Genomic DNA, 86,456 nt, shown 5'->3' on the forward strand with positions numbered 1-86,456 from the left:
TGATCTCGGTACTCGATACGGTCAAGAGGGCTTAGTCGTTCTTCGTGAACCGCCGTGGTACGGAACCGTATGCCCGGTGGTGTGAGAGGACGGGGGAGGCGACTCCCCCTCCTACTCGATTACTGCCGATAGGCTGGCAGGTGGGCACACGGCAAAGCAGGCCCGGTTCGTGGGGCCTGCTGCTTTCGCTCAGGAAGCGTGTCAGGCCCGGCTGCCGTTGGCTCGGCAAGGGCCCGGCGGGTTCAATTATGGCGCATGCGCAGGATGGCGGTCAGCACGTCGCGGCGAGTCACGATGCCGCACAGGCGACCCTGCTCGGTTACCGGGTAGACCTTGGGCTTCTGGCCCAGCATCTCCTGCGCCAGGTCGGTGATGCTCTTGGTGGGCGAGACCGACAGCACTTCGTTGCGCATCAGTTCCTTGACCAGTGGCGCTTCGTCGTTGAGATAGGCGCTCTGCAGCAGCTTGCCCAGCACGTCCTGCTCGGAAATGAAGCCGATCAGGTTGTCATTGTCATCGACGACCGGCACGCCTGGCAGGCGGTGCAGGGCCAGGCCTTTGGCCAGCGTCGTGATCGAGGTGTTGGCCGTGACCCGGTAGCAATCCCGGGACATGATCTCGCGAACGATGGTAGGGGCCCTGGTTTGCATGGCGCATCTCCTTGTTCGAGCGCTTTGGAAACACTGCACAAACGCCTGCGCGAGCGTATCGCTGGTCGGGAACGAACCTGGCCGCTTCATCTCGCTCGACGATTTGTTCAGCGCTTCCTTTTACGGACACTCTCAGCATAGCTGAATCGCTTCGGGCTTAAACAGCGTCTTCAACACCTTGCCAACGCTGTGGCTGGCCTGCTGGGGCGGTGATCCCAGGCACCGGAACATGGGTGGGTAGAGGCGAATCCAACGTTTTAGAAGGGGAGTGCAGGCTAGGCACTTTTTCAAGCACAGCCTAACTTGAGAGGTGGGCTGGCGCACCACACCCTGGCGCACCCCACCATAGTGGGCGATGGAGGAGCAGATGGACGCGCGTGAGTACATGGCACGAAAGGGCCTGGATGGCAGGCGCGACGAGGAGCGTCCCAATACGCTGGAAGAGAAGGCATGGGAGCGTGCCCGCCAGGCCGGTGGGCACCAGCCTCGGGCGGGCACTCCTCACGATTGGGAAGATTGGGAGCGCTACCACGACAAGCTGGCAGAGGGGGCGGAAGGCATCGATCAGAAGATCGATCACGAGGCGCATCGTCGGGCCCTGGAAATCGAACGGGGGGAGCGGGAGGCGGATGAGGCGGTGCAGCACTATACCCCCGCCAACGACACCGTTCCGGCAAGCGCTACCAGGCCGGGCCCGGAGGCTGAACGAGGCGCATCGTCATCGTCGCTTCCGCCCTCGCCGGTAGCGTCATCATCGCCGGCCGAGCCGATGCCTTCAGCGCTGCGCTTCGCCTTCAAGGTGCTTGCCATCCTGTTGCCACCCTTGGCGGTGGGCCTCTCCCAGGGGGGCGCCAAGCGAGTCGTCTACAGCCTGGCATTGACCCTGCTGGGATGGGTGCCGGGCTGCATCTACGCCTGGGTGTGGCTGAAGCGCCGGCTTGGGTGATGAGCTTTCCGGCCCATGGCAGGGCCACCTACGCACCATACTTCCATTTTCGTTTGCGAATAGTGAGACTAGAAACGAAAGCCTCATGCTCGGGGTCGCACTCCATGAGCGCTATTCGCAGCGCTTTCGTAAAGGGAATCGCAAGGGGAATTTCATAGACTAAGGTCTAGGTGTCCTGGCGAACATGCTTGTTGCCCTCTAATGATCGTTAAGCTAGTCTCGCTATCGTAAACGAACATTTGGGGCTATTTTTGATTGAAAGCGAACATTTGACCGAGTGGTTAGTTTTCGTTTCGATCAGCCAGAGCCTCATCTTCGACCCACAAGAATAATCGGGGCGAGGCTAATGTCTTACCTGCTTTCCATCGATCAAGGCACGACCAGCTCGCGCGCCGTGCTTTTCGATCGCTCTCTGAACCCGCTGGCCATCGCTCAGCAGGAGCTCGTCCAATCCTTTCCCGACGATGGCTGGGTGGAGCACGACGCCGAAACGATCTGGCAGACAGTGGTCGACGTCTGCCGCGAGGTTCTGCAGCGCACCGGTGTTGCACCTCGGGAGATCGCGGCAATCGGTATCACCAACCAGCGTGAGTCTACCGTGGTCTGGGATCGCGCCACCGGCGCCCCGATCCACCCCGTGATCGTATGGCAGGATCGCCGCACGGTGGCGCACTGCGATGCGCTCAATGCCGCCGGACATGCCGAACGGGTGCGCGAGCGCACCGGGCTGCTGATCGATCCCTATTTTTCCGCTACCAAGCTGGCCTGGATTCTCGACAACGTACCGGGGGCGCGCCAGCGCGCCGAGCGCGGCGAGCTGGCCTTCGGCACCGTCGACAGCTATCTCGTGTGGCGCTTGACCGGCGGTCGGCACCACGCGACCGATGCCACCAACGCCTCGCGCACGCTGCTGTTCGATATTCACACCCAGCAGTGGGATGCGGAGTTGCTGACGCTGTTCGACATTCCTGCCGAGGTGCTGCCCGAGGTGCGCGATTCCAGCAGCGATTACGGCAGCACCGAGCCCGGCCTGTTCGGTCACCCCATTCCCATCACCGGCGTGGCCGGCGACCAGCACGCCGCGCTGGTCGGCCAGGCGTGCTTCGAACCCGGCATGGTCAAGAGCACCTACGGTACCGGCTGCTTCATCATGCTCAACACCGGCGAGCAGGCGGTGGTCTCGAACAACCGCCTGCTGACCACTCTGGCGTATCGGATCGACGGCGTTCCCACCTACGCCCTGGAGGGCAGCATCTTCGTGGCCGGGGCCACGGTGCAGTGGCTGCGCGACGGGCTCAAGCTGTTCGATGACGCCGCCGAGACCGAGCGCTTGGCCGAGCAGACCCGTGCGGGCAGCGGCGTCTATCTGGTACCGGCCTTCACCGGGTTGGGGGCGCCGCACTGGGACCCGCGTGCCCGCGGGGCGATCTTCGGTCTCACCCGCGATACCGGTATTGCCGAGCTGGTGGCCGCCGGGCTGCGCTCGGTGTGCTTCCAGACACGCGATCTTCACCGCTGCATGGAGCAGGACGTCGGCCTCGGCCAGGGCAGGCTGAGGGTCGACGGTGGCATGGTCGCCAACGGCTGGCTGATGCAGTGCCTGGCCGACGTGCTGGGGCAGGAGGTCGACCGCCCGGCGGTGCGCGAAACCACGGCCCTGGGAGCGGCCTATCTGGCGGCGCTGGGTGTCGGCTGGTTCCGCTCGCTGGACGAGCTGGCGGCCAACTGGCAGTGCGAGCGCACCTTCTTCCCACGCATGCCGGCGGATATCCGCGAGTCGCTCTATGCCGGCTGGCAGGTTGCCGTGGAGCGGGTGAGGAGCGAGCGCGAACTTTCTGCCGGATGTGCGACGGAGCACGCATTGTCGCTCGCCGGCTAGAGCCCGCCTGGGGCTCACCTACGACTCAATAACGACGACAAAGAGTTCAGCATGTCCTTGATACTTGAAAACATCGATCACGTGGTCAATGGAGCCGTGCATATCGAGGGCGTCAACCTCGAGTTGGCGCCCGGCTCCTTCAACGTGCTGCTGGGGCGAACCCTGGCCGGTAAGACGACGCTGATGCGCATCATGGCAGGCCTCGAGCCGCCCACCCGCGGCAGGGTGCTGATGCACGGCGAGGACGTCACGCGTACCTCGGTGCGCAAGCGCAACGTCTCGATGGTCTATCAGCAGTTCATCAACTACCCGGCCATGACCGTTTACGACAACATCGCCTCGCCGCTCAAGCTGGCGCGGGTGCCGCGGGAGGAGATACGCCGCCGGGTTCACGAGACGGCCAGCATGCTGCACATCGAGCATCTGCTGGAGCGCTATCCGGCGGAGCTCTCCGGCGGCCAGCAACAGCGCACCGCCATGGGCCGGGCGCTGGTCAAGGATGCCGATCTGATCCTGTTCGACGAGCCTCTGGTCAACCTCGATTACAAGCTGCGCGAGGAGTTTCGCGAGGAGCTGCGCGAGCTGTTCAAGGCGCGCAACTGCATTGCCGTCTATGCCACCACCGAGCCCAACGAGGCGCTGGCCCTGGGCGGGCACACGGCGGTACTGCACGAGGGGCGCCTGCTGCAGTACGGCCCCACCGAAGACGTCTACCACCGCCCGCGCGACGTGCTCACCGCCGAGATGTTCTCCGAGCCGCCGATCAACGTGGTGCCGGCCATCGTCTCGGGCACGGAGGTGACCTTCGACCGCAACGTGCACTTCCCTCTCAATCGCGATCTGGCGGGCCTTTCGCCGGGGCAGTACCAGTTCGGCGTGCGGGCCTCCCACATCGGGCTCGAGCGCCGGACCAAGGACGATCTCGAACTCGAGGTGAAGGTCGACATCGCCGAGATCAGCGGCTCGGAAACCTTCCTGCACGTGCGCAACGAGCTGTTCCATCTGGTGCTGCATCTGGCAGGGGTGCACGAGTTCGCCGTGGACCAGCCGCTCAAGGTCTACTTCCCGACCCACAAGATCTATGCCTTCGACCGGAATGGCGACGTCGTGCACATTCCGTCTCGGCCAGGAGCGCACTGATGGCCCAGATAACTCTCAAGTCGCTGGCGCACAGCTATTCGCCCAACCCCTCGGGTCCCGAGGATTACGCCATTCGCGAAATGGAGCATGTGTGGCACCAGGGTGGCGCCTATGCACTGCTGGGGCCCTCCGGCTGCGGCAAGTCGACCCTGCTCAACATCATCTCGGGCCTGCTGACGCCTTCGGATGGGCAGGTGCTGTTCGACGACCGGGTCATGAACGAGCTGCCGCCCGAAGAGCGCAACATCGCCCAGGTGTTTCAGTTCCCGGTGGTCTACGACACCATGACCGTGTACGAAAATCTGGCCTTCCCGCTGCGCAACGTGGGCACGCCGGCGGCCAAGATTCGCGAGCGCGTGGCGGAAGTGGCCGACGTGCTCGATCTCACCTCGCTGCTCAAGCGCAAGGCGCGCAACCTCACCGCCGACGAGAAGCAGAAGGTCTCCATGGGGCGCGGCCTGGTACGCGACGACGTCTCGGCGATCCTCTTCGACGAGCCGCTCACGGTGATCGACCCCCAGCTCAAGTGGAAGCTCCGGCGCAAGCTCAAGGAGATCCACGAGCGCTTCAACATCACCATGATCTACGTGACCCACGACCAGCTCGAGGCCTCGACCTTCGCCGACAAGATCGCGGTGATGTACGAGGGCCAGGTGGTGCAGTTCGGCACCCCGCGTGAGCTGTTCGAGACCCCGGCACACACCTTCGTCGGCTACTTCATCGGCAGCCCCGGCATGAACCTGATGGAGGTGGCGCGCACCGAAACGGGCGTACGCACCGGCGCCGTCGATCTGACGCTGCCGCCCGCCCTGCGCGATGCCATTCATCGCTCCCGCTCGCGCAACGTCAAGCTCGGCATTCGCCCGGAGTTCGTGGAGGTGCTGACGGAGCCGGGCGAGGCCAGCTATCCCGTCGAGATCGACAACGTGCAGGACCTCGGCACCTACCGCATCGTGTCGTTCACCTTCGCCGGCATACCGTTCCGGGCGCGCCTGGGGGAGGACCGGCCGCTGCCTGCGCGGTATGCCTACGTTCGCTTCCCCGAAGCGTGGCTGAACCTGTACATCGACGAGTTCCGCGTGGAGGTGGGGCAATGAACAAGGTCTACAACAACCGGGCGTGGTTCCTGATCCTGCCCATGCTACTGCTGGTGGCGTTCTCCGCCATCATCCCGTTGATGACGGTGGTCAACTACTCGGTGCAGGACGTGTTCGACGCCAACACGCGCTTCTTCACCGGCACCGAGTGGTTCGAGGTGATGCTCAACGACCCTGCCTTGCAGGCGGCGCTGCTGCGTCAGTTCGCTTTCTCCTTCACCATCCTGGCCATCGAGGTGCCGCTGGGCATCGGCATCGCCCTGCTGATGCCAAAGCGCGGCTGGCAGGCCTCGGCGGTGCTGATCCTGATCACGCTGCCGCTGCTGATTCCGTGGAACGTGGTGGGCAGCATCTGGCAGCTCTTCACCCGCGGCGACATCGGCCTGATGGGGGTGGGCATTCGCGAGCTGGGCTACGCCTACAACATCACCCGCAATCCCGCCGATGCCTGGGCCACCATCATCCTGATGGACGTGTGGCACTGGACCCCGCTGATCGCTCTGCTGTGCTACAGCGGCCTGCGCTCGATTCCCGATGCCTACTATCAGGCGGCGCGCATCGACCGGGCTTCCAAGTGGGCGGTGTTCCGCTATATCCAACTGCCCAAGCTCACCAACGTGCTGGTAATCGGCGTGCTGCTGCGCTTCATGCACTCCTTCATGATCTACGCCGAGCCGTTCGTGCTCACCGGCGGCGGGCCGGGCAGTTCGACCACCTTCCTCAGCCAGTCGTTGACCACCATGGCCATCGGCCAGCAGGACCTGGGCCCCTCGGCGGCGTTCTCGCTGATCTACTTCCTCATCATTCTGCTGGTCTGCTGGGTCTTCTACACCGCGATCATGAACAGCCAGAAAGACAACACCACTCAGGGAGGAGCCTGATATGACCAGCTCCGTACCGACCACCCCCGAAAGCGTGCGCCAGCAGGCCGCCGAAGCCGCTGCACTACGCCGCAAGCGGGCACGTAACGTCACCACCCGCTGGCGCCGCCGCACACTGCTCGGCCTCTATCTCGTGTTCGTGATACTGCCGATCTACTGGCTGCTCAACCTGTCGTTCCAGACCAACAGCGAAATTCTCGGCAGCTTCTCGTTCTGGCCCCAGAACTTCACCGTAGCCAACTATGCACGCATCTTCACCGATGCCAACTGGTACATGGGCTACGTGAACTCGCTGGCCTACGTGCTGATGAACATGCTGATCAGCATCTCGGTGGCGCTGCCGGCGGCCTATGCCTTCAGCCGCTTCCGCTTCATCGGCGACAAGCACCTGTTCTTCTGGCTGCTGACCAACCTGATGGCGCCGCCGGCGGTGTTCCTGCTGCCGTACTTCCAGCTCTACTATTCGGTCGGCCTGTTCGATACCCATATCGCCGTGGCGCTGGCGCACTGCCTGTTCAACATCCCGCTGGCGATCTGGATCCTCGAAGGTTTCATGAGCAGCGTGCCCAAGGAGGTCGATGAAACCGCCTATATCGACGGTTACAGCTTCCCGCGCTTCTTCGTGACCATCTTCCTGCCCATGATCCGTTCGGGAATCGGCGTGACGCTGTTCTTCCTGTTCATGTTCTCGTGGGTCGAGCTGCTGCTCTCCCGCACCCTGACCGCCACCAACGCCCAGCCCATTGCCTCGATCATGACGCGTACCTCGACGGCCTCGGGCATCGACTGGGGCACCCTGGCCGCGGCCGGTGTGCTGACCATCATCCCGGGCATCGTGGTGGTCTACTTCGTGCGCAATCACATCGCCAAGGGCTTTGCCCTGGGCCGGACCTGAAGGGGAGGGAACGACGATGGAATGGATGGTCTGGACATTGCCCACGGCAGTCTTCTTCTCCGTCATCGCCGCGATCCTGCTCGGCATGACGACCTGGGAACTGGTATCGCCCAGCGTGGAACGGCGTGGCTTTCTGCCGATCGCCACCACCCGCGGCGACCGGCTCTTCATCGGGCTGCTCTCCGCTGCCTATATCCACCTGGCAGTGGTCGGCTTCACCGATATCTCGATTTGGTTTGCCCTGGGGGCTTCCGTCCTCTGGTTGCTGGTACTGATGCGCTGGGGCTGAACCAAGGCCGTACGGACGATAAAGGTGTCACGGATGACTCACAACACGCAGAACGAGGTCAACATGAAGAATAAAAGGATCCAACTGACGGCCATCGCGGGCAGCCTGCTGCTTGCTTCGGCCGCCCTGCACGCCCAGTCAGACGATGCTCGTGCTATCGCCGAGCGATTGGTCGATACGCACTTCCAGAACTCCACGCTCTCGAGGGAGGAGCAGATCGAGGAGCTGCTGTGGTTTGCCCAGGCCGCCGAGCCGTTTCGCGGCATGCAGATCAACACCGTGGCCGAGGGTTTGACCACCCACGTGTGGGAGCGCGACGTGTTGGCACCGGCTTTCGAGGAGCTCACCGGCATTCGCGTCACGCACAACATCATCGGCGAGGGCGATCTGGTCGACAACATGCAGACCCAGATGCAGACCGGACGCAACATCTACGACGGTTTCATCAACGACTCGGATGCCATCGGTACCCACATCCGCTACGGCACCACCATCAACCTCTCCGAGGCGATGGAGAACGAGTGGGCCGACTTCACCTTGCCGACGCTGGATCTGGATGACTTCATCGGCATCCAGTACACCACCGGCCCCGACGGCAGCATCTATCAGCTGCCGGCGCAGCAGTTCGCCAACCTCTACTGGTTCCGCTACGACTGGTTCCAGCGCGAGGACCTGCAGGAGCAATTCCGCGAGATTTACGGCTATGACCTGGGCGTGCCGACCAACTGGACCGCCTATGAGAACATCGCCGAGTTCTTCACCGATCACGTGGGCGAGATCGACGGCGTGCGGGTCTATGGTCACATGGACTACGGCCGTCGCGATCCGTCGCTGGGCTGGCGTTTCCACGACTCCTGGCTCTCCATGGCCGGCATGGGCAGCCCCGGCATTCCGTTCGGCAACCCGGTGGACGACTGGGGCATTCGGGTCGACGAGGAGAGCCGTCCGGTGGGTGCCAGCGTAACCCGCGGCGGCGGCACCAACGCGCCGGCCTCGGTGTTCGCCATGCAGAAGGCGGTGGACTGGCTGCGCGACTACGCACCGCCCGAGGCTCAAGGCATGACCTTCGGCGAGGCCGGTCCGGTTCCCGCCCAGGGCAACATCGCCCAGCAGATCTTCTGGTACACCGCCTTCACTGCCGACATGATCGACCCCAGCGTGGCGGTCACCGACGACGAGGGCAATCCGCTGTGGCGCATGGCACCGTCGCCCACCGGGCCGTATTGGGAAGAGGGCATGAAGGTGGGCTATCAGGACGTGGGTTCCTGGACCTTCTTCGACTCCACCCCCGAGGATCGTCGTACCGCGGCCTGGCTGTTCGGCCAGTTCACCGTGGCCAAGACGGTTTCGCTGGAGAAGCTGATGGCGGGCCTTACGCCGATTCGCGAATCTGACATCTTCTCCGATCAGATGACCGAAATGGCGCCGCGCCTGGGTGGCCTCGTCGAGTTCTATCGCAGCCCCAACGAGTCCATGTGGACGCCGACCGGTACCAACGTGCCCGACTATCCGCGCATGGCACCGCTGTGGTGGCAGAACCTGGCACCGGTCATCAGCGGCGAGATCACGCCTCAGGAAGGTCTCGACAACCTGGCCAGCGCCATGGACAACATCATGGCGCGCCTGGCCCGGGCCAACGTGTTCGAGGCCTATCCGCCTGTGCTCAACGAGGAGCGCGACCCGGAGTACTGGCTGTCGCAGCCGGGTGCACCCAAGGCCAAGCTCGACGACGAGATGCCGCAGGGAACCACCATCCCATACGACCAGATGATGGAAGAGTGGATGGCCGCCGGTACACGTTGATGCCGACTGAAACCCGGCGCAACGGCTAGGCGCGCCGGGTTTCGCAACCATTCGTGTTTCCGGTAGCCCGTCCGGGTCATTCCAGGCCCCGTTCGGCGCTCGCCGAACGGGGCCTTTGTCTTCGAAAGGTCCGCACATGGAACTGCGTAGCAGCAATATCGACAAGCTGAGCGGCGAGGTTTTCGACGTCCTGATCGTGGGCGGCGGCATCAACGGCGCGTCCGCGGCGGCGGCTCTAGCCGGCAAGGGCGTTCGGGTCGCGCTGATCGAACGCGGCGATTTCGCCGGCAGCACCAGCATGCACTCCTCCAATCTGGTATGGGGCGGCATCAAATACATGGAGAGTCGCGACTTCGCCCTGGTGCGCAAGCTGTGCCGGAGTCGCAACCACCTGATCAAGAGCTATCCCTCCACGGTTCAGGAGATCCGCTTTCTCACCACCATCACCCAGGGTTTTCGCTACCACCCGCGCTATCTCTGGGCCGGTGCCTGGCTCTACTGGCTGATCGGCAACGGCTTCACCCGCATACCGCGCTTTCTGTCGCCCCAGGCGATAGGCGACAGCGAGGCGATCATCGACACCAGTAGCGCCGTTGGCGGCTTCGAGTACTCCGATGCCTATCTGCACGACAATGATGCCCGTTTCGTCTTCAACTTCGTGCGCGGGGCGCTCAACTACGGCGCCGTGGCGGTCAACTACGTCGAATCGCTGGGTGCCCGGCGCGAATCGGACGGTTGGCTGACCCGCGTGCGCGACGTCATGACGGGCAGGGAGCTGGAGGTGCGCTCGCGGGTGTTGATCAATGCCGCCGGCCCCTGGGTCGACGAGCACAACACGCTCACCGGTCAGTCGACGAACCATCGTCACGTCTATTCGAAGGGCATTCACCTGATCGTGCCGCGGCTGACCGACAGCCAGCGGGTGCTGGCCTTCTTCGCCGACGATGGCCGGCTGTTCTTCGTCATCCCCATGGGGCCGCGAACCTGTATCGGCACCACCGATACCCGGGTCGAGCGTCCGGAAGTGGTAGCGACGGAGGAGGACATCCGCTTCGTGCTCGACAACATCAACAAGCGGCTGCGGCTCGAGCGTCCGCTGGACCAGCAGGACATCATCTCCATCCGCTGCGGCGTTCGCCCCCTGGCGGTCAAGGCTACGGGCGGCGGCGAGCGCGACTTCCTGCAGCTTTCGCGTAAGCATGCCATCGACATCAACCGGCAGGATGCCCATCTGAGCATCTTCGGCGGCAAGCTGACCGATTGCCTCAACGTCGGCGAGGAGGTGGTCGAGGCGGTGAACCGCATGGGGATCGAGGTGCCTTTCCCGAAGCACCGCTGGTACGGCGAGCCGCCCGATCAGGTACGTCGGGAGTTTCTGCACCAGGCCAGGCTGATGCGACTCGACGATCTCACCGCGCAAGCGTCATCCGAGCCGCTGTCGACCCGGCTGTGGCGGCGCTATGGCACCCACGCGCTGGAGATGCTGGAAGAGATCCGCGAGGACCCCCGCCAGGCCGAAGTGCTGATAGAGGGCACCGAGTACCTGCGCTGCGAACTACACTACGCCAAGCGGCGCGAGATGATCACGCGGCTGGAGGACTTCCTGCGCCGGCGCTCGAAGATCGCTCTGGTGGTGCATGAAGAGGCGATGCGTCGCTCGCCCGGTTTGCGTGAGGCCTGTGTGATTCTGTTCGGCGACGAGGCCGATGCGCGCCTGGAGGAGTACTTCGCCACGACCCGGCGCGAGCGTAGCGAGGCCGCCGCCATCGAGCGGGCTGCCACGGTCGCCGCCGCGAGCGCAGCGCTGGCTGAGCCGGGCGCCGAGCCGGGACGTCAGGCGTCGCATTGATGTTCGGCGGGTTGGCAGTATAATTCGCGTCAACTCAAATCGAATGCGAGGTTGACCGTGGGCTACTTGATCGGCGTCACCGCGCTCTGGGCCTTCTCGTTCTCGTTGATCGGCGTCTATCTGGCCGGTCAGGTGGACAGCTATTTCGCGGTGCTGGTGCGTGTGGTGCTGGCGGCCCTGGTGTTCCTGCCGTTCCTGCGCCCCAGGCTGCTGGCCGGCCGCCAGCGGCTGGCGCTGATGGGCCTGGGCGCCGTGCAACTGGGCGTGATGTACATCTTCTTCTATCAGTCCTTCCTGCTGCTCACGGTGCCGGAGGTGCTGCTCTTCACCATCTTCACGCCGCTTTACGTGACGCTGCTCGACGATGCGCTGTTCGGCCGCTTCACGCCGTTCTACCTGCTCACCGCCGCCCTGGCGGTAGTGGGAGCGGCGGTGATCCGCTACGACGGAATCGACAGCGGCTTCCTGCTCGGTTTCCTGGTGGTGCAGGGGGCCAACCTCTGCTTTGCCCTGGGCCAGGTGGGCTATCGGCGCCTTTCCGCGGATCTGCCCGCCGAGCTGCCGCGTCACAGCGTCTTTGCCTGGTTCTACCTCGGCGCCCTGGTCGTGGCGCTGCCGGCCTTCGCGCTGCTCGGCAACGCCTCGGCGCTGCCTACCACCAGCGTGCACTGGGGCGTACTGGCCTGGCTGGGGCTGGTGGCATCGGGGCTTGGCTACTTCTTCTGGAACCTGGGGGCCACCCGGGTGGATGCCGGGGCCCTGGCCATCATGAACAACGCGCTGATCCCGGCCGGGCTGCTGGTCAATCTGGTGATTTGGAACCGCGACGCCGATCTGCTGCGGCTGGGGCTGGGCGGGGCGATCATCGTCGGCTCCCTGGTCCTCAACGAGTGGTGGCTGCGCCGCCGCGCTGCCGTTCCCGCCTGAGACGCGTTTGCCCGTCCTGCCCACTGTCTCCATAATGAACGCCCACGACGCGAGAGGCGAGGGCATGCACAAGCAGCACGACGGGTTCAAGAACATCGGTCTGATCGGCCGCCTGGGCAGCACCAAGGTGGTCGAGACCCTCGAGCGACTGCTTCGTCTTCTCGATGAGCGTGGCCTGCATGTGATCGTCGAGGATCGCACCGCGACCGTGCTGCCCGATCATGGTCATCCCGAGGCCAGCCGCCGCACGCTGGGTGAGCTCTGCGACCTGGTCATCGTGGTGGGCGGCGACGGCAGCCTGCTGGGCGCCGCCCGTACGCTGTGCCATAGCGGCACCCTGATGCTTGGCGTCAACCGTGGCCGCCTGGGTTTTCTCACCGACATCTCGCCGGACGAACTCGAAGAGCGGGTAGGGCAGGTGCTGGACGGCCAGTACGAAGTGGAAGAGCGCTTCCTGCTCGACGCCGAGCTGTACCGGGACGGTACCCTGGTGGGCAGCGGCGATGCCCTCAACGAGGTCGTGCTGCACCCCGGCAAGGCGGTGCGCATGATCGAGTTCGAGCTGTTCATCGACAAGCAGTTCGTCTGCAGCCAACGCAGCGACGGCCTGATCATGGCCACGCCCACTGGCTCGACCGCCTATGCGCTGTCGGGCGGCGGTTCGATCATGCACCCCAAGCTGGACGTGATCGAGCTGGTGCCGATGTTCCCCCACACGCTCTCCAGCCGGCCCATCGTCATTGATGCTGCCAGCGAAATCCACGTGCACATCGGTGAGACCAACCAGACCTACCCGCACATCAGCTGCGACGGCCAGACCCGTGCCGTGGCCAAGCCCGACGACGTGCTGGTGGTGAAGCGTAAGCCGCAGCGGGTGCAACTCGTGCATCCGCTCGGTCATAACTTCTATGAGGTCCTGCGCAGCAAGCTGGGCTGGAGCAACCGGCTGGGAGATTGAGGTGAGGCAGGCGGCAATAGAAGGCTACGATCTGATCGGTGACGTGCACGGCTGCGGGGCGACCCTGGGGGCGCTGCTGGAGAAGCTTGGCTACCATCAGCGTGGCGGCGTCTACCGTCACCCCCGGCGCAAGGCGATCTTCCTCGGCGACCTGATCGATCGCGGCCCGCGCATTCGCCTGGCGGTGAGCATCGCCCGGCGCATGGTGGAAGAGGGCGAGGCGCATATCGTCATGGGCAATCATGAATACAACGCCCTGGCCTACAGCCACCGTGCGCCACGCCAGTTGGGGCGCGAATGGCTACGTGAACACACCCCCCGGCACAACCGCATCATCAAGGAAACCCTCGACCAGTACCGCGACCATCCCGCCGAGTGGGACGAGACGCTGAGCTGGTTCATGGAAATCCCGCTGTATCTCGACTTCGACGCCTTCCGCGTGGTGCACGCCTGCTGGGACCAGCCCCTGGTCGATGCGCTGGAAAAAGAGTGCCCGGGCGGCATCATCGACGAGCCGTTCCTCAGGCAGTCCGTCGATTCGAGTACGCTGGCCTATCGCATACTCGACCGCCTGACTCGTGGCGTGCACCTGCCCCTGCCCACCGGGGTGGAGATCCACTCCGGCGACGGCTTCACCCGGCGCAGTTTCCGCGCCCACTTCTGGGCGCGCGAACCCCAGACCTGGGGCGACGTCATCTTTCAGCCCGACAACCTGCCCGACGCTCTAGAAGAGCGTGAGCTGACCGCGGCCGAGCGGGCCCGCCTGCCGCACTACGGGCTCGACCAGCCGCCGCTGTTCATTGGCCACTACTGGTGTGAAGGGGTGCCGGCGCTGCCCACGGCCAACATTGCCTGTCTCGACTACAGCGCGGTTAAGTTCGGGCGTCTCGTCGCCTACCGCTGGAGCGGCGAACGGCGGCTGGACGCCAACCATTTCGTCTGGGTGAGGGTGCCGCAGGAAGAGGCTGCAAGGCCACGGCCGTGGGAAATCGACTTCGACTAGAAACACTGCACCAATGCCTGCGCGAGCGAATCGCTGCGTTGCGCGGTGCCGAAGCGTCGGACCGGCGGATCCTCACATATACCCCATATGCTCCGGTTTACTCGAAGCCTGCGGCTTCTCGCCCCTTCGGGGCCAGCCTACGGCTGTTTGTCGCTTCGCTCGGTACTGTGCTCCGTGCGCCTGGCGACCCACAGGGATGTGGGAAGTGCGTTGGTTCGTCGGGAACGAACCTAGCCGCTTCATCCCGCTCGTCGATTGGTGCAGCGCTTCTTCTGAAAAGGGGATACAAAGTTTTACAACTTTTTTTCTCACGGCCCTGAACTTCCCCTCGGCTCGCTCGTCTGAGTAAGTGTTCCCTTGAATGATCCCTTGCTCTTGTCCGGCGGCCCCCCTTCCGCCGGATTTTTTCTGTGCCCCGATTTTTCTGTGCATCAGTGGGCGGATTTGAGAAAAGCCCCGCCGCAGCGCAAGATTGCACTCATTACCTTGGTTCAGGAAGCGTTCATGTATCGCATCATGCTGTTCCCCCACGAAACGGACACCAGCGAACTTCGTCGCGCGCTGTGGGCGCATCGCATCGGGCACCGCTTTACCGAGGAAACGGAAGGTCAGGTGCTGTGGCTGGCCAATCCGGATCAGCACGACGCCCTGATGCAACTGCTGACACGCTGGCAGCGCGGAGAGCGGGTCATGCCCGAGCGTCGCAAGCGTTCGTCGGGCACCGGCGGTTCCCTGGCCGTGGCCTTCCGCCAGGCGCCGGTCACCGCCGCAGCGCTGGGGATCTCGCTGCTGGTCTTCGCCCTGATGTACCTGCTCGGCGATATCGTGGTGGCCATGCTGACCATCGTGCCGGTCGGGATCGTCAACGGCAGCCTGGCGTTTGGCAGCCTGACCGACTCCATTTCCTCGGGGCAGGTGTGGCGTCTGCTGTCGCCGGCCTTCCTCCACTTCGGCTGGATGCACCTGATCTTCAACATGATGTGGCTATGGTATTTCGGCCGCCAGGTCGAGACCCTACAGGGCAGCGGACGCATGCTGATGATCCTGCTGGTGGCAGGCATCGGCGCCAACCTGGCCCAGTACGCCACTGGCACCGTGCTGTTCGGCGGCATGTCGGGAGTCGACTTCGCGCTGCTCGGCTATGTCTGGCTAATGTCGCGCCGCGCGCCGCACAGCGGCTTCTTCGTGCCGCAGATGCTGGTGGTGTTCATGCTCGGCTGGATGGTGTTCACCATGACCGACATGGCCGCCGCGGTAGGCTTCGGCAACGTGGCCAACGAGGCGCACCTGGGCGGGCTGGTCGTGGGGCTGGCGTTGGGGTGGTATTATTCGGGCCGTGCTCGTCATCTTCACTGAGCCGTCACTTCGAGAGAGTTCCCCGAGAGAGTTCCAATGAGCGATATGACCTTTGAGCGCATGATCCGTCAGATGACGCCGGCCATCTATGAAAGCCTCAAGCAGGCGGTGGCGCTGCGCAAATGGCCGGACGGGCGCATGCTGACTGCAGAGCAGACCGAGCTCTGCCTCGAGGCGGTGATTCGCTACGAGCACGAGAACCACGTGCCCGAGGAGCTGCGCGTGGGCTACCTGCAGCAACGCACCTGCGGCAGCGCCAGCAGCGGTACCGACGTACCGCCGGAGTTAGCCGGACTAGCTCGGGATGCCTCGCGTGACTGATAACGGCATGATCGAGGTCGCGCCTGCGGTGCAGGGCTGCCTGAGCAAGATGGCCGTTGCACCGGGTGAGCAGGGCGGCGCGGTGCGCTATACGCTGCGTGCCGGTGAACATCGCCTCGACCTCAACGCGCGGCTCGGCCAGCCGCTGCGGCTGGAGTGGACCGGTGCGATTGCCTGTACCCACTGCGGCCGGGCGACCAAGAAGAGCTTCGCCCAGGGTTATTGCTACCCCTGCTTCTCCCGGCTGGCCCAGTGCGACACCTGTATCGTCAAGCCCGAGACCTGCCATTTTGACGCCGGCACCTGCCGTGAGCCGGAGTGGGCCGAGCGCCACTGTTTCCAGCCCCACGTCATCTACCTGGCCAATTCCTCCGGCCTCAAGGTGGGCATCACCCGTGGCACCCAGGTGCCCACGCGCTGGCTCGATCAGGGCGCGATCCAGGCGCTGCCGATCCTGTCGGTCGATACACGCCAGCAGTCGGGTTTGGTCGAGATGCTGTTCAAGGAGGAAGTGGCCGACCGCACCAACTGGCGCGCCATGCTCAAGGGCGAGGTCGAGCCGATGGACCTGCTGGTCGAGCGCGACCGCCTGCTGGCGCGTCTGGAGAGTGGGCTTGGCCAGTTGCGCCAGCGTTTCGGCGCCGATGCCATTCGCCTGCTCGACGAGCCGCCGGTGAGCTTCGACTACCCAGTACTGGAGTTCCCACGCAAGATCGTCTCCCACAACTTCGACAAGAAGCCCGAGGTGACCGGTACCCTGCTAGGCCTCAAGGGGCAGTACCTGATCCTCGACAGCGGCGTGATCAACCTGCGCAAGTTCACCGGCTACGAAGTGGCGGTGAGCTGAGCTGAACTGAGCACGGAACTGAGCGCAGCCGAGAGGCTGCGCTATGCTCCCGTGAGAGATCTCTTCCAGGGGAGCCTGCCATGGATCAGATGCGCGCCATGCGCCTGCATGCCCCCGGCCAGCCGCTACAGTTGGACCGGGTCCCCAGGCCACAGCCCGACACTGCCCAGGTGCAGTTCCGCGTGCTGGCCTGTGGCGTCTGCCGCACCGACCTGCATGTGGTGGACGGCGAGCTGCCTTCGCCCGTACTACCGCTGATTCCCGGTCACGAGATCGTTGGTGAGGTCACCGTGGTGGGTGTGGGAGTGCAGCACCTAGGCGTGGGCATGCGTATCGGCGTGCCTTGGCTGGGCTGGACCTGCGGCGAGTGCGAGGCCTGCCTGGCCGGTCGCGAGAATTTATGTGACCAGGCGCGATTCACCGGCTATACCCTGGATGGCGGCTACGCCGAGTACGGCGTGGCCGATGCCCGCTACTGTTTCCCCTTGATCGCCGAGGACGCCCAGGCCGCCGCACCGCTGCTGTGCGCGGGGTTGATCGGCTATCGCACCTGGCGCCTGGCCGGGGGTGAGCAGAACCGGAGGCTCGGGATCTACGGTTTCGGCGCCGCGGCGCATATCCTCGTTCAGCTCGCCGTGGCGCGCGGGCAGCGAGTGTATGCCTTCACCCGGCCGGGCGACGACGCGGCCCAGGCCTTCGCCCGGCGGCTCGGGGCCGTTTGGGCCGGCGATGCCGACCAGGCGCCGCCGGAACCCCTCGATGCCGCGCTGCTGTTCGCGCCGGTGGGAGAGCTGGTGCCCCTGGCCCTGGCGCAGGTACGCCCGGGTGGCTCGGTGGTTTCCGGCGGTATCCACATGTCCGACATCCCCGCCTTTCCCTATCGCCTGCTGTGGCAGGAGCGCAGCGTCAAGTCGGTGGCCAACCTCACCCGCCAGGACGGCGAGGAGTTCCTGGCCCTGGCGCCCACGGTGCCGATTCGCACCGAGACGCGCGCCTACCCGCTGGAGCAGGCCAATCAGGCGCTGAGCGATCTGCGCGAGGGTCGGTTGACAGGGGCTGCGGTGTTGATTCCGTGACTCGTCATGCTTGCTATGGCTGCAAAAGTTTCGAGCGAGCCCGCTTGGCACGGAGAAGGGTTGGCAGGCTATGCTGTCATTTCCCTTACCTGCGACGAGTTTCGACATGTATCGCCTGCATATTGCCAACAAGAACTACTCTTCCTGGTCGCTGCGCCCCTGGGTGCTGATGCGTCAATTGGACATCCCGTTCGAGGAGCGCGTGACCCCCTTCGAGCCCGGCTCCCCCGGTATCAACTGGGCTACGTTTCGTACGTTTTCGCCATCCGGGATGGTGCCCTGCCTGGAGGACGGCGAGCGCGTCGTATGGGAGTCGCTGGCTATCGTTGAGTACCTGGCCGAGCGGCATGCGGGCGTATGGCCCGTCAACGACGAGGCGCGCGCCTGGGCGCGCTGTGCCAGCAGTGAGATGCACGCAGGTTTTGCCGCGCTGCGCAGCCTGTGTCCGATGAACTGCGGCGTGAGGGTACAGCTGCACCGCATGCCGGACGCTCTCGCGCGCAACCTGACCCGTATCGATGAGCTCTGGCAGCAGGGCCTGACGCGTTTCGGCGGCCCCTTCCTGGCCGGTGATACTTTCTCGGGGGTGGATGCCTTCTTCGCTCCGGTCGCATTCCGAGTGCAGAGCTTCGGGCTCGAACTCAGTGCGCCCTCGATGGCTTATGTAGAACGGCTACTGGCACTGCCCGCCATGCAGCAGTGGTATGAGGCGGCGCTGGACGAACCGTGGCGCGAGGCGGGACACGAAGCCGAGGTGCAGGAGAGCGGCACCATTATCGAAGATCGGCGGCGCGCTCCCTGACAGCCCGCTCGGACGCCTTTTTTCGCCGGGTCATGTCGTGGCTCAATCGAACAGGTCGCCCTGCTTGCGGGGTGGCCTGAAGGCCGTGGTATCGAGCTGGCGCGCCTCGCGTTTATCGGGATCGTTGAGGCCCAGCCGCCGGCAGATCTTGTCGAAGCGCTGGGCGATCAGCTCGGCGAACACCCCCTCGCCGCGCATGCGCTTGCCGAAGCGGCTGTCGTAGTCGGCGCCGCCGCGACTCTGCCGTACCAGGCTCATCACCTTGCGTGCCCGCTCGGGGTAGTGGGCTGCGAGCCAATCCTCGAACAGCGGCGCCACCTCCCGCGGCAGACGCAGCAGCGTCCAGCCGGCCCACTGCGCGCCGGCGTCCCGCGCCGCTGCCAGCAGCCCATCCAGCTCATGGTCGGTCAGGCCCGGTATCACCGGTGCTACCATCACCCCCACCGGAATGCCGGCCGCGTGCAGACGTTGCACGGTGCGCAGGCGCGCGGCGGGAGAGGCGGCCCGGGGCTCCAGGCTGCGCTTGAGCTGGGTGTCCAGGCTGGTCAGGCTGATCGACACCCGCACCAGCCGCTGGCGGGCCAATTCCCCCAGCAGGTCCAGATCGCGCAGGATCAGTGCGCTCTTGGTAATGATCGATACCGGGTGGCGGCACTCGAGCAGGAAGCCCAGTATCTCGCGGCTGGTGCCGCGTTCCGCCTCCAGCGGTTGGTAGCAGTCGGTGTTGCCGGAGAAGGCAATGGGCCGGCACACGTAGCTGCGCTTGCAGAACTCCTCGCGCAGGCGATCCACCAGGCCGCTGCGGGCAATCAGCCGGGTCTCGAAGTCGATGCCCGGTGACATGTCCCAGTAGGCGTGGCTCGGTCGCGCGTAGCAGTAGATGCAGCCGTGCTCGCAGCCGCGGTAGGGGTTGAGCGAGCGGTCGAAGGCCAGGTCGGGGGAGTCGTTCCACGCCAGCGCGCTGCGCGCCCGCTCCTCGCTGACCACCGTGGCCAAGCGCGTCGGCATTTCCTCCTGCCACCAGCCGTCGTCCACCGTTTCGCTGTGGGTGGGGGCGAAGCGGTTGCTGGGGTTGTAGGTGGCGCCGCGGCCCTTGCGCGTTTGCTTGATGTCGAAGTGAGGCATGGCGAGCCTTTGGATAACTGTATTCATATACAGTATAGAGTGGCTTTGGCTAGGCGCCAATCTCGAACGGCTCGACCTGGCGGGCATTCGTCTCGGGTTTCCTTTACGCTTTGCTGTATGGATGCCATCTCCGACAGTCAATCCGAGCGCCAGGGCGAGGCGCTCTACTCGGTCCAGGGGCTGTGGTGCACCAGCTGCGCCCTGGCCGTCGAGGCCCAATTGGCGCGCATGCCTGGTGTCAGCGCCGCCAGTGTGCACTATCCCAGTGCCACCCTGCTGGTGCAGGGGCAGCCGCCGGCGCTCGAGGAAGCGCGGCTGGCTGCCGCCGTGAGCCGGCTCGGCTACCGCCTCGGCCCACCGGAAGCGATCGGCGATGCCGAAGCGCGGCTGGATGCCGAGAGCCGCTATCTCACCCTGCGGTTGCTCATGGCCGTGGCCTTCGGCATGTGGACCATGCTCGCCTCGCTGCTGATCTATGCCGGCGCCATGCCGAGTGCCGAACTCGACTTGATCATGGCCTGGGTCTCGGGCGCGTTCGCCCTGCCGGTGGTCACCTACGTGGCGCTGCCGTTCTACCGCGCCGGCTGGCGCACGACCCGGGCGTGGCGACCCGGCATGGATGCGCTGGTGGCGCTGGGCGCGCTGACGGCGGTGGGCGTATCGCTGTGGCTGCTGGCTCGCGGCTCGCCCGAGGTCTATTTCGATACCGCCGTGATGCTGGTCACGCTGCTGCTGGTCGGGCGGCTGGTGGAAACCCTGTGCCGCCATCGTGGGCTGCGTGCGCTCCAGGCCTTGCATCGGCCGCCGGCGCAGGTGCAGCGCTGGGAGGCGGATGCCTGGCAGCCCTGTGCGCTGGATAGCGTGGCGGTGGGAGACCGGCTGCGCGTCGAACTCGGCGAAGCGCTGCCGCTGGACGGGACCCTCAGCGATGCCGAAGCGCTGCTCGACCTCTCGCCGCTGACCGGCGAAAGCGCGCCGCGGCGCTGCCTGCCGGGCGATGCCGTGGCGGCCGGCTGTCGTAACCTCGGCGCAGCGCTGGTCTTCGAGGTCACCGCGCCCGCCGGTGAGTGTCGTCTGGACCGGCTGCGCGAGCAGATGTGGTGGCAACAGGCGCGCAAGGGCGAGCTGCAGCGGCTGGCGGATCGCTTCGCCGGCTGGCTCAGCCCCCTGGCGGTGGTGCTGGCGCTGTTCACCCTGGTGGCCACCTGGCTGGCCGGCGTGCCGGCCGAAGAGGCCTGGGTAAGGGCGCTATCGGTGCTGGTGGTGGCCTGCCCCTGTGCCGTGGGCCTGGCCATTCCCCTGGCCGGCCTGGCGGGCAGCGGCCAGGCCCTGGAGCGCGGCGTGGTGATCCGCGACCCGGGCGCCTTCGAGACGCTGGCGCGAATTCGCAGCGCCGCCTTCGACAAGACCGGCACGCTCACCGCCGGGGAGCCGCAGGTGCAGGTCATGCACCCGGCAGCCGATTTGCCAGAATCGGAGCTGCTGGCGCTGGCAGCCGTGGCGGCGCGTGGCAGCGAGCACCCCCTGGCACGGGCCGTGCGCCGCTATGCTCAAGATGCCCAGGATGCCGGAGCGGGCGGGGAGCTCGAGGTCGTGCAGGCCGAGGAGGTCGGCGGACGCGGGCGGCGGGTCTCACTTGGCGACGGGCGAGAGCTGCTGCTGGGCAGCCGTGCCTGGCTTGCCGAGCAGGGCGCTGCCACCCAGCAGGCCGGCGACTCGGGGGAGAGTGAAGTGCTGCTGGCCTGCGACGGCGCTCTGCTGGCCCGCTTCACCCTGGGTGAGACGGCCCTGCCCGGTACTACCGAGACGCTGGCCGAATTGCGCCGAGAGGGGCTTGCCCTGGCCCTGATAAGCGGCGACAGGGCGCCGGCGGTGAGGCGGCTGGCGGATGCCGTGGGCATGAAAGCGGAAGAGTGCTATGCCGGGCGCAGCCCCGAGGCCAAGGCCAAGCTGCTGGCGGCCATGCCGCAGCCGTCGCTCTACGTGGGCGACGGGCTCAACGACGTGGTGGGGCTGGCCACCGCCAGCGTCGGCGTGGCGCCGCTGGGTGCCAATACCACGGTGCAGGAGGGCGCCAGCGTGGCGTTGCTGAAGCCCGGGGTGGCCGGGGTCGAGGTGGCCTGGCGTCTGGCGCGCCGCACGCGCCGGGTGATGCGCCAGAACCTGGTGCTCTCCGGGATCTACAACCTGCTGGCGCTGGGGCTGGCGGTGGCCATGCCGATTCCGCCTCTGATAGCGGTACTGGCCATGGTGGCCAGCTCGCTCAGCGTGGTGGCGAATTCGGCACGCCTGGCCCTGGCCGGCGAGCGGGAGCCCGAGCAGCCACGGCAAAGCCGACAGGTGGGAGCGCTGGGCACGGCGCCGTGACAGGCCGTGCCAGCCTGTTAAGATGGCGGCTGCTTCACGCCCTATCAGGATACGCTCATGCTTGCCGATACCCTGGCCGCCATCGTGCCGGTCGATGACTCACTCGCCACTGCCGTGCAGGCACGCCTCGACAACCTCACCAAACCCCCTGGCAGCCTGGGGCGCCTCGAGGCCCTGACCAAGTCGCTGGCCGGTATGAGCGGCAATGCTTCACCCAGGGTGAGCCCGCCCGGGGTGATCGTCTTCGCCGCCGACCATGGCGTGGCCGAAGAGGGCGTGTCGGCCTTTCCTCAAGAGGTCACGGCGCAGATGGTGGCCAATTTCGCCGCCGGCGGTGCCGCCATCAATGTCTTTGCCCGCCAGATCGGCGCGCGGCTCGAAGTCGTCGACGTGGGCGTGAAAGGAATCGTCGAAGGTGACGGCGTGGTAGTCGACAAGGTGCGCCCCGGCACCGCCAACTTCGCCCGCGAGGATGCCATGAGCCTGGCCGAGGCCGAGCGTGCCATCGAGGTCGGCATACGCGCCGCTGCGCGCAGCCACGCTGCCGGCTGCTGCTGCCTGATCGTTGGCGAAATGGGCATCGCCAATACTACCGCCAGCAGCGCCCTGTTGGCCGCCTTGAGCGGCCGGCCGGTGACCCGCCTGGTGGGGCAAGGGACCGGCATCGATATCTCGCGCCTGGCGCACAAGGCCGGGGTGATCGAAGGGGCCTTGGCAGCGCGCCAGCCCGACTCGGCCCGGCCGCTGGAGATGCTGGCCAAGCTCGGCGGGCTGGAGATCGCCGCCATGGCCGGTGCCTACCTGGGCGCGGCGGCTCGGCGCATGCCGATCCTGGTCGACGGCTTCATCGCCACGGTGGCGGCGCTGGTGGCCTGCCGACTTGCGCCCGCCCTGCGCGGTTACCTGATCTTCGGTCACCGCTCCTGCGAGCCGGGTCACGACGTGGCCCTCGAATTGCTCGATGCCGAGCCGCTGCTCGACATGCAGCTGCGCCTGGGCGAGGGCACCGGGGCGGCCCTAGCCTTTCCGCTGCTCGAAGCCGCCTGTCGCATGCTGAGTGAGATGGCTACTTTCGATTCGGCCGGGGTGGCTGGCGCTGCCCCCGAGTCATGAGCGCCGAAGCATGAGCGCCGAGCCGCTGAGCCTGGCCCTGCTGGCGCTGCTGCTGGGAGCTATTGCGCTGGATCTGCTGATCGGCGACCCGCGCTGGCTTCCGCATCCGGTGGTTGCCATGGGACGGCTGATCGAAGCGCTGGAGCGCCGCTGGAACCGGGGCTCGCCCCGAGCCCGGCGGCTCAAGGGCTTCCTGCTCACCGGCTGCGTGGTGGGGCTGACCTATGCCCTGGCCTGGAGCGTGCTGACGCTGCTCGCCGGGCTGCATCCTTGGCTGGGACTCATCGGCGAACTGCTGCTGCTGGTCAGCGCGCTGGCGATCAAGGGGCTGCGCGATGCTGCCTTCGCAGTGGCCGGTCCGCTGGCCAGGGGTGACTTCGACGCCGCGCGCCGGGCCGTTGCGATGATCGTGGGACGCGATACCGAGGCCCTCGACGAGGCCGAAATAACCCGCGCCACGGTGGAAACCGTGGCCGAGAACACGGTCGACGGCATCACCGCGCCGCTGTTCTGGGCGCTGCTCGGCGGGGCGCCGCTGGCACTGGCCTACAAGGCGGTGAATACGCTGGACTCCATGGTCGGCCACCGCAGCGAGCGCTACGCCGACTTCGGCTACGCCTCGGCCAAATTAGACGATCTGGCCAACTGGGTGCCGGCCCGGCTCACCGCCCTGAGCATGTGGCTGGCCGCCCTGGCGCTGCCGGGGGCGCGTAGGCAGGGAGCGTTGGCTGGCACCTGGCGTGACGCGCCGGGCCATCCCAGCCCCAACGCCGGCTGGCCCGAGGCGATGATGGCGTACCTGCTCGGCGTGCAGCTCGGCGGCACCAATACCTACGGCGGGCGGGTCTCAGAGCGGGTAAGGCTGGGCGAGCCCCGCGAGCCGCTGCGAGTCGTCCATATCCAGCGCGCCGTGACTCACATGCACGGCGCCTGGGTGGTCTTCTTCCTGCTGATGGCCGGTGTGGCCGGGACGTGGAGCGCATGGGCATGAGCGAGGGGAGAGGCGTATGAGCGACTGGCCGAGTCACGGCGGGCGTCCGGAGCAGCTGTTGCCGCGCTTCGGCCTCGCTGGTGGCAGTGAGGTCATCGACTTCAGCGCCAACCTCAACCCGCTGGGGCCGCCGACGTGGCTAGCTGAGCGGCTCGCCGCCAGCGTGGCGGAGCTCGCCACCTATCCCGACCCCGATTATCGCGAGGCGTGCGAGGCCGTCGCCCGCGCCGAAGAGCTGCCCGCCGAACAGGTGCGGCTGACCAATGGCGGTGCCGAGGCGATCTTCCTCGCCGCGGCGCTGCTGGCCAGGCAGGGGGTGAGCCGGGCCGCAATCGTGCAGCCCACCTTCGGCGAGTATACGCGCGCCTGCCGCCACTACGGCATCGCCGTGGAGCACGTCGAGCTGGCGGGTGAGCGTTTCGAGCTGGACGAGGCACGTGCCGCTGAGGCCATGCGCGCTGCCGGCGCGCTGTTCCTGTGCCGCCCCAACAACCCCACCGGCACGCTGATCGAGCGCGAGCGGATCGAGCGCCTGCTGGCGGCAGCCCAGCGCCACGGCGCCACGCTGGTGGTGGACGAAGCCTTCGTCGATTTCGTCACACCGGATGAGCGGCTCACGCCGCTGCTGGCCCGCTTCGACAACCTGCTGCTGCTGCGCTCGATGACCAAGCTGTACGCCATTCCCGGCCTGCGGCTGGGTTACCTGCTGGGCTCGGCCACAGTGGTAGGGCGTATCGGCGAGCTGCAGCCGCCGTGGAGCGTCAACGCCCTGGCGGCGGGGCTGGTCGCGCCGCTATTGGCGGATCGTGACTATCTGGCACGGACCCGCGCCTGGCTCGACGCCGAGCGGCCCTGGCTGCATGCCGAGCTCGAGGCGCTGGGGCTCGACGTCGTGCCTTCCCACGCCAACTTCCTGTTGTTCAGGGATGCGCACGGCGAGTCGATGCCGGCGCTGCTGGAACACCTGGCGCGCTGCGGCATCCTGGCGCGCCATACCCACAATTTTATCGGCCTCGAGGGTGCCTGGCTGCGGGTGGCGGTGCGCTCGCGCAAGGAGAATGCTCAGCTGGTCGAAGCCATCACCCGTTGGAGAAATCCATGATCGCTTTCATCAGCGGCGGGGCGCGCTCCGGCAAGAGCACCCATGCCGAAGCCCTGGCACGACGCTGGCAGGCCGAACGGGGCGGGGCCCGCTATTACCTGGCGACCGCGAGGAGCGGCAGCGATGGCGAGTGGCAGGCCCGCATCGGCCGCCATCGGCAAGCCCGGGGCGAGGGCTGGATCACCCTGGAGGAACCGGTGGACCTCATTGCCGCCCTCGAGCAGGTGGAGCCGGGCGGCACGCTGCTGCTCGACTGCCTGACCCTGTGGGCCAGCCAGCTGCTCTATTCCAGCGAGCATGCCAGCGAGCTCGCCGAGGTGCGAGGCATCGCCATGCTCGAGCACCTGCTGGCCGAGGCCCGGCGACGCGACGTGGCGCTGGTGATCGTCTCCAACGACGTCAACGAAGGCATGCCCCCCGAGGACGCCGAGGTGTGGCGCTACCTGGCCTTTCTACAGCGGGTTCACCGCCTGGTGGCGCAGGAGGCGGACGAGGTGATCCAGGTGATGGCCGGGCTGCCGCAGGTGTGGAAGCGCCGTGATGGAGAGCCATCATGAAAGACGCCGCCTACGGCCTGGTGCTGGCGCTGCAGTTCCTGACCCGGCTGCCGCTGCCCTTCGCCTGCCCCTGGACGCCGGCCACCCGGCGCTGGGCGGTGCGCTGCTATCCGCTGGCTGGCGTGCTGCTCGGCGGCCTGCTGGTGGCGATGGCCACGCTGCTCGAGAACCTGCTGCCCGCGCCGTTGCTGGCGCTGGCGCTGCTCACGCTGTGGGTGGCGCTCTCCGGTGGGCTGCACCTGGACGGCCTGATGGACGTGGCCGACGCCCTGGGCAGCAACGCGCCGCTGGAGCGCAAATGGGAGATCATGAAGGACCCCCATGTCGGCAGCTTCGGCATCCTGGCGCTGGTGTTCCTGCTGCTGTGGAAGGCCGCGCTGCTGTTCGTGATGATCGACATCGGCACGAACCTGCTGCTGTTGGTGATGATTCTGGGGCTGGGGCGCCTGGCCGCGGTCGCGCTGCTGGTACTGGCTCCGGCGGCGCGGCCCGAGGGCATGGCCGCCAGTTGGGAGCGTGACCTGGTGCCGCGGGACCTATGGCTCGCGGCGCTGCCGCTGCTGCCGCTGGCCGTGCTGGTGCCGGGCGGGGTGTGGCTGTGCCTTGCACTGGCGCCGTTCCTGATGCTCTATGCCTGGGGCATGCTGCGTGCCTTCAAGGGCATCAACGGCGATATCGTCGGAACCGCAATCGAGGGAGGAGAGCTATGGCTGCTGCTGGTCGCCTGGAGCTGGTGGTCGTTCGTCACGGGGTGACGCAGTGGAATCGCGAGCGTCGCTACCAGGGGCAGCGCGACATCCCGCTGCTACTGCCTGACGCCCTGGCGGGCCTCGACACGCTGCGCGGGGAGCTGGAGGAGCAGACCTTCGACGCCGTGCACTGCAGCGACCTGACCCGCTGCCGGCAGACCCTGGCGCACGTGATCGAAGGGCGCGAGAGGGCCTGGCCGACGCACTTCGATGCGCGTCTGCGCGAGCTCGATTTCGGCGACTACGAGGGGCGTACCTACGATGAGCTGAAGTCGCAGCCCTTCTATCGCGCCTGGATCGACAGCGAAGGCCGGCAGCCGCCGCCCGGCGGCGAGTCCACCGCCGACCTGGGCCGGCGGCTCGACGCTTGGTTCGGCGACGTGCTTGGCGCCTGCACGGCGCTTGGCCAACGCCGCGTGCTGGTGGTCACCCATGGCGGGGTGATTCGCGAGTTACGCCGCCGCTTCGAGGGCATCGGCTTCTGGCAGGGTGACGTCGTCCAGGCGGAGGGACGCCGCTTCACGTTTTCCATGAACGAAGAGGGATGCTGGCAATGCAGCTCTTCATCGGCGGTGCCTGCGCCGGCAAGCGCGACGCCGTAACGCAGCGCTTCGACGCTCCGCATTGGCACTCCGCCCATGCCGGCTGCCGGCTCGAGGCCTGGCGCTCGCTGACGGAAGCCCGCTGCCTGGTGCTGGAGGGCTGGGAGCGCTGGATCGGCCAGCGGCTCGCCGATGAACCGAACGACGACCGGCTGCGCCAGGCCATGGCGCGGGAGCTCGACGCGCTGCGCGCCTGGGAAGCCGAGCAGGGTGGTCAGGCCGTGCTGATCCTGCTCGAAATGGGCCGCGGCATCGTGCCGCTCGGCCGGGAGAACAGGCGCTTGCGGGACCTCAACGGTTGGCTGGCCCAGGACGCCGCGGCACGCTGCGAGCGGGTCTGGTACGTATGGAATGGGCTGGTGAAATCGCTAACGCTTTGATCTGTCTCAATACACGCCTAACCCTGCGTTGACGCCCTGGCGCGAGATTGCTAGCTTACGCCCACTCTCAGGCGCCTCATGTCCTATCGAGGTTAAACGGGAAGTCGGTGACTCTCTTCGCAAGACGAAGAGGCGCATTCCGACGCTGCCCCCGCAACGGTGATCGAGTGTAGGTCCATCATCACGCCACTGTGCTTTGCATGGGAAGGCGATGGACCCGAAGCGTGCAGTCGACGCTTCGCTCGTCAGCCCGGAGACCGGCCTGAGATAATTTGCCGGGTTGCGGTGGGCTACCTCGAGGCAGGGCAGGCGCCGCCGTTCACCTCTCCCTTTCTCGATCCCTTCACGCCACCCCGGCTTCGCCTAGAAGACCGTGCGGGTAGGCACGGCGAGCAAGGGAATCAAAATGAAAACCAAACCTCACCTGGCTGCGCTCCCTATGGCTGCGCAGGGCCTGGCCGCCTTCGGCCTGGCAGCGCTTCCTCTGGCCGTTCAGGCCCAGACCACGGTCAATCAAGACACCGATGTCGTCGCCCTCAATCCGATGGTGATCACCGCCACCCTGGCGCCACGTACCGCCGACGAGACCCTCTCCTCGGTGACCGTGCTCGACGAGGCCAACCTGCGCCGACAGGACCCCACCAGCGTTACCGATATGCTGCGCGGCCAGCCGGGGGTGGACGTCATCACCAACGGCAGCTTCGGCAAGAACAGCAGCGTCTACCTGCGGGGTACCGGCAACGAGTCGACGCTGCTGATGATCGACGGCATTCGCCTGCGCTCGGCGACGGCGGGCGGTGCAGCTTGGCACTATCTCGATCCGCGCATGTTCCAGCGTGCCGAGATCGTGCGTGGCCCGCGGGGCAGCCTCTACGGGGCCGATGCGGTGGGCGGCGTGGTGCAGCTGTTCACGCATGAAGCGCAGGAAGGCGGTCCGCACCCACGCGTCTCGGTGGGCGGCGGCTCCTTCAACACCCAGCGCTACAGCGCCGGGCTCTCCGGCAGCAGCGGCGGCACCCGCTACAGCTTTGCCGGCAGTCATTTCACCACGGACGGTACACCCATTCGTCGCGATGGCGAGGACAAGGGGTACGACAATACCTCTGGGCTGGTTCGTATTGCCCATACTTTCGAAACTGATGCGGAAGTAGGCGTGCTGGCATTGCGTGCCAAAGGCGGCAATGAGTACGACGGTGGTGAAATGAACTTCGTGCAGCAAGTTGCCGGAATCTACGGTGAGATACCGATCACCAGCAACTGGCGTAGCCGGCTGACCTTGAGCGAGTCGCGTGATGAGCTCGACGACCAGGCCTTTGCCACCCAGTGGGGACCGGCAAGCACTTCCATCCTCGATACTCGTACTCAGACTGTTCGTTGGCAGAATACCCTGGCCTTTGGTGTGCACGAATTGGTGGCCGGGGCCGAGTACAGTGAAGATCGTGTTTCCGGTACGACAGGCCACGACGTGACTCGTCGCGACAACACGGCGATTTTCGCCCAGGGCCTGCTCGATTTTTCACCGTTCGCCTTGCAAGCTGCTCTACGTTATGACGACAACGAGGCGTATGGCGAGGAAGTCACCGGCAGCTTGGCGCTTGGCTACGATCTGGATAGCTTTCATACGCTGCGAGCCAGCTATGGCACGGCTTTCCGTGCTCCGACTTTCAATGATCTGTATTGGCCCTATCAGGACTTCGGTACTTGGGGATCCTACCAAGGGAATCCTGACTTGCGAGCGGAAACGTCCTCTACGGTCGAGTTCGGGATACGCGGCCAGTACCAGGGCATGTTCTGGGATCTGGCGGCTTACCATACGTCTGTTGACGATATGATCGCCACGGAGACCATCAATAATGATAGTCGTCCGACCAATATCAACGAGGCGCGTATTCGGGGCGTCGAGCTGTCAGGGGGAGCCGAGATACAGGACTGGACTCTGGCTGCCGCTTTGACCTGGATCGATCCGGAAAACCGTAGCGGAGCCAATGCGGGCAATCGTATTCAGCGCCGAGCCAGCCAGAGCGCACGTTTCGACATCGACCGCGAGCTGGGCGAGTGGTCGCTGGGCGGCTCCTGGATCGTTCAGGGCTATCGCTACAACGATGCCGCCAACACTGATCGCATCGGTGGCTTTGGGCTCGTCAACCTGCGCGCCGGGTGGCAGCTTGCCCCGCTGTGGTCGGCTCGTCTGACGGTGGAGAACGCCCTGGACAAGGAGTACGAAACTTCCCGTGACTACCTCAATGCCGGCCGTGCGGCCTTCGTCAGTGTCCACTTTGGCCAGTAGCGGCCGATTCGGCGGGGCCCTCGGCCCCGCCGCATTTTCTGGTGCCTTGCTGACGCTGGCCCTGTCGGGGCCGGTGGCCGGCGAGGCGCATGGCGATGCGCTGTGTGCCATCGACGACCGCGAGCGGGAGGTGTGCCTCGAGGCACCGGCCAGGCGTATCGCCGCGCTCTCGCCCGGCGCCACCGAGCTGGTCTACGCCGCCGGGGCGGGGGAGAAGGTGGTGGCAGTAGTGGCCTTCAGCGACTATCCGCCAGAAGCCAAGGACGTGCCGTCGGTGGGCAGCCACACCCGCATGGATCTGGAAACCCTGGTGACGTTGACCCCCGACCTGGTGATCGGCTGGATGACCGGCAATCCGCCCGAGCAGCTCGAGACCATCGAGGCGCTGGGTATGCCGGTATTCTACATCGAGCCGCGGGACTTCGAGGGCGTTTCCGGCGCCATCGAGCGCCTGGCACTGCTGGCCGATACCCGCGAGGAGGGCGAGCGGGTCGCCGCCGAATTCCGCGACGGCATGGCGTCGCTGGCCGAGCGCTACGCCGATGCCGAGCCGATATCGGTGTTCTACCAAGTGTGGGACGAGCCGTTGATGACCATCAACGACGAGCACCTGATCGGCAAGGTGCTGACCCTGTGCGGCGGCGTCAACGTCTTCGGCGAGCTGTCGCGGCTGGTGCCGCGCATCGACGACGAGTCGGTGCTGGCCGCCGACCCCGAGGCAATCCTGGCCGGCGGCATGGGCGAGGAGAACCGCGGATGGCTGACCCATTGGCAGCAGTATCCCAGCATGACCGCCGTCGAGCGCGACAATCTCTACTTCGTGCCGCCGTCGCTGATTCAGCGCCCCACGCCGCGGCTGCTGGAGGGCAGCCGCCTGTTCTGCGAGCAGCTCGAGCGTGCCCGTGCCAAGCGCTGAAGCCGGCATGATCACGCCCCGGCGCTCATTGTGGCCGCCGCTGGCCGTGCTCGCGCTGCTGGGTCTCACGGCCCTGCTGGTGTCGGTCACCCTGGGCAGCGCCGCGCTGTCGCTGGGCGACGTATGGGCGGTGGCGCGCGGCGAAGGCAGCCCCCTGGCGCGCACGCTGATTCTCGACCTGCGCATTCCCCGTTCCCTCTCGGCCTTCGCCGTGGGTGGCCTGCTCGCTGTGGCGGGGGCGTTGATGCAGGTGCTGCTGCGCAATCCTCTGGCCGACCCCTATGTGCTGGGCCTTTCCGGCGGCGCCTCGGTGGGGGCGCTGGCGGCGATGCTGGCGGGGCTGGGTGGGGCGGTGATCACCGGCTCTGCCTTCGCTGGGGCCTTTCTCTCCACGCTGCTGGTGTTCGGCCTGGCCCACGGTACCGGCAGCTGGACCCCTTCGCGGCTGCTGCTCACCGGCGTGGTGGTGGCCGCCGGCTGGGGCGCGGTGATCACCCTGATGCTGGCGATAAGCCCCGCCGAGCGCCTGCCCGGCATGCTCTACTGGCTGATGGGCGATCTCTCCTACTCGCGCTCCCCCTGGCCGCCGCTGGCGCTGCTGCTGGTCATCTGCCTGCTGCTGATGCCGCTGGGGCGTAGCCTCAATGTCATGGCTCGCGGCCCGCTGCAGGCGGCGGCCCTTGGGGTCAACGTGCGCCCGCTGGAGTGGACCATCTACGTCGTGGCCAGCGTGCTCACCGCCACTGCGGTGACCACCGCCGGCAGCATCGGCTTCGTCGGTCTGGTGGTGCCGCACATGCTGCGTCTGGTGCTGGGCAACGACCAGCGCCTGATCCTGCCGGCCTGCGCCCTGACCGGCGGCACCCTGCTGGTGCTGGCCGATACCCTGGCGCGTACCATGATCGCCCCGGAGCAGTTGCCGGTGGGGGTGATCACCGCGCTGCTCGGCGTACCCACTTTCCTCTATCTGCTGTACCGGAGCCGCTGATGAACCGCCTCGAGATCCGCGAGCTGGTGATCGACGTGCCCGATCGGCGCGACGGCCAAGCGCTCACGCTCAGCGTCGAGCCGGGGCAGGTGTGGGGCGTGCTCGGCCCCAACGGCGCCGGCAAGACCACGCTGCTGCACACCCTGGCCGGGCTGCGTGGGCCGCGGGCAGGGCAGGTGCTGATCGACGGTCGCCCACTGGCGGCGTTGGGGCGGCGACAGGTGGCGCGTACCCTGGGCCTGGTGTTCCAGGAGCGCCACGACGGCTTTCCCGCCACGGTGCGTGAGACGGCGCTGATCGGTCGCCATCCATGGCTCTCGGCGTGGCAGATGGAGGGCGGCGAAGACCTGCGCCTGGCCGAGGCGGCACTCGAACGCCTCGACGTCGCGCACCTGGCCGAGCGTCTGGTCAGTACGCTCTCGGGCGGAGAACGCCAGCGCCTGGCGATCGCCACGGTGCTGACCCAGGCGCCGCAGATCTGGCTTGCCGACGAGCCCACCAACCATCTCGACCTGCACCACCAGAGCGCGGTGATGGCGCTGCTCGCCGAGCAGGCCGCCGAAGGCCGCGCGGTGATGATGTGCCTGCACGATCTCAACCTGGCGGCGCGCTGGTGCGATCACTTGCTGCTGCTCTATCCCGACGGCGAGGCGTGCTGGGGCCCGGCGGACAACATGCTGGTACCCGCCGCCCTGGAGCGGCTCTACGGCCAGCGACTGGCCACCGCCGAGATCGATGGCGCTCCGGTGTTCGTGCCGGTTAGATGAGGAGAGGAAGCCTGAGTTGGGCTTCTCAGGCGGGCTTCTCCGCCGATCTTTTTATAGTGCGCAGCGAAAGCGCATGATTCGGCTCTGATCGACGGGATCTTCGAGGATGTCGGCCTGCACACCGAAGGTGCGGCGCAGCCTGGCGGCGGTCAGCACCTGTTCGGGCGTGCCGAGGTCGACCAGCCGGCCGGCCTCCATCACGCCGATACGGTCGCAGTCCATGGCCTGGTTGAGGTCGTGCAGGGCGATGACCACCGTGACCGGCAACTGCTTGACCAAGCGCAGGATCGAGAGCTGATGGCGGATGTCGAGGTGGTTGGTGGGCTCGTCGAGCAGCAGGATACGCGGCTGCTGAGCCAGGGCGCGCGCAATGTGCACGCGCTGGCGCTCGCCGCCGGAGAGGGTATGCCAGAGGCGCTCCGCCAGGGGCAGCATGCCGACGTCCTCGAGGGCGCGGTGGACGATGGCGTCATCCTGCTCGGTCCAGGGTTGCAGCGGCGAGAGGAAGGGGGTGCGGCCCAGCTCCACCACCTCTCTGGCGCCGATGCGCTCGTGGGTCTCCGCCTGCTGCTCGACGAAAGCGATGCTACGGGCGATATCGCGCTGGGGCATTGCCTGCATCGGCCGGTCGTCCAGCAGCACACGCCCACGCTTCGGTCGTTGCAGTCCGGCCAGTACGCGCAGCAGCGTGGTCTTGCCCGAGCCGTTCGGGCCGATCAGGCCGAAGGTCTCGCCGGGGGCAATGCTGAGGCTGACGTCATCCAGCAGCTTGTGTCCGTGGATCGTCCAGCCGACGCCTTCCGCAGTCAGTCTCATCGTCTTCTCGTCCCACGAATCAGAATGACGGCGAAGGCCGGCGCCCCGACCAAGGCCGTGACCACGCCTATCGGCAGCACCTGCCCCGGCACGATGATGCGCGAGATGATGTCGGCGCCGATCAGGAACACGGCGCCGGCCAGCGCCGATGCCGGTATCAGCCGGGTGTGGCGGTTGCCCACCAGAAAGCGCATGGCATGAGGAATCACCAGCCCCACGAAGCCGATGGCGCCGACCATCGACACCATCGTTGCCGTCACCAGCGCCATGACGGCGATCAGGATTGCCCGCACGCGGCGCACGGCGATGCCCATCGAGGCGGCACTGTCGGCACCGAAGGTGAAGGCATCCAGGGCGCGCCGATACCACAGACACACCAGCAGGCCGCCCAGGGCGGCGGGCAGGCCCAGGGTGACGTCGTCCCAGCGCACCCCGGAGAGGTTGCCCATCAGCCAGAACATGATGCCCCGGGCCTGTTCGGCATTAGCCGACTTGGCAATGATGAAGGCGGTGAGGGCATTGAACAGCTGTGACCCGGCGATGCCGGCCAGAATGATGGCGCCTGCGGCCTGGGCGCTGCGCCCACCCCCGGTGCCGCTGCCGGCGGCACGGGCGAGCAGTACCACCAGGGAGAACGCCAGCCCCGCACCGGCAAAGGCGCCAAGAGAGAGCGTCACGGCGCCGGCTCCGAGTCCGGCAATGGTGACCGCCACGGCGCCGGTCGAGGCGCCGGCGGAAATTCCCATCAGGAAAGGGTCGGCCAGAGGGTTGCGCAGCAGGGCTTGCAGGACGACGCCGGACAAGGCCAGCCCGGCACCGCAACAGGCGGCGAGGATGGCGCGGCTGAGCCGGTAGTTCCAGACGATGCCGGCGTCGATTCGGTCGACGACATGCTCCGCTCCCCACAGCCGGTTCGCCAATACCTTGAGAATGGTCTCCAGCGGAATCGCCGTTTCGCCGATCGCGGTGCCGGCCATCACGGCCAGGAACAGAATCGATGGCGCGAGCCAGACCCAGCGCCATCGGAGCACCACTGGTGAGCGCAATGTCGCGGCCAGGTTCATCGTTCGAAGGAGAGCGTCGTCAAGGCATCGGCCAGCGATTCCAGGCCGAAGATCGTGCGCATGGTGGCACTCATTGCATGAGCATCCATCTCGACGATGTTGCCGTTCTTCACCGCCGTCATCTCTCGGGTCACCGGATCATTGTGCAGAAAGTTCAGCTTTTCTTCGATGTCATCGGCGGGAAAACGTCGGCGATCCATGCGCGCGATAACGATCAGGTCAGGGTCGGAGCGGGCAATGGATTCCCAGCCGACGATAGGCCACTCCTCATCAGATTGAATGACGTTGCGAATACCCAGTTGCTCCATCATGTAGCCGGGTGCGCCAAGCCTACCGGCAACGTAAGGATCCACCGAGCTATCGGGAGAAGAGAACCAGAAAACTGCCGACAGATCTTGAGGGAGCTCCAGGCTTTCGGCCTTGGCAATGGCATCGGATTCACGAGCTTCGAGATCGGTCACCAGCGCTTTGCCGGCCTCCTGCACGTCGAAAATAGCAGCCAGCTCGGTGATGCCCTTGTAGACGTGAGCGGGGGAGAAGGCGGCGGTACGGGTGCCGTCACCTCCGGTGCTGTTGTCCTTGGTGTCGCAGTCGGCGGGCATGATGTAGGTGGCAATGCCCAGTTCGTGGAACTGTTCACGACTCGCCACGCTGCCGGTGGGCCCCACATGCCACTCGTACTGAGCCGCGACGAGCTCCGGTCGACGATTCACCACGGATTCGAAGCTCGGATCATTGTCGGCCAGTCGTTCGATGCCGGCGTTGATTTCGCTAAACTCCGGCAGCACGGGGTTGAACCAGACCGAGGTGCCGAGCACCCGGTCGGCAAGGCCCAGGGAGTAGAGAATCTCGGTGGCGGATTGCCCAACAGTAACGGTGCTTTCAGGAGCGGAAGAGAAGCTGATTTCCGTGCCGCAATTGGTGAGAGTCAATGGGTATTCCGTATCACTAGCCATGGCAAATGAGGCAGGAATTAGTGTCAATGAAAGCAGGAGATGTCGAGTGGTTTTCATTGGTCGGTGTCCTGAGTTGAGGAGACTTATTCAGATGGTTTTGCGTAAATCCAGGAATTGCTGCCATCTCTTTCCTCGCGACGGCCGTGGATTTCCTGCCTTTGGCCTGAGGTGGAGTGCGCGAATGGCGAGGATCATGATTCAAACCTGCGGTAAAAGACAACCCCAAAATTTCCTTTGAGCTTGGTGCTTACGGAGCGCCTTGGAGCTGCTCGGGGAAGCTTTTTCATGCTGTTAAATCCAAGAATTTCAGTCGATTGCGAGCGAGATGGCTGTGAAATGAGCCACCGCAGGCACTGAGGTCAGGCCAGGACACGCTGCGCATTGCGCTGGTTGCGCCAGTTCCTTTACGATGGTCCGACTGAAATGGGTGCCCCTGTGTCTAGGGGATAATCGGGAAGTATGGTGAGGCCGTAGGCCAATTCCATCGCTGCCCCCGCAACGGTAATGAGTGAGTCGCCTGCAGGAACCACTGGCATTGTGCTGGGAAGGTGCAGGCTGCGACGTCGTTCTGGCGTCCTCCTCGAGCCCGGAGACCGGCCCATCAATCCATCATCATCCCGTACCGGTGCGGTGGGCACCGAGGAGATGCCGTGCCTGCGTTCGCTCCATCCGCCCCTCCCGCGGCGTCGTTGCCGTTTACGACCGATGGCTTGTCGGCCGTGTGCCGCTGCGTGTCCAGCCGGTGCATGGTGAGGCTCCCGTGAGCGAATTTCCCTTTGCCGCCGTGGTCGGCCTGGCAGAACTCAAGACCGCGCTGCTGCTCAACGCCATCAACCCTCGTGTGGGCGGCGTGCTGATCAGCGGGCCGCGTGGCAGTGCAAAATCCACCCTGGCACGGGCCCTAGCGGCGATCCTGCCTGACGATGGCGAAGGGCGTCGGCCGCCCTTCGTCACCCTGCCCCTGGGGGCTAGCGAGGAGCGCCTGACCGGCAGCCTGGACCTGCAGCGGGTACTCGCCGAACGCGAGGCGGCCTTCCAGCCGGGGCTGCTGGCCAAGGCGCACGGCGGCGTGCTCTACGTCGACGAAGTCAACCTGCTGCCGGACTCCCTGGTGGACCTGCTGCTCGACGTGGCCGCCAGCGCTACCAACGTCGTCGAACGCGACGGTGTCAGCCATTCCCATCCCGCTCGTTTCCGCCTGATCGGCACCATGAACCCGGACGAGGGCGAGCTGCGCCCGCAGCTGCTCGACCGCTTCGGCCTCTGCCTCGAACAGCACGCTTCGGTCAGCGTGGAAGAGCGCATCGCCATCGTGCAGCAGCGCGAAGCCTTCGACCGCGATCCCCAGGGCTATGTGGCACGTCACGCCGAGACCCAGGCAGCGCTGACCCAGCGTATCCGGCGTGCCCAGTCGGCGCTGCCAGAGATCGTCAGCGAGGCGTGGGTTTACGAGCACATCGCGCTTGGCTGCCAGGAGGCCGGCGTCGAAGGGCTGCGGGCGGACGTGACCTGGCATCGTGCGGCCCAGGCCCATGCCGCCTGGCGCGGCGCCGCTGCCGTGGCCAGGGAGGATCTGGATGTCGTCGAGCCCTGGGTGCTGGCGCATCGGCGGACCTCGCCGCCTGCCCAGGAGCCAGGCAAGCACTCGGCCCATAACCCGCCTCCGCCGCCAAGCTCCGGTACGCCACCCGCGTCGAGCGGGCCGGCAGGTCCCGGTGGCGACACGGCCGGCTCAAGCGGCCAGGGGCAGTGGGGCGCCATGCCGCCGGTAGCGCAGAAAAGCGTCAGCGTGCCGGCCCCGAGCCTGTCGGACAGTGTCGCCCATGAGCGTGGACCCGATTGCGCCAAGGCTTCCCAGGCGCCTGCTGTGGTCAGGCGTCGGGGGCATCAGCGTCGCTCCTACCTGGCATCGCCCCGGCCGGACTGGTTCGCCACCCTGGTCGCTAACCGCGGCCGCTGGCCCTGGCGTCGGCTGGAGCATCGCAAGATGCAAGCCGCTCCGCCGACGGTTCATCTGGTGCTGCTGGATACCTCCGCCTCGACCCTGGGGCGGCAACTGCTGGGGCGGGCCAAGGGGCTGGTCGAGCAGCTGGCCCGGCAGGCCTATGCCGCCCGCGAGCAAATGGCCGTGCTCGGCTTCGGCAATGACGGTGTCACACCGATCCTGCTGCGCCGCCGTGCGCCCAAGGCGCTGCGTGAGCGGCTCGACAATGCTGACGGCGGTGGCGGCACACCGCTGCGCCAGGTCGTGCTGCAGGCGGCGCGGTTGATTCGCCAATGGCGGCGGCAGGAGGCCGACCTGCGCATACGCACCTACCTGATCACCGACGGCCGCACCCGGCAATCCCTGGCCGGCCTGCCGGCGCTGGGCGATTGCCTGGTCGTCGATACCGAGCAGGCCGCCGTCAGGCGGGGGCGGGGCGAGACCATCGCCGAGCAGCTCGGCGCCCGCTATTGTCGCCTGCCGCTGTCGGCGGGCCGTCCACGGCCAGGAGGCCAGGCGTGATGCAGGAACCTGTCGAGCGGACGAGCGCTGCCTGTCCCGCGCTGTTCATCGCCGCACCGGCCTCGGGCCAGGGCAAGACCACGCTGACCGCGGCGCTGGCCCGGCTGCTGCGCAACCGCGGCAAGGTGGTGCGGGTGTTCAAGACGGGGCCGGACTACCTCGACCCTCAGATTCTGGCCCAGGCCTCTGGCCGGCCGGTGGACCAGCTCGACCTGTGGATGGCGGGGGAGACCTACTGCCGCCAGCGCTTCTTCGAGGCGGCCTGCGAGGCGGACCTGATCCTGGTGGAGGGCGCCATGGGGCTGTTCGACGGCGAGCCCTCCAGCGCCGACCTGGCCGCCCTGTTCGGCCTGCCGCTGGTCATCGTCATGGACGTCAAGGGCATGGCCCAGACCGCCGCGGCGCTGGTGGCCGGCCTGGCGGGCTTTCGTGACGATATCCACATTGCCGGGCTGATCGCCAACGCCTGCGCCTCGCAGCGTCACCGTGAGCTGATCGAGTCCGCTCTGCCTGCCGAGATTCCGCTGCTTGCCGCAGTGGCGCGGGACGGAGCGCTGACCCTGCCCGAACGTCACCTGGGACTGGTGCAGGCCGACGAGATCCGCGCCGAGCTGGAGCAGCGCTTCGAGGCCGGCGCCAGGGCGCTGGATGCCGAGGGGCTGGCGGAAGCGCTGCTGCAGCTGCCGCCGGTTACCTTCGAGGCGCCGAGACAGGCCGCCGAGGCCCCCATGCCATCGCTGCGAGGGCGAGTCATCGGAGTGGCCCGGGACGCGGCCTTCAGCTTCATCTACCAGGCCAACCTGGATCTGCTGGAGCGCATGGGGGCGACCCTGCGCTTCTTCTCGCCCCTGGTCGACCGCCACCTGCCGCCCTGCGATGCGCTGTGGCTGCCGGGCGGTTATCCCGAGCTGCACGCCGCTCAACTGGCGGCGAACGCATCGATGCGCGACGAGCTGCGCCGCTTCTTCGCCGCCGACAAGCCGATCCTCGCCGAGTGCGGCGGCCTGCTCTACTGCCTGGAGCGCCTGACCGATACCGGCGGCGAGACCCACACCATGCTGGGGCTGCTGCCGGGCCACGGCGCCATGCGCGGACGCCGCGGCTGTCAGGGCCTGCAGACCGCCGAGCTGCCGGAGGGGCCGGTGCGTGGCCACGCGCATCACCGCTCGATGGCGGAAGGCACGCCCGCGCCCATCGCCTTCTGTCGGCGTCAGCGCCACCCCGCACCGGGCGAGGCGATCTACCGTCAGCGCGGCCTCACGGCCAGCTACCTGCATCTGTTCTTTCCTGACAATCCCGACGCCCTGGCCCGGCTGTTCACGGCGAGCGGGCAGTCGGCAAGCGCTTTAGAGACTCATTCCATCACTTCACTGGAGTCCCAAGGATGAACCTGAACAAGATTCCCGCCACGGTGGTGACCGGCTTCCTGGGCAGCGGCAAGACCACCCTGCTGGCCGCCATGCTGCGCCAGGTCACCGGCAAGCGCATCGCCGTCATCGTCAACGAGTTCGGCGAGCAGGACATCGACTCCAGCCTGCTGCGCGGCTGTGCCTTGAGCTGTGAAGAGGGTAATGAAGAAGGCCGTGACGAGGCGGGTGACGCTCCGGTGGAGGTCGAAAACGGCATCTATGAGCTGGCCAACGGCTGTATCTGCTGCACCGTGGAGGAGGAGTTCCTGCCGGTGATGAAGACGCTGATGGCCCGCCGCGACACGATCGATCATATCCTGATCGAGACCAGCGGCCTGGCCCTGCCCAAGCCGCTGGTGCAGGCGTTCAACTGGCCGGAGGTGCGTCAGCACTGCACCGTGGATGCCATCATCACCGTGGTCGACGGTCCGGCGGTGGCTGCCGGCCGCTATGCCCACGACGTGGAGAGGGTGGAGGCCCAGCGCCGCGCCGACGAGTCCCTCGATCATGACCCCAGTCTGCGTGAGCTGCTCGACGACCAGCTCAGCGCGGCGGATCTGGTGCTGGTCAGCAAGACCGACCTGCTCGACCCGGCCGAACGGGCCCGGGTGGAAGCGCTGGTCGCACAGCGGGTGCCGGCATCGGTGAAGACCCTGTTCATCGACAAGGGGCTGGCCGAGGACCGCGCCCAACTGGAGGCGCTGATGGGCATCGGCGCGGCCAGCGAGGAGGGCATCGACCATATCGACAACCACCACGACCGCCACCATGCCGAGGGCGCCCACCACGACCACGCCCACGATCACTTCGACTCTTGCGTGATCCGCCTGGGAGAGGTCGACGGCGAGGCCCTGGCGGCACGCCTGCAGCAACTGCTGCAGAACCACGAGATCTATCGCGCCAAGGGCTTCGCAGCGATTCCCGGCAAGCCCATGCGCCGGGTGATCCAGGCCGTGGGCGAGCGCCTGGACGGCTACTTCGACCGGCTGTGGGGACAGGACGAGCCGCGGGCTACCCAGCTCGTCTTCATCGGCAAGGGGCTGGATAGCGCGGCGCTGCGCGATGCCCTGGCGGATACCGAGATCGCGACGAGCCCCTGATGCATCTCTTCGCCGCCAAGCCGGGGGGCTTCGTCGACGACGAGGGTATCGTCGATCTGCAGCAGAGCCCCGCCGAGGTCGTCATCCTGTCGGCCGCCGACAGCAGCCTGTCGGCCCTGGCCCAGGCGGCGGAGCGTCTGGCCGAGAGCGGCGGTGAGGGCTTTCCCTCGCTGCGCCTGGCCAACTGGATGAACCTGATCAAGCCGGCCGCCTACGACCTCTACGAAGACCGGGTGCTGGAGCAGGCGCGGCTGGTGATCGTCTCGCTATTGGGCGGCAGCGGCTACTGGCGCTACGGCCATGAGCGCCTGCTGGCCTGGGCCGCTGCCGACCGGCGCCGCCAGTTGATCCTGGTGCCGGGCTGTGACGCCCCGGACGACGCCCTGCTGGCGGACTCCAGCGTGCCTGTCGCCACGGCCCATCGGGTTTGGCGCTACCTGCGCGAGGGCGGGGTCGACAATGCAGAGCAGCTACTGCGCTGTATCGGCAGCGAGTGTCTTGGGCTGCCGCTGGCGTGGCGCGAACCCCAGGCGCTACCCGCGGCGCTGCTCTATTTTCCCGGAACATCCGCCCGGAAATCCCTGCAGGACCAGTCGGCGGTGACGCTCAACGAGTGGCGCAGGCAGCAGGACGCGACGCGCCCGGTCTGCTTGCTGCTGTTCTATCGCAGCCATCTACAGGGCGCCAACACGGCGGTGCTGGATGGCCTGCTCGAGGTGCTCGAGCACCAGGGGTTCGCGCCCCTGGCGGTGGCGGTGGCCTCGCTCAAGGAGCCGGCCTGCCTGGCCTTCGTCAATCATCTGCTCGAGCAGACCGGGGCCGGCATCGTGATCAACACCACCGGTTTCTCGGTCAATCGCCATGCCGACGAGAGCGAGGCGCCGCTGGAAGAGCAGCTCGATGAGGATCTCGCGGGGCTCTTCGTCGGTCGGCCGGTGGTGCTGCAGGCCATCCTCTCCAGCAGCACCGAGGAGGACTGGCAGGCCGAGGCCGGTGGCCTGCGCAGCCGCGACATGGCCATGCAGGTGGTGCTGCCGGAGATGGACGGCCGCATCATGACCCGGGTGGTGGGCTTCAAGAGCGAGGCCCACTACAGCGAGCGCTGCCAGCTGCCGGTGATTCGCCATGCCCTGCACCCGGAGCGTGCCGCCTTCGTCGCCCGGCTGGCACGGCGCTTCAGCGACCTGCAGCGCACGCCGAACCGGCACAAGCGCCTGGCGCTGGTGCTGGCCAACTACCCCAATCGCGACGGGCGCATCGGCAACGGCGTCGGCCTCGACACGCCGGCCTCGACCCTGGCGATCCTGCGCGCCCTGGCGGCGGCGGGCTATCCGGTCGACGAGCTGCCGGCGGATGGCGATGCGCTGGTGCGGCGGCTGCAGGCGGGGGTGACCAACGACCCCCGGGGGCTGGAGCAGCGCGGCTGCTGGCAGAGCATCGCCCTCGACGACTACATGGCCTGGTTCCGGACCCTGCCGCAAGCGCTGCAGGAGGCGGTATGGCAGCGCTGGGGCGCGCCCAGCGAGGACCCCAAGCATCGCCAGGGCCGGCTGATGATCGCCGGCATTCGCCTGGGTGAAACCTTCGTCGGCATCCAGCCTCTGCGCGACCTGGGTAACGACCCGCTCCAGAGCTACCACGACAGCGAGCTGGTGCCGCCCCACAGCTACCTGGCCTTCTATCTCTGGCTGCGCGAGCACTACCGGGTGGATGCGCTGATCCACGTTGGCAAGCATGGCAACCTGGAGTGGCTGCCGGGCAAGAGCGCGGCGCTCTCCGCCGAGTGCTGGCCCGACGTCGCCCTGGGGCCGCTGCCGCACTTCTATCCCTTCATCGTCAACGACCCGGGCGAGGGCGCCCAGGCCAAGCGCCGCAGCCAGGCGGTGATCGTCGATCACCTGATGCCGCCGCTGGCCCGTGCCGAACTCTATGGCGCCATGGCCGAACTCGAGGCGCTGACCGACGAGTACTACCAGGCCCTGGGCATGGACCCACGCCGCGAGACCCTGCTGCGCGAGCGCATCCTCGGCCACCTGCGCGATACCGGGATCGACCGCGAGCTGGCGCAGGGTAGAACAGGCGGGGAAGCGGCCGGGCAGACGGACGACGAGCACCTGCTCAACGAGCTGGACACCTACCTGTGCGACATCAAGGAGGCCCAGATCCGCCACGGCCTGCACGTGCTGGGCAGCCTGCCGCCCCGGGACAAGCTGGCCGGAACCCTGGTCGCCATCCTGCGGCTGCCGCGGGGCGATAAGCCGGCCCAGCGCGGCCTGCTGCACAACCTGGCCGCCGACCTGGGCCTACCGCCGGAGTTCGACCCCCTGGCGGCCGGGGCTGAGTCCTGGCACGGTCCGCGGCCGACAGCGCTGGCCGAGCTGGACGATTCCCCCTGGCGCAGCGCCGCCGATACCCGCGAGCGCCTGGAGCTGCTGGCCCACCGCCTGGTGGAGACGCACGTCGTGACGGAGGGCAGCCTGACCAGCCTGGCCCATGACTATCCGGCTACCGCCGAGCAACTGCGGCATGTGCGCGGCGGGCTTTGGGCGGCGATGCAGCGCGGCGTCGAGATGGAGATCCAGTCGCTGCTGGTTGGCCTCGAGGGGCGTTTCGTCCCTCCCGGACCGAGCGGTGCGCCCAGTCGCGGGCGCCTGGACGTGCTGCCCACCGGGCGCAACTTCTTCAGCGTCGACAACCGCTCGATTCCGTCGCCGGCCGCCTGGTCGCTGGGCGAAGCCTCGGCCCGGGCCTTCGTCGAGCGCTACCTGCAGGATCACGGCGACTATCCGCGGCGGCTGGGCCTGTCGATCTGGGGTACCGCCACCATGCGCACCGGCGGCGACGACATCGCCCAGGCCTTCGCCCTGATGGGAGTGCGGCCGGTGTGGTCGCTGGGCTCGCGGCGGGTGATCGACGTCGAGGTGATTCCCGCCATGCTGTTGGGGCGGCCGCGGGTGGACGTCACCCTGCGGGTCTCCGGCTTCTTCCGCGACGCCTTCGCCAACGTCATCCGCCTGTTCGACCGGGCGGTACGGGCGGTGGCCGAGTACCAGGAGCCGGGGGAGGCCAACACCATCCGTGCGGCGGTCATGGCGCGCCGGCAGGAGCTCGAGGCGCAGGGCCGCTCCCCTGAGCAGGCGGCGCGGGAGGCCGGCTATCGGGTCTTCGGCAGCCGGCCCGGCGAGTACGGCACCGGCCTCAACCGGCTGCTCGACGAGCGCGCCTGGCGGCACGCCGATGACCTGGCCGACGCCTACCTGGCGAGCGGAGCCTACGCCTACGGCCAGTTTCCCGAGTCGGGGGTGGCGGCCCGGGCGGCCTTCGAGCACCAACTCGAAGGGCTGGAGGCGGTGATGCACAACCAGGACAACCGCGAGCACGACATCCTCGACTCCAACGGCTACTACGCCTTCCAGGGCGGCATGGCCAACGCCAGCCGCGCCCTCAGCGGCCAGGCACCGAGCATCTATCACGCCGATCATGCCAATCCGGCGCGACCGCGCATGCGCAGCCTCGAGCAGGAACTGGCCCGGGTGATCCGCTCCCGGGTGCTCAACCCCAAGTGGATCGAGGCCATGCGCGAACACGGCTACAAGGGGGCTGCGGAGATGGCGGCAACGGTGGACTACCTGTTCGCCTACGACGCCACCACCGACCTGGTGGCCGACTACCAGTATGCCCAGGTCAGCCAGGCGCTGGTGCTGGATGACGAGAACCAGGCGTTCCTGCGCAAGCACAATCCGGCGGCCATGGAGGAGATGGCCGAGCGCCTGCTCGAGGCCATCCAGCGCGGCCTGTGGCGGGAGCCCGGCGAACAGGGCCCGGCCCTGCAGGACCTGCTGCTGGAGATCGACGAAACCCGGGAGGTGGCGGCGCCATGACGAACCAGGCGAATCGGCCGGCGGGCGCGCCGCGCATCAAGGGCTGGTGTCCCGGCGCCTGGCGCCCCATGGCTTCCGGCGATGGGCTACTGGTGCGCGTGCGCCCCCCGCTGGGGCGGCTCACCCGGCACCAGATGCTGGCCCTGTGCGAGGCGGCCGAGACCTTCGGCAGCGGCCTGATCGAACTCACCAATCGGGCCAACCTGCAGCTGCGCGGCGTATCCGACGCCAGCTGGCCCGGGCTGATGGCCTTTCTCGTCGAGCACGGCCTGGTGGCGGCGGACCCGCAGGAGGAGCGTCGGCTGCCGCTGTTGCTGGCGCCCGACTGGCAGCCGGGCGACGCCACCCATGAGGTGGCGCGACGCTTGGAAGCCCGGCTCGATGCGCTGCCGGCACTGCCGGCCAAGATGGGCGTGGCCATCGATGCCGGCGCCGTGCCGCTGCTGGGCGAAGTCTCGGCGGATTTCCGTATCGAACGCTCGCTGGAAGGGGGCTTGGAAAGGGGCTTGGAAGGGGGCTTGCCGGCGCAGTCTTCGGGCGCCTTGCTCGTCCGTGCCGACGGGCGGGAAAAGGGCACCCCGGTGGACTCGCCCGCGGCCGCCGTCGAGCTGCTGATTTGCCTGCTGCACTGGTTCGTCGACAGCGGCGGGATCGACGCCGGCCGCATGCGTCGGCACCCGGCGCCGCTGCCGCCCTGGGCGCCTGCTACGCAGCGGCCTGCCGCCGCCGGTTGCGTGCCGGCCCTGGGACAGCACGCCTGGGGCCGGGTGCTGGGCCTGCCGTTCGGGCGGGCACCGGCGGCGACGCTGCGGGCCGCGGTCATTGCGGACTCGGTCGGCGGCGTGCGGGTCACCCCCTGGCGACGACTGCTGGTAGAGGGCTTTCCCGTCGGGGCGCCTTCGCCGCCGGGGCTGCTGGAGAGCGAGTGCGATCCGCGCCTGGCCATGCAGGTCTGCCCGGGGGCGCCTTACTGCGAGCAAGCCAGCGTGGCGACCCTGGGGCTGGCTCAGGAATTGGCCGAACGGCTGAACGGCCAGGTAGCGGGCAGCGTGCACCTGTCCGGCTGCGCCAAGGGCTGCGCCTGCCAGACGCCCACGGACCTCTGCCTGACCGGCCGGGCGGGACGCTTCGACCTGATCGTCGGCGGTCGCGCCGATGGGACGCCGGTGGCCACCGGCCTGGATGAATCCGATGTTATCGAACACCTAGAGAAGAATCGCGATGCCTTACGTCTATGAAACGGACGGCCCGGCCATCTACCGGGAGTCCTTTTCCATCATCCGGCGCGAGGCCGAGCTGGCGCGCTTCGCGCCGGAGGAGGAGCCGGTGGCGGTGCGCATGATCCATGCCGCCGGGCTGGTGGAGCTCGCCGCACATATCCATTTCCGCGGCGATGCGGTGAACCGGGCCCGGACGGCGCTGGAGCAGGGCGCTCCCATCCTGTGCGATGCGCGCATGGTCTCCGAGGGCATCACTCGCAAGCGCCTGCCGGCGGACAACGCCGTCATCTGCACCCTGCACGACGAGCGGGTGCCCGAGCTGGCCAGGGAACTGGCCACCACCCGCTCGGCGGCGGCGCTGGAGCTGTGGCGGCCCCATCTCGACGGGGCGGTGGTGGCGATCGGCAATGCGCCCACCGCGCTGTTCCATCTGCTCAACATGCTGGAAGACCCGGCGTGCCCGCGTCCGGCGGCGATCATCGGCTGCCCGGTGGGCTTCGTGGGAGCCGCCGAATCCAAGCAGGCCCTGTGGGAGAGCGCCGCGGCCCCCTGCGTGATCGTCGAAGGCCGCCTCGGCGGCAGCGCGGTGACGGTGGCCGCCCTCAATGCCATGGCGGATCGCAGCGAATGAGCCAAGCAACCATCACACCGGGCACCATCCACGGCGTCGGACTCGGCCCCGGCAGCCAGGACCTGATGAGCGTGCGCGCCGACCGGCTGATTCGTGGGGCCACCCACGTCGCCTATTTCCGCAAGAAGGGGCGCCGCGGCCATGCCCGCAGCATCGTCGAGGGCCTGCTGGCGCCCGACGCGATCGAGATCCCGCTGGAGTATCCGGTCACCACCGAAATCCCGTTCGACGACCCGCTCTACAACGAATTGCTGGCGGCCTTCTACGAGAACAGCGTCGCGCAGCTCCGCGAGATCGCCGAGGCCGGGTGCGATGCAGTGGTGCTGTGCGAGGGCGATCCGTTCTTCTACGGCTCCTTCATGCACCTCTATACCCGCCTGCAGGGTCGGGTGCCGGTGGCAGTGGTGCCCGGCATCACCGGCATGTCCGCCGCCTGGACCGCCACCGGGCAGCCGGTGACCTGGGGCGACGACATCATGACCGTGCTGATGGGCACCCTGCCCGAAGCGATGCTGGTCGAGCACATCGCGCGGACCGATGCCCTGGTGGTGATGAAGATCGGTCGCAACCTGGCCAAGCTGCAGCGCGCGCTGGCCGAGGCCGGCCGGGAGCAGGAGGCCTGGCTGATCGAGTACGCCGCCATGCCGCAGCAGCGGATACGGCCGTTCCGCGAGGTCGGCGACAGCGTGCCCTACTTCTCCATCGTGGTGATCCATGGCAACGGGAGGCGGCCATGAGAGATCCTGCGTGGGGGAAGGAAGGGTGGCTGAAGGTGGTCGGCCTCGGTCCGGGCGATGCTGCGCTGATCACCCCCGAAGTCTCCGCCGCCCTGAACGAGGCCACCGACGTGGTGGGCTACGTGCCCTACGTCGAACGGGTGGCGCCGCGGCCGGGGTTGGTACGCCACGGCTCTGACAACCGCGAGGAGCTCCGCCGCGCGGAGCAGGCGCTGCGGCTGGCCGCCGAGGGGCAGCGGGTGGTGGTGGTCTCCTCGGGGGACCCCGGGGTGTTCGCCATGGCCGCGGCGCTGTTCGAGGCGCTCGAGGCCGGCGAGCCCGAGTGGCGCGAGCTGGACATCCAGGTGCTGCCGGGCATCTCCGCCATGCTGGCCGCCAGTGCACGCCTGGGGGCACCGCTGGGCCACGACTTCTGCTGCATCAACCTCTCCGACAACCTCAAGCCCTGGGGGCTGGTGGAAAGGCGTCTGCGATTGGCCGCCGAGGCCGATTTCGCCATGGCCTTCTACAACCCGCGCTCCCGCGCCCGACCGGAGGGCTTCGTCCGCACTCTTGAGGTGCTGCGCGAGGCCTGCGGGGCGGAGCGCCCGATCATGTTCGCCCGGGCCGTCTCCACGCCGGAAGAGCAACTGACGGTCACCACGCTGGGCGAGGCCACGGCGGAGATGGCCGATATGCGTACCCTGGTGATGGTGGGCTCCAGGCAGACGCGGCTGATCCGGCGTGAAGGCGTGCCCTGGATCTATACCCCGCGCTCGGCCCCGGGTTCTGACTCAAGGCCTGACGCAGGAGCCGAGCCGTGATGCAGCCAGGCCAACACCGCATCGACCGAATGCACCTCGCGCCGGGGCGGCGGCACTGGCCGCTCGATCATCACCACCGGCACGCCCAGCCGGCGAGCGGCGTCGAGCTTGGCGATGGCGCCGGTGCCGCCGGCGTTCTTGCACACGACGCGCTGGATGCCGTGCTCGCGCAGCAGTGCCAGGTCGCCGTCCAGCGTGAAGGGGCCGCGGTCGAGGACGATATGGTGGTGGGGCAGGGGCGGCGGCGTCTCGGGAGCGTCGACCAGACGCAGCAGATAGTGGTGCTGGGGCTGGGCGGCGAAGGCGGCGAGCTGCTGACGGCCGATGGCCAGCAGGATGCGCTGGGGCGGGCCGGCCAGAGCCTGTACCGCCGCTTCGACATCGGCGACCGGTGTACAGCGGTCCCCGGCCTGGGGTACCCAGGGCGGGCGGGTCAGGGCGATCAGCGGGATGCCGCTGTGGCTTGCCGCGGCCACGGCGTTGCGGCTCATCCGCTCGGCGAAGGGGTGGGTGGCATCGACCAGATGGGTAATGCGCTGCTCCGTCAGGAAGGCGGCCAGGCCCGCCACGCCGCCGAACCCGCCGACCCGGGTGGGCAGCGGCTGGGGCTTGGGAGTGCTCACTCGCCCGGCATAACTGAACAGGGCCGGGACCTCGCGCTCGGCCAGCGCGGTCGCCAGGGCGCTGGCTTCGCTGGTACCACCCAGAATCAGGACGTTCATCGAGGCTTCTTGAGCTCCTCTTCTTTACAAGCCGCTGGACAGATGAGCGCCGGGGGCAAGGCGCAGCGAGGGTCTTTTGCCATGGATGGCAAAAGTAGCGCCCAGGGAAGGGTTTACAGCGCCCTCGCGAAGGCTTGTCGCCGGCACAGCTCATCTCGTTGCGAAGGACTCGGTCAATGGCTGACGTAGAGACTCCCTGGCTGACCCTGCTTGGCTGGGGGGAAGGTGGCACAGAAGGGCTGACCGCGGCAAGCCGCGAGGCGCTCGAGGCCGCCGAGCTGGTGTTCGGCGCCCGGCGCCATCTACGCCTGCTGCCGCCGCTGTCCGCCGAGGTGCGGGAGTGGCCGGTGCCCTTCGCCGAGGGCATTCCTCGACTGCTGGCCGAGCGGGGTCGGCGGGTGGTCATGCTGGTCTCCGGCGATCCCTTCTGGTTCGGTGCCGGGTCCACCCTGGCGCGCCATCTACCCGCCGCGGAGTGGCGGGCGCTGCCGGCGCCTTCCACCTTCAGCCTGGCGGCAGGGCGCCTGGGCTGGCCGCTGGAAGCGTGTACCTGCCTCGGCCTGCACGCCAAGCCGCTGACGCGCATCCGGCCCTACCTGCAGCCGAACCGACGCTTATTGGTACTGCTGCGGGACGGGAACGCCGTCCATGAACTGGCCTGCCTGTTGGTGCGCTTCGGCTTCGGTGGGTCGCGGCTTCACGTGCTGGAAGCGCTGGGCGGAGACGACGAGCGCATTCGCTGTATACGGGCGGATGCCGCCCTGCCCGGCGATATCGCCCACCCGGTGGCGGTGGGGCTTGAGGTGGCCGGTGAGGGGCCGGCCTTGCCGCTGACGCCCGGCCTGCCGGACGCGCTGTTCGAGCACGATGGCCAGATCACCAAGCAGGCCGTGCGCGCCATGACCCTGGCCGCCCTGGCCCCGGTAGCGGGGGAGCGGCTGTGGGACATCGGCACAGGCTCGGGCTCGATCGCCATCGAGTGGCTGCTGGTTCATCCAGAGAACCAGGCGGTGGCTTTCGAGTTCCACGCCGAGCGGGCGGCGCGGGCGCGGCGTAATGCCGACAACCTTGGCGTCGACTGGCTCGAGGTGGTGGAAGGCGATGCCGTGGCGATGTTGGAAGGGAGTGCCCTGGCAGACGCACCAGCGCCCGAGGCGGTCTTTATCGGCGGTGGACTATCGGACACCTTGCTGGAGGCGCTGTGGCGGCGCCTGCCGCCCGGGGTGCGCCTGGTCGCCAACGCAGTGACCCTGGAGTCCGAGGCCCTGCTGGCCGAGTGGCAGCGGCGGATTGGCGGCGAGCTGCTGCGCATCGAGCTGTCCAGCGCCGCTCCCCTCGGCAACCGTCGCGGCTGGAAGGCCAGCTACCCCATCGTGCAGTGGCGGGTGACCCGATGACGGCGGCATCGAACGACATGCGCGTGGTCGGCTTCGGCTTTCGCCGCGCGGCACCGCTGGCCTCGCTGGCCGACCTGCTGGCACAGCTGGAGGCGCGCTATGGCCCCGTCGACCGCCTGGCGGCGGCAGCGTCCAAGCAGGCGCTGGTTCAGGCGCTGGGACGCGCGCGGGGCCTTGCTGTGATCTGCGTGGAAGACGAAACGCTGCCATCGGTCGCTACCCTCACGTACTCCCGCCATAGCCTGACGGCCCGGGGCACGGGCAGCGTCGCCGAGGCCATCGCCCTGCTGGCGGCGGGGCCGGGGGCGACCCTGCTCGCGCCCCGGCTGGTTTCTGCGGATCGCATGGCTACCGCGGCGCTGGCCCGAGCGTCACTGCCGCCAGGAGAGTCAACATGACCATACACTTCATCGGTGCCGGCCCCGGCGCGCCGGACCTGCTGACGCTGCGCGGGCGCGATCTCATCGCGGCCTGCCCCGTCTGCCTCTACGCGGGCTCGCTGGTGCCCGAGCAGATCCTGGCCCACTGCCCGGAGGGCGCCCGTATCGTCAATACCGCGCCGCTCTCCCTCGACGAGATCGTCGCCGAGATGCGCGCCGCCCATGCTGCCGGTCATGACGTGGCCCGGCTGCACTCCGGCGACCTGTCGATATGGTCGGCCCTGGGCGAGCAACTGCGCCGCCTGCGCGAGTTGGCGATTCCCTACACCATCACCCCGGGCGTGCCGGCCTTCGCTGCGGCCGCCGCCACCCTGGGCCAGGAGCTGACCCTGCCGGGGGTGGCGCAATCCGTCGTGCTGACACGAACGCCGGGGCGCGCCAGCGCCATGCCGGCGGGCGAGACCCTGGCCAACTTCGCCAGCAGCGGCACCACCCTGGCGATCCACCTTTCAATCCACAACCTGTCTCAGGTCGCCGCCGAGTTGCTGCCGCACTATGGCGCCGAGTGCCCGGTGGCCATCGTCTGGCGGGCCAGCTGGCCCGACGAGCGGGTGGTGCGGGGGCGACTGGCGACGGTGGAAACCCTGGTCGACGACGCCCTGCAGCGCACCGCGCTGATCCTGGTGGGGCCGGTACTCGACAGTCAGGACTTTCAGGAAAGCAGTCTCTATGCGGTCGGCTACGACCGCCGCTTTCGGCCGCAGTCGGCGGACTCGCCCTTTGCCGGCTCTGCTGACGAGAGGGGCGAGGCATGATCTCACTCTCGCTGATCGGTATCGGCACCGGCAACCCCGAGCATGTCACCCTGGCCGCGGTGCGGGCGCTCAATGAAGCAGACCTGATCCTCCTACCGCGCAAGGGGGAAGCCAAGTCGGACCTGATCGACCTGCGCCGGTTGCTGTGCCGCGATCTGCTCGAGGCGTCATCCCGCACCCGGGTCGTGGAGTTCGATCTGCCGTGCCGCGATGCCCGCGCCGACTACCTGGGCGCGGTGGACGACTGGCATGACGCCATTGCCGAGGTGTGGGCGGACCTGATGGCAACGCACCTGCCTGAAGGCGGGCGGGTCGGTATGCTGATCTGGGGCGATCCCTCGCTCTACGACAGCAGCCTGCGGATTGCCGAGCGTCTAGGTGACAAGGGGCAAGCGCTCGAAATACGCGTGGAGCCCGGCATCACCAGCCTACAGGCACTCACCGCCGCGCACTGCATCCCCCTGAATGCGCTGGCCGAACCGGTGTTGATCACCACGGGCCGGCGACTGCGGGAGCGCGGCTGGCCCAGTGACGCCGAGAGCGTGGCGGTGATGCTCGACAGCGGCGGTGCCTTCCAGGCGCTGCCTCAGGAAGGCCTCACTATCTGGTGGGGGGCCTATCTGGGCATGGACAAGCAGTGCCTGATCGACGGCCCGCTGGTGGACGTGGCCGCGACGATCCTCGAACGGCGTGCCGCCCTGCGTGAACGGCACGGCTGGATCATGGACGTCTACCTGTTGCGGCGAGTGTAATTAAGGAGAGTGCAATGAAGACGGTCGACCCCCAGCGCCATGCCGAGCGCATGGCCCACAAGCAGAAGATCATGCATGAGCGCATCGCCCGCGCCGACAAGGAGCAGGGCGTGCTGCTGGTGCTCACCGGCCCCGGCAAGGGCAAGAGCAGCTCCGGCTTCGGCATGCTGGCTCGCGCCTTGGGCCACGGCATGAAGGTGGGCGTGGTGCAGTTCATCAAGGGCAAGTTCCAGACCGGCGAGGAGGCCTTCTTCCGCCAGCAGTCGAACGTCGACTACCACGTGATGGGCGAGGGCTACACCTGGGATACCCAGGATCGCGACAAGGACGTGCAAGCCGCCGAGGCAGCCTGGGAGGTGGCGCGCGGCATGCTCGAGGATCCCGCGGTCGATCTGGTGCTGCTCGACGAGCTCAACATCGCGCTGCGCCACGGTTACCTGGAGCTCGATCGCGTACTCGACGACCTGCAGGCCCGCCCGCCCATGCAGCACGTGGTCGTTACCGGCCGGCACGCCCCCGAGGCGCTGATCGAGCTGGCCGACACCGTCACCGAAATGAAGGTGGTCAAGCACGCCTTCAAGGAGCAGGGGATCAAGGCGCAGAAGGGCATTGAACTCTAGCTGATGATTCGGCTGGAGGGGATGATGAGCTTCTCCGGCGACAAGCCATCGCGAGGGCGCTGTGAACCCATCCCTGGGCGCTACTTTTGCCATCCATGGCAAAAGACCCTCGCTTAGACTTGTCCCCGGCGCTCATCCTGCCGAGCTCACGCATTATCAGCTTTTCGCTGGCAGTCATCCTGCCGACTCGTTCCCTCATGACTTTTTGGAGAGCCGCATGGCAGAACACAGCGGGCGAGCCGATCACGCTTTTCCCCCGCCACAGCGGGAGGGACTCTACCGCGCGATTCACGAGCGCCGCGACGTGCGCGCCCAGTTCCTGCCGGATCCCGTGCCGCCTGAGGTGCTGGCCCGGCTGCTGGACGCCGCGCACCATGCGCCGTCGGTGGGCTTCATGCAGCCCTGGGACTTCCTGGTGATCGACAGCCTGGAGGTGCGCCGCCGGGTGCATCGGCTGTTCCTGCAGGAGAACGAGCGGGGGGCGCAGCAGTTTTCCGCTGAGCGGCAGCAGGCGTACCGCCGCCTCAAGCTCGAAGGCATCCTTGAGAGTCCGCTCAACCTCTGCATCACCTGCGACCGGAGCCGTGGCGACGGCCCGGTACTGGGGCGCACCAGCATCGTCGACACGGACCTGTTCAGCACCTGCCTGGCAGTGCAGAACCTGTGGCTGGCGGCCCGCGCCGAGGGCATCGGCCTGGGCTGGGTCAGCATTCTCGATCAGCAAGAGCTGGCGACGATCCTCGACCTGCCAGAACAGGTCTACCCCTTGGCGTACCTGTGTCTGGGCTATGTCAGCGAGTTTCTGCAGCAGCCCGAGCTGGCCCGCTCCGGGTGGCGCCAGCGCCTGCCCCTCACCGAGCTGGTGCATGGCAACGGCTGGGGGCAGGCGCTGGCGGACGAGGCGCTTCACGAGGCGTTGCGAGAGGTGGCCAAACCATGCCAACCCTGATGATCCAGGGCACTACCTCGGACGCTGGCAAGAGCACGGTGGTGGCGGGGCTGTGCCGGATGCTGGCCCGGCGCGGGGTGTCGGTGGCGCCGTTCAAGCCGCAGAACATGGCGCTCAACAGCGCGGTGACGGTGGACGGCGGCGAGATCGGCCGCTCCACGGCGCTGCAGGCGCTGGCGGCAGGTGTGGCGCCCCACAGCGATATGAATCCGGTGCTGCTCAAGCCGGAGAGCGACCGCGGCGCCCAGGTGATCCTGCGCGGGCACGTGCAAGGCCACATGGACGCGCTGGACTACCACGCCTACAAGCGCACCGCACGGGAGAGCGTGCTGGCGGCTTGGCAGGCGCTGTCGAGCCGCTATGACGTGATCATTGCCGAGGGGGCGGGCAGCCCGGCGGAGATCAACCTGCGCGCCAACGATATCGCCAACATGGGCTTCGCCGAGATGGTCGACTGCCCGGTGATCCTGGTCGGCGACATCGACCGCGGAGGGGTCTTCGCCCAGCTGGTGGGCACCCTGGAACTGCTCAGCGAGAGCGAGCGCTCACGTACCCGTGGCTTCATCGTCAACCGCTTCCGCGGCGACATTTCTCTGCTCGAGCCGGGCCTCGACTGGCTTACCGAGCGCACCGGCAAGCCGGTATATGGCACGCTGCCCTATCTGCAGGGCTTGCTGCTCGATGCCGAAGACAGCATCGGCCGCAGCGGGCGGGTGGGGGCGGGGGCCACGCTCAAGGTCGTGGTACCGGCGCTGCCGCGCATCAGTAACCACAACGACTTCGACCCGCTGCGTCTGCATCCCCAGGTCGACTTGACCTTCGTTGGGCCCAATCAGATCGGGCCAGGCCGGGAGATCCCGCCGACGGATCTGATCGTCCTACCCGGCAGCAAGAGCACCCGTAGCGACCTCGCCTGGCTGCGTGCCCAGGGCTGGGAAGAAGCGATACAGCGCCATCTGCGCTATGGCGGCCGAGTGCTCGGCATCTGCGGCGGCTTTCAAATGCTGGGCCGGGCGGTGCACGACCCCGACGGCCTGGAAGGGCCGGCAGGATCGACTCCCGGTCTGGGGCTGCTCGAGTTCGAGACGCGCATGGTGGCGGGTAAGCAGCTGCGCAATGTGAGTGGGCACTTGCTAGCCGAAGAGGTGCCGATCGCCGGCTACGAGATCCATAACGGAGTGAGCGAGGGGCCGGCCCTGGCAAGGCCTCTCGTTGTGCTGGAGGGCCGGCCGGACGGTGCCGAAAGCGCAGATGGCCGGGTCATGGGCACCTACCTGCATGGCCTGTTCGATCGGCCCGAGGCGTGCGCGGCGCTGCTCGCTCGCTGCGGGCTCGATGCGCCGGGAGGCGCGGTGGATTACCAGGCCCATCGCCAGCAGGAACTCGACCGGCTGGCCGACTGCCTGGAAGCGAACCTGGATATGGCCGCCATCGAGCGCCTTATGGGGCTTTGAGTCGATGGGACTTTGAGCCCCAGGGCTCATTGTTCTTTAGTCCTATTCCCTCGCAAGGGGGCCGTTGCATTGTGTAAGCGCCGTTACGGCACCTGCGTTCGGGTGGCAGTCCGTCATTGTTGACGTTTACGTAAACTTCGCTCAAATGCCCCAAATCTGTCGACAATTTGCTTGAAAATGTCGAAGCGATATCCATAAAGCGCGCTCATTATGGTGATTTTTTCCTCGATGTTTGTAATGTTGTCGACAAGTTCCGGCAAGTGGCGGCTTGTCCACTCGTCACATGGTCGAATGTTGCGCCGCGTCAGACCCGCGTACAACCGAGCTCAGCCAAGAACAACAACAACCGACGAAGAGGACCGCTCAACAAACAGAACCGCCGAGGTGTGACGTGCCGCTCAAACGCGAATATGGCCAGGAGCATCCCTACTGGCCGCTGGGGCCCTTCAAGGTCCGCCTGCCTTTCATCCATTTCCCATGGGCCATTCCGGAAACCATCCAGGCCATGGTGATGTTCGTCATCTCCTTGGGGATGATCCCGCTGCTCGAACAGTACCTGGGCGTGCCCTACGAGGTGGGCCTGGCCTTCGTCGTGGTGTGCGGTATCGGCTTCATCCTGCCGCCGCTGCTGGGGGTGCCGTTCATCGCCGGCTGGATCACGCCGGCGATCCCCGTGGTGCTGCTGTTCATCGGCCAATACGAGCCGGGTCCGGATGCCATTCGCGCCATGGTAGCGCTGCAGCTGATGGTGACGGCGATCTTCCTGTTCATGGCGGTGACGCGGCTGGGCAGCAAACTGGTCAACAGCGTGCCGGCCTCGATCAAGGCGGGTATCCTGCTCGGCGCAGGCATCGCCGCCATCAGCGGCGAAATCGTCGAGGGTGGCCGGCTCTACAACACGCCGATCTCGCTCGGCATCGGCGGGTTGATCACCCTCTACGTGCTGTTCTCGCTCTCCTTCCGCGACCTGGCCGAGAAATACCGCTGGGCGCGCAACATCGTTGCCTTCGGCATGGTACCGGGGATGCTGATTACCATGGCCATCGGCTGGGGTGTCGGTGAGTACTCGATGCCGACGGTGGAGTGGGGCATCGCCGTGCCCGACTTCGCCGGGATCTGGGCCTATCTGCCGTTCTCCATCGGTGCGCCACCCATTGAGCTGATGGTGGCAGCGATTCCCACCGCGATCATTGCCTACATTATCGCCTTCGGCGATATCGTGGTGGGTCAGACCCTGCTCAAGCGCGTCGACCACCTGCGCCCCGACGAGAAGATCGAGGTCAATGTCGATCGCGTGCACCTGATCACCGGTATCCGCAACCTGATGCACTCACTGCTGGCGCCCTATCCGGGGCTGGCCGGGCCGCTGTTCACCGGCGGCATGGCCACGGTGACCGAACGCTACCGCTACGGGCGCAAGGCAATGGACACCATCTACTCCGGCACCGGGGTGTTCTGGATCGTCGGCTTCTTCGCCCTGTTCCTGCTGCCGCTGGTGACCTTCTTCCGCCCGGTGCTGCCCATTGCGCTGTCGATCACGCTGCTGATCACCGGTTACCTGTGCATCGCCATCGCCGTCGAGCAGATCAAGAACGCCACCGCCATGGGCGTGGCGGGCATCATGGGCGTGGTGCTGGCCACCCACGGCGCAGCCTGGGGACTGGGCATCGGCCTTATCCTCTATTTCCTGATCGAGCATCGCGCTCGCGGCGCACGCGAGGCCGAGGAGCAGGAGCCGATTGCGGTGGAGGACGACATGGTGGTGGAGCGCGACGAGGAGGAGGCCGTGCGGCCCGGACCCGCCACGCGCTAAATGGAAATAGCGTAAAGGCAAGCGGGCCGACGCCGAGGTGTCGGCCCGCTACGTTGTGAGGATGGTCAGCCGGCCAGACTCAGTCCGGCGCGATTGGCAGCCGGCGCTTGTGCTCGGTGCGTCGGTAGGTGGTGAGGATGGTGTCGAAGGCCCGTTCGGAGACCTCGCGGTTCTCCAGGAAATCGTCGATCTCCTCGTAGCTGACGCCGAGGGCCACCTCGTCGAGCTTCTGCGGTGCCAGCGACTCGAGATCGGCGGTGGGCGCCTTGTTCACCAGCGCATCGGGTGCGCCCAATTGCTGACCCAGCAGGCGCACCTGACGCTTGCTCAGCCCGGTCAGGGGTGCCACGTCGCAGGCCCCGTCGCCGTACTTGGTGAAGAAGCCCATCAGCGCCTCGGCGGCCTGATCGGTGCCGATGACCAGGCCGCCGCGGGCGCCGGCCACGGCGTACTGGGCCACCATGCGCTGGCGCGCCTTGACGTTGCCCAGCACGAAGTCGCGCTGGTGGGCGTCCTTGAACGTCAGCCCGCCGCTCTCCAGCGATGCCAGCTGCGCATCGCTGGCGTCCTGGATGTTCACGTCGAGTACCTCGTCCGGCTGGATGAAGTCCAACGCAGCCTTGGCATCGTCGGCATCCTGCTGCACGCCGTAGGGCAGGCGCATGGCCACGAAAGTAGCCTGCTCGCCCTGCTCGCGCTGCTTCTCCACGGCGAGCTGGGCCAGTCGCCCCGCCACGGTGGAGTCGACCCCGCCACTGATGCCCAGCACCAGCGTGGTCTGGCCGCTCTCCTGCATGACTCGACACAGAAAGTCGCGGCGCCGCTCGAGCTCATGCTGGGCATCGATGTCGCTGCGGGCTTGCAACTGCACGCCGATGGCGCGCTGTACGGCCCGGCGCGAGCGTGTCTCTTCTTCACTCTTGGTCTCACTCTTGAGACACAGCCGATGGTAGTGGGGCAGGCGTTCCAGAGCATAGTGGGCCGCTGCCAGCCGCACCTCGTTGCGAGTGCCGTCGAAGCGTCGCGTTTCGCAATAGTGGTGATGATCGCCGTTGTGGTGGAAGGCCCAGGCGAAGCAGACGGTGCCGATGGGCGTATCGTCGTCGCCGGGGTTGGGGCCGGCGATGCCGGTATTGGCCAGGGCCACGTTGGCATCGTTGTTGTTCAGCGCGCCGGCGGCCATTTCACTGGCCACGGCCTCGCTGGTCAGGCCGTAGCGCTCGATGGTGTCGAAGCTGACGCCCAGGTAGCGGTTCTTGGACTGGGGCGAATAGACGCCGAGGCCGCAGTCGATGCTCTGGCCGCTGCCAGGCACCCTGGCCAGCTCCGAGACGATCAGTCCGGCGGTGCATGACTCGGCGGTGGCAAGCTTCAGTTCGTTGTCGATCAGATAGTCCGTGATCCTGTCCAGCAGCTCCATTGCCTCTCCTCCTGATGGCCGACTAGCCTGATGCTGTCGGAAATGAACCTGACCTTACCTACCCTAGGTCAATTCGGCCCGGATCGCGTGACCGGAAGCCAATCGGGCTGGTGAGACATGGAGACGTGACATGGAACGTATCGATGAAGCGAAGAGTGCCACCCTGGAGGAGGCCGTGGCGCGGGAGCGTGAGTATCGCCACGAGAGCGAAATGGCGTCTTTCACCGAAACAGGCGAGGAAGACCAGGAGCTGATTGGCATCGCCGTGATGGGCGCCGGCGGTGAGGTTGCCCAGGCGGGTAGCGCCGAGCAGCGCTTTCCCCTCGAAAGCGTTTCCAAGGCGTTGACGCTGGCCCTGGCGCTGGAGGACGTAGGCGCCGATGCGCTGTTCGAGCGAGTCGGCATGGAACCCTCGGGCGATCCCTACCACTCCATCGCGACGCTGGAAGAGGGCGAGATGGGCATCCCCTCCAACCCCATGATCAATGCCGGCGCCATCGTCACCACGGCGATGATACGCGGCCGTGACGGCGAGGAACGCTTCGACCGGATACGCGATTACTTCCGCCGCCTCGCGGGCAACCCCTCGCTCGACTACGACCGGGTCATGTTCGAGGCCGAGGACAAGGATCTCAATCGGGCGCTGTTCTACTACATGCGCAGCCACGACGTGCTGAAGGGCAGCGAGGAGGATCTGCTGGTGCCCTATCTCAAGCAGACCTCCATTGAGGTGAACTGCCGCGAGCTGTCACGTATCGCCGCGGTGCTGGCCAACACGGGGCGTGACCCGGAGAGCGGGGAGCGCCTCATCGCCGAGGAGACGGTGCGCATCGTGCTGACGCTGATGTTCACCACCGGCATGTACGACCAGTCGGGCAGGTACGCCGTGGAGGTCGGCATGCCTTCGAAGAGCGGCGTTTCCGGCGCCATCCTGGCGGTGGCACCTGAGCGTATGGGGTTTGGCGTGATCGGCCCCGCGCTCAACGAGCACGGCAACAGCGTGGCCGGGCTGCGCCTGCTCAAGGTGCTGTCGAGCCGCTGGCGGCTGGGCGCGTTTGCCTGAGCCTGCGGCCCGCTACCGCTCAGGGTTGGGTGAGAGCGGGCGGCGGGGCGATGCCTTCGAACAGGGCCGGGTCGTCGCTGATGGCGCTGTCGACCCCCCACGCCCAGCGGTTGGCGAAAGCTGCCGGATCGTTGGGGGTGTAACACAGCAGCTGGTAGCCGGCGGCCTTGATCTCCCGAGCCCGCTTGGCGGTAAGGCGAGTCCAGTCGGTATGGATGCTGAAGGCCTCCAGCGCCTCGCAGCGAGACTGCCACTTCGTGGGTACGCTCTCGCTGAGCACGCCGATGGGCAACAGCGAGGCGTCGGCGATGGCGCGAGCCTGACGCAGGGCCGGCTGATCGAAGGAGGAGACGATCAGCCGTTCCGGCGGCAGCGCCTCGAGTAGGCGCGGTATTACCACTTCGGCCAGCTCGGTACCGCTACGCCGGCTGGTCACCTTGAGCTCCATGTTGACGCCCATGTCCAGCTCCACCAGCAGGTCGAGCATTTCGCGCAGGGTGGCCATGCGCTGGCCGCGAAAGCCGTCGCCGAACCAGCCGCCGACGTCCAGCTTGCGCACCGCGGCCAGATCCAGGGAGGCGAGCCTGCCGTGACCGTCGGAACAGCGCTTGAGCGTGGCGTCGTGCCAGATCACCGGGGTGCCGTCACCGAGCAATTGCACGTCGAGCTCGACCCATGAAAAGCCGGCATCGTGGGCGGCGCGCACCGCTGCCAGGGTATTTTCCGGGGCGTGAGCGGACAGCCCGCGATGGGCGATCAGCCGGGGCAGGACGATGGCGGGGTGCGGTGAGGGCATGCATGAGCTCCAATCGAGGGACTAGGCAACTATATCGGATGTCGATGACAGGATAGCGACCCGCTCGGGGCACGTGGTATCGGGCGCGACTATGCTAGTCTTGCGCCTTTGAATAAAGCAATGAGGCAAGGCATGAAGGTGATGACCCCCGAGCGTGACGAGCAGCGCGACGCCTGGCTCGCGCGGCTGTGCGCCGATGTCTATGGTAGGGAAGCGGGGCTGTCGCCGTTGGTTACTTTTACCGGGACGCGACAGGTGCTGTTCGCACAGGAGGCCGCAAGGCTATGGGCGCTGGTGGACGAGCAGGGCCGGCCGGGCGCTCTGGCGCTCTTGACCCTCGACGCGTCGGGCAGCGACATGACCCTGTGGCACCATGCTTCGCCGGGTGGCGACCGTGAAAGCGTGCGTCGCTTGGTTCGCGAACTGGTGCAGAAGGCGCCGCTGCGAGTCGATGCGGCGAACCAGGAAGAAGAGGGCTTCTATCGCCGTTGCGGTATCAACCGCTGGTTTGCGACGCCGGGCGGCCGTCGTGTCGGGCTCTCACCTCATCATTCGGCACGCGGCGTGAGCGAGCTGGAGCCACCACTCGGTTTCGATGAGGAGGCGATCCTGCGTCGCTTCAAGCATGACGCTCACTTCTTCGAGCAGGAGAAGGCGAGCTTCGTCGAACGCCTGGCCGCATTTCCCGGGTAGTGAAGCGCTCTGTTGCCATCAACCCCTTGACCCCATGCGCGCATGGCGGTTGGATGAAGCATCCCTATCGTTAGCCGACAAAGGAAAACACCCCATGTCAAAGCGAATTCAGTTCTCCCGCACCGGCGGTTCCGAAGTGCTCGAATACATCGATGTGACGCCGGCCGATCCGGCGCCCGGTGAAGTACGGGTCAGGAACGAGGCGATCGGGCTCAACTTCATCGACATCTATTTCCGCACCGGTCTCTATCCTGCGCCTGGTCTGCCTTCGGGGCTGGGCACCGAGGGTGCCGGTGTAGTCGATGCCGTGGGCGAGGGGGTGAGCCACCTGAAGGCGGGCGACCGGGTCGCCTATGCTCAGGGGCCGCTGGGTGCCTACGCCGAGTATCACGTGCTGCCGGCGGACAAGGTGGTGACGCTGCCCGATAACGTCGACGCCGAGACCGCCGCCGCCAGCATGCTCAAGGGGCTCACCGTCCAGTACCTGCTGCGCCAGACCGCTCCGCTAAAGGGCGGCGAGACGATCCTGTGGCATGCCGCTGCCGGCGGGGTCGGCTCGATTGCCTGCCAGTGGGCCAAGGCGCTGGGGGTCAAGCTGATCGGCACCGTCAGCTCGTCCGAGAAGGCCGAGCTGGCGAAATCCAACGGCGCCTGGGAAACCATCGACTACACCCGTGAGAACGTGGTCGAGCGGGTGCGCGAGCTCACCAACGGCGCGATGTGCGACGTGGTCTACGACTCGGTGGGCAAGGACACCTGGATCACCTCGCTGGACTGCCTCAAGCCGCGTTCGCTGATGGTCAGCTTCGGCAATGCCTCCGGGGCGGTGGAGGGCGTCAATCTCGGCATCCTCAACCAGAAGGGCTCGCTGTTCGTCACCCGTCCCAGCCTCAACGGCTATGCCGACACCCGCGAGCGGCTGGAGGCGATGTGTCGCGACCTGTTCGACATGCTGGGCAGCGGCAAGGTCAAGATCGACATCGGGCAGCGCTTTGCCCTGGCCGAGGCCGGCAAGGCCCAGGACGCGCTGGCCAGCCGTCAGACCACCGGCTCCACTATCCTGCTGCCGTAAGCAGAAGCGCAGACTTGCTCACGCACAACGCCCGCCTCACTCGAGGCGGGCGTTGTCGTTGGAAGCTGCTGGATTGGCGCGTCACTCGTTGCTGACGTAGGCGCCCATCTCACGCATGCGCGACTCGAAGCTTGCCACGTTGTCGACGAGGCTGTCGGGGCCGTAGGCGACGCACTCGGCCAGCAGCACCTCGATCAGGGTGATGGCGGAGAGAATCGAGGGGAAGAAGTGCGGCGTGGCGTTGGCCACGGTGAAGGTGATGGCCGCGCCGGGCACCAGCGGCGAGCGCAGGGTATCGGTGATGACGATGGGTTTGACGCCCGCCGCGCGGGCGATTTCCAGCGCTCGCACGGTCTCGGCGCAGTAGGGTTCGAAACCGAAGGCGACCACCACGTCGTTCTCGCCGAAGGGGGCCAGTTCGGTCAGCAGGCCGCCCTCCTGGCCACGGATGAGCTGGACGTTGGGCATGGCGATGCGGCCGACGTAGGCGAAGTGATAGGCGCAGGCGAAAGTATCGCGAAAGCCCACCACGGCGATCTTCTCGGCGGCGAGCAGCATCATGGCGGCATCGCGCACGCGTGCCTGAGTGTCGGCGGTGAACAGGCGCCCGATGTTGTCGAAGGCGGCGTCGCCGACGTCGAGAAACACCTGATCGTCGGTCTGGCTGGCCAGGTTGCGCAGGTCGCTGGCACGGCCGGAGAGTTCCACCGGACCGGCCTGCACGGCCGATTGAAACACTTCACGGAACTGTTCGTAGCTGTCGAAGCCGAGGCGTTTGGCCAGGCGCACCAGGGTCGAGGAGGTGACCCGGGCGGCCCTGGCCGACTTGCGGATCGACTGAAAGGCGATCTCCACCGGATGCTCCAGCACGTAGCCGGCGGCAAGCTTCAGCTGCGGGCTGAGCTCGGGATAGGCGGCAGCCAGCTGCTGGTTCACGGCATCCAGACCGGTGGGCGGGCATGCCTCTTCCGGGGTGGCGTCAGCGCTCTGTGTCTCGCGTTCCAGCACGGCTGTCTCCTCGATCAGGGGGCCTGGGCCCGGCTCATGGAAGCCGACGGGAAGGGAGGCGCATTGTAACGCATGGCTTCCGTCAAGTAATGACACATTCGTTTTCACTTTGTTTTTATCGCGGCACGCTCGTGTTGACGTCGCATCGTTCCTTGTCTAGCATGCGCATAAAACAAATGTGACATTAAATGTTTTATAACGTTACGTTTGTTTCCATATGGCACATACCGTGTCATCCGTTATCGCCACGTCAGCCATCCATTACGCCGAGAGAGTGCCGAAACGCTCATGAGCGCCACCAGCCCCGAAACCCTCATCGTCGACCGCCGCGGGGCGGTCATGGAAATCCGCTTCAACCGACCGCATCGCCTCAATGCGGTGGTCGAGGCGTTCTACAGCGAGCTGCTCGCCGCCCTGGCAGAAGCCGAGCGCGACCCTGAGGTGCGCTGCGTGATCCTCACCGGCGAGGGACGGGCCTTCTGCGTCGGTGCCGACATGAAGGAGCATGGCAGTGCCCAGCGCACGCTGTTCCAGCGTCGCCGCTACCTGCAACTCGGTAACGACGTGTGCGAAGCGATCCTGCGCCATCGCAAGCCGGTCATTGCCGCCGTCAACGGTTACGCCCTAGGCGCCGGTGCCGAAATGGCGGTGGCCTGCGACTTCATCGTCATGGCCGAGGAGGCCCAGATCGGCTTCCCCGAAACCAGCATCGGTACCTGCGTCGGCGGCGGCGTCTCCAAGCTGTTGCCGCAGTTGGTGGGGCTGAACATGGCGCGTCAGCTGCTCTACACCGGGCGCCGCATCGACGGTCGCGAGGCGGCCCGCATCGGCCTGGCCACCTCGTGCCACGCCGCCGATGCCATGCCGGCCGAGGCGCAGAAGCTGGCCGAGAGCCTGGCCGGCCAGGCGCCGGTGTCGATCGCCATGCTCAAGCGGCTGGTCAACCAGGGCAGCGACACCGGGCTCGAAAGCCAGCTGCAGCAGGAACTGGATGCGGTCTTCACCTGCTCGACCACGACCGATTGGCAGGAGGGGGTCGACGCCTTCGCCGAGAAGCGTGCCCCCCAGTTCAAGGGCCATTGAGACTCAAGGATGCGAGACATGAACCCCATCGAAGGACACTTACCCGTGCGCAGTCCACTGCACGCCATTCTGGCTCCCACCGGCATTGCCGTGGTGGGCGCCTCGAGCGATCCCACCAAGCGCGGCTACAAGGCCATGGTCGGCCTGATCAAGGATGGTTTTCGCGGCGACATCTATCCCGTCAACCCCAAGGCCGACATGATCCTCGGCATCAAGGCCTGGCCGTCCATCGCCGCGATTCCCGGTTCGCCCGAGCTGGCGCTGATCTGCACCCCAGCCGCCAGCGTGCCGGGTCTGATCGCCGAGTGCGGCCGCCGCGGCATCAAGGGAGCGGTGATACTCGCCAGCGGCTTCGCCGAGATCGGCGGTGAGGGCGCCGAGCTGGAACGCGAGATGATGGCCAAGGCCGAAGCCCACGGCGTACGCATCATCGGCCCCAACACCTCCGGCGTGTTCAATCTGCACCACCGGCTCAATCTGCTGGCGCTGGACAACGTCAAGCCCGGCGACGTGGGCATTGTTTCCCAGTCGGGCAACATGCTGCTGTCGCTGGCGCTGGAGGCCCAGTACAACGGCCAGGTAGGCTTTTCCACCTATGTCGGCCCGGGCAATCAGAGCGATATCGGCTTCGACGACTACCTGCGCTATCTCGGCGAGGACGAACACACCCGCGTGGCCACGCTCTACGTGGAGGGCTTTCGCGACGGGCGCAAGTTCCTCGAGGTGGCCCGAGATGTCACCGCCATGAAGCCGGTGGTGGTCTACAAGTCGGGTTCCACCGAGGCCGGTCAGAAGGCGGCCAGTTCACATACCGGGGCGCTGGCCGGCAGCTATGCCATGACCGTGGACCTGCTGCGGCAGGCCGGCGTCAGCGTGGTGCAGCACTCCGATGAGATTCTGCCGGTGGCCGAGGGGCTGGGGCTGCTGCAGAAGGCCCGTGGCAAGCGGGTGGCGGTGATTTCCGACGGCGGCGGTCAGGCCACCATCGCCTCCGACCGTCTCGCCGAGGCGGGGTTGGAACTGGCCGAACTCAGCGAGGAAACCCGCCAGCAACTGCGCGACGTGCTGTTTCCCCAGGCCTCGACGGTCAACCCGGTGGACGTGGCCGGTTCCACCGATGCCAATCCCTCCTTGCTGGCCACCTGCATGGAGATCGTCGCCGCCGACGACAACGTCGACAGCGTCTTCCTGGTGGGCATGTTCGGCGGTTACAGCATCCGTTTCGCCGAGTCGCTGCTGGGTGACGAGATGCGCGGCGCCGAGGCGATGGTGGACCTGTCCAAGGCGACCGACAAGCCGCTGGTCGTCTACAGTCTTTACACGCCGATCAAGCCACCGGCGCTGCGCCGGCTGCACGAGGCGGGGCTGCCCATCTACGCCTCCATCGAGCAGGCGGTGAGGGTTCTCGCCGCCCTTGGCGAGCGAGGCGAGTACCTCGCCTTGAGCCGGCAGCACCCTCGTGAAGCGGCCATCGCACCCAAGCCCGAGCTCGGCGACATGTTCCAGCGTGCCCGCGCCGAAGGGCGTGACCTGTTCGAGTACGAGGCCAAGCGGCTGTTGCGTGAGCACGGCATCGAGGTGCCGCAGGAGCTGGTGGTGCGCAGCGACGCCGAGCTTGGCGAGGCGGCGGCCACCTTCGGTGACACGCCGTTGGCCATGAAGGTGGTCTCCCGGGACATCCTGCACAAGTCGGACGCCGGTGGGGTCAAGCTCAACCTGGTCGGCGAGGCCGCGCTGCGTCGCGCTCGGGAGGAGATTCTCGTTTCCTGTCGCGCCTACGACGCCCGGGCCGAGATCGAGGGGGTGCTGGTTGCGCCGATGGCCCGGAAGGGCATCGAGGTTATCGTCGGCGTGATCCGCGACCCGATCTTCGGCCCGGTGCTGATGTTCGGTCTGGGCGGGATCTTCGTCGAGATCCTCGAAGACGTCGCCTTCCGCGCGATCCCGCTGTCGCGTCACGACGCGCGCAGCATGGTGGAGCAGATCAAGGCGCGCAAGATCCTCGAAGGCGCCCGCGGTGAGCCGGCGGTGAACAAGGAGGCGCTGGTGGAGCTGCTGCTCACGGTGTCGCGCATCGCCGATGCCTACCCTGAGCTCAGCGAGCTCGATCTCAACCCGGTGATCGTCAATGCCGACGGCTATGCCGTGGTGGATGCCCGCGTTATCGTGGAGCGCGAACCCGTCAACGAAAACGCCAAGGAGTCCATGGCATGAGCGAGAGCACGAGCCAGCCCCCAGCCCCCGTTTTGCAGGATGCGCTGCTGACCGTTGAAGAGCGCGTGGCGACCCTGACCCTGGATCGCCACGACGTGCGCAACGCCCTGACCGGTACGGCACTGGCCGACGACATCGTCGCCGTGGCGGAGTGGGTCAACCGCTGCGACGAGCTCTCGGTACTGGTCATCACCGGCGCGGGCTCGGCCTTCTCCGCCGGCGGAAACGTCAAGGACATGGCCAATCGCGGCGGCGACTTCGCCGGCGGCGTAGCCGAGGTGGCGGGGCGTTACCGGCGCGGCATTCAGCGCATCCCGCTGGCGCTCCAGGCGGTGGAGGTGCCGGTGATCGCTGCGGTCAACGGCCCCGCCATCGGTGCCGGCTTCGACCTGGCCAACATGGCGGATATCCGCATCGCCTCGCGCAAGGCCAAGTTCGGCGAGACCTTCCTCAATCTGGGCATCATCCCAGGCGACGGCGGCGCCTGGTTCATGCAGCGCCTGATCGGCTACCAGCGGGCCTTCGAGCTGACTCTCTCCGGACGGGTGATCGACGCCGAGGAAGCCAGAGAGTACGGCATCGTGCTCGAGGTCACCGAGCCGGAGGCGCTGATGGAGAAGGTGGGCGAGCTAGCGGCACGCATCGCCGCCCAGCCGCCCAAGGCCACGCGGCTGACCAAACGCCTGATGAAGATGGCACAGCGCACCGAGCTCAAGGATTTTCTCGACCTCTGCGCCGTGTTCCAGGGCATGTGCCACAACGAGCCGGAGCACTTGGCGGCGGTCAACGCCATGCTCGAGAAGATGGCAAAGTAAGCTCCCACCGACGACCGGAACCCGGCTACGGCCGGGTTTCTTTCGTCTCGGCGTCTGCGTAATGAGCGCCAAGGCAAAGAAAGCGCTGGATTTTTTTGCCCGTGCCTGTTGTGCTGAAAGCTCGCCGACACAGGGAGTGGACATGGCCGACCATACGCTGGTTTTCATCGTGCTGGGCCTGGCGCTGGCCGCTTTCGTCTGGGGGCGCTTTCGTTACGATCTGGTGGCGCTCTCCGCGCTGCTGGCTTGCGTGATCCTGGGGCTGGTGCCGGGCGAGGAGGCCTTTTACGGTTTCGGTCATCCGGCGGTGATTACCGTAGCCGCCGTTCTAGTGCTCAGTCGCGGCTTCGAGCGCTCCGGCGTGGTCGACGTCATCGCCGAGCAGGTGCTCAAGGTCGGCGACCGCCTGTTCCTGCAACTGGTGGCGCTCACCGCCACGGTGGTGGTGCTGTCGGGCTTCATGAATAACGTCGGCGCTCTGGCGCTGCTGCTGCCGGTGGCCATGCGCCTGGCCCGTGAGCACAATACCTCGCCTTCGCTGTTGCTGATGCCACTGGCCTTTGGCTCGCTGCTCGGCGGTCTCATGACGCTGATCGGCACCCCACCTAACATTATCATCTCTGCCTACCGCGGCTCGGTAACCGGAGAGACCTTCGGCATGTTCTCCTTCTTCCCCGTCGGGGCCGCAGTTGCCCTGGCGGGGCTCGTGTTCATCGTATTGCTGGGCTGGCGGCTGGTACCGCAGCGCGCCGGCAATGCGTCCACCGAGGGCATGTTCGATATCAGTCACTATCTGGTCGAGGTCCGGGTGGACGAGGAGGCCAAGGCGCTCGGTTGGACCCTGCGTGAGCTGCAGCGTGAACTCGAGGAGACGCTACCGGTTCTGGCGGTCTTGCGCGGTGAGCAGCGCTACGCTGGGCATGCCTTCCTCGGCGCGCTGAAAGAGGGGGATGTCCTGCTGGTAGAGGCGGGGCCGGAAGAGATGAAACTGCTCGAGGATAAGGCCGGCCTGCGGGTGGGAATCGACCCGCAGGAGGAAACCCTCGAGCAAGATCGCGCCGAGGCGGAAGAGGGTGGGCAACTGCAGCGGGACGCTAGCCTGCCGGATACCGAGAATACCAAATCCAACGGTCTGGATACCGAGGGACTGGAGCTGGTCGAGGCGGTGGTGCGCAACGACTCGATCATGGTCAACCGTACCGTGACCCAACTGCGGTTGCACAACCAGTACGGCATGCATCTGGTGGCGGTGGCCCGGGACGGCAGCCGCCTGCGCCAGCGCCTGCGCGATATCCGTTTTCGTCCCGGTGACGTGCTGTTGCTGCAGGGCGGCGAGAGCAATCTGAGCGAGAGCCTGGCAACGTTGGGCTGCCTGCCCCTGGCCAGGCGTAACTTTACCCTGGGGCAGCCGCGCATGCTGCTGGTGTCTCTCGGCATCTTTGCCCTGGCCATCGCCGCCATGCTGCTGGATATCCTACCCAATGCTGTCGCGCTTGCCCTGGCGGCCCTGGTCACGCTGCTGGTCGGCGTATTGCCGCTGCGAGACGGTTATCAGGCCATCGACGGCCCGGTGATCATCCTGCTGGGCGCCATGATCCCCGTGGGCACGGCGCTCGAAACCAGCGGCGGCGCGGCGCTCATTGCCAACAGCCTGCTGGAGCTGGGGGGTACCTGGCCCACCGTGTCGATCCTGATACTGCTGTTCGTCACTACCATGATGCTCTCCGACGTAATCAACAATGCGGCGGCGGCAGTACTTATGGCACCGATCGCCGTCAGCCTGGCCAACGGTTTCGATGCGTCCATCGATCCCTTCCTGATGGCGGTGGCCATCAGCGCCTCCTGCGCCTTTCTCACTCCCATCGGGCACCAGTCCAACACCCTGGTGATGGGCCCCGGCGGCTATCGCTTCGGCGACTACTGGCGCATGGGCCTGCCGCTGGAGCTGGTGGTGATGGCGGTGGCGATACCGATGATCCTGCTTGTGTGGCCCTTGTAGGGAATCGCGATTCCCTACTGCGCTCGCTATCCTGATCGCCGGCGGTATCGAAGCGTCGAACCGTCACAATCCTCATTGAGCAATAAGTCAACTCCGGTTGCTCCGTTCCGGCGGCGACCAGCCTAGCTTCGCTCGTGACGTGAATCACACTTCCCTGACTTTCGAATAGAGGTCTTAAAAACCCCGGCGCTGGGCCGGGGTTTGGTAGGGGGCCGATCTTACGCCGCGTTGTGGCGCAGGATATTGGCCTTGTCGGTGGCGAACTCGTCGTACTCGAAGTCGTCCACGCTGAGCAGCTCGAGCACTTCGGCTTCGAAGCGGCGCATGAACTCGGCGTCCTCCTCGCTGACCAGACCCTTCTCCCGCGCCGCCTCCAGGCGCACCTCGGGGTGTAGCGCCTGACGCGGCAGCTCGCCCTTGGCATAGGCCTTGTTGACCGTGCGGTAGAGCGCCTCAGCGCGGTCGTAGTCGGCCAGCAGGGCGTTGTAGTGGGCCAGCGGGTTGTCCTTGACGCCGTCGTCGTCCAGCCAGGCCGCGGCGATCAGCTTGGTGCGCAGCGGTGTGTCGCGGGACACGGCCTGGGCGATCTCGCGGGTCAGCTGATCGGCGGGGCGCTTCCAGCGCCGGCCCAGCGGCATCGTCACGGCGCGCAGCACGCCGGCCAGCGCGCGGTTGGGCAGGTTGTCGAACAGCTCGTCGAAGGCCTGCTCGGCGCGCTGCAGCAGGTGGGTGCAGCTGTAGTGGAACAGGGCCGCTTCGCCCTCGACCTTGTCACCTTCCTGCCAGTGCTTGAGCACCATCGAGGCCAGGTAGAGGTTGGAGAGCACGTCGCCCAGCCGCGCCGAGATCATCTCGCGCTGCTTGAGGGTCGAGCCCAGGCTGGCCATGGCGGCGTCGGCACACAGGCTGAAGCCGGCGGAGAGGCGCGCCATGTCGCGGGCGTAGGGGGCGGCCACGGCATCGAAGGGCACCGTGGGCTTGCCGATACCGAGCCCCATGGTGAAGGCGCGGGCGGCGTTGCCGAAGATCAGTGCGGCATGACCGAAGAAGGCGCGGTCGAAGGCCTTGAGGTCGTTGCTGTCGGAGGCGGCCAGCTCTTCGAGCACGAACGGATGGCAGCGGATGGCGCCCTGACCGAAGATCATCAGGTTGCGGGTCATGATGTTGGCGCCCTCGACCGTGATCGAAACCGGGTTGGCGCTGTAGCCGATGCCCAGGTAGTTGCGTGGGCCCAAGGTGACCGCCTTGCCGCCGTGGATGTCCATGGCGTCGGAAAGCCCGAGGCGCTGAAACTCGGTGAGCTGGCTCTTGAGGATCGCCGAGGGGACGGAAGGCTTCTCGCCGCGGTCGATGGTGTTGGCGGTCTGGTAGACCGCCGCCTGGGCGATGTAGCCCAGCGAGGCCAGGCGTGCCAGGGGTTCCTGCACGCCCTCCATCTCTACCACCGGCACGTTGAACTGGCGACGGATACGGCCGAAACCGCCGGTCCAGCCCAGGGCGTAGCGCATGGTGCCGCTGGCGCCGGAGGGCAGGGTGATGCAGCGGCCGATGGAGAGGCACTCCACCAGCATGCGCCAGCCCTGACCGATCATCTCGGTGCCGCCGATGATGGTGTCCAGCGGGACGAAGACGTCCTTGCCCTTGATCGGGCCATTGAGGAACGGGCTACCGATGGGGTGGTGGCGGCGACCGATCTCCATGCCGGCGGTGTTGCGTGGCACCAGCGCCAGGGTGATGCCGCGATCCTCTTCTTCGCCCAGCAGGTGGTCGGGGTCGAACAGGCGGAAGGCCAGGCCCACCACGGTGGCGATGGGGGCCAGGGTGATCCAGCGCTTCTCGAAGTTGAGACGCAGGCCCAGCACCTCCTTGCCGTCGATCATCTGCTTGCACACGATACCGGTGTCGGGCAGCGAGGTGGCATCAGAGCCGGCGCGGGGGCCGGTCAGGCCGAAGCAGGGGATCTCACGGCCGTCGGCCAGGCGCGGCAGGAAGTGATCCTTCTGCGCCTGGGTACCGTACTTGAGCAGCAGCTCCCCCGGACCCAGGGAGTTGGGTACGCCCACCGTGACCATCAGCGTCTCGCTGATGGAGAGCTTCTGCAGCACCAGCGACTGCGCCTTGGCCGAGAAGCCCAGGCCGCCGTACTCCTTCGGAATGATCATGCCGAAGAAGCCTTCCTTCTTCAGGTACTGCCACAGCTCCTCCGGCAGGTCGGCACGCTCCTTGGCGATCTCCCAGGCGTTGCACATGCCGGCGGCCACCGAGCACTGGTGCTCGAGGAAGCTGCGCTCCTCCTCGGACAGGCCGTCGTCGTGGTAGCTCATCAGCTTGTCCCACTGCGGACGGCCCGAGAACAGCTCGCCGTCCCAAGCCACGGTGCCGGCTTCCAGAGCGATGCGCTCGGTGTCCGAGACCTTGGGCGAGACGCGCTTGAACATGGCGAACAGGCGCGGGCTGAGCCAGTGGATACGTAGCGCCGGCAGGCCGGCCACGGCTACCCCCGCCGCGCCGAGCAGCAGCAGCACGCCGAGCACCGGGGAGCCCAGCAGCAGCCCCGCCAGGCCAAGTACGCCGAGTAGCGCCAGGGTCGGCACCGCGCCGGCCTCGCGCCGCATCAGCACCAGCAGGCCGACGACGGTGAGGATCAGGAGTATCAGGGTGAGCATGCCTCGTCTCCGTGTTTCGGATCGCGTTTAGAACAGTTGTTTGAATGTGTCAGCCTAGCCGATCTCCCCGGTGCTGGCCAGTCCTGAGGCGCACACGAAATGACAGCGCCCTGCACGAGGCAGGGCGCTGGGTGGAAGATAAAGTGCTGCTTATGATAAGCGGCGCTGGGGCTCGCGCCTCGCCGGACTATCACCGGCCACGAAATAGGGCGCATCGGAAGCGGGCAGCGGCTCGCGGCCGCGAATGCGGTCGGCGATCTTCTCGGCCAGCATGATGGTCGGCGCGTTGAGGTTGCCGGTGGGGATCACCGGGAACAGCGAGGCATCCACCACGCGCAGACCTTCGAGACCGTGCACCCGGCCCTGGCCGTCGACCACGGCGTCGTCGCCTTCGCCCATGCGGCAGCTGCCGCAGGGGTGGTAGGCGGTCTCGGCGTGTTCGCGCACGAAGGCATCCAACTGCTCGTCGCTCTGCACGTCCGGCCCCGGCGAGATCTCACGGCCGCGGTAGGGATCCATGGCCGGCTGGGCGATGATCTCGCGCGTCAGGCGAATGGCGTCGCGAAACTCCTGCCAGTCCTTCTCCTTGGCCATGTAGTTGAACAGAATGCTGGGAGCCGCCTCGGGATCGCGCGAGGTGAGGCGGATACGCCCGCGGCTCTCGGAGCGCATCGAGCCCACGTGAGCCTGGAAGCCATGGGCCTGCACCGCGCTCTTGCCGTTGTAGCTGATGGCGATGGGCAGGAAGTGGTACTGCAGGTTGGGCCAGGGTTCCGCGTCGTGGGTGCGGATGAAGGCGCATGACTCGAACTGGTTGCTGGCACCGACGCCGCTGCCGAGAAGCAGCCACTCGGCGCCGATCTTCGGCTGGTTGAACCACTTCAGCGCCGGGTAGAGGCTGATCGGCTGCTTGCACTCGTACTGGATGTACATCTCCAGGTGGTCCTGCAGGTTCTCGCCGACTCCGGGCAGTTCGTGCACCACGGGGATGTCGAACTCGCGCAGGTGCACGGGATTGCCGACCCCTGAGCGCAGCAGGATCTGCGGCGAGGCGATGGCCCCGGCGCACAGCAGCACTTCGCGCCGGGCGCGAACCTGCTGTGTCTGGCCGCGGCGCAGGTAGCGTACGCCCACGGCGCGCTTGCCCTCGAACTCGATCACGTCAGTGGTGGCGTGGGTCTCGATGGTGAGGTTGTCGCGCCCCTTGGCCTGATCGAGATAGCCCCGCGCGGTGGAGGAGCGGCGCCCCTTGGGGGTGACGAAACGGTCCATGGGGCCGAAGCCCTCCTGCTGATAGCCGTTGACGTCCTCGGTCTCGGGATAGCCCGCCTGCACGCCGGCATCGACGAAGGCGCGGTAGAGCTCGTTGTTGCCCTCCTTGGGCGTGGTCACGCTGACCGGGCCATCGCCGCCGTGGTAGGTGTTGGCGCCAATGTCGCGGCACTCGGCCTTACGGAAATAGGGCAGGCAGTCGGCGTAGCGCCAGTCGTCAAGACCGGCCAGGCTGGCCCAGTTGTCGTAGTCCAGGGCATTGCCGCGGATGTAGCACATACCGTTGATCAGCGACGAGCCGCCCAGCCCCTTGCCGCGACCGCACTCCATGCGGCGGCCGTTCATGTGCGGTTCCGGATCGGTCTCGAAGGCCCAGTTGTAGCGCTTGCCCTGCAGCGGGTAGGCCAGGGCGGCGGGCATCTGGGTACGGAAGTCGAAGCGGTAGTCGGGGCCGCCGGCTTCGAGCAGCAGCACGCTGACACCCGCGTCCTCGGTGAGGCGGGCAGCCAGCACGTTGCCGGCGGAGCCGGCGCCGATGATGACGTAGTCGAATTCACGAACCTGGGACATGGCGATTTCCTCAGAACACCGACTCGAAGGGTCCCATTTCCACCTGCACCGACTTGGTTTGGGTGTAGTGGGCCAGGGTTTCGATGCCGTTCTCGCGGCCGACGCCGGACTGCTTGTAGCCGCCCACCGGCATTTCCGCCGGCGACTCGCCCCAGGTGTTGATCCAGCAGATGCCGGCTTCCATTCGATGAATGGTGCGATGCGCCCGGGCGAGGCTCTCGGTGAACACCCCGGCGGCAAGGCCATAGTGGGTGTCGTTGGCGCGACGGATCAGCTCCTCTTCGTCGTCGAAGGCGAGGATCGACATCACCGGGCCGAAGATCTCTTCGCGCACGATGCGCATGTCGTCGCTGCAATCGGTGAACACCGTGGCCGGGGCCCAGGCGCCGCGGGCGAAATCGCCCTCGTCGAGAGGCTCGCCGCCGATCAGCACCCGCGCGCCGTCCTGCTTGCCGTAGGCGATGTAGTCGAGCACCTTGGCCTGATGCTCGAAGCTGACCAGCGGGCCGAAATTGATCTTGGGATCGAGCGGGTCGCCGGCGCGGATGCGCGCCACGCGCTCGACGATCTTCTCCTCGAAGGCCGTCTTCACCGAACGCTCGACGAAGACCCGGGTGCCGTTGGTGCAGATCTGACCGCTGGAATAGAAGTTGGCCATCATGGCGGCATCGGCAGCGCGGTCGAGATCGGCGTCGGCGAACACGATCAGCGGCGACTTGCCGCCCAACTCCATGGTTACGTCCTTGAGCGTCGAGCCGCCCGCCGCGGCCATCACCTTCTTGCCGGTACCCACCTCGCCGGTGAACGAGACCTTGGCGATGCCTTCATGCGCGGTCAGCATCTGGCCGACCCGGGCGTCGCCGTGAACCACGTTGAACACGCCGTCGGGCAGTCCGGCTTCGGTGAAAATTTCAGCCAGCTTCATGGCCGAGAGCGGAGTGACCTCGCTGGGCTTGAACACCACGGCGTTGCCGGCGGCCAGCGCCGGAGCAGCCTTCCAGCAGGCGATCTGGATCGGGTAGTTCCAGGCGCCGATGGCACCGATCACCCCCAGCGGTTCGCGCCGGGTATAAACGAACGACGACTCGCGCAGCGGAATCTGGGCGCCTTCGATGGCCGGGGCCAGGCCGGCGTAGTATTCGAGCACGTCGGCGCCGGTGACGATGTCCACCGCGGCGGTTTCGCTGATCGGCTTGCCGGTGTTGCGCGTTTCGAGCTCGGCCAGCTCGTCATTGCGCTCTCTCAACAGTGCCACGGCGCGCTGCAGTACGCGACCGCGCTGCATGCCGGTCATGGCGGCCCAGCGGCGCTGGCCTTCCTGCGCGGTAGCGACGGCGCGGTCGACGTCGGCCTGGCTGGCCTGGTCGACCCTGGCCAGCAGGCTGCCGTCAAAGGGATTGATGACGTCGAAGGATTCGCCGGAGGTAGCCGGTTCCCGGCGGCCGTCGATGTAGAGAGTCTCGGTATCGAAAGCGGTCATGCTGTCTCCTTGGGTGACGCTGCGGAGGTGTCGTGGCCGGCCAACATGTTGTCGAGGCAGGCGTGGGCCAGGCGCCGGGCGCGCTCGGTATCCAACCCTTCGGGGCTCAGGGTGCCGCGCAGCCACAGGCCATCGATCATGGCCGCCAGGGTGCGGGCGGCATCTCGCGCTTCGTTCAGTGGCATCAGCCGCCGAAACTGGAAGCAGAGGTTGGAGTAGAGGCGCTGATCGTTGACGTGCTGCAGCCGTTGCAACTGGGGTCTGTGCATGCTGCTGGCCCAGAAGGCGAGCCAGGTCTTGGCCGCGGGACCGGAAATCTGGCTGCGATCGAAGTTGCCGTCGATGATGGCGGCGATATGGTCGCGTGGGGAGCCATCGGCCAGGCGGAGTCGACGCTCAGCCACTGCCTGGCCGAGATCGGTGAGAATCTGGCGCATGGTGGCTTCGAGCAGGCCGTCCTTGCCGCCGAAATAGTGGCTGATGATGCCAGCGGAAACGCCGGCATGTCGGGCGATCCTCAAGACGGTGGCGTCGGCCAGGCCGACTTCGTCGATGGCCGCCATGGTCGCCTGGATGAGCTGGCTGCGTCGAATGGGTTCCATTCCTGTCTTGGGCAACGTTGACTCCTTGACCCTTCGCCGTGACTGGCATGTGGCATATATAAGGTAGGTCGAGTCTGGCATTTTTTTATTGAACGTTCAATCAATAAAAAGCCGAGCAGTAACAGTCTTGCCTGAGAGAAGTGGTTCATGCATAATTCAGCGCGTCGCGAAGGGCTGCCTTCGTGCCACTTGGCTACGTAGCTCAGCTGGTTAGAGCACATCACTCATAATGATGGGGTCCCCTGTTCAAATCAGGGCGTAGCCACCAGTTACGACAGGACGCCCGATCGAGTCATCTCGATCGGGCGTCCTTCGTTATGTGCCTACCTTGGCAGAGTTTCTGCCAAGATACGCCCTTGACCTTACGTGGGCGATCCGTATACTACGCACCGTGTTCACGGCCATTCCCGGATAGCTCAGTCGGTAGAGCAAGTGACTGTTAATCACTGGGTCGCAGGTTCGAGTCCTGCTCCGGGAGCCACGAACGCACGCTGATCATGACGCACGTCATTCCTCGATAGCTCAGTTGGTAGAGCAAGTGACTGTTAATCACTGGGTCGCAGGTTCGAGTCCTGCTCGAGGAGCCATCGGCTACTACCACCCCGTGGGAAGTCCTTTCCCGCCATGTCGTTCCCGGATAGCTCAGTCGGTAGAGCAAGTGACTGTTAATCACTGGGTCGCAGGTTCGAGTCCTGCTCCGGGAGCCAATCCTTGTCGTTCTTGCTTCCCTCGTTGTCGGCTCGTGCCGAGTCGCAGTCAGCGTTGATTGCGTGACCAGTCTGGCAGGCCGTTACTGCCGTATACTCGTTGCAAGAAGAACCGATAGGAATCCTGCCATGCGCAGCGCGCTCTCATGTGGCTTGTTGATGTGTCTGGTTGCCATTACAGGGCATGCCCTCGATGCGCCGGAAGGGCGAGTCATATTGACGATCACCGGCAGCATCGGCGTAACCAACGGGGAAGGTGCGGCGCTGTTCGATCGCGCCATGCTGGAAGCCATGCCCCAGCATACGATCAGGACCCATACCCCCTGGCACGACGGTCAGGTCACCTTTGCCGGCCCGCTGGGACGCGACGTCCTGGATGCCGTCGGGGCCCAGGGCGAGATGCTGCGGGTGATGGCGCTGAACGATTACAGCGCCAGCATTCCGGTCGACGATTTCAATCAGTATGACGTGATACTGGCGATGACCTTGGATGGCGTGCCCTTGCGGGTGCGCGACCAGGGGCCGCTGTTCGTCATTTACCCCTTCGACGACCAGCCCGAATTGCTCAACGAGAAGATCATGTCCCGCTCGGTCTGGCAGGTCGCGCATATCGATGTTCTCGCGGAGTAGTGGCATGTCGCGCACGGCAAGTCAGGGCCTGCGATACCGTATCGCGGCCTGTGCCGCTATCGTGCTGTTCGGTTCGGCGCTGCTGACGGCAAAGATCATCCATGACCGAATGCGACAGATCGAGCATCGCATGCTCGAGGATCTCACCTGGTCGGCTTACCAGTTCGATCGCGAGGTCAGAGAGATGCGGATGACGCTGTCGCCCTGGCACGGAGATCTCGATGAACTGTTGCTGCGCTATGAAATCCTGTACAGCCGTGCCGATCTCTTCGGCCGCGGTGAGCTGAAGCAGAGTCTGACCACGCAGCCTCTGGGCGAGGCCCTGGAGCGTGCCGTTGCGCTGACGTTCGAGCTCGATTCCGTGCTGTCGCCGCTGGAGAGTGGCGATGACGTACTCGACGATGCCATCTTGGCGACACTGATGGAACGGTTGCTCGCGCTACAGCAGAAGACCTCTCGCTTGATCCTCGACATCAATGCTCACGTTGCCTTGTTACGTACCCATGAGCGCGACGACCTGTGGAACCTCTATACGCTGTTGCTCGTGCTCATCGTGCTGCTGATGGGGGCAGGCTCGGTGCTGGTGGCCTTTCTGATCAGGGAGGGCAGGACCAATCGGGAGCGGCGCTATCTGCTCGAGATCCAGGCGCGTGAACTCGATGCTGCGGTGCAGAGGGCGGAAAGGGCGAGCCAGGCCAAATCGGAATTCATGGCGGTGATGAGCCATGAGATACGCACGCCGCTCAATGGCATCGTCGGCGTGGCACAACTACTCACCTATGAGCCGTTGAGCGATCGTGGCGCTCGGCTGCTGGGTACCCTGGATGACAGCCTGGTGAGTCTTCAGGCGGTCATCAACGACGTGATCGACTATACCAAGTTCGACGCGGGTGTGCTGGATCTCGATTCGCAGCCATTCCAGCCGAGTGAACTCATCGACCAACTGGAGCGGCACTACGGCGTGCTGAGCGCGAGTCGGGGTGTCGCTTTCAGGGCCGAGCAGGAGGATTCGCTACCTGGCTGGGTGCTGGGCGACCTGACTCGCATTCGTCAGGTGCTGATGAACCTGCTCAACAATGCCTTCAAGTTCACCTCGGCCGGTGAGGTTCGCCTGACGATACGGCGCGGTGAAGACGACACGCTATGCTTCCGCGTCGAGGACACGGGGTGCGGCATTCCCGAGCAGAGCCGGGCCCATATCTTCAAGCCTTTCACCCAGGCTGACAGTACCATCGCGCGCCGCTACGGCGGCTCGGGGCTGGGGCTTGCCATCTGCGAGCGGCTGGTCAAGGCCATGCAGGGGCGCATCGATTTCACCACGGAAATGGGCGTGGGCAGTTGCTTCCAGGTTCGGTTACCGCTGCGCGTACCGAGCCGGGAGGCCATCGAACGCTACGCCAAAACGCGTCAGGAGCCGGCCTTGAGCCTGCCCAGGGGAAGCGTTCTCATCGTCGAGGACCAGCCTGCCAACCGTGAACTGGCCAGAGCCCTGCTGGAGCGATTGGGCCAGCGCGTCAGTGTGGCTGCCGATGGTCAGGAGGGGTTGACACTGATGGCGAGCCATCGCTTCGACCTGGTGCTGATGGACATGCAGATGCCCATACTCGATGGCCTGGAAACCACCCGGCGCTGGCGCCGTCAGGAGTCGGACAGGCTCACGCCGCTGCCCATCGTGGCGCTGACGGCCAATGCGACACCCTCGGCCAGGCAGCGCTGCCTCGAGGCCGGTATGAACGATGTGCTGTGCAAGCCGTACACGCGTCACGAGCTGCAGCGAGTCATCCAGCAGTGGATGCTGCCGAACGGCGCTCATGAATACACCGGGGCAGGGCTCGACGCGACTGCTTCGGATACGCTCCCAGCAGCCCCTCAGGATCACGTCGGCGAAGCGGAGGTGGAGATCGATCCTGCCACGCTGACCTCACTGCGCGAAGCGCTGGATGAAAAGGCGCTGCATCACCTCGTGCGGAAGTTCGTCGAGCGGCTGGACGAGGATCGCGCGGCCCTGCGGCGGGATCTTGATCGGCATGATCGTTCTGGCCTCAGGGAGACCTCGCACTCGCTGAAGGGAGCGGCCGCGTCCATGGGCTGCGCAGCGCTGTCGCAAGCCGCTGCCAGGCTTGAGCAGATGGCCGAGGCGGCAGGGCTGGAGGCACTCGAGGCCACGGTGGAGCGGATAACGCATCTTGGGCATCTGAGCGGAGCGGCCTTTGCCAGGCTGGGGTATGGGGCTGAGTATGTGGCCACCGGTGACGCACCTCGCGACGATCTGGCGTCGCCGGCCGAGGGGTGAGTCGAGCCTTACGGGCTGTTTCAGCGTGGCTGGGAGAGGCGACGGCCGACCGCAGCGACGAACGCGCTGAGCCGATCCGCCGTCATGGGTTTGGCCAGCCAGAACCCCTGGATCTCATCGACGTCGAGTGCTTCGAGGTAGTCGCGCTGACGCTGGGTTTCCACTCCTTCGGCAATCGTTTTGAAGCCCAGCCCCTGACTCAGAGTCGTGAGCGAGCGGACGATGGTGCGGCAGGAACGCTCCTCGGTCACGCTGTTGGTGAAGCTACGGTCGATCTTCAGCGTATCGATCGGGAAGCGTAACAGGTAGTGGTAGGTGGAGTGGCCGGTACCGAAGTCATCGATGGCAATCGAAAACCCCAGATCCTTGAGTTCGAGCAGCATCTTCAGCGTCTGCTCGGGATGACTCATGGCGGCACTCTCGGTGATCTCCAGCTCGAGCTGTTTGGGCAGCAGGCGATTGGCAGTCACATGGGCCATGATGCGCTGGGGAAAGTCGGGCTGGTTGAATTGCACGGCGGAGAGGTTGATGCTCATGCGCAGGTGCAGGCCGGCCCGTTGCCACTCGGCAAGCTGCCGGCAGGCTTCACCGATGACCCAGTCGCCGACATCGACGATTTGGCCGGACTCCTCCAGCAGCGGGATGAATTCCGCCGGTGAAACCACTCCACGGCTGGCATGGCGCCAGCGTAGCAGGGCTTCCACAGCGCTGATATGACCATCGGCCAGGTGCTGCTGCGGCTGATAGACCAGAAAGAACTCGTCTCTTTGCAGCGCCTGCTGCAGATGGGCCTCGAAGCTCAGCGCGCCGCTATCGGTGTGGCCAAGAATCTCCTGCTTCAACAGCAGTCGCTGTTGGCCTGTCTGAGAGCGGGCGAGGCGCTGCGCCTGTAGTGCGGCGCCCAGTAGCGTTTCGGCATCCCGTGCATCATCAGGGTATACGCTAGCACCGGCGGTGAAGTCGATGTAGACCTCTTGTCCGGCGATGTGTTGAGCCCGGGCCAGGGGCGGCATCCACTGCTGACAGAGCTGGCGAGGGTCTGCCGAGTCCGGTAGAGGGACGGCTACGCCAAAGCTGCCGGCCTCCAGGCGTCCGAGCAGGGCGTGGCTCGGCGCAAATCGTTCCAGGCGCCGTGAGAACAGCACCAGAGCTTGATCGCCTGCGCGAATGCCCAGGGCTTCATTGATGCGATGCAGGCGGCTGATATCCAGTACCGCCACCAACCAGCGGGTCTCGGGGGCCTGCGCCAGCCGCTCGGCGAGCAGGCCAAGAAAGCAGTGGCGTTTGGGCAGCCCGGTCAGCTCGTCGTGGGCTGCCAGGTAAAGCGCCTTGTCCTCGAAGGCGCGTAGAGCGGTAACGTCCTGAAAAGCACCCACCAGGCAGTGTTCGTTGCTTTGATCGGCGCTTTGCAGGCGCAGGGTGCGTTCGAGGTTGCCCTGGCCAATGGTAAGCTCGAGGTCCAGTCCCTCGCGGTTCTGGCTGGCGACGCTGAGGGCCGTCTCCAGCCGCTGTCTGTGCTCGGGGGAGGCCAGCGCCGTCAGTTCCTCCACGCCGCCGGGCAGAGTGGGCCAGCCCAGCATGTCGGCGGCGCCTTCCGACCATTCCAGCTTGCCGCTGTGGACGTCGAGGTGCCAGAAGCCCAAGCGGGCGAGCTTGCAGGCGCTGGCCTGTTCCAGCTGCGCTTCGCGCAGGGCTCGCTCGCGGGCGGCGCCGCTAAGTGCATAGCGTACCCGCTCGGTCAGCAGCGGCAGGTTGATCGGCTTGGGCATGAAGTCGGTCGCGCCGGCATCGAAGGCGTCGTTGATCGAGCCTACGTCGTCATGACCGGTCAGCATCAACAAGGGTACGTGACGACCGTTGATCCCGGCCTGGCCGCTGCGAATGGCGCGCAGGGTGCCGAAGCCGTCCAGTCTCGGCATGTCCATGTCCACCAGCACCAGGTCGGGTGCATGCTGGCCGAAGACTTCGAGCCCCTCCTGGCCATCGGCGGCGAGCAGCACCCGGTATCCCTTGCGCTGCAAGCCGGAGGCGATCAGCAGGCGAATGGTGGGGTCGTCATCGACGACCAGCACGGTGATCAGGGCGACTTTGTCGCTGCTGCTCTCCGCTGTCGTATCGTTAGTCGGCTGATGGTGCGTAAGGAGGGCGGTGGCTGGATGAAGCCTGCCTGTATCGGTCATGTGCCTTCCCCCGCGCAGGGTGCGCATCGGGCATGCGCTGAACGTGTTACGCGCCTCTGGCGAGCCGCATGGTGCACGTCCATCCTCAGGCATCGGCGAGGTGGCGACAAGGATATCCGTTTAACGCAGCCATCAACCAAGGCTGTGTCTGAAAACTGTCTGCGCTTGGCCATACGGCGTTAAAAATCAGCTCAAAGTACTCATTTACACCATGTAAACTCCGTCTTTTCACTGATTTTTGCCTTGTCTGGCCTTCGCTCGCCGACTTTTCAAACAAAGCCTAAGTTGAATTTGTGGCGGTGGGAAATGAGAGACGCCCGGCGCGTGTCGTTACGCCGGGCGTCAGGTGGGGTAGGGCAAGTCTGGCGGTTCTGGCTCGGTTAGAAGCGACCGGCCAGGCGCCGCTGGGTCAGTTCGGCATAGTCGGCCAGGATGGCAGCGGCTTCGGTCACCTGGACGTGCTCTACCGGCTCCTCTTCGTTCTCCTCACCGCGAGCATCGATCAGCTCGTTCAGCGGATCCAGCCCCAGGGCCTCGCGGCGCCGGTTCTCCAGCGCCAACTGCTCGGCGTCGCGCGCTTCCACTTCGCGCTGGCGCTGTTCGCGGTCGAGGCTGACGGTGGTCTGCTCTTCGCGCATGCGCCGGGCTAGCTCGGTGCGCTCCTTGAGGAAGATGAAGTTGGGATGCGAGTCGGCGCGTTCGCGGTGCCGGGAGCGCAGGGTTTCCAGATACTCCCAAGGCTCGCCGTAGTGGCGATACTGCACGGCTTGCACCGTATCCCACTCGAGGGCGTTGTCGAGACTGCTCTCACCGATGCGCTCGGGGTCGACCAGATCGGGGAAGAGAATGTCGGGCTCGACGCCGCGATGCTGGGTGCTCTCGCCCGAGATACGGTAGAACTTGGCGCGGGTCAGCTTGATCTGGCCATGGCTCAGGTCGTTCAAGGTCTGTACGGTGCCCTTGCCGAAGGTGGCACTGCCCAGCACCAGGCCGCGGCCGTAGTCCTGAATGGCGCCGGCCAGGATCTCAGAGGCCGAAGCCGAGAGACGGTTGACCAGCACGGCCAACGGGCCGTCATAGAGCGTGCCGGTCTCGGTGTCGCCGTAGAGGTTGATGCGGCCGCGGGCGTCGCGCACCTGCACCGTGGGGCCGCGGTCGATGAACAGACCGAGCAGGGAGTTGGCTTCCTGCAGCGCACCGCCCCCATTGTTGCGCAGGTCGAGGACCAGACCGTCGATGCCTTCGGACTTGAGGCGCTCGACTTCGCGGGCCACGTCGCGGGTGGTGCTGCGGAACTCCTCGGCACCGGACTGCCAGGCATCGAAGTCGACGTAGAAAGTGGGGATGGTGATCACGCCGATGCGCTTGTTGCCGTCTTCGCGTTCGACCTCGACGATTTCACCCTTGGCGGCCTGGTCTTCGAGATCGACCGTGTCGCGGGTGATCTCGACGGTGCTGGAGCGGGTCATGTCGACGGCTTCAGCCGGCACCACCTCGAGGCGTACCACGGTACCCTTGGGACCGCGGATGAGATCGACTACCTCGTCGAGGCGCATGCCTACCACGTTGACGATCTCCTCGTCCTCCTGGCCCACGCCGACAATGCGGTCGGCAGGCTCGAGCACGCCGGCACGATCCGCCGGGCCGCCGGGTACCAGGCTGGTGACCTTCACGTATTCGCCGTCGGACTGCAGCATGGCGCCGATGCCTTCCAGCGACAGCCGCATCTGGATGTCGAAGGATTCTCCCTGGCGCGGAGATAGGTACTCGGTATGCGGGTCGATGCTGCTGGTCACTGCAGCCATGAACAGGCCGAACACGTCCTCGCCGTTGGTCTGGCGCAGACGCGACAGCTGGCCTTCGTAGCGCTGACGCAGGTTGTTCTCCACCTGCTCTTCGTCCTGACCGCTGATGTCGAGGGTGAGAGCGGCGTTCTTGAGACGCTTGTACCACAGCTCGTCGAGCTCGGCTTCGCTGGTGGCCCAGTCGGCTTCGCGGCGGTCGAGGTCGAGCCGCATGTCGCTCTCGTAGGTGAAGCCCAGCCCCTCGTCGATGGCGCTCAGCAGCCACTCGAAGCGGCTCTCGGCGCGATCGTGATAGCGCTGGTAGAGCTCGAAGGCCGGTGCCAGATCGCCTTCGAAGAGCATGTCGTCGATACGCTCCTCGAAGTGGCGGAATTCGTCGATGTCGCTTTCCAGCAGGAAGGCGCGCTGGCCGTCGAGGATATCGAGATAGCGCTCGAACGCCAGGCGTGACCAGGTGTCGTCCAAGGCGGTTTCGGCGTAGTGGCCGTAGCGCAGTGACTCGGCGACTTCCAGAGCCGCCTGCCGATGCGAGTCGTTGGGCTGGATCTGGGCTAGCGCCAATTGAGCGCACGACAACAACGTCACCAGCGAGAGAATCGCTGTGTGCCTAAGAACGACTGACAGGCTCATCAATGAAGCACCCCTGGTTTCGTGTACACTTCCTTCCCTAGACAAGCGTATGGCTCATGAGTTGCGAGGCCAGACGTCGCATTGTAGCAGTTCTTGCGTCAACCACGACCCCTGATGAGGATCCACATGTCTCGGGAAGCTCGTCTCGAGCGTCTGCTCGAATTTCTCAATCGCTCGCCGACCCCCTGGCATGCCGTCTCGGCCATGGCCGAACGGCTCGATGCCGCCGGCTTCCGCCGGCTGGACGAGAGTCAGGCCTGGGAGGTCTCGCCCGGCGAGCGTCTCTACGTGACGCGCAATGGTTCGTCGATCGTGGCGCTGCAGCTCCCGCATGACGGGCTGGAGGCGCTGCGCATGATCGGCGCCCATACCGACAGCCCCGGCCTGCGTCTGAAGCCCAACGCCGCTCAGCTCTCGGCAGGCTGGTTGCAGCTCGGCGTCGAACTCTACGGCGGCGCCTTGCTGGCGCCCTGGTTCGACCGCGACCTGGGCCTGGCCGGCCGCGTTCACGTGCGGCATCCCGACGGCCGCATCGAAGGCGTGCTGCTGCAGGTGGGCCGGCCCATTGCCATCATTCCCAGTCTGGCGATCCATCTCGACCGCGAGGTCAACAACGGTCGGCCGATCAACGCCCAGACCCAGATGCCGCCGGTGTTTCTGCAGGGGGGCGACAAGGCCGATCTGCAGCGGCTGCTGCTCGAATGGTTGGAGGAGCAAAACGGCACCGTCGGTGCCGAGATCCTCGATTTCGAGCTGGCGCTGTATGACGTACAGCCCCCGGCGTTGGTCGGTGTCGGCCGTGAGCTGGTCGCCAGTGCGCGCCTCGACAACCTGCTGTCCTGCTTCATAGGACTCGAAGCGCTACTGGAGAGCGACGGCAGCCAGGGCGTGGTGCTGGTGGCCAACGATCACGAAGAGGTCGGCAGCGCCAGCGCCTGCGGCGCTCAGGGGCCGTTTCTCGGCGACGTGCTGCGGCGAGTCAATGCCCAGTTGGGCGAGCCGGGAGACGAGGGTTTCATTCGTCTGATCCAGGCGTCGCGGATGATCTCCTGCGACAACGCCCACGCCCTGCATCCCAACTTCACCGACAAACACGATGCCGCCCATGGACCCGCGCTAAACGGCGGCCCAGTGATCAAGGTCAACGCCAATCAGCGCTACGCCACCAACAGCGCCACGGCAGCGCTGTTCCGCGATCTCTGCCGCGAGGCCGAAGTCCCGGTGCAGACCTTCGTCACCCGTGCCGACATGGGCTGCGGTAGCACCATCGGGCCGATCACGGCCACCGAGCTCGGCGTGCCGACGCTGGACGTGGGCGTGCCGCAGTGGGCCATGCACTCGATTCGCGAGACGGCGGGCAGCCGCGACGTGGAGTACCTGACCCGGGCGCTGGTTGCCTTCGCCAACCGGCCGCGGCTGGCCTGACCTCACGGCAGCCACTGCTAGATCACGACAGCCAATGAGCTGGAAGTGCCACCACGAAAAACCCGGCGCCAGGGCGCCGGGTTTTTTTCGATTTCTGGTGGCTACGCCCTGACTCGAACAGGGGACCCCATCATTATGAGTGATGTGCTCTAACCAACTGAGCTACGTAGCCATTCAACGGGGGCGAAGTTTACGGATTCGTCTCTGTGGCGTCAAGTCTCGCCGTGGGTAGGGGATCATCGGGCAAAGGGGAGAGCATGAGGCTATCTCGTCCGGCTGCCTTGGCCGAATAAAGGGCATCGTCAGCACGCGACATGGCGGCGTCATAGGTCTCGGCTGTGTCGGCCATCCACACCGATACGCCGATGCTGCACGATAAGAGAATCTGTTGGTCGCCATGGCGCAAGGGAGTGTCACGCAGGGTCTGGACGATGCGCAGGCCCAGTTCCCGAGCCTGCGTTGCGCTGGTACCCGGCATCAGAATGCAGAACTCGTCGCCCCCGAGGCGGGCCAGGAGATCGGTTTCGCGCAGCGTGGCCCTCACGACACGTACGAAATGGACGAGACTCTGGTCTCCGCCCTGGTGACCGAGCCTGTCGTTGACACTCTTGAAGTGATCGAGATCCAGCAGCATGAGTGAGTAAGGCTTGCCTGTTCGCATGGATCGGGCATTCTCGAGCTGCAAGCGCTCGTCGAACTTGCGCCGGTTCCAGGCCCCCGTCAATGGATCGACGTTGGCTAGTTCGGTGACTTCGGTGACCAGGCGATCAATGGTCATGACAGCGAGACCGAAATTCCACAGAAGCCCGCTTAAGATGACGCCAAGCATGGTCACCGCTGCGACGTCCGTGAAATGAGGGGAGGCGCCGAGCTCCAGCAGCAGCCAGAGATTCATCAGCATGATGACGGCATGCCCGACCAAGCCTAGGGAGATTCCTGCGCATGAAATGACGATACCTGCCGAGCACAGGCGCCGTTTCAAGAGAAAGAGGAGGCTCATCAGCATTGGAAACGACTGGCCGATGGCATAGACAAGGGCGAGCCCTTCATCATTGCCGTACAAGGCGATGGTCAGTAGCAAGCATAGAGTGCTGGCAGCAGAGGCGGTGATCCACCCACCCGTCTGGCCATGAAAACGGCGTATCCCGAGCCATAGCAGCCAGAAACCCAGGATAACCAGGCTGTTTCCGACCGCTGCCGGAATGGCCGGGATGCTGGAAGCGTGAGCTATGGTGATTTCTGGTGTATGGGAGGAGGTAGGAAGGGTGGCGTATCCTGTTGATTGATCACGACCAAGATCTCAATCAACATGAGTGGATACGCCATGACCGATTCTACCCTCCGG

At 66.4% G+C, this 86,456-nt stretch carries 71 protein-coding genes, 5 tRNA genes and 2 riboswitches; of the genes, 59 read left to right on the top strand and 17 right to left on the bottom strand.

What is annotated here, in order from left to right; translation table 11 throughout:
- Positions 1 to 242 precede the first annotated feature (242 nt).
- On the bottom strand, positions 243 to 650 hold the full coding sequence (locus tag HOP58_RS17365) for a CBS domain-containing protein (protein WP_010629305.1): 408 nt from the start codon (positions 648 to 650) through the stop codon (positions 243 to 245).
- 367 nt (positions 651 to 1,017) lie between these two features.
- Between HOP58_RS17365 and HOP58_RS17370 the strand changes: the two genes are divergently transcribed.
- From HOP58_RS17370 to HOP58_RS17450, 17 genes are all read left to right on the top strand, one after another.
- On the top strand, positions 1,018 to 1,596 hold the full coding sequence (locus tag HOP58_RS17370) for a YqaE/Pmp3 family membrane protein (RefSeq protein ID WP_234261014.1): 579 nt from the start codon (positions 1,018 to 1,020) through the stop codon (positions 1,594 to 1,596).
- 346 nt (positions 1,597 to 1,942) lie between these two features.
- The gene (gene glpK / locus HOP58_RS17375) at positions 1,943 to 3,475 is read left to right on the top strand and encodes a glycerol kinase GlpK (protein ID WP_234261015.1); all 1,533 of its coding nucleotides are present in this window, start codon (positions 1,943 to 1,945) and stop codon (positions 3,473 to 3,475) included.
- A 51-nt stretch (positions 3,476 to 3,526) separates the two neighbouring features.
- Positions 3,527 to 4,615: an ABC transporter ATP-binding protein gene (locus tag HOP58_RS17380; protein ID WP_010629302.1), complete on the top strand. Its 1,089-nt coding sequence runs from the start codon at positions 3,527 to 3,529 to the stop codon at positions 4,613 to 4,615.
- Complete coding sequence (locus HOP58_RS17385) at positions 4,615 to 5,712, top strand: ABC transporter ATP-binding protein (protein WP_010629301.1); 1,098 nt, start codon at positions 4,615 to 4,617, stop codon at positions 5,710 to 5,712. Before HOP58_RS17380 ends, HOP58_RS17385 begins: the two co-directional genes overlap by 1 nt.
- Positions 5,709 to 6,593, top strand: a complete 885-nt coding sequence (locus HOP58_RS17390; RefSeq protein ID WP_010629300.1) for a sugar ABC transporter permease — start codon at positions 5,709 to 5,711, stop codon at positions 6,591 to 6,593. Before HOP58_RS17385 ends, HOP58_RS17390 begins: the two co-directional genes overlap by 4 nt.
- A 1-nt stretch (position 6,594) precedes the next feature.
- A complete protein-coding gene (locus HOP58_RS17395) occupies positions 6,595 to 7,488 on the top strand; it encodes a carbohydrate ABC transporter permease (protein ID WP_010629299.1) in 894 nt (297 codons plus the stop codon).
- Positions 7,489 to 7,504: 16 nt separating this feature from the next.
- Positions 7,505 to 7,777, top strand: coding sequence for a DUF2160 domain-containing protein (locus HOP58_RS17400; protein ID WP_010629298.1), 273 nt, complete (start codon positions 7,505 to 7,507; stop codon positions 7,775 to 7,777).
- Positions 7,778 to 7,840: 63 nt separating this feature from the next.
- The gene (locus tag HOP58_RS17405) at positions 7,841 to 9,580 is read left to right on the top strand and encodes an ABC transporter substrate-binding protein (RefSeq protein ID WP_026038225.1); all 1,740 of its coding nucleotides are present in this window, start codon (positions 7,841 to 7,843) and stop codon (positions 9,578 to 9,580) included.
- Positions 9,581 to 9,716: 136 nt separating this feature from the next.
- Positions 9,717 to 11,429, top strand: coding sequence for an FAD-dependent oxidoreductase (locus HOP58_RS17410; RefSeq protein ID WP_234261016.1), 1,713 nt, complete (start codon positions 9,717 to 9,719; stop codon positions 11,427 to 11,429).
- Between the two features lie 57 nt (positions 11,430 to 11,486).
- The gene (locus HOP58_RS17415) at positions 11,487 to 12,356 is read left to right on the top strand and encodes a carboxylate/amino acid/amine transporter (protein ID WP_234261017.1); all 870 of its coding nucleotides are present in this window, start codon (positions 11,487 to 11,489) and stop codon (positions 12,354 to 12,356) included.
- A gap of 64 nt (positions 12,357 to 12,420) precedes the next feature.
- Positions 12,421 to 13,314 (top strand): NAD(+) kinase, encoded by an 894-nt coding sequence (locus HOP58_RS17420; protein WP_010629294.1) that lies wholly within the window; start codon positions 12,421 to 12,423, stop codon positions 13,312 to 13,314.
- Positions 13,315 to 13,330: 16 nt separating this feature from the next.
- Positions 13,331 to 14,317, top strand: a complete 987-nt coding sequence (locus HOP58_RS17425) for a metallophosphoesterase (protein ID WP_234261054.1) — start codon at positions 13,331 to 13,333, stop codon at positions 14,315 to 14,317.
- Between the two features lie 504 nt (positions 14,318 to 14,821).
- Positions 14,822 to 15,673: a rhomboid family intramembrane serine protease gene (locus HOP58_RS17430; protein ID WP_234261018.1), complete on the top strand. Its 852-nt coding sequence runs from the start codon at positions 14,822 to 14,824 to the stop codon at positions 15,671 to 15,673.
- Positions 15,674 to 15,709: 36 nt separating this feature from the next.
- Complete coding sequence (locus tag HOP58_RS17435) at positions 15,710 to 15,994, top strand: DUF1315 family protein (RefSeq protein ID WP_234253047.1); 285 nt, start codon at positions 15,710 to 15,712, stop codon at positions 15,992 to 15,994.
- Positions 15,978 to 16,841: a DUF2797 domain-containing protein gene (locus HOP58_RS17440; protein WP_234261019.1), complete on the top strand. Its 864-nt coding sequence runs from the start codon at positions 15,978 to 15,980 to the stop codon at positions 16,839 to 16,841. Before HOP58_RS17435 ends, HOP58_RS17440 begins: the two co-directional genes overlap by 17 nt.
- An 80-nt stretch (positions 16,842 to 16,921) precedes the next feature.
- Positions 16,922 to 17,917: a zinc-dependent alcohol dehydrogenase family protein gene (locus HOP58_RS17445; RefSeq protein ID WP_234261020.1), complete on the top strand. Its 996-nt coding sequence runs from the start codon at positions 16,922 to 16,924 to the stop codon at positions 17,915 to 17,917.
- Positions 17,918 to 18,023: 106 nt separating this feature from the next.
- Complete coding sequence (locus HOP58_RS17450) at positions 18,024 to 18,719, top strand: glutathione S-transferase family protein (RefSeq protein ID WP_234261021.1); 696 nt, start codon at positions 18,024 to 18,026, stop codon at positions 18,717 to 18,719.
- 42 nt (positions 18,720 to 18,761) lie between these two features.
- On the opposite strand, the gene HOP58_RS17455 is transcribed toward HOP58_RS17450, so the two are convergent.
- Positions 18,762 to 19,844 (bottom strand): PA0069 family radical SAM protein, encoded by a 1,083-nt coding sequence (locus HOP58_RS17455; protein ID WP_234261022.1) that lies wholly within the window; start codon positions 19,842 to 19,844, stop codon positions 18,762 to 18,764.
- A gap of 117 nt (positions 19,845 to 19,961) precedes the next feature.
- Between HOP58_RS17455 and HOP58_RS17460 the strand changes: the two genes are divergently transcribed.
- From HOP58_RS17460 to HOP58_RS17515, 12 genes are all read left to right on the top strand, one after another.
- Entirely contained in the window at positions 19,962 to 22,211 is a 2,250-nt protein-coding gene (locus HOP58_RS17460; RefSeq protein WP_234261023.1) for a cation-translocating P-type ATPase, read from the top strand.
- A 57-nt stretch (positions 22,212 to 22,268) separates the two neighbouring features.
- Positions 22,269 to 23,324 carry a nicotinate-nucleotide--dimethylbenzimidazole phosphoribosyltransferase gene (cobT, locus tag HOP58_RS17465; protein ID WP_234253052.1) on the top strand — a complete coding sequence of 352 codons (1,056 nt, stop codon included), beginning with the start codon at positions 22,269 to 22,271 and terminating at the stop codon, positions 23,322 to 23,324.
- 10 nt (positions 23,325 to 23,334) lie between these two features.
- Complete coding sequence (cbiB, locus tag HOP58_RS17470) at positions 23,335 to 24,315, top strand: adenosylcobinamide-phosphate synthase CbiB (protein ID WP_234261024.1); 981 nt, start codon at positions 23,335 to 23,337, stop codon at positions 24,313 to 24,315.
- Positions 24,316 to 24,331: 16 nt separating this feature from the next.
- The gene (gene cobD / locus HOP58_RS17475; protein WP_234261025.1) at positions 24,332 to 25,417 is read left to right on the top strand and encodes a threonine-phosphate decarboxylase CobD; all 1,086 of its coding nucleotides are present in this window, start codon (positions 24,332 to 24,334) and stop codon (positions 25,415 to 25,417) included.
- Positions 25,414 to 25,974, top strand: a complete 561-nt coding sequence (locus HOP58_RS17480) for a bifunctional adenosylcobinamide kinase/adenosylcobinamide-phosphate guanylyltransferase (RefSeq protein WP_234261026.1) — start codon at positions 25,414 to 25,416, stop codon at positions 25,972 to 25,974. The genes cobD and HOP58_RS17480 overlap by 4 nt, the downstream gene beginning before the upstream one ends.
- Positions 25,971 to 26,729 (top strand): adenosylcobinamide-GDP ribazoletransferase, encoded by a 759-nt coding sequence (gene cobS, locus HOP58_RS17485; protein WP_234253056.1) that lies wholly within the window; start codon positions 25,971 to 25,973, stop codon positions 26,727 to 26,729. Before HOP58_RS17480 ends, cobS begins: the two co-directional genes overlap by 4 nt.
- Positions 26,681 to 27,325 carry a histidine phosphatase family protein gene (locus HOP58_RS17490; protein WP_234253057.1) on the top strand — a complete coding sequence of 215 codons (645 nt, stop codon included), beginning with the start codon at positions 26,681 to 26,683 and terminating at the stop codon, positions 27,323 to 27,325. The genes cobS and HOP58_RS17490 overlap by 49 nt, the downstream gene beginning before the upstream one ends.
- Positions 27,277 to 27,705, top strand: coding sequence for a bifunctional adenosylcobinamide kinase/adenosylcobinamide-phosphate guanylyltransferase (locus HOP58_RS17495; protein WP_234261027.1), 429 nt, complete (start codon positions 27,277 to 27,279; stop codon positions 27,703 to 27,705). Before HOP58_RS17490 ends, HOP58_RS17495 begins: the two co-directional genes overlap by 49 nt.
- Before the next feature lie 52 nt (positions 27,706 to 27,757).
- Positions 27,758 to 27,986, top strand: a riboswitch (cobalamin riboswitch).
- A 125-nt stretch (positions 27,987 to 28,111) separates the two neighbouring features.
- Positions 28,112 to 29,992: a TonB-dependent receptor gene (locus HOP58_RS17500; protein WP_234253059.1), complete on the top strand. Its 1,881-nt coding sequence runs from the start codon at positions 28,112 to 28,114 to the stop codon at positions 29,990 to 29,992.
- A 46-nt stretch (positions 29,993 to 30,038) separates the two neighbouring features.
- Positions 30,039 to 30,908: a cobalamin-binding protein gene (locus HOP58_RS17505; RefSeq protein WP_234261028.1), complete on the top strand. Its 870-nt coding sequence runs from the start codon at positions 30,039 to 30,041 to the stop codon at positions 30,906 to 30,908.
- A gap of 7 nt (positions 30,909 to 30,915) precedes the next feature.
- On the top strand, positions 30,916 to 31,896 hold the full coding sequence (locus tag HOP58_RS17510) for an iron ABC transporter permease (protein ID WP_026038222.1): 981 nt from the start codon (positions 30,916 to 30,918) through the stop codon (positions 31,894 to 31,896).
- Positions 31,896 to 32,663, top strand: a complete 768-nt coding sequence (locus HOP58_RS17515) for an ABC transporter ATP-binding protein (protein ID WP_010629274.1) — start codon at positions 31,896 to 31,898, stop codon at positions 32,661 to 32,663. Before HOP58_RS17510 ends, HOP58_RS17515 begins: the two co-directional genes overlap by 1 nt.
- A 51-nt stretch (positions 32,664 to 32,714) precedes the next feature.
- Here the strand turns inward: HOP58_RS17515 and HOP58_RS17520 are convergent, their stop codons facing one another.
- Genes HOP58_RS17520 through HOP58_RS17530 form a run of 3 tightly spaced genes read right to left on the bottom strand, consistent with a single transcriptional unit; the run spans position 32,715 to position 35,556 of the window.
- Positions 32,715 to 33,479 carry an ABC transporter ATP-binding protein gene (locus HOP58_RS17520; RefSeq protein ID WP_010629273.1) on the bottom strand — a complete coding sequence of 255 codons (765 nt, stop codon included), beginning with the start codon at positions 33,477 to 33,479 and terminating at the stop codon, positions 32,715 to 32,717.
- A complete protein-coding gene (locus HOP58_RS17525) occupies positions 33,476 to 34,543 on the bottom strand; it encodes an iron ABC transporter permease (protein WP_234261029.1) in 1,068 nt (355 codons plus the stop codon). Before HOP58_RS17525 ends, HOP58_RS17520 begins: the two co-directional genes overlap by 4 nt.
- A complete protein-coding gene (locus HOP58_RS17530; RefSeq protein ID WP_234261030.1) occupies positions 34,540 to 35,556 on the bottom strand; it encodes an ABC transporter substrate-binding protein in 1,017 nt (338 codons plus the stop codon). The genes HOP58_RS17525 and HOP58_RS17530 overlap by 4 nt, the downstream gene beginning before the upstream one ends.
- Positions 35,557 to 35,907: 351 nt before the next feature.
- Positions 35,908 to 36,116, top strand: a riboswitch (cobalamin riboswitch).
- Between the two features lie 143 nt (positions 36,117 to 36,259).
- On the opposite strand from HOP58_RS17530, the gene HOP58_RS17535 reads away from it, so the two are divergent.
- From HOP58_RS17535 to cobJ, 8 genes are read left to right on the top strand one after another with little or no spacing between them, the layout of a single operon-like run.
- Positions 36,260 to 38,005: an AAA family ATPase gene (locus tag HOP58_RS17535; RefSeq protein WP_234261031.1), complete on the top strand. Its 1,746-nt coding sequence runs from the start codon at positions 36,260 to 36,262 to the stop codon at positions 38,003 to 38,005.
- A complete protein-coding gene (locus HOP58_RS17540) occupies positions 38,005 to 39,393 on the top strand; it encodes a cobyrinate a,c-diamide synthase (protein WP_234261055.1) in 1,389 nt (462 codons plus the stop codon). The genes HOP58_RS17535 and HOP58_RS17540 overlap by 1 nt, the downstream gene beginning before the upstream one ends.
- On the top strand, positions 39,390 to 40,514 hold the full coding sequence (gene cobW, locus HOP58_RS17545; protein WP_010629268.1) for a cobalamin biosynthesis protein CobW: 1,125 nt from the start codon (positions 39,390 to 39,392) through the stop codon (positions 40,512 to 40,514). The genes HOP58_RS17540 and cobW overlap by 4 nt, the downstream gene beginning before the upstream one ends.
- A complete protein-coding gene (cobN, locus tag HOP58_RS17550; protein ID WP_234261032.1) occupies positions 40,514 to 44,395 on the top strand; it encodes a cobaltochelatase subunit CobN in 3,882 nt (1,293 codons plus the stop codon). Before cobW ends, cobN begins: the two co-directional genes overlap by 1 nt.
- Positions 44,392 to 45,633, top strand: a complete 1,242-nt coding sequence (locus HOP58_RS17555; RefSeq protein ID WP_234261033.1) for a cobalamin biosynthesis protein CobG — start codon at positions 44,392 to 44,394, stop codon at positions 45,631 to 45,633. Before cobN ends, HOP58_RS17555 begins: the two co-directional genes overlap by 4 nt.
- A complete protein-coding gene (locus HOP58_RS17560) occupies positions 45,617 to 46,246 on the top strand; it encodes a precorrin-8X methylmutase (protein ID WP_103968109.1) in 630 nt (209 codons plus the stop codon). Before HOP58_RS17555 ends, HOP58_RS17560 begins: the two co-directional genes overlap by 17 nt.
- Before the next feature lie 11 nt (positions 46,247 to 46,257).
- On the top strand, positions 46,258 to 46,983 hold the full coding sequence (gene cobI / locus HOP58_RS17565; RefSeq protein WP_234261056.1) for a precorrin-2 C(20)-methyltransferase: 726 nt from the start codon (positions 46,258 to 46,260) through the stop codon (positions 46,981 to 46,983).
- Positions 46,980 to 47,786 carry a precorrin-3B C(17)-methyltransferase gene (gene cobJ / locus HOP58_RS17570; protein ID WP_234261034.1) on the top strand — a complete coding sequence of 269 codons (807 nt, stop codon included), beginning with the start codon at positions 46,980 to 46,982 and terminating at the stop codon, positions 47,784 to 47,786. Before cobI ends, cobJ begins: the two co-directional genes overlap by 4 nt.
- Here the strand turns inward: cobJ and HOP58_RS17575 are convergent.
- Positions 47,726 to 48,508 (bottom strand): cobalt-precorrin-6A reductase, encoded by a 783-nt coding sequence (locus tag HOP58_RS17575; protein WP_234261035.1) that lies wholly within the window; start codon positions 48,506 to 48,508, stop codon positions 47,726 to 47,728. The genes cobJ and HOP58_RS17575 overlap by 61 nt on opposite strands.
- 176 nt (positions 48,509 to 48,684) lie before the next feature.
- On the opposite strand from HOP58_RS17575, the gene cbiE reads away from it, so the two are divergent.
- The 8 genes from cbiE to HOP58_RS17615 all read left to right on the top strand — a co-directional run bounded on the left by cbiE (position 48,685) and on the right by HOP58_RS17615 (position 56,688).
- Positions 48,685 to 49,905 (top strand): precorrin-6y C5,15-methyltransferase (decarboxylating) subunit CbiE, encoded by a 1,221-nt coding sequence (gene cbiE / locus HOP58_RS17580; RefSeq protein WP_234261036.1) that lies wholly within the window; start codon positions 48,685 to 48,687, stop codon positions 49,903 to 49,905.
- On the top strand, positions 49,902 to 50,303 hold the full coding sequence (locus tag HOP58_RS17585) for a cobalamin biosynthesis protein (RefSeq protein ID WP_234250204.1): 402 nt from the start codon (positions 49,902 to 49,904) through the stop codon (positions 50,301 to 50,303). The genes cbiE and HOP58_RS17585 overlap by 4 nt, the downstream gene beginning before the upstream one ends.
- Complete coding sequence (gene cobM / locus HOP58_RS17590) at positions 50,300 to 51,100, top strand: precorrin-4 C(11)-methyltransferase (protein ID WP_234250203.1); 801 nt, start codon at positions 50,300 to 50,302, stop codon at positions 51,098 to 51,100. Before HOP58_RS17585 ends, cobM begins: the two co-directional genes overlap by 4 nt.
- A complete protein-coding gene (gene cobF / locus HOP58_RS17595) occupies positions 51,097 to 51,852 on the top strand; it encodes a precorrin-6A synthase (deacetylating) (RefSeq protein ID WP_234261037.1) in 756 nt (251 codons plus the stop codon). The genes cobM and cobF overlap by 4 nt, the downstream gene beginning before the upstream one ends.
- 14 nt (positions 51,853 to 51,866) lie before the next feature.
- Positions 51,867 to 52,472: a cob(I)yrinic acid a,c-diamide adenosyltransferase gene (gene cobO / locus HOP58_RS17600; RefSeq protein ID WP_159553184.1), complete on the top strand. Its 606-nt coding sequence runs from the start codon at positions 51,867 to 51,869 to the stop codon at positions 52,470 to 52,472.
- A 217-nt stretch (positions 52,473 to 52,689) separates the two neighbouring features.
- Positions 52,690 to 53,421 carry a 5,6-dimethylbenzimidazole synthase gene (bluB, locus tag HOP58_RS17605; RefSeq protein ID WP_234261038.1) on the top strand — a complete coding sequence of 244 codons (732 nt, stop codon included), beginning with the start codon at positions 52,690 to 52,692 and terminating at the stop codon, positions 53,419 to 53,421.
- The gene (locus HOP58_RS17610) at positions 53,409 to 54,875 is read left to right on the top strand and encodes a cobyric acid synthase (RefSeq protein ID WP_234261039.1); all 1,467 of its coding nucleotides are present in this window, start codon (positions 53,409 to 53,411) and stop codon (positions 54,873 to 54,875) included. The genes bluB and HOP58_RS17610 overlap by 13 nt, the downstream gene beginning before the upstream one ends.
- Positions 54,876 to 55,266: 391 nt before the next feature.
- Positions 55,267 to 56,688: a xanthine/uracil/vitamin C permease gene (locus tag HOP58_RS17615; protein WP_234253079.1), complete on the top strand. Its 1,422-nt coding sequence runs from the start codon at positions 55,267 to 55,269 to the stop codon at positions 56,686 to 56,688.
- A gap of 79 nt (positions 56,689 to 56,767) precedes the next feature.
- Here HOP58_RS17615 and nadE read toward each other — a convergent pair whose 3' ends face one another.
- Positions 56,768 to 58,108: an ammonia-dependent NAD(+) synthetase gene (gene nadE / locus HOP58_RS23285; protein ID WP_346657484.1), complete on the bottom strand. Its 1,341-nt coding sequence runs from the start codon at positions 58,106 to 58,108 to the stop codon at positions 56,768 to 56,770.
- 130 nt (positions 58,109 to 58,238) lie between these two features.
- Between nadE and glsA the strand changes: the two genes are divergently transcribed.
- Entirely contained in the window at positions 58,239 to 59,171 is a 933-nt protein-coding gene (glsA, locus tag HOP58_RS17630; RefSeq protein ID WP_234261040.1) for a glutaminase A, read from the top strand.
- A 19-nt stretch (positions 59,172 to 59,190) separates the two neighbouring features.
- On the opposite strand, the gene HOP58_RS17635 is transcribed toward glsA, so the two are convergent.
- Positions 59,191 to 59,967: a glycerophosphoryl diester phosphodiesterase gene (locus HOP58_RS17635; RefSeq protein ID WP_234261041.1), complete on the bottom strand. Its 777-nt coding sequence runs from the start codon at positions 59,965 to 59,967 to the stop codon at positions 59,191 to 59,193.
- Between the two features lie 132 nt (positions 59,968 to 60,099).
- Between HOP58_RS17635 and HOP58_RS17640 the strand changes: the two genes are divergently transcribed.
- Positions 60,100 to 60,660: a hypothetical protein gene (locus HOP58_RS17640; RefSeq protein WP_234261042.1), complete on the top strand. Its 561-nt coding sequence runs from the start codon at positions 60,100 to 60,102 to the stop codon at positions 60,658 to 60,660.
- 94 nt (positions 60,661 to 60,754) lie between these two features.
- Positions 60,755 to 61,732 carry an NADPH:quinone reductase gene (locus HOP58_RS17645; protein WP_234261043.1) on the top strand — a complete coding sequence of 326 codons (978 nt, stop codon included), beginning with the start codon at positions 60,755 to 60,757 and terminating at the stop codon, positions 61,730 to 61,732.
- Between the two features lie 81 nt (positions 61,733 to 61,813).
- Here the strand turns inward: HOP58_RS17645 and HOP58_RS17650 are convergent, their stop codons facing one another.
- Positions 61,814 to 62,740, bottom strand: coding sequence for a MurR/RpiR family transcriptional regulator (locus HOP58_RS17650; protein WP_234261044.1), 927 nt, complete (start codon positions 62,738 to 62,740; stop codon positions 61,814 to 61,816).
- Positions 62,741 to 63,028: 288 nt separating this feature from the next.
- On the opposite strand from HOP58_RS17650, the gene HOP58_RS17655 reads away from it, so the two are divergent.
- From HOP58_RS17655 to HOP58_RS17670, 4 genes are all read left to right on the top strand, one after another.
- Positions 63,029 to 63,823: an enoyl-CoA hydratase/isomerase family protein gene (locus HOP58_RS17655; RefSeq protein ID WP_010629246.1), complete on the top strand. Its 795-nt coding sequence runs from the start codon at positions 63,029 to 63,031 to the stop codon at positions 63,821 to 63,823.
- A gap of 18 nt (positions 63,824 to 63,841) precedes the next feature.
- A complete protein-coding gene (locus HOP58_RS17660; RefSeq protein WP_234261045.1) occupies positions 63,842 to 66,037 on the top strand; it encodes an acetate--CoA ligase in 2,196 nt (731 codons plus the stop codon).
- The gene (locus tag HOP58_RS17665; protein ID WP_234261046.1) at positions 66,034 to 66,852 is read left to right on the top strand and encodes an enoyl-CoA hydratase-related protein; all 819 of its coding nucleotides are present in this window, start codon (positions 66,034 to 66,036) and stop codon (positions 66,850 to 66,852) included. Before HOP58_RS17660 ends, HOP58_RS17665 begins: the two co-directional genes overlap by 4 nt.
- Positions 66,853 to 66,994: 142 nt before the next feature.
- Entirely contained in the window at positions 66,995 to 68,851 is a 1,857-nt protein-coding gene (locus tag HOP58_RS17670) for an SLC13 family permease (protein ID WP_234261047.1), read from the top strand.
- A gap of 218 nt (positions 68,852 to 69,069) precedes the next feature.
- Here the strand turns inward: HOP58_RS17670 and HOP58_RS17675 are convergent, their stop codons facing one another.
- The 4 genes from HOP58_RS17675 to betI all read right to left on the bottom strand — a co-directional run bounded on the left by HOP58_RS17675 (position 69,070) and on the right by betI (position 75,456).
- A complete protein-coding gene (locus HOP58_RS17675) occupies positions 69,070 to 71,517 on the bottom strand; it encodes an acyl-CoA dehydrogenase (protein ID WP_234261048.1) in 2,448 nt (815 codons plus the stop codon).
- A gap of 150 nt (positions 71,518 to 71,667) precedes the next feature.
- A complete protein-coding gene (betA, locus tag HOP58_RS17680) occupies positions 71,668 to 73,359 on the bottom strand; it encodes a choline dehydrogenase (RefSeq protein WP_234261049.1) in 1,692 nt (563 codons plus the stop codon).
- A gap of 10 nt (positions 73,360 to 73,369) precedes the next feature.
- On the bottom strand, positions 73,370 to 74,839 hold the full coding sequence (gene betB / locus HOP58_RS17685; RefSeq protein WP_234261050.1) for a betaine-aldehyde dehydrogenase: 1,470 nt from the start codon (positions 74,837 to 74,839) through the stop codon (positions 73,370 to 73,372).
- The gene (betI, locus tag HOP58_RS17690; protein WP_026038213.1) at positions 74,836 to 75,456 is read right to left on the bottom strand and encodes a transcriptional regulator BetI; all 621 of its coding nucleotides are present in this window, start codon (positions 75,454 to 75,456) and stop codon (positions 74,836 to 74,838) included. Before betI ends, betB begins: the two co-directional genes overlap by 4 nt.
- 176 nt (positions 75,457 to 75,632) lie before the next feature.
- On the opposite strand from betI, the gene HOP58_RS17695 reads away from it, so the two are divergent.
- The 6 genes from HOP58_RS17695 to HOP58_RS17720 all read left to right on the top strand — a co-directional run bounded on the left by HOP58_RS17695 (position 75,633) and on the right by HOP58_RS17720 (position 79,071).
- A tRNA-Met gene (locus HOP58_RS17695) sits at positions 75,633 to 75,709 on the top strand.
- A gap of 137 nt (positions 75,710 to 75,846) precedes the next feature.
- Positions 75,847 to 75,922, top strand: a tRNA-Asn gene (locus tag HOP58_RS17700).
- 30 nt (positions 75,923 to 75,952) lie between these two features.
- Positions 75,953 to 76,028: transfer RNA gene (locus HOP58_RS17705), tRNA-Asn, on the top strand.
- Positions 76,029 to 76,072: 44 nt separating this feature from the next.
- Positions 76,073 to 76,148, top strand: a tRNA-Asn gene (locus HOP58_RS17710).
- 129 nt (positions 76,149 to 76,277) lie between these two features.
- Positions 76,278 to 76,778 carry a molybdopterin-dependent oxidoreductase gene (locus HOP58_RS17715; RefSeq protein ID WP_234253091.1) on the top strand — a complete coding sequence of 167 codons (501 nt, stop codon included), beginning with the start codon at positions 76,278 to 76,280 and terminating at the stop codon, positions 76,776 to 76,778.
- A gap of 4 nt (positions 76,779 to 76,782) precedes the next feature.
- Entirely contained in the window at positions 76,783 to 79,071 is a 2,289-nt protein-coding gene (locus HOP58_RS17720; RefSeq protein WP_234261051.1) for an ATP-binding protein, read from the top strand.
- A gap of 20 nt (positions 79,072 to 79,091) precedes the next feature.
- Here the strand turns inward: HOP58_RS17720 and HOP58_RS17725 are convergent, their stop codons facing one another.
- Positions 79,092 to 81,251 carry a GGDEF domain-containing response regulator gene (locus HOP58_RS17725; protein ID WP_234253093.1) on the bottom strand — a complete coding sequence of 720 codons (2,160 nt, stop codon included), beginning with the start codon at positions 81,249 to 81,251 and terminating at the stop codon, positions 79,092 to 79,094.
- A 380-nt stretch (positions 81,252 to 81,631) separates the two neighbouring features.
- Complete coding sequence (locus HOP58_RS17730; protein ID WP_026038212.1) at positions 81,632 to 83,686, bottom strand: carboxy terminal-processing peptidase; 2,055 nt, start codon at positions 83,684 to 83,686, stop codon at positions 81,632 to 81,634.
- 126 nt (positions 83,687 to 83,812) lie between these two features.
- Between HOP58_RS17730 and HOP58_RS17735 the strand changes: the two genes are divergently transcribed.
- Positions 83,813 to 85,111 (top strand): M18 family aminopeptidase, encoded by a 1,299-nt coding sequence (locus HOP58_RS17735; RefSeq protein WP_234261052.1) that lies wholly within the window; start codon positions 83,813 to 83,815, stop codon positions 85,109 to 85,111.
- Between the two features lie 95 nt (positions 85,112 to 85,206).
- On the opposite strand, the gene HOP58_RS17740 is transcribed toward HOP58_RS17735, so the two are convergent.
- Both HOP58_RS17740 and HOP58_RS17745 read right to left on the bottom strand, forming a co-directional pair.
- Positions 85,207 to 85,283 (bottom strand) — tRNA-Met (locus HOP58_RS17740).
- A gap of 18 nt (positions 85,284 to 85,301) precedes the next feature.
- Positions 85,302 to 86,192, bottom strand: coding sequence for a GGDEF domain-containing protein (locus HOP58_RS17745; RefSeq protein WP_234261053.1), 891 nt, complete (start codon positions 86,190 to 86,192; stop codon positions 85,302 to 85,304).
- Positions 86,193 to 86,456 lie beyond the last annotated feature (264 nt).

The sequence above is a fragment of the Halomonas sp. MCCC 1A11062 genome, assembly GCF_021404355.1.
GTDB lineage: Bacteria > Pseudomonadota > Gammaproteobacteria > Pseudomonadales > Halomonadaceae > Halomonas > Halomonas aerodenitrificans.

Excerpts from the sequence above, each read along its gene's own strand:
- HOP58_RS17365 (WP_010629305.1), bottom strand. The coding sequence starts at position 650 with ATGCAAACCAGGGCCCCTACCATCGTTCGCGAGATCATGTCCCGGGAT.
- HOP58_RS17370 (WP_234261014.1), top strand. The coding sequence starts at position 1,018 with ATGGACGCGCGTGAGTACATGGCACGAAAGGGCCTGGATGGCAGGCGC.
- glpK (WP_234261015.1), top strand. The coding sequence starts at position 1,943 with ATGTCTTACCTGCTTTCCATCGATCAAGGCACGACCAGCTCGCGCGCC.
- HOP58_RS17380 (WP_010629302.1), top strand. The coding sequence starts at position 3,527 with ATGTCCTTGATACTTGAAAACATCGATCACGTGGTCAATGGAGCCGTG.
- HOP58_RS17385 (WP_010629301.1), top strand. The coding sequence starts at position 4,615 with ATGGCCCAGATAACTCTCAAGTCGCTGGCGCACAGCTATTCGCCCAAC.
- HOP58_RS17390 (WP_010629300.1), top strand. The coding sequence starts at position 5,709 with ATGAACAAGGTCTACAACAACCGGGCGTGGTTCCTGATCCTGCCCATG.
- HOP58_RS17395 (WP_010629299.1), top strand. The coding sequence starts at position 6,595 with ATGACCAGCTCCGTACCGACCACCCCCGAAAGCGTGCGCCAGCAGGCC.
- HOP58_RS17400 (WP_010629298.1), top strand. The coding sequence starts at position 7,505 with ATGGAATGGATGGTCTGGACATTGCCCACGGCAGTCTTCTTCTCCGTC.
- HOP58_RS17405 (WP_026038225.1), top strand. The coding sequence starts at position 7,841 with ATGAAGAATAAAAGGATCCAACTGACGGCCATCGCGGGCAGCCTGCTG.
- HOP58_RS17410 (WP_234261016.1), top strand. The coding sequence starts at position 9,717 with ATGGAACTGCGTAGCAGCAATATCGACAAGCTGAGCGGCGAGGTTTTC.
- HOP58_RS17420 (WP_010629294.1), top strand. The coding sequence starts at position 12,421 with ATGCACAAGCAGCACGACGGGTTCAAGAACATCGGTCTGATCGGCCGC.
- HOP58_RS17430 (WP_234261018.1), top strand. The coding sequence starts at position 14,822 with ATGTATCGCATCATGCTGTTCCCCCACGAAACGGACACCAGCGAACTT.
- HOP58_RS17435 (WP_234253047.1), top strand. The coding sequence starts at position 15,710 with ATGAGCGATATGACCTTTGAGCGCATGATCCGTCAGATGACGCCGGCC.
- HOP58_RS17440 (WP_234261019.1), top strand. The coding sequence starts at position 15,978 with ATGCCTCGCGTGACTGATAACGGCATGATCGAGGTCGCGCCTGCGGTG.
- HOP58_RS17445 (WP_234261020.1), top strand. The coding sequence starts at position 16,922 with ATGGATCAGATGCGCGCCATGCGCCTGCATGCCCCCGGCCAGCCGCTA.
- HOP58_RS17450 (WP_234261021.1), top strand. The coding sequence starts at position 18,024 with ATGTATCGCCTGCATATTGCCAACAAGAACTACTCTTCCTGGTCGCTG.
- HOP58_RS17455 (WP_234261022.1), bottom strand. The coding sequence starts at position 19,844 with ATGCCTCACTTCGACATCAAGCAAACGCGCAAGGGCCGCGGCGCCACC.
- HOP58_RS17460 (WP_234261023.1), top strand. The coding sequence starts at position 19,962 with ATGGATGCCATCTCCGACAGTCAATCCGAGCGCCAGGGCGAGGCGCTC.
- cobT (WP_234253052.1), top strand. The coding sequence starts at position 22,269 with ATGCTTGCCGATACCCTGGCCGCCATCGTGCCGGTCGATGACTCACTC.
- cbiB (WP_234261024.1), top strand. The coding sequence starts at position 23,335 with ATGAGCGCCGAGCCGCTGAGCCTGGCCCTGCTGGCGCTGCTGCTGGGA.
- cobD (WP_234261025.1), top strand. The coding sequence starts at position 24,332 with ATGAGCGACTGGCCGAGTCACGGCGGGCGTCCGGAGCAGCTGTTGCCG.
- HOP58_RS17480 (WP_234261026.1), top strand. The coding sequence starts at position 25,414 with ATGATCGCTTTCATCAGCGGCGGGGCGCGCTCCGGCAAGAGCACCCAT.
- cobS (WP_234253056.1), top strand. The coding sequence starts at position 25,971 with ATGAAAGACGCCGCCTACGGCCTGGTGCTGGCGCTGCAGTTCCTGACC.
- HOP58_RS17490 (WP_234253057.1), top strand. The coding sequence starts at position 26,681 with ATGGCTGCTGCTGGTCGCCTGGAGCTGGTGGTCGTTCGTCACGGGGTG.
- HOP58_RS17495 (WP_234261027.1), top strand. The coding sequence starts at position 27,277 with ATGCAGCTCTTCATCGGCGGTGCCTGCGCCGGCAAGCGCGACGCCGTA.
- HOP58_RS17500 (WP_234253059.1), top strand. The coding sequence starts at position 28,112 with ATGAAAACCAAACCTCACCTGGCTGCGCTCCCTATGGCTGCGCAGGGC.
- HOP58_RS17510 (WP_026038222.1), top strand. The coding sequence starts at position 30,916 with ATGATCACGCCCCGGCGCTCATTGTGGCCGCCGCTGGCCGTGCTCGCG.
- HOP58_RS17515 (WP_010629274.1), top strand. The coding sequence starts at position 31,896 with ATGAACCGCCTCGAGATCCGCGAGCTGGTGATCGACGTGCCCGATCGG.
- HOP58_RS17520 (WP_010629273.1), bottom strand. The coding sequence starts at position 33,479 with ATGAGACTGACTGCGGAAGGCGTCGGCTGGACGATCCACGGACACAAG.
- HOP58_RS17525 (WP_234261029.1), bottom strand. The coding sequence starts at position 34,543 with ATGAACCTGGCCGCGACATTGCGCTCACCAGTGGTGCTCCGATGGCGC.
- HOP58_RS17530 (WP_234261030.1), bottom strand. The coding sequence starts at position 35,556 with ATGAAAACCACTCGACATCTCCTGCTTTCATTGACACTAATTCCTGCC.
- HOP58_RS17540 (WP_234261055.1), top strand. The coding sequence starts at position 38,005 with ATGCAGGAACCTGTCGAGCGGACGAGCGCTGCCTGTCCCGCGCTGTTC.
- cobW (WP_010629268.1), top strand. The coding sequence starts at position 39,390 with ATGAACCTGAACAAGATTCCCGCCACGGTGGTGACCGGCTTCCTGGGC.
- cobN (WP_234261032.1), top strand. The coding sequence starts at position 40,514 with ATGCATCTCTTCGCCGCCAAGCCGGGGGGCTTCGTCGACGACGAGGGT.
- HOP58_RS17555 (WP_234261033.1), top strand. The coding sequence starts at position 44,392 with ATGACGAACCAGGCGAATCGGCCGGCGGGCGCGCCGCGCATCAAGGGC.
- HOP58_RS17560 (WP_103968109.1), top strand. The coding sequence starts at position 45,617 with ATGCCTTACGTCTATGAAACGGACGGCCCGGCCATCTACCGGGAGTCC.
- cobJ (WP_234261034.1), top strand. The coding sequence starts at position 46,980 with ATGAGAGATCCTGCGTGGGGGAAGGAAGGGTGGCTGAAGGTGGTCGGC.
- HOP58_RS17575 (WP_234261035.1), bottom strand. The coding sequence starts at position 48,508 with ATGAACGTCCTGATTCTGGGTGGTACCAGCGAAGCCAGCGCCCTGGCG.
- cbiE (WP_234261036.1), top strand. The coding sequence starts at position 48,685 with ATGGCTGACGTAGAGACTCCCTGGCTGACCCTGCTTGGCTGGGGGGAA.
- HOP58_RS17585 (WP_234250204.1), top strand. The coding sequence starts at position 49,902 with ATGACGGCGGCATCGAACGACATGCGCGTGGTCGGCTTCGGCTTTCGC.
- cobM (WP_234250203.1), top strand. The coding sequence starts at position 50,300 with ATGACCATACACTTCATCGGTGCCGGCCCCGGCGCGCCGGACCTGCTG.
- cobF (WP_234261037.1), top strand. The coding sequence starts at position 51,097 with ATGATCTCACTCTCGCTGATCGGTATCGGCACCGGCAACCCCGAGCAT.
- cobO (WP_159553184.1), top strand. The coding sequence starts at position 51,867 with ATGAAGACGGTCGACCCCCAGCGCCATGCCGAGCGCATGGCCCACAAG.
- bluB (WP_234261038.1), top strand. The coding sequence starts at position 52,690 with ATGGCAGAACACAGCGGGCGAGCCGATCACGCTTTTCCCCCGCCACAG.
- HOP58_RS17610 (WP_234261039.1), top strand. The coding sequence starts at position 53,409 with ATGCCAACCCTGATGATCCAGGGCACTACCTCGGACGCTGGCAAGAGC.
- nadE (WP_346657484.1), bottom strand. The coding sequence starts at position 58,108 with ATGGAGCTGCTGGACAGGATCACGGACTATCTGATCGACAACGAACTG.
- glsA (WP_234261040.1), top strand. The coding sequence starts at position 58,239 with ATGGAACGTATCGATGAAGCGAAGAGTGCCACCCTGGAGGAGGCCGTG.
- HOP58_RS17635 (WP_234261041.1), bottom strand. The coding sequence starts at position 59,967 with ATGCCCTCACCGCACCCCGCCATCGTCCTGCCCCGGCTGATCGCCCAT.
- HOP58_RS17640 (WP_234261042.1), top strand. The coding sequence starts at position 60,100 with ATGAAGGTGATGACCCCCGAGCGTGACGAGCAGCGCGACGCCTGGCTC.
- HOP58_RS17645 (WP_234261043.1), top strand. The coding sequence starts at position 60,755 with ATGTCAAAGCGAATTCAGTTCTCCCGCACCGGCGGTTCCGAAGTGCTC.
- HOP58_RS17655 (WP_010629246.1), top strand. The coding sequence starts at position 63,029 with ATGAGCGCCACCAGCCCCGAAACCCTCATCGTCGACCGCCGCGGGGCG.
- HOP58_RS17660 (WP_234261045.1), top strand. The coding sequence starts at position 63,842 with ATGAACCCCATCGAAGGACACTTACCCGTGCGCAGTCCACTGCACGCC.
- HOP58_RS17665 (WP_234261046.1), top strand. The coding sequence starts at position 66,034 with ATGAGCGAGAGCACGAGCCAGCCCCCAGCCCCCGTTTTGCAGGATGCG.
- HOP58_RS17670 (WP_234261047.1), top strand. The coding sequence starts at position 66,995 with ATGGCCGACCATACGCTGGTTTTCATCGTGCTGGGCCTGGCGCTGGCC.
- HOP58_RS17675 (WP_234261048.1), bottom strand. The coding sequence starts at position 71,517 with ATGCTCACCCTGATACTCCTGATCCTCACCGTCGTCGGCCTGCTGGTG.
- betA (WP_234261049.1), bottom strand. The coding sequence starts at position 73,359 with ATGTCCCAGGTTCGTGAATTCGACTACGTCATCATCGGCGCCGGCTCC.
- betB (WP_234261050.1), bottom strand. The coding sequence starts at position 74,839 with ATGACCGCTTTCGATACCGAGACTCTCTACATCGACGGCCGCCGGGAA.
- HOP58_RS17715 (WP_234253091.1), top strand. The coding sequence starts at position 76,278 with ATGCGCAGCGCGCTCTCATGTGGCTTGTTGATGTGTCTGGTTGCCATT.
- HOP58_RS17720 (WP_234261051.1), top strand. The coding sequence starts at position 76,783 with ATGTCGCGCACGGCAAGTCAGGGCCTGCGATACCGTATCGCGGCCTGT.
- HOP58_RS17725 (WP_234253093.1), bottom strand. The coding sequence starts at position 81,251 with ATGACCGATACAGGCAGGCTTCATCCAGCCACCGCCCTCCTTACGCAC.
- HOP58_RS17730 (WP_026038212.1), bottom strand. The coding sequence starts at position 83,686 with ATGAGCCTGTCAGTCGTTCTTAGGCACACAGCGATTCTCTCGCTGGTG.
- HOP58_RS17735 (WP_234261052.1), top strand. The coding sequence starts at position 83,813 with ATGTCTCGGGAAGCTCGTCTCGAGCGTCTGCTCGAATTTCTCAATCGC.